Raw genomic sequence first — 115343 nt, 5'->3', positions numbered from 1 at the left:
GATGGCAAAGTCACGGTCGTGATGCATGGGCCGCCAGTCGCGGCTGGCCATGGCGCCGAGTACCACCGTGGTCGCGGTAACCTCATGCTCCAGGGGAGGAAGCGATTGTCCCACGTGTATGTCCCCCAAACACAGATTGTGAACATCTGCGGTCATTGATTAACCCTCGTTCCTGACATAACCAAGCGCGGTATAACTGTCTGTGCCCACATATTCTCCATCCTGATTCTCATAGACAACATCAATCACCCAAAAACGACCACGACCCAATTTGGTTTGTTTAATATCGCTGATGGATCGAATCACCTGATAGGAATGCAACCGATCCCCCAGGCGCACCGGCTCGCCAAAACGCAACTCATTGTCAGAAATGATGGCTTCAGGCAGTTGCAACCAGCGTTTCAGGTCGAAATGTGCCTGCAGTGGAGTGCATTCTTCTTCGCTACCCGGTCGCCAGTGATGAGGCCGGAACCAGGTTGAGAGCATGGTGGGTGGCGCTATTTTTCCACCGCTAATAGAGTTGGAAACCGCCTCATCCCAAAACAACGGATTACCGTTTTGGACAGCCGCGCAGGTGTTGTAGATATAGCCGCTTTCTACAACGATTTCACTGTCTTCGTGGTGAAGCGGTTTTCCGATCAGCGCCTTTACCGCCTCGGGTATTATCTCCAACATGCTCATTACTCAATAATTCCCAGTGTTATCAGCTCTTCGGTATCCGTCGCGCTGTAGCCACAGGCGGACAAAATATTACGGCTGTCGGATGGTGTTTTTCCCACGTGGGTATCGCTCCCTCGGTCAGCACCGGCCAACACCCGTCCCAATTGCTGAAAATCGCCGTGAGAACCATGGCGCGCCCATTGAAAGTTGCCACGCTGGCGAAAGTGGCTGTCACTCGTAACCTCTGATACAGAGAGCACGGGTGTGACACAGGTGTCCTGATCGGCAAGTAGTGCTGTCCAGTGATCCCGTTCCCTGGATAAGAATAGATCCTGCAGACATTTGCGCAGTTGTGGTTGTATCGACAGTTCGTATTGCTGGGCGACATACCGATCAAGTCCGAGCAGGCGACATAAATTGGCGTAGAACTTATGTTCAATCGCCCCTACCGCGAGAAACTGTTCATCCTTACATCGGTAAATTCCGTACCAGGCGTATTGCCCCGTCAACAGATCGCTGCCACTGGTGTTGGCAACACCGGTGGCCAGATACTTGTCGATATGCAGTGACATCAGTGACAGCACTCCTTCACACACCGCTACATCCAGGTGGCATCCCTCGCCCGCCAGCAATGCGGCCAGGATCGATACGCAGGCGTGCATACCTCCACCCGCGCTGTCAGCGACAGTAGCGCCGGGCAATACCGGACGTCCCTCCCGGTCGCGTCCCGAGCAATCCAGATAACCCGACATCGCCAGATAGTTAATGTCATGGCCCGACCGCTGCGAATAGGGACCATCCTGACCGTAGCCACTGGTAGAGCAATAGACCAATCTGGCATTGACCTGGTGAACTTTATCGAAATCAATGCCAAGCCGATTGACGACACCGGGACGAAAGCTCTCGATCAACACCTGTGACTCGCGTACGAGGTCAAAGAAAATCGCTTTGCCCTGCTCCGCCTTGAGGTTTAAAACCATGCGTCGTGTGCCACGTCCGGCACCGTAGGCGTAGAACTCCGGCGCGATTTGCACACCGGCGGACACCGGCACAATGTGAATCACATTCGCCCCAAAGTCCGCCAGCGTTTGTGCGGCTCTTGCGGCGGGGCCGACGCTCGCCAGATTGAGAACCGTAACTCCTTGAAGAAAATTCATAATCCGCCCTAAAAGTTCTTCGGTAATCCCAGCTTGCGCCGAGCGATAATGTTCTTTTGAACCTCCGAAGAGCCACCACCGATGGTGTCGATCACCGTGTAGGTATAGGTGCTCTCCGCCCGTCCGCCCAGGGGCGCCGTTTGCGTGCCCAGTGCCAGCTGCGAGCCTGGCGAGGCAATGTCCATGGTAGCGTTGGCAACCCGTTGTGATAATTCGGTGGCAAACAATTTGTAACAGGAGGCCTCGTTGGTGGGAGGCTTGCCACCCGCCATGGCCGCCGACACAAACTTCAGCCCCAGCAAGCGTGCCACTTCGCAGTCCGTAACCAACTGACTGATGCGCTGGCGTATCACCGGATCGTCTTTGAGCGGCCTGTCGTTAACCTTGGTTGTCTTGACGTAGTCCACCAGCAGATTTACCCGCGCCTTGATCGGTGAAAAGGTAAACATGGTGAAACGCTCGAGATCCAGAGCCTCGGAGATGTACTGAAAGCCTCTGTTCAGCTCGCCCACGCGGTAGTCATCGTGAACAAAGACATCATCAAAGAAAACCATATTGGTTCGTTCTTTGCCCATGGTCGGCATGGCATGAATGGAGAGGCCGGGATCATCCATTTTCACCAGGAACAAAGTAATGCCGGAGTGCTTGGCGGCCTGGGGATCGGTACGTGCTCCCACCCAATACCAGTCGGCAAAATGCGCAGAGGTGGTAAACATCTTTTGCCCGTTAAGTACCCAGCCATGATCTTTGCGTTCGGCCTTGAGACGCATTGCCGCCGCGTCGGAGCCGGCATTGGGTTCGGAATAACCTACGGCAAATTCAATTTCTGCATCGAGAATTTGAGGCAGAAATTCCTGCTTGAGTTTTTCAGTGCCATGGCGGATCAGTGTTTTTCCGATAATCCCGACACCTTTGCCAATCTGCGGCGCCCCGACCGATGAGAGTTTCTCGTTAAGCAGGTATTCGTAAACCCCATCGATATCGCTGCCGCCATACTCTTTGGGCCAGGTCAGCCCCAACCAGCCTTTCTCTGCCACCTTTTTCATAAAGGCTCTGCGTTTGGGCGTATCGCAGATTTGAGCCATATTTTCCCGCGTTACGTCCATTACCTCTTCATCGTAGTTGTCGCGAATAAACTGATCCACTTCCTTTACAAAGTCGCGCTCCTGTTGGTAAAACTCAAAGTCCATACAAAATCCTCGGAAACCATGCGTTGTGCTGTTCAATGGGATCAGTCTAACGTTCTGGTTGTGACTGTCTGTACCGGACCCATTTCCGATTTGGCCAATCCAATGTCTCATCTGGTCAACGTCAAACACACCTCCGGGCTTGCCACATTTGACACCGGTTCGTCCAGATATCCTACACCCGCTGTCTTTGCCGCACGCTTTTTGGTTTGTAAGCTGATTCAGTCATCTGCAAGCGGACCCATCCATGTTCAAGGAACAAAACACGATCAAAGACAAAGCCGCAATTGTTGGCATCGGCGAAACCCAATTTGCCAAACAACTGCCAGCCAGTGAAACCGAGCTGGCCTGTAAAGCGATTAGCGCGGCACTTAAAGATGCTGGCGTTAGTCCCAGCGAAGTGGACGGCCTGGCTTCTTATACCATGGAATCGACGTCGGACTTCGAACTCGCCAAAAATCTGGGTTTCGGAGACATCACCTTTTTTGGACAGATCGGTCATGGTGGCGGTGGCGGACCGGCGACCCTGGGTATGCTCGCCATGGCGATTGCCACCGGGCAATGCCAGGTAGGCGTGGCCTGGCGCTCGCGCAAACGCGGAAACCCCGAGAGTCGTGTCTGGGCCAACAAGGCGGCGTCGGCAGAGTTGGTCACTGCAGCCAACTGGTCTCGCCCCTGGGGAGTGCTGCGACCGGTGGACGAGGTGTCCCTGATCACACAAAGATATATGCACGAAACCGGCTGCACTCGCCAACACCTGGCCAATGTCGCGGTGTCTATTCGAAAAATGGCGAACAACAATCCCCGCGCAATGATGTACGACAAACCTCTGACTACAGAAGACTATATGGCTGCCCGTTGGATTTCCGAGCCATTGTGCCTCTATGACAACTGCCTCGAATCAGACGGTGCCCTGGCCGTGGTTTTGGTCAGCGCCGAACGGGCCCGCGACTGCAATAGCCCACCCGTCTACCTGCACGCCTTTGGCCAGGGAATCAGTCAACAGTCCCACAGCATGGTTAATTTCTACAGCGAAAACCCGCTGCAAGGTCCCTCCTGGACCTGTGCCAGACAACTGTTCCGTTACTCTGATATTCAGGCTCAGGATATAGACGTGGCTCAGTTCTACGATGCCTTCACGCCTCTGATTCCCTTTTCGCTGGAGGCCTACGGCTTCTGTGGTCATGGAGAAGGTGCTGCGTTTACGGAAGACGGCGGTCTCGACATCAATGGCAAATTGCCATGCAACACCTCGGGCGGCGGCCTTTCCGAAGCTTACGTACACGGCTTTAACCTGATTACCGAGGGAGTGCGGCAGCTACGGGGGCAATCTTGCAATCAAGTGCGAGAGGCGGAGACCTGCCTGGTGACGGCCAGCACATCGGTACCCACCAGTGCTGTCATTTTAAGGAGATAAACAATGACCACCGATTGGCTACTGCCTGAACTGGATGAACTGACGCGCCCTTTTTGGGACGCCTGCAAGCGCGGACAACTGCAACTGCAACGCTGCCGCACTAGCGGTCGCCTGCTGCACCCACCGCGCTGGCAAAGCCCCTGGGACCCTGGCAACGGTGAATATGGCAAACTGGATTGGGTGACTGTTTGCGGCCGTGGCACCATTTGGACAAAGGCTGTGCCACATCCGCCGCTGCTGCCGCCATTTTCGCAGTTTTCCCCCTACAACGTCATCATTGTCGCTCTGGAGGAAGACCCCCGTATTCGCATGATTGGCAACCTGGTGGCCAGACCCCAGGCTCCCATCAATTCGGTAGCGCCAACTGAAATTGAGATTGGCAGCGCTGTACGAGTTGTTTTTGAAAAAATATCCGATGATTTCCACTTTCCCCGTTGGGTGTTGGATACCAGGGAAAACGCCGAGGATTCCAGTCATGTATAAAACTTTGAATATCGAAAAACGTGACGCCGTCGCCATTGTCTTTCTCAACCGGCCAGAAAAGCTCAACGCTTACACCGTACAAATGGGAGAGGATCTCGTCGCTGCCTTCGAAACTCTTCGCACGGACGAAGGCGTTCGCTGCATCGTCCTGACAGGGAACGGTCGCGCTTTTTGTGCGGGAGTCGATTTAAAACAGTTGCAACAACAGTCCGGCAAAGACGACGACCATCTGCCCAAATTGGGGGAAGAGTACTTTGTCAAACGCTTCGCCGAGGATCTGTACCACTTTCCCAAACCCGTGATCTCGGCAATCAATGGCGCAGCCATTGGCGTCGGCGTAACCATGTCAATGCCCTGTGATATTCGCCTGGCGGCTGAGGAGGCAACCCTGAGTATCCCGTTCGTTAAGTTGGGTATCGTACCCGGGCTCGGCAGTTCCTATATGCTGCCGCGCCTGCTGGGATTGGGCGCGGCGAAATGGCTTGCGCTTACGGGTAAAACACTTTCCAGCTCCGAAGCCCTCAGCCTGGGGCTGGTGGACAAAGTGGTAACCGCTGAACGGCTGCTGACAGAAGCTTTGGAGCTGGCCAATGACATCGCCCGTCATTCTCCGCGAGTGGTAAGCCTGATCAAAGACACCCTGAATCAGGGCGCAGCCGCAGGTTCCATAGGCGAAGCCATTGATTACGAGCATGCCGCAAACGCGAAACGATCCTGACTGTCCCTATGCGAATCGACGCCATTCACCGGGAACTTTCCGAGCTGTTGTTCACCCTCTACCACTCCAACTCCCATGGAGAGGGGAAGCGCTGCTTTCTGACCCGACTGGCCGGGTTGATGACCGCTCAGAGAGCCTCTCTGATCGTCATCCCTCCCACCACAACCGGAAATGGGCTGATTTACACCAGTGGTAAAGATGAAGACACATTACTGGCCCAGGACATCATCCAAAGCTATGGCCAATACTACACTCAAGACCCGCTGGTCAATCTGCCGTTGGGCCAACCCGTTACCATTGATGACATTGTTTCTCGCGAAGCGTTTTCAACCAACGAATATTACCGATTATTTTTGGAACCCATCGGTGTTCACTTTGTCGTCGGCCTGGATTGGCGAACAGCTCAGGGAGCCCGCTGTTCCTTGCGTTTGACGCGACGCAAGGAACAAGGCAACTTTGATCGGCAGGACAAAGGGTTGTTGACGATGTTACTGCCACATTTGGAGCAGTCGCTCTCTTTGGGAATTCGTTTACAACTGCAGGACTGTGAAAAACACATCTACTCCAGTACCGTTGCCCGGCGGGCCATCGGCATCATTACGCTAAACAGCTGCCGCCGTATTCTGAAGACCAACAGTACCGCTGAACGCTATCTGGCCGAAGAGGGTTCCGGAATGCAGCGCCTGCAGCATCGTCTCAGGCTGGACGATGTAAACCGCGACGCAATCTTTCAGGATTATGTTTACGAAGCTCTGGATGCGGCGCAACAAGGAGCCACTGCCTATGTGAATGCCTTGTCGCTGTCCTCTACCGAACAACGAACCGGGTACCAACTGGTCATTAAACCTCTGCCTGTGAACAGGGATCATGAATCTGAGGTCACCCCCTATATTGCGATCTATATTCAAAACCCGGACAAAGATCTGGACATTTCCATTAGGACATTAATGAAGCTTTACCAGCTGACTCCCTCAGAAGCCAGTGTGGCAACCTTGTTGGCGGCAGGCCACACCTCCGAGGAAGTGGCGGGAGAACTCAGTGTTAAAAAAAACACCGTTCGAGCCCATATCCGTTCTATTTTTGTCAAGACAGGGGTATCAAGGCAGTCCATGCTGGTCGCACAGATTCTCAAGAGTCTTGCCACGACTTAATTGGGTTCGAGTGGCGCATTCTGCGGGCGGCATGGTGTCAAATTCGGCCGCTTTTGAGTCAACACAGACTTTGCTATGGCCTCCGAAGACGGCGCACTATACGATAACAGCAGGAAACAAAGCGATATGAATCCTGCGCACAGTGAGAATAGCTGATGGATACCGTGATCTACGACAAGCACGACAAGGTGGGGGTCATTACACTGAACCGGCCTGCTCACCACAACGCGTTTAATCTGACCATGATGAACGAGCTGGATCAGATCTGGAAGAGCATTAAGAGCGACTCACAGGTCAACGCCATTATAGTTACGGGCACCGGCAGCAAGGCTTTCTGCACCGGAATGGATTTGTCGGATCTCAGCGCTGAAGAAGCCGATCACATCTGCCGCATACCTCGTGACCAGCAGCCGATATTTCGGTTAACGGCTATACAACAGAAGGTTTGGAAACCCGTCGTGACCGCCGTCAATGGCATGGTCTGTGGCGGCGGTTTTCATTTTCTCGCTGACAGTGATCTGGTGGTCGCAGCTGAACACGCCACTTTTTTCGACAGTCACGTAAAAGTGGGTCTGGTGGCTGGTCTGGAGCCGGTCGGTTTGGCCAGACGAATTCCCCTGGAAAGTGTTTTTCGCCTGGCCTTTTTAGGCGGCGACGAACGTATGAGCAGCGATGAGGCCAAATCCTGTGGCCTGGTGGGAGAAGTTCTCGACGCGGGTCAATTGCTGGATCGCGCCATGACCCTGGCGTCCACCATCAGTAGACATTCTCCAGCCGCGCTGGCCCGTACCAAAAAAGCCATTTGGGACAGCTTGAATACGGGATTGGATCAGGCACTGACGGACACCTGGGAATCCATACTGGCGCATAACTCGCATCCGGACAGCAATGAGGGCGCCAGGGCCTTTGCAGAGAAACGCAAGCCGATATGGCACAAGCCTCCTGAGCTGTAGAGTTCAGCTGAAACACTCACTGCGTTAAAACCGCACCCAGAAACCTTAACGCGGGGCCACTCGATAGAGCCGTGATCGTTCAGCGGCTCCAGGGCACCCTATTGGAAAAAATCATGAGTACTGGAATTGAAAGTTTTGGGGCCTATATTCCCATCACCCGTCTGCCACACTCCGTCATCGCCAAAAAAGGCGTGAAAGCGGGCGGCAGTGAAAAAGCGGTTGCCTGGGCCGACGAAGACGCCATTACCATGGCGGTGGCCGCCGGTGCCAACTGTTTGCGAGATTTGGATCGTTCACAGATCGATATCTTGATATTCGCCAGCACCAGTTTTTCCTTTGCGGAAAAACAGGGGGCCAGTATTGTTGCCAAAGCACTGGACTTGGGGACAAACATCAAGACCGTGGATATCGGTGGGTCGTTGCGCGCGGGCACTCTTGCACTGCAACAGGCCATCGACAGTGTGCTGGCCGGCAGCGCGAGAAAGGTACTGGTGTTGGCAGCGGACTGTCGTATGGCCCCCCCTCATTCCAGTCTGGAAACCAATCTGGGTGATGGAGCCGCCGCCTTTTTGGTAGGGTCAGACAGCGTCATCGCAGAGCTGCAGCACAGCGCCAGTCACGCCAACGACATGATGGATATCTGGCGACGCCAGGGTGATACCTTCGTTCACAGCTGGGAAGACCGATTTGTTAATTTGCATGGTTTCCAGGAGACTGCCCAAGCAGCCATAGCGTCGCTGTTTGAGCAGACAGGTTCCACCGCCGCTGACTATACCCGGGTTTGCCTCTATGCACCCGATGCCCGCAACCACGCCGGTTTGGCTAAATCCATGGGGTTTGCAACCGAGCAGCTTCAGAACCCGCTGTTTGGACAACTGGGCAATACCGGTACCGCCTTCGCCCCTATGCAGTTGATAGCCGCCCTGCAACAGGCGGCACAGGACGACTCTATTCTGGTCGTGAATTACGGTGATGGGGCCGATGCCATCTCGTTTAAAGTGCTGGCCCCTGCAACCGCTTACTTGCCGGTACGACGCGGCGTGGATTTTCACTTGAAACGCCGACGCATCATCGACAGCTATGACAAATATCTCAGCGCTCGCAATCTGACCCCTTCGGAATACCCGGAGCTGGATGACCAGGGTATATCCGCCACCGTGCAGTTCAGAAACCGAGACGAAAACCTGAGCCTGCAGGGGCAGGTCTGCAATCACTGCGGCACGCACCAATTCCCCAAGGGGCGGGTTTGCGTTCGCTGCGGAACCCGCGACCACTGGTCTGCCGTTACCTACGCCGGTATGGGCGCTAGGGTTCTGACCTATACCTTTGACGCTTTTTATCCCTCACCGGAGCCACCCACCGTGGCCACCCTTGTAGAAGTGACGCTGGCCGATGGCAGCGTTGGGCCCCGTATTCATATGCAGTTTGCTGACGCCACTGCCAGCGACATGCGTACAGGCCTTGAGGTGGAATTCACCTTGCGAGTCATCCACCGTGCCGGAAAACGCCCCAATTACTTCTGGAAGTGTCTGCCAATAGGAGAAACCGCATGAGTTTGAAAGACAAGGTGGCCGTTGTCGGAGTCGGTTGCAGCAAGTTTGGTGAAAACTGGAATCGTAGCGAAGAAGACATGATCGTCGACGCTACCTACGAGGCTTACCGGGATGCGGGGATTGATGAGCCGCTGAAACAAATCGACGCCGTTTACTGCGGTTCTCTCTACAGCAAAAATGGTCCGGTTGAGGTTTCCGAGGCACTCAAGCTCTACAAACCAATGACCGCCGTGCAAAACTACTGCGCCACGGGCACGGAGGCCTTTCGTGCGGCATCAATGGCAATCGCTGCCGGTGTTTACGAGACCGTATTGGTGGTCGGTTACGATAAGCCCAAAGACCGGGGTGTCTCCGGACCGTCGGTCAACATCCGTGATGTTCGCGACCTGCCGGCGACGCCCGCTGGCTGGTTTGCCATTTGCGCGAAACCCTACTTCGAAAAGTACGGCGCCGGGCGCGAACAACTCGCCAAGATCGCTGTTAAAAACCATTACAACGGTACCCTATCACCCAATTCGTTCCTTAAGAAGGCCATCACCGTCGATGATGTTTTGAATGCGCGAATGATCTCCTGGCCCTTCGGTCTCTACGATTGTGCGGCCCAGACGGACGGCTGTGCCGTCACCATTGTCACCCGTGCCGATAAAGCCAGACAATTTCGAGACGATCCGGTCTATGTCAAAGCCGTTGCCAGCGGTTGCGCTCCAAACCCCAACACAGATCCGGACTTTGATTTTTGTCGCTGGAGAGCTACAGAAAACGCCGCGGCGGAAGCCTATCGCATGGCCGGTATCAGCAATCCCGGCCAAGACATTCACGTGGCCCAGGTACACGATTGTTTCACTCTGACCGAGCTGCTCAGCTACGAAGACCTGGGCTTTATCGACAAGGGATCTGCTAAGGAGTATATCGACAGCGGCTACTTCGAACTGGACGGCGAATTACCGGTGAATACCGATGGCGGTCTCAAGGCCTTTGGGCATCCCACCGGCGCCAGTGGTGTGCGCATGATCGTTGAAAACGTATTGCAACTGCAAAACCGGGCGGGTAAACGCAAACCCAAACGGCAACCCACTATGGCACTAAGCCACAATATCGGCGGTTTCCCTACCGGGTCCGCAGTCGCCATTCTCGGTATCGAAAAAGGAAGCTAGTATGCGTTTGGATGGAAAAAAAGTTGTCGTAACCGGAGGCAACGGTGCTCTCGGTCGAGCCCTTACCGCACAAGCCATCGAGTTGGGCGCATCCGTCATCGCCCTTGATTTGAGTTTTGCTCCGGAAGTGTCTGCGCAGACTCAAACACTTTGTGCCGACCTGACGGATTTGGCGGAAACACGACGCGTCTTCGAGCACATCGGGTCAGTGGACGTCGTTTTTAACATCGCAGGAGGGTTTGCCATGGGTACACGGGTAGCTGCCGATAGCGACGATGAGTGGGAAAAAATGTTTGCACTGAACGTCGCCACCACTCGCAATGTGATTAGGGCGGTGGTGCCCTCTATGGTCGCCGCCGGACGGGGAAGCATCGTAAACGTCGGCGCCGCTGCGGCTTGTCAGGGGCAAGCCGACATGAGCGCCTACACAGCCTCCAAGAGCGTGGTGATGCGTTTGACGGAAAGCCTCGCCCAAGAGTTAAAAGGCGAGGGTATCAACGTCAATGCCGTATTGCCCGGAGTCATTAACACCGCCGCCAATCGCGCCGCCATGCCGGATACCGATCCGTCACAGTGGGTAGAGCCGACGGATCTGGCCCTGGCCATGTGTTTTCTCGGTTCCGATGCCGCCAAAGCCATTCACGGAGCCCTGGTACCCGTGACCGGTGCAAATTGACCAGAATTTTCGCCGCCATAGAACATGTCCAGGCAGCCGCACATCTTCTATTCTCTATCACTTTGACAGGATGGAGGAACACCCATGACGGATTTCGGCTTCTGGCATTTTGCCCAAAAGGACCCGTCTGCATTAGGCCTTGTGTCTCCCGACGGTACCGAGTACTCACGGGGGGCGCTTTTTTCTGAGTCGAATCAACTTGTCCATGGCCTGCGAGCCAGAGGTCTAAAAACTGGCGACGCCGTCGCCGTCTGTATGCCCAACTGCAAAGAGCTGCTGAGCTTAAGCCTTGCCACCTTTCAGGCAGGTTTTTACCTCGTGCCCATTAACTGGCATCTGTCGGCCAGTGAAATTGCGCATCTGCTTCAGGACAGCACTGCAGGTGTGTTTGTCTCGGATCAACGCATCGCCGAGACCGCGAGCACAGCCGTTGAGCTGGCCGGCTTTAATGCCGACAACGCTTTTTCGATTGGCAGGATTCCCGGCTTTCAACCCTTTGACACACTTACCATAGGCCAGCCGGATACTCTGCCAGACGACCGCACATCGGGGGCGGTGATGAACTACACCTCGGGCACCACCGGCAAACCCAAAGGTGTGCAGCGCCCACTCACCGGAATCGATCCCGAAACCGGTGCGCAGATGGCCACCGGACTGCTGCAGATGCTCGGCAGTAAACCTGAGGACGGTAACGTTAATATTACCGGCTCACCACTTTATCACACCGCCGTACTGGTGTGGGCCAATGCCTCCCTGCATCTTGGCCATCCCATTGTACTGATGGACAAATGGGATGCGGAGGATATGTTGCGTTTGATCGAGCAATACAAAGTCACTACCGCCCATATGGTACCGACCCAGTTTATCCGCCTATTGAAGCTGCCGGAAGCCGTACGACACCGGTACGACTGCTCCTCCACCCGCCGTATGGTGCACGCGGCAGCGCCCTGCCCGCCGGATATCAAGCGCGCCATGATCGAATGGTGGGGCCCCTGTATCTACGAATACTATGCCGCCAGTGAGGGCGGCGGTGCCATGGTATCGCCACAGGAATGGTTGCAATATCCCGGCACCGTGGGTAAAGCCTGGCCAAATGCCGACATCAAGATCTTTGACGACGCCGGCCGTGAACTGCCCCCCGGCGAGCAAGGTACCGTGTACATGCGACTGGGTGACCGCGGTCACTTTCAATACAAAGGCGACGAACGGAAAACCCGGGAAAGCCGCATCGATAATTACTTTACGGTGGGTGACGTCGGCTATCTGAATAACGAGGGGTATCTGTTTCTGTGCGATCGCAAGATCGACATGATTATTTCCGGCGGAGCCAATATTTACCCGGCTGAAATCGAGAACCAGTTGATCCTGCACCCCAAGGTCGCCGACTGCGCAGTATTCGGTATCCCCAATGAAGATTGGGGCGAGGAAGTTAAAGCCGCCGTACAACTATCGGAGGGTACATCACAATCCGAGTCAACCACTGCTGAACTGATGGACTTTTTGGGCGAACGACTGGCCAGGATGAAGCTGCCCAGATCCATAGACTACTTGAGTGAACTGCCACGGGACCCCAGTGGCAAACTGTTCAAGCGACGCCTGCGTGACCCTTACTGGGAAGAATACGAATCACAGGTTTAAATCTCCCGCGGAAAAAACACCATGAACATTTCAAGCTACCAACATTTCTATATCAACAACGAATGGCAAGCACCATCCGGTCACGCCGAGTTTTCTGTGATCAATCCGGCCACAGAACGAATCATCGCCACTGTACCTAAAGGTGAAAACGCTGATATTGACCGCGCCGTCGCTGCGGCACGGGAGGCCTTTGACAAAGGCCCCTGGCCACGCATGAGTGCCGCCGAAAGAGCGCAGTGCATGAAAGAGCTGTCCGCTGCTTTACAGGCGGATTTACCCGCACTGGCGGCCCTGATTACTCAGGAGATGGGGAGCCCCATGTCGTTTTCCCTGCCGGGTCAGGCCTACGCGTCCACTATGGTACTGGATTACTATGCACAACTGGCGCAGTCCTACCCATTTGAGGAACAGCGCGCCGGCTTACAAAAACCGCTGTTGGTGCGGGGTCTCCCGGTTGGTGTCGTGGCTGCGATTACCCCCTGGAATGTACCCCTGTTTACACTGATGCTGAAACTGGCCCCGGCCCTGGCAGCGGGCTGTACCCTGGTGCTTAAGCCCTCCCCCGAAACTCCGCTGAGTACCTACGCCCTGATAGAAGCAGTGGCAAAAACGTCGATTCCCCCAGGCGTAATCAATCTGGTACCCGCCGACAGAGATGTTGGCGAATACCTGGTTTCGCACCCGGGCGTCGATAAGGTCTCTTTCACTGGCAGCACAGTCGCGGGCCGAAAAATCGGCGGCATCTGCGGACAACAGCTCAAACGCTGCACCCTGGAACTGGGAGGAAAATCTGCCGCCATTATTCTCGACGATGCCAACCTCGACAAGGTCGTGCCTGAACTGCTGCCCGCAGCCATTATGAATAGCGGCCAAGCCTGCATCGCGCAAACGCGAATCCTGGCGCCCCGACAACGCTATACAGAGATTGTAGAAACCTTCAGTGCTGCCTTTAGTAGTCTTAAGGTCGGAGATCCCATGCAGCAGGACACACACATCGGGCCGCTGTTTTCTCAACACCACCGCGAACGTGTGGAATCCTATATCAATTTGGGTCAACAGGAGGGAGCAAGCGTCGTCACCGGCGGCGGACGCCCCAGGCATTTGGAGCGAGGCTGGTACATAGAACCCACCCTGTTTGCAGACGTGGACAACAACATGCGAATTGCTCAGGAAGAAATCTTCGGCCCGGTTGTGGTTATGATTCCCTACGACAGTGACGCCGATGCGGCGCGTATCGCCAATGACTCCGACTATGGACTCTCGGGTTCCGTATGGGGTGAAGATACGGAGCGCGGCCTGGACATTGCCAGGCAAGTGCGTACAGGCACCTATACGGTAAATGGATTAAGCCTGGATTTTAACGGACCGTTCGGAGGATTCAAACAGTCCGGGTTGGGAAGGGAATTGGGACCGGAGGGATTGCAGGCTTATCTGGAAACTCAGTGTATTGCTCTGCAGTCTTAGCTTGGGCCGTCTTCGAGACGCTGGTCAGCTTTACAGCCCGTTCTTGCTGACCAGACGTAACCTGAAGAAGCAACGTAGCCTGGTGATCGCCGCATCAATAAAGAGCCACTACCACGCCGCCTACCCTTACAACAACTTCCGATAAGCCAATGGCGTAACCCCCATCCAACCTTTAAACGCACGGATAAAAACACTGGAATCAGAAAACCCCAACTTAAAGGAGATTTCCTCCACACTATCCTGCTTTCTATTAAGGTGAAAGATCGCCATGTCCCGACGTATATCGTCTCTAAGCGTCTGAAACCGGTATCCCTCAGCCTTCAGCTTGCGCCGCAACGTATAATCCGCAATACCCAGCTGGTCTGCTATGTCTTTCATATCTGAGGAGCCATGTCCGTCCCGGAAAATATTCTCCAACAAGAGCCGGACCCTGGTCGCCGTGGTTTGCCCCTGCCTGGGCCTGCTGATAAAAGACGGGAAGGCGTCCTCAAGCAGGCCGGCAAGTTCCGTATTGGTTCTGCTACAGCTTTTCTCCATTAGACTGGAATCAAAGCGGATTTGATTGCGTGAGCAGTCGAAGTTGACCCTCGCACCGTAGTATAAAAGCCGATACTCCTCACTGTAAAAGGGCTCTGGAAAACTGAGACTGACGCCCTTCAGGGGTATAAGGTCTTTCGCCTGCCAGCACAAGAAACGGTGAAAGATTGCCAGTGTTTGCTCGATCATATAGTGGTTGTCGGTACCGCCAACCTCATGCGCCTGAAGAGCGAATACAATCTCATCAGCAGACACATAAAGCTCAGCGGCTAGCCCACCCTGAATCAGGTTAACCGCACTCTTCAAGATACCCAGGCTTTCCGCCAGGGTATTGGCGCTATGACAGGCTTGGAACATCAGGCCAAAGCTGCCGATCGGCATGGGGTCTCTCAACAGACCATAGGATTCATCCCCCAGGAGCCCTGCGATGGACTGGCAGAGCCTGGCAAAGTCCACCGTTGAAATTCGAAAACGGGGGTTGGTCAGTAACAATGGAGACAGGCCCTGTTGCTCTAACAGGTCCTCTGGGGAATGCCCTTGCGTTGCCGCTCCTTCCAGCAGGCGCTGCACGAATATGGGGGCGACAGTGACGATGGTCAACGCTGACTCCTGTAGCGACATTGAATGTACTCGGTCAATACAGTGTAAGGTAAAGCATGTTTTTCTGTTTGTCGACGCCTAGGCATTTTAGTCAATCATTGGCTAAAGTACCCATATTGGCGCTATTTTTCAGTTACGGTAAGACTGACACCTCCCCCACTTGAAATACAAGGTGTCAGGTAATATCAATATTGAGATACCCTGATGAAAGCGCCTCAATCTACCGAACAACCGCCCTTGCGGGTCAAATCAGGAGATTCTAGCAGTGGACAACATAGACTATAGTCACGCCAGGTATCCGGTTCGGAATGACTTTACGGAGGGTCATAGACGCTACTGGAAACGGCTTGCACAGCCGGGCAACTGGTTTACCGGCGCGCAGCGAATTGACATCGCACGGGAAGTCAGAGCCGCGCGGGATTGTGAATTATGCAAAAAACGAAAGACCGCCCTGTCTCCCAATGCTGTGTCCGGGGAACATGATTCTGTTACCAATCTGCCCGACGTCGTTGTGGACGTGATCCACCGGGTCATTAATGATAACAAGAGGCTCAGCAGGCACTGGCTCGAAGGCGTTATCGAGCAGGGGCTGACCCGCGAACAATATATTGAAGTACTGGGCACCACCTTGCATGTATTCATGATCGATGAGTTTTGCCGCGGCATCGGCGAACCACTCAATGAACTGCCGCAACCGATTGACGGTGAACCCAATCGTTATCGTCCTGTTGACCTGATAGATGTGGGTGCCTGGGTTGAGGTGTTACCTAACGAGATCGACGCCGGCGCGCCTGAGGCAGACCTCGCTGGCAAGCTTGTCTATAACGTCTATCGGGGGCTCAGTCTGATTCCTGATGAAGTTCGCACGGTATTTGACCTGATCGCCATCCATTATCTCGCCGACGAAGAAATTAAGGATTTTCGAACAGGTTTTGGCGGACCGCTTAGCCGCTACCAAAAAGAAGTGGTCGCCACGCGGATATCGTCGTATAACGATTGCTATTACTGTACCTCAGGCCATGCGATGATGCTGCAAACCAGTCTCCATCTCACAAGCTCTGAGGCTGTCGATCTGGTTGGATTGACCGATCCTGATTGCAAGGAAATCGTGGGAATACCTCATTCCTCAGCGCTTATTCGATTTTGCGATGCCTTTATGGCTGATGACCCGGAGGCACTGGCGTCGGCGAGAGAATTGCTTGTTACTGAGTTTGGCCCGGAAGCGATGGTGGATACGGCTGGTATTGCTTCAAACTTTCAGCGGATGAACCGGATAGCGGACGCAACAGGTTTGCCGTTGGATTCGCTGGGGAACAATAAGCTGAACGCATTGAGAGATTCCCTTAATGGGCAACTTGGCATTGATCAATATCGATCGGTGATCAATAAAAAATAGCGTTTCTAAGAAGTCGCTCGTAAGGCGCACTATTATGAGAACCGATTTGAACTTTCGAGCCCTTCGGATAATGACCTGGCTAAGAAGCCGATTTTCCAGAAGGTGAAGGGGGTTTCTGTTACCGTAAAGCCGGTTTATGCCGACCCCGTTGCGATCAGTAGATTTTTGGGCCATAAGGGACGGGCTACGACTGAGCCGGTCATATCTGAGAAAGGATAACAAGAATGAAGTCTTACGCGCTGCAGATGAAAGATCGTTTCAATGCCGGTTTGGTTAAACACTCGCTGAACGTAGTGTCGGTTGCCTGCATGCGCTCGATTGGCAGCCTGCCGTGTTCGCAGATTGAAAACGCCGGAGATGGCATTACCCCAAAGCGTGCCGGCTTGAAAAACTATCAGCAGGCGGGATCGAGCCCGCCTTTCTGACGATGAAGCGCCGGCCAGAAGATCAAAAACAACGACGCTGCAAACAGCCCCATACCCAGCAACAACACTGAATGGTATCCAGAGCCGGCCAGCGCCATGGCGGCGACGGCCGGCCCAATAGCAAGACCGATTTTTTGCATGGCCACCGCATAGACCACGGTTGCGCCGGTGTTATCCAGGGAAGACATCACCCCCAACAAATAAGGGTGTGTCATGTTCCAACCGAAATTATAAAGACAGACGACGGTCGCAAACACCAGGGGTGTGGTGTTACTGAACAGATACACAAGAGGCAGGATGCCGAACAGAATACCGGCGGTAAGAGGCACCACTCGCCCGAACCGGGTCGCCACCATGGCTGCAGTCAGTGCTCCGGCAATACCGGCGAATTGCGCCACCCCCAAACCATAAGCCACTTCGTTTTCACTCAACCCTGCATCCGTGCCAATCAAGAACAGGTAGGACCAGACAGCGCCCTGAGCGGCGAAATACACCATCATGGCGGCCAGTGCAGAAAGGCGCTTTGGCCATGGCGAACTTGAAGAGTCATTGGCATGCGAGCTATTTCGTATTCCCGCAGAAGGCAGTTTGCGCACACAGCCGAGACACAGAATCCCAGTAGCGATAAACAAGACCACTATTGCCGAATAACCCCCAAACAGAAACAACATCGGCGCCACGGCAACGACAAGCGCTCCGTAAGTGAGAGCCCCCGTAACCGCAAAACCGAAGCAGCGATCAGGCTGTGGCAGTCGACCTACCGCCGCGAATCCCAGCGAGACCAACCCGCCAGCCCCAAGCCCAGCAATAAAGCGACAGATTGACAAGGTAGTGGCATCATTGGCCAGCAAACTGGACACATTGGCGCACAGCATTAAACCAACGGAGATATAGATCAAGCGGTGCCAATGAAAGCGGGACACCAATACCACCATCGCGATGGTCGTCACCGCAAAACCCCACATTTCTGCAGAGAGAATATATCCTGATTGTTCGGCACTAAAGCCGGCGTATTCCGTCAAGGCTTGAACCACAACCGGCTGAATGATCACAACTTGCGCCCCAGTCACGACCGTTAGTATCGCGGGCAGCAGCGCACGCCAGTTGACGGCAGCGGAAACCGGTTCTGACACTGTGCAGGCGATATCAATTTCAGCGGTTTCCCTCATGGACCTCTCCAGCGGAAGCGTTGGACAAAGAGCAGTCTTCTCAATTAGTGTACATCCGGAAACACTGTTTAAGTCTGGACCGCAAACAATTGGTGGATTACGGCTATGCCTAATTCACCCTACAGTCCTGGCTTAAATAGAGTTTTCAGATGGACACTAATTAGTAATATCTGAACATATCCCTGGGTTTCTGGTGCCCTAAAAAAATGGCTCACAGAAAACCTGCGAGCCACTAACCTAATCAAGGTCGAACAAGAACACGGTTCATCAAAACTCAGTGCGTGCCTTTGTTGCTGCGGTAAAGGCTTGGGGTACGAAATCCACCGTAGACTTCCCACTGCAACAAATCGTTTTTGTCCTCAATATCCACTGAGAACACCACCTCGGTCGGCGAGTTACGGGCGTATTCACGCACCCGGCCGCCCATGGGAAAATCATCGACGTGTAAGGTGGGCTCCCAGTCGTTCCAGGTCATGCCCGCCACTCGCGGAACGCAAAAAGCGTACACCGCGAGTATATTGTCGGTACTGGGAAGACGATGGGCATCACCCATGGCCCAGGCATTACAAGGTGTTTCGCCCGGCGTGTCTTCGGAAGACCACACCTGGGTAACGGTCATATTTTGCTCATCGATTTTGTATTCCACTGCGCGGCTATAGGCTTCTTCCGGCGGCAGGCCTTCGCCAAAAGGTCGCGCCCGCATCATGCCGTTATCAAACACCACCAGGGTGCCCGCTTCGCTCACTCGCGGGTTATGGGCGTGGTAGGGCCAGATCAAATCCCCCTGGGGTTGCAACAGTTTCGATTGTAAATGCTCGGGCCAATCGCTGTGCTCACCCAGGATCCAGACAATGTCACCGCTGTTGCGATCAATCTTAATTATGGCGTCCTGCAGCCGCAAAGATATGATGACAGCGTCTTCATCGGCGACATAATCAAGCCCGTTGCCGTGGGTCCAGTCCAGGGTTCCCTCAAAACCACGGGTATGCCAATAAGCCATAAAGGTGTTGTACCCGATACGAAAGGGATCGAGATGATCAAAAGTATCCCAGCTCCACAGCACTTCGCCTTCGCGATTAAACTCGATGATTTTATCCCCCATGATGGTTTGGGTCTTACGGGGTGCATCGGGATCAATCTCACTGGTGTAGTAGTTATCAAAGGTTTTTTCGTTGGCGGTAAAGCCCAGAAAATGGCCATTGGGCATTTCGTGGGGTTGGTGATGCAGCGTCTGCGCTCCGGCAATGGCAACGGCGTTGGCTTTCGGTCCCTGCGGCCGAAGTCCGGCATACCACTCCGAAACCTTGTTGCCCAGCATATCGATTTCGATGGAACTGAAATCCGCCCGATGCAGAACCAGGTTACCATTGCTAAGCTGTTCAATGCCGGCATTGCGTGTGTCGTTTTTGTAGTACCAGATCACCTCACCCTGGTTATCCAGGCCAAGCAGCAAACCCCACTCCCGAGCAAATTTGAACTGCTTGTCGGTGAACATGGCCCCGCGGCCCACCGGACGGCGGCGCACACTCAATAACGTAAAGCCCGGTTCCATTTTATCGCTGTTGGCGACGTTCACCTTCACCTGCGGAAATTCCAGAGGCGAAACCGGCAGTGGCGGTGTTGTAAAACCAAGTTGGTGGTTTGCCGCTAATCTGGCTCCGGATGTATTTTCCAATCTCAACGTAAACCTGTGCTGCCGGTCCGCCCGCATACCCACGATTGCCAGGGACTTTTTGGCTTCGTAGGCGCTGTCGAAGTCCAGCGTCCAGCGGCGTTGGCCATCGTCCACATCCACCCAGGCCTTTACCGGTTGGCTGGTTTCAAATTCAATCAGCGCCGCCAGGGGCACGCGGGGATTCGGGTTTGGCAACACCCGGGGAGCCTGCACAAATGTCAGACTCCCTTGTTGAGCAACGTCGTCAGACGTTGAACTCACTTGCACACATCCGGACAGAAACAATGCTCCCAACAGCGCGATCAGGCAGCCCAGGTTCTGCCGCTTAAGCAACGTCGACATCAAAGTACCTCGTTGTTGAATTGGTGAAACGAAGAGTGATCCAAAAATGACTGCGGGCCGTCAGCTCAAAGCCACCACCACTGACTTGGGCTCAAGGTATTCCTCCACCCCCAGGCGACTGCCCTCGTGTCCCCAACCGGACTGTTTATGCCCGGCAAACGGCAGACCTTCGTCAAAAGCAAAGGCGCAATTGATCCAAACAGTGCCCGCATTGATTTCAGCCGCCAGGGCATGGGCGCGACTCAAGTCGTTGGTCCAGATGCTGGCCGTTAATCCGTAAGGTGTGTTGTTGGCTTCTTTGGTGACCTCGACGATATCCGAAGCATTTTTGATCGGGGTCGCGGTTAATACCGGCCCAAACACTTCTTCGCACATCACGCTTATCGACGGGTCTCGACACACCATCACCGTAGGCTCAACAAAATACCCAGGGCGATCCAGCGCTTTACCGCCAGTGAGAATTTCAGCACCGTCCTTGATGCCAGACTCGATGTAGTCACACACACGCTGTTTCTGCACGGCGGAAATCAAAGGCCCCATATCAGAACTCGGATCGTTCCCCGGCCCGACTTTGATGGCTGCCGCCAGTTCGGAAACCCGCCCCATTACCTGATCAAAAATACGTTCGTCCACCAACAGGCGTGAACCGGCAAAACACATCTGGCCGGCATTAACAAACATACCATCGATCACGCCCTGGGCAGCTTTGTCGATATCCGCATCTTCACAGATGATGACCGGCCGATTGCCTCCCAGTTCCAAACCGACTTTTTTCAGATTGGTTTTTGCCGCAGCCTCAGCAATTAACTTGCCCACCTGAGTGGAACCGGTAAACGCCACCTTATCGACGTCCATATGGGCAGCCATCGCTGCCGGAACCTCCGGACCATTGGCGGTAAGAATATTGACCACGCCCGGGGGGAATCCGGCCTCCATGATCAGCTCACCGAGACGCAGAGTGGTCAAGGGCGTTTCCTGTGCCGGCCTTAACACAACAGTGCAACCGGCCGCCAGAGCCGGTGCCAACTTGGCAATCGCCATGACCAGCGGCACGTTCCAGGGGACGATTGCCGCAACCACACCGATCGGCTGGCGCAGGCTATAAGCATGATAGGCCGGTCCCTGGGCGCCATCGCCCCGGAAGTCCGGAAAGGAGATATCCAGCGTGGTGCCTTCGATCTTGGTGGTCCAGCCCGCGTAATAGCGTAGGGTATCTGCCGAGCCCTCCACATCCAGATGACGAGCCAGTTCCATCACTTTGCCCTGGTTCATCACTTCCATTTCTACAAGAGCATCAGCATTGGCTTCCAGCAGGTCGGCCAGACTCCACAACAGGCGGCAACGCTCGGCCGGTGGCATGCGGCGCCAGGACTTACCCTCGAATGCCTGGCGCGCGGCAGCCACTGCGGTGTCCACATCAGCCACCGCAGCATCAGTGACCCGGGCGATTTCCTCACCGGTGGCCGGATTAAACACGGGAAACGCCTCCCCACCGGAGGACATAACCCATTCTCCATTGATCAGCATGGGGCGGGTCTGGCCAATAAATGAGGCGACGGAGAAAGATTCGGACATTGGGTGCTCCTGTTGTAAGCCCTGGTACTCGATGCAGATGCTTTCATTATAGATGACAATCATTATTGTACTACATTTAATCTATGTCAATGGATATATTTCCGCTTTATTCTGTATTTATCCATTTTATTGTAGTACATTATTGGTGAGTTTTTTATTCTCCTACATATAGGAGAGACGTAGCACAACACCAGGATTCCAACTATGACCATCATCGAAAGCGCCCAGGCACAGACGCCGCCATCAGCAACCGCGAGTGAAATGCCCATTCGAGTCGGCGAGATCATGGCCAGCCATCCGGCCCACCACCAACTGCCCCATGCCAGTGAATACGCCCAGGGCTCTGCCTTTATTATTGACCACTGCTGCCCCATCGACCGGGCCGCCATCCCCATTACCGATTTGGGCTTTAGTCGCGCGGACGCGGTTTACGATGTGGTTACCGTCAGTCGGGGCAATTTTTTCCGCTTGGAGGAACACCAGCAGCGTTTTGCCGAGTCCTGCGAGCGCATTCGGGTAAGCAATCCGCTCAACCGCGAACAAGAAGCAAAGCTGCTCCACCAACTGGTGGCCCTGACCGGGTTTAAGGATGCCTATGTCTGGTGGGCGGTGACTCGCGGCAAAACTCCCATGGACTCATCCCTGAGACTCAAGCCGGAGGCGTTTGAAAATCGCCTTTACGCTTACGTATTACCGTACATTTTTATTGCCAATGACGATCGTCGCCAGAGCGGATTAAACGTCGCTGTCAGCAGGGACTATATTCGCATTCCACCCAATGCCGTGGACCCAACCGCAAAGAACCTTAACGGTTTGGACTTTGCGATGTCGCTCTACGAAGCCGGCGACCGGGGTGCTGACTGGGCGGTGGTTACCGACGGCGAAGGTCATGTGGTGGAGGCCCCCGGCTCCAATTTATTTGTTATCAAGAACGGTGTGGTCAGTACGCCACAAAGCGGTTGTCTTCAAGGCGTTACTCGCCAATCCACGCTGGACCTCTGCAACGAAGTCGGCGTGAAAACGGAAACCCGCCTGGTGAAAACGCAAGAACTGCTCGATGCCGATGAAGCCTTTGTCACTTCCTCCGCCGGCGGCATCATGCCCATCAACAGCGTGGATGGAAAACCTCTGGGCGGCTGTGAAGGCCCCGGCGCCTTGACTACCCGACTGCACAATCTCTATTGGGAAAAACGTTGGAACGGTTGGGACGCCACTCCGGTAAACTACGACGACCTCCCCTCCTGCTGATACAGAATCGTAGAAACTGTACTGCTGCAAACGGTTATAAATAAGTTTCCGTTTCAGCGTACAGGAGCACGATTCGTGAAAAAAACTCAGCCCACCAACAAAGAACAATCCCTGGGACTGAACCAGGATATTACCCGACGGGATTTTATTGGCGGCTCTCTATTGGGTACCGGAGCCGGCCTGCTGAGCATGAGCGCTCCGGCCATGGCCAAGCGCAAACAGCAAGGCCTGGTTCCGCAACGCATTCCCCTGCCGCTCGCCAACCTGGACAACAAGTGGACTGGTTACGGCGGCGTTGGCGACTACGCGGGTAAAAACGGCAACACTCACGAGGTCGTCAACGACGCTCACGCCCTTCGTAATGGCGACTACAACGATCTTCTCAAGGACGCCAAGGATACAGGAGAAACCTATGATCTGGTGGTGATCGGTGCCGGCTTTAGCGGTCTGACCGCCGCCTCCACCTACCTTGAGGCCAAACCCGATGCGCGGATCTTAATACTGGATAACCACGCCATCTTTGGTGGTGAAGCCAAAGAGAATGTGTTTGAGGTAGACGGCTATCGGCTCTGGGGGCCGCAAGGTTCTTCCGGCACCGTGTTTACCAAGGACAAAACCCGTCTGCCCATTTCGGTTCACCGCATGTGGCAAAAGCTGGGGCTGCCGGAAAGCTTCGACCACCAGAATTTGGAGGGTACCGACAAAAACCTGCTGGTGCCGGAAGATGTTTGGGGCCCCATGCACGCCCGCTGGGAAGACGCGGATCTGGGCTGGTTTTTCGAGAAATCCGGCTGGGTAAAAGATCCCTGGAGCAATGGATTCGAAGGTGCCCCCATCTCCGACCAGCTCAAACGCGACTACCTGCAAATGGAACTCTATCGCCGGCCGCCCCGTCGCAAGGACTGGAAGCAATGGCTCGACAGCATGACCTACAAGGATTTCCTGCTCAAGGAAATGAAACTGTCGAAGGGCGTACTGCCCTATTTGGACCCACTGATGGCGGCCATGGGTACCGGCTTGGGATCCGATGTTATCTCTGCCTACCAGGCTTATGAATTCGTACAGCCCGGCGTGCATGCCTACCGGCGCTATCAGGGGTTTGGCGACCCCACCAACCACAGCTATATCGCCACCTTTCCCGGCGGCAATGCTGGTCTTATCCGACACTTCGTCAAGAACCTGATTCCCGACTCACTGAGCGGAGATAGCTCGCTCACAAATCTCGCCATCAACGCTAAAGTTGACTGGCAGGCACTGGACCGCCCACGGCAGGCAGTCAACATGCGTTTAAGCAGTACCGTTGCGGTCGTACAGCACCAAGGCCAACCGGATCAGGCCGATGCGGTGTCCGTGGTCTATTACAACAACGGCGAATTGGCTCACGTGAGCGGCAAACATGTCGCTGTGTGCGCCGGTCAGTGGGTTAATAAACACATCGTCAAGGACCTGCCTCGACACCAGTTTAAAGCCATGAGCAGCTTCCATCACGCACCCATTCTCACCGTTAACGTGGCACTGAAAAACTGGAAATTTATGGAGAAACTGGGAATCACCGCGGCCCGCTGGTTTGAGGGCTTTGGCTGGTTTATGAGCCTGCGCCGACAGATGCTGTTTGACGGCAAGGCCCCTATGCCCCTGGACCCGGCCAAACCCACGGTTCTGACCCTGTTTATACCGTTTCCCATTCCCGGCATGCCGCTGCCGGAGCAGGCCGTGGCCTCGCGCATGCAAATGTTCTCAATGAGCTACAAGGATATAGAGCGCAGCATCCGCGATCAGTTTGCCAAAATGTTCTCCGCCAATGGTTTCGACCCTGCCCGAGATATTGCCGGCATTATCGCCAACCGCCAGGGTCACGCCTATGCGGTCAGTGGCCCCGGGTTTTACTTTGGTAAGGATGGCGAAAAGTCGCCCAGTGATGTTATTCGCGAAGGTTTTGGTCGTATTCGCTTTGGCCACTCCGAACTGACCGGACATCAGCTGTGGACCACAGCCGCTGAGGAAGGTGAACGGGCGGCACTGCAGTTGCTGGAATTGGGCTAATCGGAGAGAGGAACAGGATATGCCACCATGATCGCAGTAGTTGGTCGTTCAAGGCCACCTGATCTTTAGCGAAGGCAACACCACCGCCAGGAAAATCAATGTGATACCAATCCAGACGCCGCCCTGGGGCAGTTCTCCAAAAAAGGCATAACCCTGCACCAGGGCAATCGGAATCCCCAGGTTAAACACCGGTGCCAGATCCGCCACACTGGCGCGCCGAAAGGCGCGCATCATCAGCCACTGACAACAGAGTCGAAACACGGCTGTCAACGCTATCAAACCCAGGGCGGCAATCGATACAGACTGCCAGTTTGAGACCGCAAATGGCAGCGACATCAGGGCGGAAATAACCAGCAGCCACAATAACGCCGCCTCAGTATTTTCGTTTTGCGCCACAGATTTCATCAACACGGTTTTTAAGGCCAGGAAAAAACCGGCGATAATGGCCATGGAACCGCCCGGCAGATCAATGCTGCCCTGGGGATTCATTACCAGCACCACACCGGCTATGCTCAAGACCACAGTAACCATGTTGAGGGTGGTAATGGATTCCTTCAGAAACACAGCGCCAAGAATCACCAGGAACATGGTCTCAACGCTGAACAGCGTATTGGCCTCTGCCAATGGAAGCCGGATTAACGCTGAATACATGGCGAAGGTTGACGCGAAGGCCACCAGCCCCCGAAAGAGAAAGAGCCCGGGGTGCTTGAGCCGAAAGAGGGAAGCTCCTTTCTTTGCCATTACGGGCAATAAAAACACAATCCCTATCAAAGAACTGAGCAACAATATCTGCTGGCTGCTAAGCTCTTCCTTCAGACCCAGATGGCGGACAATGACGTCCACACCGGACATAGCCAGAATGGCCAGGAAAAGCTCAACAATCGCAACCGACTGAATTCGCGCAAGCTTCAACCGTCGGCGGTTTCCATATAGATATGTTTGGTTTCCATAAAGTCATTAAGCGCTTCGGTGCCGTGCAGGCGTCCTAACCCGCTTTCTCCGTAGCCACCGGTTTCCGCTTCGGCGATCAGCTTACCGTGAGTGTTTAACCACACCGTACCGGATTTAATCGCCCGCGAGACACGCATGGAACGGTTGAGATCGTTGGTCCAGACGCTGGCGGCCAAACCGTAGCGGGTTGCGTTAGCACGGTGTATCGCCTCTTCTTCTGTACTGAATTTCTCCAGGCAGATAATGGGCCCGAAAATTTCTTCCTGAATAAAATAGCTGTCCAGATTTTCGACCGCAATCAGGGATGGGCGAACAAAACAGCCCCCGCCAAACTCACCCTCCAGGGGGCCACCCGTCACTACCATCTGGGCTTCGTCGCGGGCACGCTCCAACAGGCTCAGTACACGCTCCTGATTGGGTTTATCAATGAGCGGGCCCATCTGTGAACCGGCGTCATAGCCGGGGCCGAGTTTTACGTTTTTGTATGCATGGCTAAACGCAGCCTTGTATTCCTCAAAGCAACTTTCGTGCACCAGAATACGGGTGATGGCAATGCACATCTGCCCGGACATCACCAGTGACCAACGGGTAACCGCAGGCACCACTTGGTTCATGTCCGCATCCGGGAAAATCACCGTCGGCGCCTTGCCGCCAAGCTCCAAAGACAATCGCTTTAAGGTGTTGGAGGCCGACGCCATAATCGCCTTGCCGGTGGCGCTGGAGCCGGTAAAACTGATCACATCCACCGCTGGGGATTCCACCAAACGTTTACCAACGACGGCGCCTTGTTCGTTGACCGAATTCACCACACCCTTGGGCAAGGCTTCGATCTCATGCAACCGAGCAACGATCCAGGCGTTTGCCAATGGTGTTTGTGGTGCGGGTTTGATCACCGCAGTACACCCGGCGGCCAGGGCCGGTGTCAGTGAGCGAATCAACAGAATGACTGGTGCGTTCCAGGGCACAATCACCGCCGCCACACCGGCCGGCTCGCGGGTCAGCAATGAGTAAGTACCCGGCTCGGTTTCCGTGGTACGACCAAACAACGTACGGGCCAAGCCAGCGTAAAAACGGCATTCGGATATAGAGGTCATCACCTCGAACACCGCCTCCGCCTGTAACTTGCCGTTTTCCAGGCAAATCAACCGAATCAGCTCTTCCTTGCGGGCCTCGATACGATCGGCCAGTTCCAGTAGCACTTTTTCGCGCAACCGCGGTGAGCTGGCCCAGTCAGTGGAATCAAAGGCACCGCGAGCGACACTAATGGCATCGTCGGTCAGCGCTTGGCCGCCCAGGGTGTAATGCCCCAGTACCTCGCCGGTGGCAGGATTAAAACTGGGCTGAAGCTCGGGATCCGGTCCGTCGCACCAGGTGCCGTCGATGTAGTGTTGTGCAGTGTGACGCTCGTTTGTACTCAAATCCGATTCCTCCCAACGTAAAGTAACACTAGATCCCAACAGGTGTGGAAGCCACATATTGAACTACAATATATCTGTTTTTATGTGTATTTACCATATTTTAATCTTTTTTGTACTACATTAATAAAGAAAGGAATGCCCTCTGATGCTCTCCAAAGACCACTCCCCACGGAGGTGAACACTGACTGAAATACCATACTGTTGTACAATTCTGCCTTTCAATCAGACCCACAGAGAACCGGACTTCACTATGGCCAATACCGCAATCGAGATCGCCTACTCCGGCATTCGCAAATCCATTTTCGATGGTGACTTTCCTCCCGGTTTCCACCTCAGGGAAGAAGAACTGGCGGAGACCTTCGAGGTCAGCCGTACTCCTGTTCGTGAGGCTATGCGTCGCCTGGTGGAAGAGGGCTTGGTGGAAATCAGGGAAAATCGTCGCTCCTATGTGAGTGACGTATCACCCCAGGAGCTTGAAGACATCTTCGATGTTCTCTCAATGCTGGAGAGTTACAGTGTCAGCCTTGCCGCCAAACGCATCACTGACGAACAGCTGGAGGAACTTAAGGGCCTGCAGGATCAATTGGAATCCTGCGGTGAAGAGGACGAGAGTTTTATCCGCCTGAACTCCCAGTTTCACAAAGCCCTGCACCGCATCAGTGGCAGCAAACGCCTGTACGACATTATCGTGCAGTTGGTCAATTTTCCGTCCACCTGTTACCTCAAGGTCGGTGTCCACACTGAGAATGACACCGCCAACCAACAGCACCGCAATATTATCGATGCCCTCGAACGCCGGGATGCCGACTGGGCAGCACTGCAAATGAAGATGCATACGGAGACGGTTCGCCAAGAGTACCGCCAGCTGTTGAACGCAAAGACCGGGGAATAAGGCAAACGCTCTCATCCCGCGTAGCAGCGCGCTCTGAGCATCTGGTGTTACCCCCGCCCCTTCGAAGGAAGCAAAACTGTAGGTCAAAATAATCATGATTCAGCATTTTTTGCTGAATAAAAACTATTTTTGTACTACAGTTTGATATCGACAGATAATCGCGATTCAGGGGAGCTCCTATGACATCAAATATCCGTGGACTGCATCACGTAGCGCTGGTCATTCCTGACTTGGATCAAGCCATCGAATTTTACGGTGAGGCACTGGGCTTCGAACTTGTCAAAAGAGCTTCCTGGGAGGCTCCCCACCCGCTATTTGACAACCTGGTGGGGCTGAAGGATTGCGCCGCGGAATTTTGTTTGCTGAAGACCGGCAATTGCTACCTGGAAATGTTCTGCTACCAAAGCAGTCGCCATCAGGATGCTCACACGCCCGCCGCCGACCAGCCCGGCATTCGCCACCTTGCGTTTGAAATTGAAGAACTGCAACCGAGCCTGGAAAAGGTGCTGCAGCAGGGGGGCTCCAGAATTGGAGAAGTAGTGCATGTTAAGGGCGGAGGCTCCGCCGTTTACTGTCGTGATCCTTTTGGCAATATTCTTGAACTGGTACAACCGGCGGGCAATATGCCGGGCTTGAACTAGCCCTTAAATTCTATAAACAACTTTACATCGCGGCGGATTACGCATTGCTCTTGCGCCCGCTTTTTGGGTGAAAAACACAAAAGGCCGACAATCAAAATGATTGCAGGCCTTTTTGTTTGCACTGGCGTTAGAAATCCACACCAAAGGTTACGCCATACTGGCGAGGATTGCCGGGGAATCCAATCACTGTGCTGAACTCCTGCATATGATTAAAATATAGCTCATCGGTCAAGTTTTTGCCCCAGGCACTGAGCTTGTACTGCTGTTCACCACCAAAGCGATACTCCACAAAAGCGTTAACCAACATATAGGAAGGATCCGTTGTATACTCGCGAGTCTCTGGCGTATCCACCAAGTTAAACTCCCGCTCATCGGTGTAGCGGGCGTTCAGATTGGCAGTAATCAAACTGCCGTTGTCCAGTTCAAACTCTTTGGTAACACCGATGTTGGCGGTGAACTCCGGCGCATTGGTCAGGTTTCGCCCTTCCTCAATCGGAGTGGCGCCACCCGTCAACGCCGTAGCGCTTTCCTTAACCACCTCGGTTTTCAATAGACCCAGCGCGAAGTCAAAGGTCCAGCCACCACCCGGCGCATAGAGCGCATCAAACTCAAGCCCATAGGTTTCAGACTCGGCCGCGTTAACCACCGTAGATGCCAGGCCACCATTAGGTGCGACCACGGTAATTTGCAGCTGCTGGTTGGTGTAGTCGTTATAGAACAGGGCCAAGTTAGTCTGCAGAGTCTTTTCCGCCCAAGTGGCCTTGAAACCAACTTCGTAGGCAACCACCTCTTCGGGATCGGCGGGGTCACCGGCGATACCCAACAATACCGCCTCGGGCGCATCGGTAAACTGCCCGCCCTTCTCTCCGCGAGAAATACTGCCATACCATAACTTGTCTTCGTCAGCGGCGAATTCCAATCCGATTTTTCCGCCCCACTGGTGCCAGGTTTCCTCGAAGGGTATCAAGGCCTCATCACCATCGCGGAATGAAACCAGATTTGGATAGAGCCAGGCATCGGGCTGGTTTATATCCAGCACACTCAGTCCCGCTGACATTTGCGCGCGCACATCGCCTTCTTTCTTCTCGTACACATAACGCAAGCCGGCGGTCAGACTAAGGCGATCTGTCAGGTCTGTTTCCATTTGGCCAAAGACTGAAAACATGTCTGTATCTTGCTTCAGATTACTGTTTGCCGCGAAGGCAACTTCGGGAATATCCACGAGAATGGGTACCGTGGTGTACAACTCTGCTGTTTCGATCATGGCGAATGCGCCACCAATCCAACGGATATCTGCACTGTCATCAGAGGTCCAACGGAACTCCTGAGTAAACTGCTCGGTCTCGCTTTTCTGGCGGAAGAGTACGAACGAGATGTCATTCAGCGCATCGGCATCTTCCCAATGATCGTACTCGTTTTCTTCCCAGGCGGTCAGCGACATGAAAGTAAAACCTTCGTAGTCTTTGTCAAACCGAATGGAACCACCGAACGCGGTGATATCATCGATATCGTTTTTCAACTCACTGTAAGCTTCGTCAGTTTCGCTGTTAGGCGTCAGGCCATCCCACTCGGCGTTGACGCAGCCGTTATTGAAATTGTCGATATCCATATTACCGGGACAAACACCGTGTGCCTTAAGCGGTCTGGAACCACCTTCGCTTTTGCCGCCGTGCAGATTAAACAGCCAACGGGTGTCGTCGGTGGGCTCCCAGGCGATCTGCGCGCGAAACAGGTTTTGGTTACGCTCGCCCAGTCGATCTCCATCCAGGCCATCGTTTTGGTTCTTCCAGTAACCGTCATTGTTCAACGACTGAATCGCAACGCGATAAGCCGCATTGTTACCTAACTCACCACCGATGGCGGCATTGAGATCCAGGGTGTCATAGTTACCGGCAGACAGATCCACATAACCCTTGGTACCACCACCGATTTCCGGCTTGCTGGAAATAAAGTTCACGGCACCGCCGGTTGTGTTACGACCATAGAGGGTGTTTTGAGGACCGCGCAGCACTTCGACTCGCTCGGCGTCAAAAATAAACAGCCCCGCCACAGCCGGAGAGTTCAGAACCACTTCGTCCTGAAACACCATAACCGGCTGCACACCGATAGGCGAGAAGGTGGCAAAGCTGACGCCGCGAATACCCAGCTGCAACTGACCCGCCGAGTTATTGGTTTGCAGCGCAACGTTGGGCATCTTGGTAAACAAATCCCGCGGCTCCACCAGATTATTGGCACGCATGTCGTCGCCAGACATAGCGGACACCGCTACGCCGATATCCTGTACTGACTCCGCACGTTTCTGCGCAGTAACGATAATTTCCTCAATCTGCGCCAGCGCTGAAGAAGCTCCGACAACGGAACTGACAGCAACACTCAGCAGCGTATTGGTAATTTGGTTTTTCATAACGTCTCCGGGTCACCCTTGTCTCAAGGTTTATTAGTCTTTACCACCGTTTTTAAACTATATCTTAGCCAGCCATATTGTACAACAATTTATTTGTATTGATGTCATGAAAATTCGTCAAAAACCACTGATAAATATTATACCCTATTGTTTTTAAACGATTTATTTTAATTTCGGCCGAAATACAGGACTATAGAAATGTAGGACATTTATAGGTTTAGGCAAAATTGTCGAACAATAACCTCCGTACGACATACGCTAAAAACCCGTTTACCGAACCGAAGCCGGCTCCACATCCCCTCTCTCAAAGTTGCGCCCGTGGCCCATCGAAGCCATGGCCATCAACCCAACGCTCAACCCCAATGCGGCAACGGCAAACCATTGCATCCCCGCATAACCCATCTCTCCCAGCAACAACGCCCCCAAAGCAGGACCAACGGCCCCGCCCAACGTCTGTGCCACCATCGCCAAGACCACCAACCGTCCCTTATGATCGAACGCGGCCACATTGGCGAGTAGATAAGGATGGGCCAGACAGAAACCGAAATTGCAGATCAGGACCGTGATGGTGTACTCGAAGCCGGTGCTAGGCCTGAGAAAAAGAAACATAAGCAGGGCTGCAACAACGACGCCGATGCCAGCAGCCAACAACATCAAACGCGACGCACGATTGCCGATAAACGTGGCGAGCAGCGCACCACCGATTCCGGAGAACTGACACCACATCAATCCGGTGGAAACACTGGCATCGTCCACTCCGGCGCTGGTGCCGAAAACAAACAGATAGGGCCAGACCACACCTTGGGCAACGAAATAGGCAGCCACCGAGGCCAGTACGACAGACACCTGCCTCATGGGCAATGGCATCGTGGCAACGGCTGACGCTTCAACGGATGAACCTTCCCGAAGCTTAGATTCGCTCCGAGTGAGCAGCGCAGAACTGCAGCGCAGCCCTAGGACGGACATCGCGGTAAATACCAACAACAGACCATCCAACCCCGCCAAGGAAAAAATGACTGGCAGCAAGCCGAGTACCAACGCCCCGTACACCATGGCCAACATAATCGCCAGACCAAAATTTCGATCCGCACTGGCCGTCAAACCGATGGAGCTGAACCCGAGAGATGTCACCACACCCGCAGACACCCCCGCCACCAACCTGAGCACAACAAACCACTCGTAAGTTTCCACAAACACACAACAGACATTAGCCACTGCCAGTAACACCAAAGCCGCTCGGACCATCACCCGCCAGCAAAATATTTTGGACAGCACCGTCAAAGCCAGAGTAGCCAACGCATAGCCCGTCATTTCAAACGCTATCAGTAAACCGCCCTGCTGTTCACTAAAGCCGGCCTGCTCTATGTAGCCACTTAACAATCCGGGCTGCACGATAATCATCTGCGCACCGGCGACCGTCACCAGGGTGATACGGGAAAACAGATTAGGAATGATCAATGGAGTACCTTCGTCACCAATAGCCATCAGCGCAGCTGATATCAATGACCGACTTTATAACCCCGTAGCACAGTACAGTTTGCACCAAACTGTACTGGAGAGCTCCCGAGCGCCAGGCAGTCCTTTGCGGGCTTGCCAAAGGCAAATCTTACACGCGACAATGGAGGCACTGTTTACCATTGCGGAAACAACACCATGTCAAGTGCTAGCGAAAAGGCTTATCAGAAAATTCGACAAGGGATACTCAACGGAGATTACCCTAGCGGCTCGCCATTAAAGGAAGTGTTACTGTCAGAAGTCTGCGGACTGAGCCGCACCCCCATTCGCCAGGCCATTCAACGTCTGGTGGATGAAGGGCTGGCCAACATTCATGACAATCGCAGAGCCTATGTGGCAACACTATCGCAATCAGCTCTGATGCAGGCCTACGACCTGGCAGCGATGCTCGAGAGCTATAGTGCAAGTCTGGCCGCGCGCAATGCTCGTAAAGAAGATATCGAAAATCTGGAAGCCCTGACCAGAAAAATGGAGCGATTAAATCTCAGCAAACCGGAGCATTGTGTACGGTTTCTGGAACTGAACACAGATTTTCATCTGAGCATTCATCGCCTGTCAGGGAATCCGGAGTTGATCGCGATGATCAAATTAATCCCGGACGCCGCCAACAACTCCGCGAGATTTGGCCACCAGGTCGTCAAACGCAGTTTCAGCAAAGCACTGGAAGAACATCGAAATATTTTAGAAGCATTGAAACGCAGCGATTCCTCCCAGGCATCACGGCAAATGAAAACCCATGTAGAATCTAACCGTCGCACCATGCTAGAACTGGTGCAACTCAATCTGCACAGTGACGGTTAGCACACACCTCGATCCTAAAAAATAATGATGAGGCAGAAAGATCGGCATACCGCGGTGTTGTCGGCGGCTGGTGTGTTGTTTTCGGAGCATTATATGAGGCGCAGAAGGAGTGAAAAAGACCGGCGTTTTTTGCCGGGCTTTTTCGGGACTGAGGGAAGGCCGGAGGGCCGCCGAATCGCTCCGAAAACAACACACCAGCCGCCGATTGAGGCACCAATCTTAATGACATGAACGCAATCGACATCCTCTGTCTCAGGGCTCGGTACTAATCCGGCATTTTCAAAACCGGCTTAATAGCAACACCGGCCAGGCTGTCCTGGCAAGCCTGATTAATGTCCTCAAAGTTGTATTCACGAATCAGGCGTTCCACGGGAAACTCCCCAGCCTCATGCCAGGCCACCAGCTTCGGTACCAACTCACGTGCCACTGCACGGCCGAAGGACACACCCTCCAGGCTGAGTGACTTTACAAACAGCTGGAACGGTTTAAACGTAAACTCTTCCATCGGTGATGGCAGGATGCACGCTGCCATGCGCCCGCCCGGAGACAGGCATTCTATCGCGTTGTTAAACGCCAACGCATTGCCCGTGGTATCGATGGAAAAGCCCGCGCCGCGACCGCAGAGTTCCTGGATTCGTTCCGGTACCTTACCCTCTTTGGCGTCGATCACATGAGTGGCCCCCAGGCCGCTGGCCAGCTCCAGCCGTTCATCGTTGATGTCCACTGCGATCACCGGACTGACACCGAGTTTTTTGGCGGCCATGATCGCGGCAAGACCAACGGCGCCGGTGCCGAACACCGCCAAACTGTTACCGGGCTGGAGCGCAAACTGTTCACAGACGATACCCGCTCCCGTCAGAATACCGCAGGGAAAAGCCGCCAACCGCGCGTCGGTCAAAGTCGAATCCACACACACTAAATTGCGTTCAGAACAAATTGCATGCTGCGCAAACGACGACTGTTGAAAGAAGGCGGCCGACACCCGTTTGCCGTTTTGTGTCACCGTATCTGAACCATCGAGGCGCCCACCGCTAAACGTCACGTCCCAACTGTCGTCACAATGATAAGGCTGATGATGCTCGCAACTGTGACACCGGCCGCACCAGGCGTAAGACATCACCACCCGGTCACCGGGTTTGACACTACCTACCGCCGCGCCGATCTCCTGTACAATACCCACCCCCTCATGACCTTGAATGGAAGGCGCCGGCAACATCTCCCGTCCCTCAATATCCATATGGCACACACCCGTCGCGGTGATCTTTACCAGCACTTCGTCGTCCTGAAGATCACTCAGTTGCACCTGTTCCAGACGCAGTGGCTCGTCAGGCTGGTGACATACTGCAGCTGTGGTGGTCAATGTCATAAGTCAGTTCTCCAAATTGTGATTAAGCCAGTGCATTCTTTGTAACGGCCACCTGTTTGGCCATACGCGCCTGAGCCAACGCCGGCACAGAAATCAGCAGCAAACAAAGCGTAAAGAAACCCATCGAGAACCACTGCAGATTGGCGTAACCGTCGCCATCAATAAGCATGGCCCCCAACGCAGGTCCCAATGCCAAGCCAATAGTTTGCGCCGACACCGCATAGATCACCACCCGTCCGTGGCGATCAAATGCCGCCATGGTGGCCAGCAGATAGGGGTGCGTCAGGTTAAAGCCGAAATTGTAAATCAACACGGCCACCAGATAACTGAAGCCGGTAATCGGGCTGTAGAGGAACATCAGTAACGGAATCACCGCTGCGGCGATTCCCACCGCCAGTGGTGGTAAACGGGTAAAACGGGCGCCCACCACAACCGCCGCAAACGCGCCGGCGATACCGGTAAACTGCGATAATGTTAGACCAGTAGCCACTGACGTTTCTGTTAAGCCCGCCGAGGTACCGAAAAGAAACAGATAGGCCCAAACCGCCCCCTGGGCCAGAAAATAGCAAAGCATCGCCACGACCGCGATCAATTTGTGTGAAAAAGACAGATCTACCGCGTCCGCTTCTACCTCGACATGTTCTTCACCAGACTCCGGCAGATAAAACACCAGCGTCAGACCCGCAGCGGCCAACCCGGCAAACACCAGCAGCAAACCATTAACACCCAAGGCACCGAGAATCCAGGGCAAGGCCGCCATCACCATAGCGCCATAGATCATTGACGCCATAATGGCGAAACCGAAATTGCGATCGGGTTTGGCGGTCAGCCCAATCGAGGTAAACCCCAAAGAAACAATGCCACCCGTGGCGAGTCCCACCACAAAGCGAATCACCGCATAGAGCGTCACATCATCCACCGCCATGGAAGCCAGGTTACCCACCATCGCCACCGCCATGGCCGCCGCCATAAAACGACGCCAATTGATGCGTTTGGACAGATAGATCAACACCACCGTTATCAGGGCAAAGCCTGTCATCTCTGCTGACATCAGAAAGCCGGCCTGCTGTTCGGTAAAACCGCCGTACTCCACCAATCCCTGTACAAAACCCGGCTGCACGATAAACATCTCGCCGCCGATCACCGGCATCATCACCACCGCGACGATCGACCAAAAACTATTGATATTAAAGGGCTTGCTCTTGTTCATAGTCATCCGACCGCTTATTGTTGATTCTGGGAGGCAATAACCACATTGGCATCGGCTCCAAAGGCTTCACGCTGTTGAGCTTCGCTGGGCACGGGTGACCAGTTATAGTGAGTGCGGATATTGCTCCACAAGATATCAATGCCCTCCTCGACCAACACCAACTGATTGCGCTCCACATAGTCCCGCCAGTGCGACAGCAATTCTTCGACCTTTTGAGGATGCTGTTCACTGACATCTTTCAACTCCGTCGGGTCCGCCGCAAGATGGTAAAGCGCCCACTGCCCCAAACCCTTGCCCCAGGGCTGGTTGGCCCACACCAGCTTCCAATCGCCTTGTCGCACCGCGCGGCGATCGAGCGTTTCCCAAACGCTCACATCGTCCGAAGGATGTACCGTATCATTGCGGGCTGACAAAAAGTCTTTCATCGAGCGACCTTCCAGCCGGCGCTGCCCAAATCCCTGATCGCGAGTACCCGGATGTTTCGTTTTTGCCAGATCCAGAATGGTCGCCGGCAGATCCAGCACATGGGTGTAGCTGTCGCTGACGCCTTTGCGCTGAATGCCGGCCGGCCAGTGCAAAATAGCCGGCACACGAATGCCCCCTTCACTCATAAAACCTTTATACAACCCCATGGGCGTACTGCTGACCTGGGCCCAGCCGGGACCGGTCCAGGCAAAGGAATTGGACCGCCCCAGATTCTCCAGCGACAGATCAAAATTCTCCGTTGCCCATTGAGTATAGTAGTCCGCCCAGTCCAGCGGATTGCCGCCTTCGGCGCCGTTATCCGACATAAACACAATCAGGGTATTGTCGAGTTCACCGCTGCGGCGCAACGCCTCAAGCACGCGACCGATCTGACGGTCCATGACCTCCACCATGGCCGCGTAGACCTCCATACGCCGCACCTCAAATGCCTTTTGTGTATCGCTCAGTTCAGACCACGCTGGCCAGGCCGGGTGGCCCGGTGCCGCCTCGATGTTGTTCGCTACAATTCCCCGTCGTTTCATTTCCAGCAGGCGCTGGTGACGAATCGATTCGTACCCCTGTTCATAGACGCCGGAATAACGGGCGATATCCTCATCCGGTGCCTGCAGCGGATAGTGAGGCGCTGTGTAGGAGAGATAAGCAAAAAACGGTTGTTCGTTATGGCGTTGTTGATGTTGTTCCAGAAACCCCAGCATCTGGTCGGTGTAATTCACGCTGGAATAGAAATCTTCAGGCAATGACACCGGCTCGCCGTTGTGCCGGAAAGTGACGCTGGGTAATTCCGCCAGCGCAGGATAGTTGCGAAAGTGATCTGCGCTGCCTTCCACCAGCACAAAACTTTCGTCAAAACCCCGGTTCTGAGGCTGGAACGCCGGGTCCTTGCGCCCGCCCAGGTCCCACTTTCCAGAAATATAGGTGCGATAGCCATTGGCCTGGAGCAGATCGGCAATCGTGGGAACCTCTGCGCGCAGATAGGCCTCGTAACCCGGAGCCCCCTTTTGCCCGCCTCTCTGCTCGGCGGCCATGGTTCCGATGCCGGCGGCATGGTTGTTGATACCGGTCAGTAGCATGGCGCGGGTCGGTGTGCACATGGCATGGGCATGAAAGTTACTCAATACCAGACCGGACTGGGCCAACTGATCGAGGTTGGGCGTCTGGATTTCACCGCCAAAAGGTTGGATATCGGAGTATCCCAAGTCATCGGCCAGAATCAGAAGTACATTGGGCCGCTGCGATACGGTACTTTTTGGTGCGTCCGCCTCTGGCTCCACCTGTTGAACGCAAGCCGTCAAGCCCAGCAAGACACCGGCGAACAGGAAGCCGGATACTGCAGATCGATACATTCGTTTTGGTGCCAACGTTTTTTGCATGAATGATTTCTCTTCTTCAGCCATTTATTGTTTCGTTGATGGTCAATAGATCTTGCTCTATACCTTTAGTCGCTGCAGCAACGAACGTACTCGCGCCAGTACCTCATCGTCCCGTTGCTGCAGCGGTTCGACGAACTCGGTATCCAACAGCCGTCCCATACCACTGAGCCGCCCCCGCAGGGTTTTGGCTTCGAGTTCACTCAATCGATATTTACCCTCGGCGACCCGGTCCAGTTTGCGCTGTACAATTTCCGTCGCGCCCCAGACCGATTCCACAAATTCATAGGGCTTTTGTGCAATATAGGCGGCACCGGCGCGCATCACAAACAGCTCGAAGTTCCAGTACGAGGCCAGCATGTCGTCAGCGATCTCCAGCGCTTCCACCCCCAACTGGCGATCGCCGTTGCGTTGGGCCTGCTGCAGACGCCAATCGACGCGCAGCTTGGTCGCCACCGGATACCAGGGCTGGCGTATATCCACCTGCGCCAGCGTCGTTTCAAGCGATTTAAGTCGCTGCCAGTCACCTCGGGCTCCCAGCATCCAACCTTGAACCACGGCCGCAGGCTCGGGTGCCAATCTCTCGATCATATCGTTGACCAGTTGGGGGCTGCGGCCTTCGGCGTAAAGCCGGAAAAAATCGCGGCTCAGCAAAAAGCCCGCAGCCTGATGCTCGGGCGTGATACTCAATGCCTGGTCCAACGCCGCATAGGCTTTCTCCCGTTCTCCAAACGCACGAAATCCCAGGCTATCAATGACGCGTTGAGTCACCGGGTCAGCCACTGCACGGGCCAGATGAAAAGCGCGCTCATTAAAGCCGGCCGCAATCAGTTGTTGAGCCACATAAATAAAGTCCAGCTGTTGGCCCAGTTGCCGGTGCAGCCAGCTGTCACGATTTAGCAGAGGATCAAGTGACGCAAGCAGCGCCGATAACTCTTTCACTTTAAGCCCACTGGCATCCGACAAGCTAAAGGCGGCCAGCAGATTGTGACTGTCGCGATTATCCTCTGCTCCAGCGGCGATCGCCCTGACCCCCGCTTCATCCAGCCAAAGAGCGGAGGCAACATCCTCCGCTGTGGAGATACCCAGTCGTTGAAAATGTTGCCCCAAGCCTATTCCACCCTGCTGTCGTCGACTCAGTAATTGTTGTTCCAGATCAATGTCACTGTCTGAGCAGAGGAACATCAGCACCTCGCGCATGGGTTGATACAAGCGCACATTTTTGAACACTGAGGTGGTTGTTGCGGCCAACACCCGCAGCAGGCGCTCATCAATGTACTGGGAGTTGATCCACTGCAAATACACACCATCAGGCTTTAAACGCTGTTTGGCCAACTGCATAAATTCTCGGGTATAGAGATTGGCAGCACCGCCGGTCCAGGGGTGAGACGGTTGCGAGACCACTATATCGTAGCGTTTTGACGACAATGACAAGGCATTACGAGCATCGTTGAGAACGATGTTGATGCGCTCATCTGACAGCGGATCGACAGCGCGCCAGGGGCTGGCGACGTGATTGGCGGTGATGACTTCCTTCTCTAGTTCAATCACGTCCACATCAGTGATCGTTGGCGGTACCGCCTCCAGGGTGACACCACCACCAAAGCCGACCACCAGCATATTTTCTGCCTCGGGACGGGCGATGGCCGGCAGCGCTGCCAACCACTTTTGTGAGTGACGCGAAGGTGCGACCCCCCGGCGAAGAATAGAGGCCTCAGGCAGGCCATCATTAGAGAGTTCAAACGTGCCGTTTGCTTCTCGCATCAACACCGTTGATGAGGTCCCCACCGCATAGTAAAGCTCCGTGCCCAGCCCCTGCTTTTTATTGATCAACGCGGTCAATACCATGTCAGGTCGACCCGGATCGGTCATGGTCAACAGCACGGGTATACACAGCAAAAGAGTCGCCGCCGAAGCCAGACACCGGCGCGGCCAATAGGATTGCGACAACATCACCAGGGCTGCGGCCGCTAACAATAGATTAAGACTGACGACGACTTTCAACGAACCGCCGAAACCAAACTCAGGTAAGAGCACAAAGCCGGCCAGTACCGAACCGGCAATAGCGCCAAAGGTGTTCCAGGCATAGACTCGGCCCGAGGCAAGCGGGCTATCTTTGGAGCTGTTCGCCAACACTCGTACTGCCAGTGGAAAGGTAGCGCCAATAAACAGAGTGGCCGGCACCATTACCATCATGGAAAACATCGACTTTTGCAGCAAACCGGAACCGGATGGCATTAAGGTTTCCATTGCCAGATACGTCAGCCAGGACAGACCGGCGATGGCCAGTTGCGCGACCGTCATAAACAACAGAGAACCACGGCAGTCGCGGGCCATCTTACCCGCCAGGGCTCCACCAACGGCAATACCGGTCAGAAAACTGGCCAGCATAATGGCAAACGCATAGATGGTGCCGCCGAACACGTGGTTTAGTAAACGGGTCCAGAGGACTTCGTAGGTAAAGGAGGCGGCACCCGATAGCGCCATCAGCGGCAGGATCCAGCTCTGCAGAGTCCAGCCCAAATTGCACTCGGCGGGTTCCAGATTCAGTGCGATCACCCCAGACTCAGCGGTGTCTGTTGGGTCCTGAACGTCATCTTGTCGAGTGCCGCGTCGAAAACACGAGACCACCACCGCAAACACCAACAGATTGACCAGCACCCCCACAGCCAGTGTGCCCTTCAGTCCCCAATAAGGTACAAGGTAAAAGCCCGCCGCCAAAGTACCCAACACGGCGCCGAATGTGTTAATGCCGTAGAGAAAACCAATGCGAGGGCCAACCAGACGATTGTCTGTGATGGCATGACTGGCCAGCAGAGGCAAGGTGGCCCCCATACAGGCCGTGGGAATCATTAACACCAGGAGACTGGCTAACAGGTAATAAAGCGACTGCCCCCAACCCTCGGCAGCGGCCGGTTGAGCTTGACCACCAAAGGCCGCATAAAAGAGTTGTTGCGCCAGTAACATCAGTACCGGTACTGCAACTGCAGACAAACCGATAACACATTCAAGGACGCCGTAAACCAGAATCGGCCGACGCACTCGATGGGCCAACCGTGCGGCGACAGCGGCACCGAGGGCCAACCCCGCCATATAAGCGGCCAATACCGTGGCCACTGCCAGGTGCGAAGTGCCAAAGATAATAGATAACTGACGCAGCCAGGCCATCTGGTATAGCAGTGCTGCGAAACCGGAAAGAAAAAAGCAAAGGGAAATTACCGCGAACAGGGTACTGTCTTTAGACCACTTGCCTGTGCGGCCGGATACTCGGCCGCTACTAGCCGCACTCTTCGCTGTCGCTACCATCGACGCAACGGCGGGCGTTGAAGACCGAACGATTTTCGATTGGCTTTCGAGCTTACGACGTCGTTTGGCAGTCACGGTAATTTACCTTTAGCTTTTTCAGTTGAGAAATTTGTCTTTGAACCTGCTGGACAACGCCGAGAATCTTTGTCGATACAGCCTTGCGATGAATCTCGTATTGGTTGATTCACCGTAGGGCGGATTTACCCTCAAGGGGCACAAGAGCCGCGAAGCGGCGTAATCCGCCAACCAACCCCGGCCGAAGCCGGGAAAGGAGCACAACCTAAAACTTGGTACTAAAAGTCAAACCATAGGTAGCGGGCTCGGACACAATCGATTGAATAAAGCCCTGACTGCTAAAATCGCTCTTATTGCGAAACCATAGCTCATTGGTGACGTTTTTACCCCAAACCAGAACCCGGTGCTGTCCTTCCTCACCAAACTCATACATAGCCTGCAGATTCAGCCGCGCATAAGAATCGTCGTTAAGCAGATCACTGTTGTTAAGGTTGAACTGCCGTTCGGCGGAATAACGCACATCACCACCGATACTGAACAGGTGGCCGTTATCCAATTCCCACTCTTTGCGCATAGACAAGGAAGCTGTCAGCTCCGGTGCGTTGGTCAGTTCATTGCCGGCAAAGTCGTTGCCTTCGTCATCCACGTATTCCTGGATTTCCGAGCGCAGCAGGCCGAGGCCGGCATCCACAAACAAACCCTCGCTGACCACCCATTGCAGATCCATCTCGGCGCCATAAATCTCGGAGCCACCGATATTGACCAGTGCAGCTGCCAAACCAAAGCCCGGGCTGTTGGTCAGCCGCAGTACCTGCTGGTCGGTGTAGTCACTGAAGAACACCGCAAAGTTCAGGGTTGCCGCGCCGTCTGCCAAGGTGGCTTTGGCACCGGCCTCATAGGACAACACAATCTCTGGGTCCACCGGTGTGTCGGCAGTTCCGGCAATCGCCTGTAGGGGTGCTGCAGAAAAGTTACCGCCTTTAAAGCCACGGGAAATATTACCGTAAAGCATCACATCTTCGTTGAGCACATACTCCACTCCGATCTTTGCACCCCACTCTTCCCACTTTGCATCCAGTTCGGAATTAAAGTCCATGCCCATGGCATAGGGAATCGCCGTCAGTGTGTCGTAGTCCATAGTGTCCTGCCCGTCTTCCGGCGTCAGGAACTCACCCACTTCAGAAAAGAAGCGCACTGCCGTCTGGTTGGTGCCGGTTTTTTCTTCGGCGGTGTAACGCAGGCCGCCTATTACCGTCAGCTCATCAGACACATCGTATTCAATCTCGCCGTAGGCGGAATAGACTTCAGTTTCCAGATCCAGGCGAGTCATGTTAACCATATTCATGCCCGCAAAAATGGGACCGGTATCGCCTTGGGTTTCTTCCCAAAAGCCGTAGAGGCCGGCAATCCAGCGCAGGTCGTTATCCGGAGAGGACGCCAGACGCAGCTCTTGGGTTACCTGATCCGCTTCACTCACCTGATTAAAGTGAAAAATCGTTGCCGGAGAAGCGTCAGAGTCTTCCTGATTTTCGTACTCATTCTGCTCGTAAGCGGTGATAGAAGTAAGCGTCATGCCGTTATCCAGGTCCACCGTTACATGTACGGAAGCACCACCGGCATCCACGTTGTTGGCGGGATCGACCAGATTGGCGAAGTTCTTGTCGTTGTCATCGGTATCGCGGAAACCGTTTCTGTCTACGCAGTTACCACCCAGTTTGATCGCATTGGGACAGGGCTGAGAGGGATCATTGGGGTCTCGCACGCCGATGCTTTTCCAACGCACATTGGTATCGCGAACCTTTTCCGCATGAGCCTTCAGCAAAATGGCGACATTTTCTGATGGCTCGTAGGCCAATTGAGCGCGCACAGCATACTTCTCACGTTCAGTATCGTCGCCGCCCAGGAACGGATTTTCGTTGTATCCGTCACGACTCTGGGCCTGCCCGGCAATACGGAAAGCGGCGTTTTCACCGATCGGTGCACCCACCGCACCTTCAATATCCATTTGCTCGTACTTGCCATAGTTCACCTTGGCATAGCCGTTAAGCTCACCACCAATTTCCGGCTTTCGGGAAATAAAGTTAACTGCGCCGCCAGTGGTGTTACGGCCATAAAGTGTATTTTGAGGACCACGCAGTACCTCCACACGTTCCAGATCGTACACCTGCAGAATATTGACGACCGGAGAATTCAGGGACACTTCATCAGAATAGATGCCCACTCCGCTGACCGTATTAAATCCGGGGCCAGAAGTGCCCATACCACGCAGGTAGATATTGGCGTTGGTCGACGCGTTGTTGGATTGAATCTCCAGATTGGGCACCTTTAACAGTACCTCATCGGAGTTTTGCACCGCAGCACGTTCGAGGGCTTCGGCAGAAAAGGCGTTAACGGATACACCCACATCCTGCAAGGACTCAGCACGTTTTGTCGCGGTGACCACTACCTCTTCCAGCATCAGACCCTCAGCGGCAGCGAGTTGGGGCATGGCCAGGCCAGCTCCCAGGGCGCAGAGCAGAACGCTGCTGCTGAGAGCCCCCTTGGTTATCTTTGTACTCATCTCACTCTCCAGAAAAACTTGGTATTTTTGACTGCCCCACCCAAAATTGTAGAACAATCTTTAGGCAAATTATCAAAAACCCATATATTCGTCAATTATTGTAGTACATTTTTAATGAAAACCGGATTAATACCTAAATAGAAAGGTCAACTTAGGCCAGCCTGTACTACATTTCAGGATTTCTGCCGCTGAACGCCACCCTGCACCAAATTGAACCGAGGATGGGTAACTATTCGCCAGACCAGCCATTCCTTTTCCCCCATATCTCTATGTAAGAAAGTTGTTTTTATCTCGCGCCCGCTGATGCGAACCTAGAGGGCATCCAGCAACCAAATTGAATGGGTAACCACAGGAGACTGTAATGAAGGGCAAGATCGTATTCGAAGAGCATATGGCGATCCTCGAAACCACCGCGGAAACCAAAGACTTCGCCGGAGAGTCCGGACGTTTTGATGAATTTACTGAGGAAATCCTCGACCTGGACGATATGCGCCTGGCCGCTATGGACCGCACCGGCATCGAACTGGCCATCCTGTCCCTGAACGCACCGGCGGTGCAGTCCATCCTCGATACTGACCAGGCGATTGAAATCGCCCGTAAAGCCAACGACACCATTGCCGATGCCGTTAAGCGCCACCCCAGTCGCTACGCCGGTCTGGCAGCACTACCCATGCAGGACCCGCAGGCAGCCTCAGAGGAACTCAAGCGCTGCGTGAAAGAGTTAGGTTTTAAAGGTGCACTGGTCAACGGCTTTACCCAGCGCGGCGAAGAAGATTCCGCGATTTACTACGACATTGACGAATACCGTGACTTCTGGGCCACCGTCTCCGATCTGGATGTGCCTTTCTATTTGCACCCACGCATGGGATTGCCCTCGCAGTCAAAGAATCTGGAAGACCACCCCTGGTTGCGTAGTTCCCCCTGGGGCTTCTCGGTAGAAACCGCGACCCATGCCCTGCGCCTTTGCGGTTCCGGTTTGTTTGAGGATTTTAACAATCTCAAAATCGTAATCGGTCATCTGGGCGAATTTATCCCCTACAACCTTTGGCGCATGGATGCGCGTATGCGTTTCTCCACCCGCGGCTATCGTGGCAAGAAGCTGCTCGGTGATTACTTCCGCGAGCATTTCTACATTACCACCAGCGGTAACTTTAGCGATGCCAGTTTTCGCTGTGCGCTGGAGACGGTGGGCAAGGATCGTATTTGCTTTTGTACAGATTATCCGTTTGAACGGATGGACGATGCCGCCAACTGGTTCGACAACACGACTTTGATCAACGATGCCGAGCGCCGACAGATTGGTCGTGAGAATGCCATCGAGTTGTTCAAGTTGGATATGGAGTAAATCAACAGAGTGTGTTCACGGGCCCGTATCGCGGGCTTCTCCCTTAAGACAGCCCTTTGCAAGTTGCGGGGACTATCTTCCAGAGCAGTAGAGAATACCGTTTACTCATGGCAATATCCCCATAGCTCCACGATTTGAGCCCACCAATACCATGAATATCGACAACACCATCAAGGCACTCGCCACCCGTATACGTCAGAAACAGCTGCTGGTATTTATGGCCATCTATGAATGTCGCAATATCAGCGCGGCGGCAGAGCAGATCGCACTGACCCAATCCACCTTATCCAAGAGTCTGACCGAAATGGAAGATGCACTGCAGATGAAACTGTTCGTGCGCTTGCCTCGCGGAGTCACCCCTACACCCGAGGGCGATGTATTTTATCGGCACTGCAAACTGCTGAAGAATCAGTACAAACAAGCGGCGGAAGAGCTGGTACGATTGTCGTCACCGGATGCCGGACACCTCGTCATTGCCTGTGGCCATGTCTGGGATTCGCTGATGGCCCGCACCATCGCCGAATTCAAAAGCCGGTTTCCCGCCACCACGGTACGTATGCATTTTGTCGCCGATGTTGACGCTATAAACGGCTTGTTGAAAGCGGAATACGACCTTATCTTTGGTCGCTTGTTTGACGAAGGCAAACACCCTCCGCTGATTCAGGAAACCGTATTTTTCGACCCGAATTGCCTGTTGGTTCATCACGATCACCCGGCATCGACAACCGAGAAATTGGAACTCACGGAGCTTCTCGATTTTATCTGGCTGGTACCACTCCCCAATGCCTTGATGCGACGCAAGTTTGACCAGATGTTTTTCGACCTTGACCTGCCCTTGCCCACCAATGTTATTGAATGCTCTTCCATGTTGACCGCCCGATCACTGCTTAAAGAGGTGCAAGGTTTGATCTGCATCCCGCCGATGGCTGCCTTTAAACAGGAAGTGGAACAGGGCGTGTTTAAGGTCTTGAGCACCGCGGGACCCAATACTCGGATACCGGTGGGATTTACAACTCGCTCTGACGTTATCGCCTCCGAGGCGGTCGGCAAGTTTCAGCAGATATTGAGGACGATCGCCAGGCAGGATGGGCTGTAACTCATTTCTGTGGATTCTGAGCGGCTTTCCATTTTAAATGTTATGTTATAACATTCCTCAAAATTCAAACCGGTTGCTAAATTCGGAGTCATTATGTGCAGATTTCACTCAACTCAGGCCAAAGGCCAGCTGATCCTCAATACCCTGGCGGGTGCAATAACCGCCGCCCTCTGGCTTCCCGCGCAAGCGCAACAGCCCACCATTGAATCGCCCGAAGGCCTGGAAACACTGCATGTAACGGCACACCGCAGCGAACGGGATATCAACGACATTGCGGCATCCGTGGGTGTGATCAGCAAGGAGCTGCTGGACAAACTGCAGCCCTACACCCTGGCTGACCTGTTCCGCTACGAGCCGGGGGTACAGGTGGAAAAGTCCGGCGATCGTCATGGCGACGCCAGCATCAATATTCGTGGCATTGGCGGCAACCGGGTAGTGATTCTGCAAGACGGCGCTCGCATGCCCTCGGGCTTTGGTTCCGCTGGCGTGGATCAGGGGCGCGGCAGCTTTAATGCTTTTAACCTGGAGCGGGTGGAATTGCTCAAAGGGCCCTCCTCCGCGCTCTACGGCAGTGATGCCATCGGCGGAGTGGTCTTGCTGGAAACACTGGACCCTGAACGCCTGGCCACCAGCTCTGGCTCCACCAGCCATAGCCGCATTGGTGCGGGTTATGCCAGCGTTGACGAGCGCTACCACACCAGTTTTGTCGCCGCCTCCAAGCTGGGTGCGGGTTACGGGTTGATCCAGCTCGACCACCAGGGTTTCTCCGAGCGGGACATCAACAGCAGCTTTGATCCCAACCCCAAAGACGGTGACGTGAATTCGGTGCTGGCGAAATGGTCATTCGATAGCGAGACGCTTGGCCACTGGGACTTTATTGGCGACTACTGGAAGCAGGACGTCGACAATACCCTTAACACCAATATTGGCCCGGTCGCGGGCCCACCCGGAACCGCGATTACCAGCAGTGTCGCCAGCGACGAATCCCACCGCTGGCATTTGGGTGTCCACAATACCCTGCAGCAGACCCTGGGGTTGGATTTACTGCACTGGCAGCTGGACTATCAGGAATCAGATTACGAGCAACACGAAGACGAATTGCAACAGAATCCAGGCAGCAACTTCCCGCCAATACCAGCCAGCGCCCAACGCACCCTGGAGCACGAACAATTTGAGCAACAACAGTGGAGCTTTTCGCTGCGCGGAGAGCGCCAGTGGGGAGACCACACCACCGTTGCCGGCGTGGACCTGCTGCATAAATCCTTTACCCGCCCGGTGGACAGAACCATTGTCGATGAGATCAATGGCACTGTCAGCAAATCCGGCGCCGGTGTTACCTACCCTGGCAAGTCCTTTCCGGATACAGACATCGAACAGTGGGGATTGTATCTGCAGGATCAGTGGGTGTTATCCGACAAACTCGATCTGATCATGGGCATCCGCTATGACTCTTTTCGCAGTTCGCCGAACGCAGATGCCGCTTACGACAACTTTAATCCCTCTGGTACCGACGTTGAGTCCCGTTCCGATGATCGCTGGTCACCGAATGTCGGCATGACCTATCAACTGACTCGCGAACAGCAGCTGTATGCCAGTTACCAGACGGGATTTCGCGCACCGCCGGTGGATGACCAATTTATCAGCCGCGCCATTCTGATACCGGTGCCCGGTGTGCCTCACGAAGTGCTGCCCAACAGCGACCTCGGCCCCGAAACCAGCAAGGGTTTCGAACTGGGCTGGCGCTGGAACAGCCGCGTACTTAGCGCCAGCCTCGCCCACTACCGCACCACCTACGAGGACTTTATCGACAGCCGCACCATTGGTTACCGCGAGCTGGCGCCCATATTCGTGGGCCCCACCGCCATTCGCCAGATTCAGTATATGAACGTGGATGAAGTGGAAATCAAAGGGTTTGAATTTAAATCCCGTCTGCACTTGAATCAATGGCTGGAACTGCCCTGGCAAGCGCACCTGAATTTAACGGCTAACGTCATTGAGGCCGAGAATGAAGAGACCGGCCTTGGCCTGAACAGCGTCGGACCGGATACCTTGACATTCGGACTGGATCTGAACAATCCCGATGCCACCCTGGGAATCAGTTGGTATCTGCGTGCCGTTGCCAGCGCCGACGACGCCGAGCCTCTGGTTCAACGGGGTCAGCCCCTACCCGCATTTGAGCCTCCAGGCTACAGCGTTCACGACCTGACACTGGTCTGGAACCCCAATCCCAAGTTGCGGGTTGATGCTACGGTTTATAACCTGTTCGACAAAAAGTTCTGGGGCGCTCACGCCAAAGGCGATAATGCCAACGGCGATCTCGATGCCAAGGCACAGCCCGGTCGCAACTTTTCTGTGAATCTCTCCTACAGTTTTTAATCCATGAAACATGCATTGCTGAACCGGTACGCCCTGGCGGCGTACCTGGTGTTGATGGTGGCCACGACTTATTGGGCCTATGCAAACTATTTTGGCCCAACTCGGGTGGCACTGGTGAATTACCGCGATTTTCAGGTCGCCAAGTTTACCGCCGCCAAAGAGGCGGGGTGGGTCAAGGTGGAGTCGTTTGACCATAAGGACTTAAGCCAACTGCACCAATACGATGTGGTATTGGTGTTTGGTCGGGGCCTTAAACTGAACGACGAAGAGCTGGCACAACTGAAGCGCGTGGCCAGCAGCCGTACCGTGATTGTGGACAGTGCCATGAATCCGGCGCATGCGATCAATAGCGTACCGGATGTTCATCAACAGGCAGTGCAGGCTTATATGGACAATGCCGGCGCGCAGAATTACCTGAATCTGTTGCGCTATTTCCGAAAACACATTGATGCCAAACTCTATGACGTGCTGGAACCTGAAGCACCTGTGGAGATTGGCAACGATGTGCTCTTCCATCTGGCCAGCGAGGCCATTTTCGAAAACGTTCGCGATTTTCAGCAATACTATGAAGCGCTTGAAGGCTATGACGGCAGCGCCCCAAAGATCGCGCTGATCACCTCCGTGCCCGGGCCTTTTAATTCAAACCGCGACCATATCGATGCACTGATCAAACGTCTGGAACAGGAGAACCTGAGAGTCTACCCCATCGCCAGCAACAGCCGCCGACTGGCGTTTATGCGTGAGATCGAACCGGATGCGGTGGTGATGATGCCTCACGGCCGACTGCACGTGGGCGATTCAAAAGAAGCGGTAAGGTGGTTACAGGAGCGTAATATTCCATTGTTGTCGCCGTTGTCGGTTTTTGAAGACCACGACCAATGGTTGCAGAATCCCCAGGGTTACCACGGTGCCCTGTTAAGTATGAATGTGGTGTTGCCGGAGCTGGACGGCGCCATTGCTCCCTATGTGATCAATGCCCAGTTCAAAGACGAAAACGGTCATTCGATTTTCAAGCCGGTGGAGCATCGTTTGGATCAATTTGTGAGCCTGCTTAAGTCCCATCTGAAACTGCGCCATCAGGATAACGCCGACAAGAAAATCGCGATTGTGTATTTTCGAGGACCTGGCAAAAACGCTCTGGTGGCCGGCAATATGGAAGTGGCGCCAAGTCTTTACAACACTCTGCGGACGTTGGAGTCTCATGGTTACGATGTTGGCGGTCTACCGAGTACTTTTTCAGAATTTAAACGGCAGCTGGATCGTCAGGGAACCGTGATGACACCTGATGCCATGGGCCAAAGTGAAGAGTTCTTAACTGAGGGCAATCCAGCCTTCTTGTCATCTGCTCAATACAAACAACATTGCACCGAACTGGCTGACGATCTTTGCCAACAGGTCGAAGCACTATACGGAGAAGCGCCAGGTAACTTTCTGGTTAAACCGGATAAAGGTATTGCCGTGGCCAGATTGCAATTCGGCAATATCGCCATACTACCCCAGCCCCTGCCCGGTTTGGGTGACAACACCTTTAAACTGGTGCACGGCACCGATAAGGCGCCACCCCATACCTACCTGGCCGCCTATTTCTGGTTACGCCACACCTTCGCGGCCGATGCGGTTATTCACTTCGGAACCCACGGCAGCCTCGAATTTACACCGAAAAAACAAGTGGCGCTGTCCGAACGGGACTGGGCTGATGCCATGCTGGGCGGTATGCCGCACTTCTACATCTACACCATGTCCAACGTTGGCGAAGCGATTATTGCCAAACGCCGCAGTTACGCCACCATTATTAATCACCTGACGCCGCCGTTTAGCGAAGCAGGTCTTAAAGGTGACCTGAAACCCCTGGCCGAACAGCTGGGCAACTACTACCTGGCCGAGGGTGCCGTTCAGGCCCGGATGCGCGAGGAGATCAACAAGCAGGTATTGGCGCTGGGTCTGCACGAAGACCTGCAGCTTGGCCAGGCGCAACTCCAGGACACCAACAATTGGGAAATCACTGTTGCCCAGCCCCTGGCTCAATGGTTTGAAACCGTCGCGGCGGAAAAAATAACCGAGGGACTTTACACCCTCGGGAAAGCCTACCAATCACAGCAATTGGACAACACCGTCGAATTGATGTTTGCCGACACCCTCAAGTATCAATTGGCCGATATGGCGCAACTGCAACGGGCGCTGGGACGAGACGTCAACTATGAAGGGTTCGATACCCGTGCGTGGATCGACCGGCGCCTGCAGGGGCAGTCCACACGGCAACTCCTGGAGACATTGTTTGGGTCACAACGGCTGGCGGATATTGAGCGCTGGAAACGGGAAAACCCCAGTGTCTCCGATATGGATATTGTGCGCGGGTTTATCGCACTGGGCGCTAAATCCTCGGCACCGAAAACGGCCTCAATAGAAAATCTGGATACCCGTCAGCTGCAGCAATTGACCGCCAGGGTCATGGCCGACGCCAAGGCCCGCGAGTTTATCGGCGGGCTGCAAAGTGACAAGGCTTTCTCCCACGTCAGCAAGGTACTGGACCCGGAAGCCGCCGCCAAAGCCCAAGTGCTGGCCAAGGTGATACCGGCTATCGGCCGTGCTTTGGAACAACTGCAGAATCCGGATGTCTTGCAATTGGTCACAGAGATGCAGGACAAGTCCGTCAGACAACAGGTGTTTGCCTGGATGGATTCGGCAGATTTCGAACAGCAACTCCGCAAAGCGGAAGCACAACACCTGGAACAACTGCAAGACGCGGCCGGCGGCCAGATTGATAGCCTGAGGTTGGGCCTGAGTCGGGAAGCGTTTGCGCAGCTGCACTGGGACCAACAAAAGCAGTTGATGGAAACACGCCAGCGCTTCAATGAACGCTTTTTAAAAGACGACCATATTCGCTCATCCATTGCCGCGGCGTTGCCCGAGTCCATATCTGTTGAGACAGTGATGAATGAGCTGACGACAGCAACAGAGCCCCTGCGTCACCACCATCAACAGGTGATGACCCACTACGCGGATTTATCCCGAACGCTTGGCTCGCTGCGAACGCAATTGGATGCCATCGGTGATGCGCGCGGACACCTCGCCAATGCCGCTGAGTTTGAACACGCCTCCCTGCTGAATGCACTGGACGGCGGATACGTGTCACCCGCCACCGGCGGCGACCCGATTTTGAATCCGCTGGCCTTACCCACCGGGCGCAACATGTACTCTATCGACGCCGAAAAGACACCGTCTGCAGCTGCCTGGAAAGTGGGTGTGGAGCTGGCCGAGGCCTTGCTGCAAAATCATCTGCAAACCCATGGCCGCTACCCGAAAAAGGTCGCCTTTACGCTTTGGCCCAGCAGTTTTATTCACAGCCAGGGAGCCACCATCGCTCAGGTTTTGTATCTGTTGGGTGTGGAGCCGGTGCGCGACCCGTTTGGGCGTATCCAGACATTACGCCTAATTCCCCAGGAAAAACTTGGCCGCCCCCGTGTCGATGTTGTGGTGCAGAGTGCCGGGCAGTTAAGAGACCTGGCCGCCTCTCGGCTGGCGCTGATCGAGGAAGCCGTACAGCTGGCAGCCACCGATCCCGGCGGAGACAGCAATGAAAACTTCGTCAGCCAGGGCGTCCGCAAGGCCGAGCAATTTCTTTTGGACAAGGGCTTACCGCCACTGCAGGCAAAGCAACTGTCCATGCGACGCAGTTTTGGTGGGGTCAACAATGCCTACGGCACCGGCATTATGGAACTGGTGGAAAGTGGCGATCGCTGGGAGGATCAGCAAGCCATTGCCCGGCAATATCTGAACAATATGGGTGCGGTCTACGGCGACTCCGGTTCCTGGGGAGAGTTTAGTCCACACTTGTTTCAGGCGGCTCTGCTGGATACCGAGGCGATTGTGCAACCGCGCAGCAGCAACACCTGGGGAGCGCTGAGTCTGGATCATGTGTACGAGTTTATGGGCGGATTGAACACGGCGGTCAAGGCCGTGACCGGCAACACACCGGATGCGTACTTTAGCGACTATCGGAACAGTGCCAAGGCCAAACTCACCGGGCTGGAAGAAACCATCTGGCTGGAGATGCGTACCACTCTACTCAACCCGCTGTTTATCGAAGGCCTTATCTCTGAAGGTGGCGCCAGCAGCGCCGAGGTTTTTGCCGAGACCTTCCGCAACACCTTCGGCTGGAACGCCATGCGTCCCGAGGCGATCAGCACAGAGGCCTGGAATCAGCTTTTTGATGTCTACGTGGTGGACAAACATCAGCTCCAACTGGACAAATTCTTCGGCGACAAAAATCCTTATGCCCTACAGGAAATAAGCGGCGTTATGCTGGAAGCCGCGCGTAAAGGATTTTGGCAGGCAGACGCTGAACAACTGCGGGCCGTGGCCACCCTGCATGCCCAACTGGTGGTTGAACACGACGCAGGTTGCGGCAAATTCACTTGTGGCAACCCCAAACTGCGCGAGTTTATCAGCCAGCAGCTGCAAGCTGCACTGCAATCGGACTTCAATACTGTGCTGAATCGGGCCGAAGGTAGCGGTGACAGATCCGGCGCGATTGTGCTGGAGGAGCAGAGTCGCCAGACTCCGACGAAACAGAACGCCGATGCTATAAGTCGTCCGAACACAGAACCAAGTGAGCCGCAACCGGACAATTTAACCAACGTCGGCAATAACCTTGACAACAATGCCTCTCCGACTCTGCCTTCCTGGTCGTTGGCGGCAGCATTGATGCTGATAATGGCGGCGGCCTTCGTGGTCTTGCAGAGAAGGCGATATGCTTCCGCTTGAATGGTTTGTGCTGGTTGCGTCGCTGCTGAGCCTTAACCTGTGGCTGGCGCTCTGGGTCAGCACTCCGTGGGCAGTGCGGATTGGGCTTGCCGTTGCCGCGACGCTATTGGTTTACGGCTTGGAGTCCACACTGATCGCGCAGAGCCTTATGGTTTGGCAGGTGCAATTGCAATCGCTGCAATTACCCCTGGCCATCTGGCTCTGTTTTGAGAGCTGGTTGCTGTTAAGGTTGCGGCAACGCTGGAGCATCCCCGGCGTCTCTGGCGTTTTTGCCATTGTCTATTTGCAATTGTCACTCTATCAATCCGGCTGGCTGGACGTGTCGTTTCAAGGGCAAACGTTGGTCTTTCTGGTATTCCTTGTGGTACTGGGACTGTTGCATGTTTATCTGCAAAGAACGCTACGCCAACCCGGTTTTATCCTCTACGGCTGCGCCTTCGGCATTTGGTTAATCAGCTGGATCAGCCAATGCCGCTGGCCACAGTCGCCGCCGGTAATTGTCCCGACCCATCTTCACGACAGCCTTCTGGTTGTTGTTTTGGTTATGGGCGTATTGCTCACAACACACGTACTGTTTCGTCTTCTTCGTCATCTTTCCCCGAACCAAGAGCAAACCCATGAACCTGTCCATTGATCTGCTGAACTTTCTGTCTTCCGGACTGCTGATCCCCTGCATTGCGCTATTGCTAATCCTGTTTGTGCAGAGTCTGCATCGTGCCAGCGAACTGTTTATCCGTTACCGTGGTGATAGCCGCAAGCTGGACGCGATTGGTCAGTGGTTGCACGACACCAGCAGCGAAAGCCCGCCTCCGCTACCCGCTGACGATAACAGCTTCAGTCGCTGCCTGAGCCAGCTGCACAAGGCCCATTGCTCCGCCCGCGCCACTCACTTGATTGCCGAATATGAGTCACAATGCGAGCGCCGCCTGGGCTCCCTTAACCGGCTTGCCAAGCTTGGCCCCATTCTCGGACTGCTGGGCACACTGATTCCTATGGGGCCAGCCCTCGAAGGTCTCGCACGCGGTGACGTACAACAATTGGCCAGCCAGATGCAGGTGGCCTTTACCACCACCGTGGTGGGTTTGGTCATTGGTGCAATTGGGTTTGTCTTGTTTCAGCTGCAGCGCCAGATTATCAGCCGTGAGTTGGCAATTCTCGACTGTGTGCTGGGCACTCGTTTTGGGGCGGCATCCTCATGAAGCGGCGCAAGAATCCGGGCCTGCAGGAACACTTTGACAACGACCCCATGGCTTCGGTGGCGAGTCTGTTTGATATCGCCATGGTTTTCTCTGTCGCGCTGATGGCCGCCATTGTCAGCTATCTGGATATCGAAGATCTGTTGTTTTCGGAGCAGTTCACGGTGGTAAAGAACCCCGGCGAAAGCAATATGGAAATCATCACCCGCAAGGACGGCCAGATCCTGCGTTACCAGGCGACCGAGAATGCGTCGGGCACAAGCCAGGGCAATGGCAAACGAGTGGGCACCGCTTACCAGCTGGAAAGTGGGGAGATTATTTACCTGCCGGATTGAGATATGTCCTTCTCGAAAGATGCGAAGGTCAGTATCGACTATGCCATTAAGCGTCTCTGAAGGATGGTGCCACATATGGTCGCTCTCGGAGCGCGCTGCTACAGGACTCTGGCAGAATCTGTAGCAGCCCGCTGAAGGGCGATGGGTCAGAAATTATATTCCGCCGTGGCACCATAGGTGGCAGGCATGCCATAAGAGCCACTGGCATAACCGGCACCCGGGATGGGTGAGGAATTAAGAATACCGATCAGCACCTCCTCATCGGTGAGGTTTTTACCCCAGACCCGAATCACCCAGTCTTCTTCCGCCGTGGTATAAGTAAGCGAGGCATTGACCATGGTGTAGCTGTTCTGCTCATCCTGAGTGAGATCGAATTCACGCAGCTGGTAAGAAGCGCTGGAATTGATATCGGCGCGCAGCATCAGGCTGGCGCCATCACTCAGATCCAGGGTGTACTGCCCACCGACGACCACTTGCCACTCGGGCGAACGCAGTAACGGGTTACCAGACAAGTCCTGGGGCCCAGCCACCACATTAAAGGCATCGACATTGTTAAACTCTGTGTACTCGGTATCCAACAGTGTCAGACCGGCGTTGAACTGGAGATTGGGATTGGCGTAGTACAACAGATCCAGTTCCGCCCCCAGGATTTCACCGTCGGCGTTATTGATTTTCGCCGCCGAGCCGATGGTTTCCTCCACCTGAATATCGCTGTAGTCGTAGAAGAACGCGGCGCCATTAAGTCGCAGCTGGCCATCCATCAACATGGTCTTGAAGCCCACTTCCGCGGATTCGATGGTCTCTGGCTCAAACAGGTTGCCACACAATGACGTTGCCGCTCCGCCGCTCTTGAAACCGCTCGCTACTTGAGCGTAAACCATGGAATCACTGCCGAACATCCACTGCAAACCCAGACGCCCGGTGATGTCGTCATCGTCGCGCTTCTTGGCCTCCTGATTACAGGGCTGCAGGCCCAGCAAACCAACCGTGGCATTGGCACTGTTACCGGCAATATCAAAATACTGGGCCGTCATCAGGGAATCCCGCTCTTCCTGCATGGCGCGGATACCGGCGTAGACGTTCAGGTTGTCGTTGAGGCTGTAAGTAGCATCCGCAAATACAGCAATGCTTTCCACCTCTTCTTCAAAATCGTAGATAAAGTTATCAATGGCACCCATGGTGGCACCGGAAAACAAGGGTACGGTAACGCCACTGAAGACCTCGATATCCTGCTGCATATAGAAGGCGCCCAGCAACCAGGTCAAATCGCCGTGCTCGCCGGAGAGGTTAAACTCCTGGGACCAGGTTTCGTCACCCAGCACCCGACTCAGATGCAAAAGATCCGCAGCGGTACCGTCCAGATCCTGGTCATCGATATCGCTTTCGTAGTCCACCATGCCGGTAATGGAAACCAGACGAAGGTTTTCGCTTAAATCGTAGGTCAAGCGCAGAGAGCCACCAGACAGGCTGCTGTCGCGGAAAGTCGGCTGGTCAATTTGGGCGTCGTAAGGTCGCGTATCGTAGAAGCTGTCCGGAATACCCAGAGCACCCAACACACTCGGTACTGGTGTCGGTGGCGCAAACGGATTGGTAAAGTCCGGTATCAAACCGCCGTTGTCGTAGAGTACGTCAAAATGAGGTGAACCGTTGATTTCCTCTTTGCTGCTGAAGGCTCGAATCTGTGCAAACAGTTCGTCACTGACATCGATATCCACAGAGACACGACCACTGGTTTTGTCAAGGTCGTTGATGTCCTTGCCCAGGAAGTGGTTGTCCGCAAAGCCGTCGCGCTCCGTTTTTTGCAGGCTGAAGCGTGTTTTGACGCGCTCACTGATGGGAAGATCCACGCTGCCCGACAGGGTCTTAGCGTCGAAATTACCGAGACCCACCTTGATATGTCCACCCACTTCTTCGGCCGGAGCATGGGTGATAAAGTTCACCACACCCGCGGTCGCATTGCGCCCCCAGAGCGTACCCTGTGGACCCTTGAGCAGTTCCAGCCCGGCAATATCATCCTGCAACATGGACACCGCACCGGGATTGGCCAGATACAGGCCGTCTGAATGAACAGCCACGGAGTTTTCCCCCGCGCCAGTCAGCAATACGAAGCCAACACCACGGATAGACAACTGCGCCTGACCGTTAACCTCGCCGTACACAAAGCTTGGAGACTGTACACCCAGATCAGCGGCGCCATCGATGGACCGGCTTTTGATATCGTCACTGGTGAAGGCATCGATCGCAATGGGCACTTCCTGCAGACTCTGTTCGCGTTTTTGTGCGACCACCACAATTTCTTCAATTCTGAAAATTTCGTCAGCAACAACAGCCTGAGACAGGGGCAGTACATTGAGTGCCCCCAACACGGCAAGGGAACTCTTTACGGAAAAGGGGGCGCGGGATTTAGGACTCATCTTAATTCTCTCCTGCTTTCGCATTCATTGACCGATGACTGATTGTTATATCGAAAGTCACCGTTATAATAATCTTAATAATAGTATACCTAGATACTATTTGGGTATGCTAGCACAGACAGGATCAAGTTCAATAGCGCCCGCCAATAAAGTTCGCCAGCAAACAATAATCTACGCCTGGGGCGTGGCCAGTAAGGTGAGAAATAACAGGAGACTGAACAATAGGACGGCCTAGGCCGCCCTGAGGATTTCCATCAAGTGTTGCAGTAGCGCCTCTTTGCTGCGCGACTGTTGTGTATCGGGCGAAAATACCGAAATCGTCTTGCGCATGTCGGGATTCAACATGGCTACCGTTGCCAGGGTATAGACAAACTCAAGTGCGTTTACCCGCGGTTTGTAAGCGTGAATCAGCTCCGTCAGATGATCAACCGGGGGCGCCAGGGCACCTTCCGCCACAACTCTTGTGGTTTTCGGATCGGCTTCAATAAACAAGCGCAGCATCAGCAGGCGGTAGGTTTTGTCCTTCTCGAAGGTATCGAGCAGCCAGGTCAGGTACTCCTCAAGGTTTTGCTCGGGATCAGCCGAGCTGTCGAGCGCCGGTCGGCTGCGGTTAAATGCCTCCATATAGCGGATAGTGGACTCCAGATAAATCTCATACTTACCCTTGAAGTGGGCGTAGAGGGCGCCCTTGGTGAGCTTCAGAGCCTTGGCCAGCCTGTCCATGCTCATGCCGTCGTACCCATGCTTGGCAAACAGTCTGGCCGCCTGGGTCAATACACGCTGGCGGGTACGTTCGCCCTTGCTGGGCGAAGTGGACTCCATCATTTTGATCACTGCAACACTGTCCCGAACATCCAGAATCTAACAACCGGTTAGTATGCTATATCGAGGCCGGTTTATCAAAAGTACCGATATCCATAGCTTCGACAACATCGCACAGGAATATCGCTTCTGAAGCACAACCGGCCTGGCATTTGCCGGCGAATTGAATGTCATCCAGCATCATTTACACAGTCAATTTAGTATGTATACTCACTTTAATCCAGATACCTATAATCTGGATGACTATATAACGATAACATCTTAAAACACAGGGATTCATGCAATGAACACGGAACTCAACGGCAAGCTGCTGTTGGCAGCACTGATCAGCACCCTTCCCGCGGCTGCTGTGGCTAACTCAACCTCCACTCTTGAGGAGATAATCGTCACGGCGAAGAAACGCCAGCAGTCTATCGCTGACGTGCCCATGTCCATTTCCGCGCTATCCGGCCAGGACATGCAAGAAAAAGGCATAGAAACCGTGGCCGACCTGCAAAAGGTGGTCACGGGTTTCCGCTACTCCGAAAGTAACCAGGGCACCCCCATTTATTACATCCGCGGCGTCGGGTTTAACGAAGCCAGTCTGGGCGCGCGCGCCAATGTGGCGGTCTATGTGGATGAGGTCGCCATCCCCTTTCCCATCATGACCGGCGGTGTGGGCCTGGATCCGGAACGGGTAGAGGTTCTCAAGGGCCCGCAGGGGACGCTGTTCGGGCAAAACACCACCAGCGGCGCCATCAACTATGTTGCCGCCAAACCGACGCAGGAGCTGAATGCAGCCATCACTGCCGGAATCGGCAACCATGAATACCGCACCGTTCGTGGCCATCTTAGCGGGCCATTGTCCGATAGTCTGTCCGCCCGAATCGCCTTCAAAAGCGAAGACAGTGGTGGCTGGCAGGAAAGCACCACTTCCAGCCGGGAGCTTGGAGACAAGGATCGCACCAGTACACGGCTGAGTCTGAACTGGGCTGCCACCGATGAGCTGCAACTGGCGCTGACCTGGTTCAAGCATCGGGACAAATCCGATTTGCGCGCCAACCAGTTCCAAACACTGAGCTTCCAGCAGGATGCCCTGGCACGCTTGTATTTACCTGCGCAGACCGTCAGTGCCCTGGAAAATTACCCACAAGCGAAGGGCGACAACCAGGCCGCAGACTGGGGGCCCAATGACCCCAGGCAGGACAGTGATATGGAGCAGGTGTCGCTGCGCGCGGACTGGAGCCTGAGTGATACCACAACTCTGACTTACCTCTACGCCCATTCGCAATTTGACATGGACCGCCTGGCCGACACCGACGGCGTCTCCCTGAATAACTTCACCGTCAACACCTTTGGCGATATCACCGCCAATGCCCACGAACTGCGTCTCAGCGGTGTGGCGCAACAGGAACGATTGCAGTGGATGATTGGTTTCAACGCTGACGACAGTGAGGTCTCACAGCTGGAGCGTTTACTGTTCGACGACACCGGCAATGGCTATGCGCTGGTAGCCAGAGCCGGCGGTGACCTGAGCGCCTTCTTCAATACCACCGACAACGACACCTACCAGGAATTTTCCAGCCAGGCGGTCTTTGGTGCCGTGGACTATTCCGTCACCGATACCCTGACGGGACACTTCTCCGCACGCCACACCGACTCAGAGGTTGAATTTGATGGCTGCACCAAGGACATTGGCGATGGCGTACTGGCCAATGCGTTTAATGTGGGACTGTTCGGCGGCGCACCGGTGATTCCTGTCGGCGGTTGCATCACCCTGGATGTGAGCACCTTTGCGGCCATCCGGGTCGAAGACACGCTGGAGGAGAGCAATACTTCCTGGCGCCTGGGGCTGGACTGGAAGCCTGATAATGACACTATGTACTACGCCAATATCAGTCAGGGCTACAAGAACGGCAGCTTTCCCAACCTGTCCGCCTCCGAGGCCAATCAGTACCGTCCCGTGACCGAGGAATCCCTGCTGGCTTATGAGGTGGGCTTCAAGTTGAGCCTCGCCGATAACAGCATGCAGCTGAGCGGCGCGCTGTTCTACTACGACTATGAGGACAAACAGATTCGCGGCCGTGTCACTGTGCCTGTGTTTGGTCCACTCGAAGCCCTGGTAAACGTGCCGGAATCGGAGGTCCTGGGCCTTGAGTTGCAATACGACTGGAAGCCCTCCGCGGCCTGGACGATTGGTGCCAATATTACCTACCTGGATACCGAGCTTAAGGACTACCAGGGCTACAATGGCCTGGGACAACTTGGTGATTTTGACGGCGAAGCCTTCCCCAACACACCGGAGCTGAGCGCCAATCTGGACCTTCAATACGACTGGCAGTTTTCCAGCGGCTACCGTGCATTTGTGGGCGGTAATCTTTCCCACCAGAGCGACACCAACAGTAACTTCGGTGAGATTCCTCTCTTCGATGTGGATGCCTATACGGTATTTGATCTGCGCGCCGGACTGGTATCACCGGATGAAAACTGGAGCCTGTTGTTGTGGGGCAGGAATGTCAGCGACGAGTACTACTGGGTCAGTGCCAATCGCTCTGTCGATACCAGCATCCGCGTGGCGGGAGATCCGAAATCCTTTGGGCTCGAATTTACCTATCACCTGAAGTAATTCGCCCTTGCCTGTAGCAGCCCGCTCCGAGGGCGACCGGCCCTGAACCGGGTTAGTGCCGTCTTCATCGCGCTCGGAGCGCGCTCCTACAGAAGATAGGAACCTTGTAGGAGCCCGCTTGAGGGCGAAGGAATTTGGCACGTTGTATCAGCCGCGCTGCTACGGCTTGGGGTCAAGGCGTGGACATCACCCGAGTCAGTATCTGGTGCAGGAAGCGCACCCGCATTTCCTGGTAACGCGCAAGAGTCACACCATCGGGATCACCCGGCCAGGTCTTAAGGCCTTCCTGTACCTGGGGCATATTAAAATCATCCTGATCGAAGATCAGCCCCATGGCACCAATGTGAGGTTCAAACTTGTCGTCCGGCCCCAGTCTGATCACTTCCGGTGCCACCGGTGCCGGCCCTTCATCCGGTGACCGCACCAGCATCCACACATCCATAAAGCAAGTGTCCGGATCGTCGGCGTCGGGACGGAACTGATAGATCAAAGGCAGGCCTTCACCAAACCACGGGCAGAAGTTCGGGAACAGCCAGTACTGAATCGAATCCAGCATCATGGCATCGGGCACGTCGCTGTAGTCGGCCTTGGTCATTTCACCCAGCGAGTGGCGACGCCATTCGGCCAGTGTTGCACGGTCGTAGATGTCTTCGGGCAAACTGTTGGCCTCGTCCATACGCAGCCCATTGAGCAGGGCCCACACATCGGCAATCGCGCCCAGGGGAGTACCCTCTTTGGAGTGGTCACTGGGAACCGCCGTCGGGGTAATCAGACGACTGAAGGCCGCTTCGCCCTCATCCCAAACATCGTATTGAGTGCCGTGCTCGGCCACAGAAGAAAGGGCCTGCGGATGGGTTTGCACAACGTGGTAAGCCTCCAGAAAGGCCTCGATGCCAACCTTCCAGTTGGCGTTAATCCGCTTTTGCACGTGCCAGAGTGTATGGCGTTTTTCCAGTGGCCAGGACTCGAAATGCTTGGGCATGCTGCCCATATGATTGGCCAGCGGCTTGGCATTGGCGTCCGGGTTGATAAAGATAAAACCACCCCAGGTGTCGATGGCGGTTTCACGCAAACCGAATTTTTCCGCTTCCACATCCGGAAAATCCCACTTGCCGGGATAGTATGCCAGGTTGCCCTTCAGGTCCCAGGACCAAGCGTGGTAGGCACAGCGAAAACCCTTGGCACCGCAACCGCTTTTGTCCACCAGCTTGCGACCGCGGTGCAGGCATACGTTCCAATAGCCTTTGAATTCATTGTCTTCAGTACGCACAATCAAAAATGACATACCGGCAACGTCATAAACGAAGTGATCACCGGGATTAGGGATCTCGTCCTCTCTGCAGACCACCTGCCAGGTGCGCTTCCAGACTTTCTCCACTTCCTCGCGGTGATAATCGCGGCTGGTGTAACGACCGGGCGGAATCTTGGCCGAGCCAAGATTGGGGGAATTCTCTTCCAGCAGTGTGGCGGGAATACGCCTGGCGTCCTTGCCGGCCAGCTCACGCCAGTTGGGTGAGTCCTCAGTGCCAAAACCCTTTTGATAATCGTTATAGGTGTCGTTGATAGTGCTCATAGTGTCGATCGGCATCCCGGGGTGATCCTTTCAGCCGAACCTCAGCGTTGAGTTGATCGTGTGGTTTTTAGCATGCGCCCAGTGCACAAACAGAGTTTTGATCTGGATCAATTTAAAACTAACCGTTTGGTATTTTTTATAAATATAAGACCTGATAGTAACTGCTTGTTGATCTATTTAAACATCCAGGTTATTGTTATCTAGATTACTTTTTTCAGATGCTACTTGCTCAGGGTAGAGGCCATGGCCAGTTTGCGCTCCAAGCTAACCAATACGCTGGTGCGGGTATTTATGCGCCTGCGTCCCACCAGCGGCAGCCTGCAAGACTTTTGCCGCCAGTACGATCGTCTCGATGCCCGCAAACGAGGCAAGCTTGCCCCCGGCGTCACCCGTCGGGAAATCAACGATCCACTCAATGGCCGCTGGCTTGAACATGCCAATAGTGACCGCCAGAAAGTGATTCTTTACCTGCACGGTGGCGCCTTTATCATGCGCCTGCCGGAGTCCCACTCCCAGATGGTGTCACGCCTGTGCGATCTGAGCGGACGCTCGGCATTTTTGCCCTGGTATCGGCTCGCGCCCGATCACCCGTTTCCGGCAGCACTTGAAGATTGCCTGGCAGCTTACCAGTACCTGTTACGAAACCATTCACCGGACCAAATCGTGGTAATGGGCGACTCCGCCGGCGCCAATCTGACGCTGTGCCTGCTGAATATGATTAAGCAGAAACAGTTACCCATGCCCTCCGCTGCTGTTGCCCTGTCGCCCATCACCGACTTTAGCCAAATCAGCGCTACATGGATGATGCACAGCTGGCGAGACCCCATGTTTCCCATCCAGTCCCTGGTCTCACCCCAGCAACATTATTTGCAGGGTGAACATTTACGCGACGCTCTTGCCTCGCCGGTATTTGGCGACCTCAAGCAACTGCCACCGACATTGCTGGTGGTCGGCGGAGATGAGGCCTTGCGTGACGACAGCCTAGTGTATACCCACAAGGCTTTGGAAGCCGGTGTCGATATTCAACTGCACATTTGGCAAGGTATGCCCCATGTGCATATGCTGATGGACTTTCTCCCCGAAGCCGCCCTTGCCGAAAAGGCGGTGGTACGCTGGCTTGCTGAACTGCCACGCCGACCGCAAGCAGCCCTTTCAGCCTGGCGACATGCGGTGCACCTGTTTAATCGCAAGCCCATCAGCGGTCAATTGCAACATCAGATTAATGGCGAGGCGGTCTATAACCCAACTCCAACAAAACCAACAGGAACTGTGCCATGCAGCGATTAGCGGACAAGGTTGCCATAGTAACAGGCGCGGCCGGAGGCATAGGCCTGGCCACGGCCAAACGTTTTGCCGAAGAAGGCGCTGCAGTACTGCTGGCGGATATTGATAAAGCCGGGATCCGGGAAAATGCAGAGGCTTTGATCTCGGAGGGATGCACTGCGGGGTACATTGGACTCGACGTGACCCGGGAATCCCAGTGGAGCGAAGCATTTCGTTTGGCAGAGGAACAGTTTGGAGCTGTTAATATACTGATCAATAACGCGGGAATTGCCGCCCAAGGCACGATCGAAGATACCGCTCTGGACAGCTGGCGTCACGTCATTCACATCAATCTCGACGGTACCTTTCTCGGCTGTAAATACGCCATCAAACATATGCAGCGCGACGGCGGGGCCATTGTCAATGTATCTTCCATAGGCGCTCTCAAAGGCAGCCTGGTCGGTCCTGCCTACGGTGCCTCAAAAGCGGGCGTTTGGAATTTGACTCGCACACTGGCTCTGCACTGCGCCAAAAACCGCTATAACATTCGCTGCAACTCCCTGCACCCCGGCCTCACCGAAACCCCGATGATGGCCAGTGCCTCCGATGCGGTTATCGAACAGCTTTGTGCCGGCATTCCACTGGGCCGCATGGCAACACCATTGGATATGGCCAATGCAGCACTGTACCTGGCCAGTGATGAGGCCCGACACACCACCGGCACCAGTCTGGTGGTCGACGGTGGAGCCCTGGCCTGACGCCCCCTGGCCAAATAGCCGGTTTCGACTGGCCATATTAGACAGTTGACTGATAGTTATCTAGCGTATTAAATTTGCTCACACATTCCGAAGCAATTTAAGGCCAGGCCATGGAGCAGTTACGCGGTATTGATGCAAGTTTTATTCACCTTGAACGCAATAAAAACCGATTTCAGGTGGGCACCCTTCTTTTTTACGATGTGTCCACAGCCAGCAATCAGTTCGTGCGCTTTAAGGAGATTCTGGCCACCTTTCGTGACCGCATTACCAAGGAAAGCCTGCTGCGCAAAAAGGTCCAGCAAGTCCCCTTTGGGTTGGATGACCCTTATTGGGTAGAAGACGATAACTTCGATATCGAATACCACGTACGTCATATCGCCCTGCCCAAACCCGGTGACTGGCGCCAACTCTGTATTCAGGTCGCCCGAATTCACTCCCGCCCCCTGGACCTGAACCGCCCATTGTGGGAGGTCTACGTCATCGAGGGGCTGGACAATGTCAAAACCATTCCCAAGGGTGGCTTTGCCATGTACGTGAAGTTACACCATGCCGCCATCGACGGCATTGCCGGTAACGATTTGATTTCAGCGATTCACGACGCTGTGCCCACGCCAGCACAGAATGTTGACGACGGTGAGACGGAAGCGGGCACGGGCCCCTCTGTCGTGGACAACCTGACCATGCTCACCCGCGCCGCCACCAATATGGCCAAACAGCCGTTCCGCTTTTACAACCTGGCTCGCAAACTGCCACCGGCGATTTCCCGAATTCGTAAAGGCCGAAAACAAGGGCTGTTTTCGCCGGTATCCAAGTCGGACCATACCCGTTTTAACGACCGGGTTTCCGGGCATCTCGTCATGGATGCCGCAATCTTCCCGCTGGATGAACTGAAAGCGGTCAAGAATGCCGTTGCAGGTGTCACCATTAACGATGTGATGCTGGCCATTGTCTCCGGTGCCATGAGCAAGTATTTGAATGCCAAAGGAGAACCACCGGCGCAATTAACCGCTGGCATGCCCATCAATGTGCGGCCGTTTCTCAATAACGTGACCGAGCAGGATGCCAATAACCTGGTGTCCGTATCCAAGGTAAGCCTGGAAAACCTGGTGGACGACCCACTGGAGCGCCTGCTCAGTATCCATCAGGCCGCTCAGGAGACTAAAGCTTACCAGGATGCCCTGGGCGCCGATATTATGCTGGAAGTCAGCCGCTCCATGCCCGCGTTATTGGTCAACATGGCCTCCCGCTCGCTGCATCATGTTCTGGTCAGTGAGTCTCCGCTGGTGAACACCATCGTGACCAATGTGCCGGGCTCTCAAAAGCCACTGTACATGGCGGGCGCCAAACTGGAGGGGATGTGTAACATCGGTGTGGTACTCGATGGCATGGGGATCTTCCACGCCGTCAGCAGCTATTGCGGTACCGCGACCGTGTCTTTCCAGGCCTGCCGCGCCATGATGCCGGACCCCCAATTTTATCGATCCTGCGTGATCGATACTTTTGAAGAATTGAAAACCGCCACCCAAATGGCTTTGGACTCTGTGAACGAGAGCGAACCGCAGTCAGCTGAAAAATCTGAAGCCAAACCCGAATCGAAGTCGAAGTCAGAACCCAGACCTGTCGTTGACACCGATAACACACTGGAAACTCACTAAGCCGGATACACCACCATGCGAAAAACCATCTTGGTCATCGGCGCTACGGGCGGCGTTGGCCAGGCCACCTGCCGACTGTTGAGTGATCGCGGCCATCGGGTAATTGCGACCTGTCGCAGCCAGGAACAAAAGTGGCAACTGGAAACGGAGAAACTGTGCTCCTACGCTGTGCCGATGAATTTATCCAGTCAGCATAGTATGGAACTCGCCTTTGAGACACTGGAGAATCTTGCTGTTCAACGACTGGATGGGCTGATCAACTGTGCCGCCATCACCCGCCCGGTACCACTGGAGCAAATGACGGGCGAAGATCTCAAGCAGATATTTCAGATTAACGTCTTCAGTGCACTGACCACGGTACAGTTGGCCCTGCCCCTATTGCGCCAATGCAGCAAAAGCCGTTTCGACCGTCCCGGCAAAATCATTATGGTCGGCTCCACCGGCAGTGATGTGGTTTTGCCTCTGCTCGGCGCCTACAGTGCCACCAAGTTTGCTCTGGATGCTATCTGTGATGCGCTGCGGCGCGAGCTGGACGAAGACGGGATTGAGGTGTCATTGATAAAACCCGGCTCCATCAAGACACCGATGATGGACAACCATCTTCAGGATATCGATACCGTTTTGGAGAATAACGCCAGCGATGATGCGCAGCGCTACCGTCGTCAATACGAGAGTCACAAAAAGCTGATGACGCTGGGGTACCAACAGGGTGTCAGCGCCGAGCAGGTTGCAGAGGTCATCATAAAGGCCTTCGATGCCAGGCGACCCAAAGCCCGTTACCCGGTGGGGCTGGCGCCCAAGCTTTTATCTGGCTTTGCCACCCTGGCACCTGACGCTCTGCAGGACAAATTGTTTCAGAAACTCTGATCACACACTCTATGGGAGACTCTTTATGAGCCACGAATTGAATTTTGAGACTGGTGTCGTGCTGGTGGCAGGCGGCAGCGGTGGCATAGGTTCGGATATTTGCCGTACATTCGCCCGCGCTGGTATCCCGGTGGTTTTTACCTACTACAGCAATGAAACCAAAGCCCAGACGCTTTGCGATGAAATCCGCAATGAGGGTGGTGCCTGCGACTACCGACGCGTCGATCTGTCATCACCGCAAGCCGTTACAAGCCTGTTTCAACAGGTTCGTGAACAGTTCGGCCCCATTCGTCACGCGGTTTACGCATCGGGCCCACACTTTGACTTTAATTTTATCGGCCAGATTCCCAACCAGGATTGGCAACAAGTCGTCAACACCGATGTCAACGGTGCCTTCTACTTTATCCAATCCGCAGTGGATGCCTTCAAGACCAACACCGACGGCGGCAACCTGATCGCGGTGATAACGGCAGCAGTTGAGCGCGTCCCGGTTAAGGACATTATGTCCGCAGCGCCCAAGGCCGCTATCGAAATGCTGGTTCGCGGAGTCGCGAAAGAATCCGGCCGCTTTGGTATTCGCGCCAATTGTGTGGGTCCCGGCTGGATCAACGCCGGTCTTGGCAAACAGGGGCTGGAAGAAAAACTCGATGAAAAAACCCGCGACCATATTCGCAAGACCACCATTCCCCTGCAGAGTTTTGGCGAGGGTGAAGACATTGCCAACGCGGCTCTGTTCCTTTGCTCGCGGCAGGCGAAATACATCACCGGGCAAAGTCTCGCGGTCGATGGCGGATTGCAGCTGTAGCCCTAGAAAAACACCTGAGGTTTGGGTCACATCATGTTGAAGCGGAAACCCCGCCAGCTGGCAGCCCTGGAAAAGCGCATGTTGCTGGCCGCCAACTATGACGAGTGGTCCGGCGCTGCCAGAGACCACGATGTCATTTCCGGCAATGAGCGCTGGAAGCAGACCGATCATTCGCCCCTATATGATCACGAGGAAATCCGCCTCAGGCTTGAACGCCTGCGCCAGCTAAACGGCCGCGGTGATCACCAGGGTTTGCTGTTCACATTAAACCAAGGCATCCACGGCAATATGGGCGGCATGGGCAAGCCCGGTTTATACCAAAGGGCCCGCTTTGGCACCAAGGCATTGATCGGCGACTACCTGGAGGAGATCTGGCAGGCCCTGGATCGCCTGGCTTCCCCCGCCTGCAGTGACATCAGTTTCGACGAGAAAATCGATTTCTTCCAGCGCGCCAGTCACTGCTATGGCCACTCCGCACTGATGCTCAGCGGCGCCGGCACCCTGGGGTTATTTCATATGGGCGTGGTCAAGGCGCTGGCAGAAAACGAATTGCTGCCGCGGGTTATTTCCGGCTCCAGCGCCGGCGCCATGATCGCCGCGGCAGTGGGCACCCATACGGACGACGAGCTCAAGCACTTTTTTCGCGCTGAAAATATCGACATCAAAAGCGAGTCCAAGCCGAGTCTGTTGAGCTGGTTTCTGGCGGGCAAAGACGGTCGTATGGATGGCCCCTATATCGAAGCCATGCACAATCATTTTGTGCGCGATCTCACCTTTCAGGAAGCCTATCAACTGACGGGGCACGCCATCAATATCTCGATCTCTCCGGCGGAGGAACATCAGACATCGCGGCTCCTCAATGCAATCACATCACCCAATGTGTTGGTTCGCTCAGCGGTGCGAGCCTCCTGCGCGGTACCCGGCGCCATGCCGCCGGTGATGTTGGAAGCCAAAGATGCCAGTGGTGAACGGGTGGCCTACCTCCCGTCCCGGCGCTGGATTGACGGTTCCGTTGCCGCAGATCTGCCAGCCAAACGTCTGTCGCGACTTTACGGAGTGAATCACTTTATCGTCAGCCAGGCCAACCCATTGGTGCTCTGGTCCTTGTCCGACCCCAAGAGTGAAGATACGCTGATGACCTCGGCCAAACGCTTCTATTTCGGGTTGGCCAGGGAAAGTCTGCGACACAGCTACAAGCTCAGTAAAAAATACCTCAAGCCCTTTCCAAAGCTTCACACCATGGCCAGTCAGGTCAACTCTATTGTCAACCAGCAGTACACAGGGGATATTAATATCTTTCCCAGCTTTCGATTTTTTGATCCCAGGAAATTGGCCAAGCAGTTGAACCAGAAAGAGCTGGAATTTCTGATCCGGGAGGGAGAGGTGTGTACCTGGCCCAAGATTGAGATGATCCGTAACTGTGTGAAGATCAGCAAGAAGCTGGAAGAAATTCTGGGATTGTACGACGGAGAGGCAAATCGACGTAATCAGGCCGTTCTCAACTAAGCCGTTAGTAACGAGAATAACCAATTACAACTGTCTGAATTTTTCAGCGGACCTGCTAGGATCACAACCTTTTGGGACACAAAAAAGTCCCATAAACACCAAAATGCCCCATAAAAATGTTGAAGCTGTCCCAAAAAAGGAATATGGTTCTTTCTGAGGCATCGGAGGCGCAAAATGATCAAGGGCAACCAGCATCAGATCGAACAGATTCTATCCATTCTGGAAAACCATCCAGAGGGAATGTCCCGTGGAGAAGTCCACGAACTGCTTGATTTCCCTATAAATATCAAAACGTTACAACGTCGGCTTGCAAAGCTTGTGGAGGAAAATGAGATCATACGGGTAGGTGAGCGCAAGGCCTCCAAATACTATCCTAAACCGGGTGTGAAGGAGCCGTCCCCTGCCCATTTAAAGGACAAAAAGCGGCCTATTTTTAGTCCCAACAACCAGAAAGTTCTCAAATTCTTGGATACTCCGGTATATTCCCGAAAAAACGTGTCCTATAAACAGGAATTTCTGGAAAACTATATCCCCAATAAGACATTTTATGTCCCAAAGGATAGGCGAAATATCCTACACCAGGAGGGCAAACGCTATGACCGGCAGTTGGCAGCGGGCACCTACGCCAAGCACATTTGCCAACGACTGCTAATTGACCTTTCCTATAATTCCAGCCGCTTGGAAGGAAATACCTATTCCCGACTCGATACTCAAAAGTTGGTCGAAAAAGGGATATCCGCCGTTGGCAAGATTCACGAAGAGTCGGTGATGATCATGAATCACAAGGAAGCGATTTTGTTCCTGATCGAAAATGCTCAGGACATTGAGCCAAACAGCTGGGTCATCCGCAACCTTCATCATCTGCTCGCCCAGGATCTGCTGGCCAACCCCCAGTCTTGCGGTAACATTCGAACCATTTCAGTGCGTATTGGAGAATCCGCATACCTTCCACTGGATAACCCGCATTTGCTCCGCGAACTGTTCGAGCTGATTTTGCGTAAAGCCCGAAAAATCGAAGATCCGTTCGAGCAGAGCTTCTTTCTGCTCGTTCAGCTGTCTTACTTGCAGGCCTTTGAAGATGTGAATAAGAGAACCTCTCGTTTGAGCTGCAACATCCCCTTCATAAAACACAATCTGTGCCCCTTGAGCTTTACCGATGTATCGCAAGAGGACTACACGGCAGCAACATTGTCCGTTTACGAGATGAATGACATTGGTCCAATGCTCGATCTATTTTGTTGGGCCTATTCACGGTCGTGCCAACAATACACGGTGGTAAAGCGTTCGCTGGGTGAAATCGACGCGTTCCGGATCCAGTACCGACAACAGAGAAAGAGCGCCATGGGCCTGGTGGTAAGAAAAAACCTGCATGGCAAACAGGCGGAGTCAGCAATTGAAGCATTTTGCCAGGCAAACCAGATAGACAATGTTGATAAGTTTACCGCAATGACGATGGCGGACTTGGAAACCCTGCATTCAGGCGCCATTGTGGGCTTGGGGATTACAGAAGCCCAGCTGGATGAATGGCTGGTAGCCAAGCACTGAATATGACACTCCGTGCATTGATCTGATATTCGATCAGACACTGGGCAGAACCGCCAAAGGCTTTCAATTTGGAACGTCGTCGCTCATAAAGTGTAACACGGTACAACTTCTTGAACACTAAAACCATTTAGCATATAGTAATCATGGTAACCAATTCAGCCTTATGACAGGTGACACCATGTACGAACCCCTAGCCGCCCTGGCGGCCATTGACACCAACACCACGCCCATTTTTATCGCATTGCTGATCGTAGTCATTGCGGTATTTATTTATTGGATTGCCGCCTGGCGCGTGGCCCAACGAGATCAGGTCTATGTGGTACCGTTTATCGGTATCGCCGTGTTTTTCTGGCACGATCTCTCGTTCGTTCTGGAATACGACAAATGGTTTAATGTTTATGATCACTGGTGGGTCAAGATGTGGTGGTACGCCCTGGCCGCTTCGGTGGTGTTTGAGGCGCTCTACATCTATCACGTCATCAAATGGGGCCGCAAGGACTTCTTTCACGCCTTCAGCCAAACGCGCTTTACCGCACTGGTATTACTGGCCACGGCCGGCATAGGTGCCATCTGGTTTTTATTCAAGACAGTCATGCAAGATGAACTGTTCTTTATTACTTTCGCGATCACCGCCGTCTGGTCAGTACCCCTTCACACCGGATTGATGGCAAGACGGCAGTCCCGCAAAGGGCAATCGGCCGTTATGGAGTTATCGACCATTCCGATGATCCTGGCGCTCTCCTATGCGTTTTCCCACGTTTCAGACTTCTTCAGCTCGACCGTTTATCTGACCTTTGTGGCCGTTACCGTTGCCTGGGCACTGATGAATGTGTGGCTGATGTATCAGCTTCCGGCCGAGCGAACACAGGATGAGCCGCAGCTCGGCAATTCCGTTGGGCAGATTGCGTAACCAGTATTTGTCCAGAAACAAGGAAAAGGAATCAACATGATAATGAAAACAAAAGACGGTGGTAACACTCCGCAAATGGCGGCGTTGCTTTCTGCACCCGTTCTTATGGGGTTATTTGTTATCGGCTACATTGTTTTGGCCGGGTTTCTGCCACCACCAGCGCCCAGCCTGACAGCCGAACAGATTGCCGAACTCTACCGGGGTCGTTCCCTGCAGATAAACGTCGGCATGTTCTTCCTGATGACCAGTATGTCTATGGTCGCATTGTGGGGAGCGGTAATCGCCGCACGCCTTAGAGTGGTTGAACAAGGTGTGCCGATACTGACCTACGCGCAGCTGATCAACTGTGCCGTGGCCACCGTGGTGATTGCAGTCTGTGGCCTCTTCTGGGCGGCTGCGGCGTTCCGGGCACACGATCTGGACCCGGAAATTTTGCGTATGCTCAATGATCTGGGCTGGTTCTTCTTCCTGGCGCCCTGGCCTCCGTTTACCTTTTGGCTTGGCGCCATGGCCTGGGCCATTTTGAAGGATCGTCGCCCCACGCCCGATTTTCCCCGCTGGACCGCCTTTCTTTGCCTGTGGGCCGCGGTATTGTTTATTCCCGCTGGATTTATCCTGATATTCAAGACCGGCCCCTTCGCCTGGAATGGCCTGCTGGCGTTTTATATCCCCGTCGGTATCTTTTTTCTCTGGATTTCGGTCATGACCTACTACGGTGTTATTGCCATAAAACGAGAATCGCAAAGTGCTGAAGACGGCACACCGGGAGTGGAGCCTTCTCCGGCGTAGCGTACCGATTGCCAGTGGCATCGACTGGTAAATGCCACTGGCAATCGTATAAACTGTAGTCTTTCGCAGTCACAGTGTTCCACCTATGAGTATCGCCCCTTCTCGCTACCTTTCTGACAAGCAGCTCGATCGTCTGTCACGGATTTTGGATATCACCAAGCAGATGCTGCAAGAGGTCGGCGCGGAAAAACTGACCATGCGCAAGGTTGCCGCCGCCAGCGGCGTCTCTCCCACCACCCTGTATAATCGCTTTGGAACCAAGGACAGTCTGATCTCAGTGGCGTTGGTGGAGCATTTTGACAGCCGCATCGCTTCCCATTTTGAACAACGCCAGTATCGATCGGCCGCCCCCCTCAAACAGCTGCAAGCCATGTTGACGTTGATGGCGGAAAATACCATTGAACATCCCAGTTTTACGGAAACCCTGACCAGCCTGCACTACAAGTCCGACAACGAATCGACAATGACCCACGCGCTGTTTTCGCGGATCAGTCAGGAGTTACAGATCATTGTTGAGCAGTTGCAGGAGGATGGCGAGCTTGTGAGTTGGGCGTCACCGCAGCTGATCGCCACAGAGCTGGCTGACAAGCTCTTCAGTGTTCATGCCAAGTACAGTCAGGGGCAGTTTTCTGATGAACTGTTGATTGAGCATTCCTGTTTTTCGTGTTTTCTTGTGATCAGGGGTGTCGCTGTAGAGTCCCTGCACAAGAAGGTTGATCCGATGCTGAAAAAGAGCTCACGAAAAATTCTTTCCTTCGATTCCGCTTAGTGGTCACAGCAAAAATTCGCCGCGCGGAATCGCGTTGTGGCGTAGGGTGGAGTTTTGTAGGGTGGATTAGCGTAGCCGTCGCCTAGCCAACAGTAGGCGCTTAAGGCGAGCGCCTACTTTTGGAATCCACCATGAACGTAGCACTTACCAGGAATATTGGTGGATTACGCTACGCTAATCCACCCTACGCCAGATATCATCTTTGGATGATCGCCTGGAGCTATTTCCTGGAGTCGGTATTAAAAACTGTACTCCATCTTGGCTCCATAAGTTCTCGGCTCCGACCAGGTACCTGAGGCCCAGCCCTGGCTGCCGCCCACCACATTGCCATTGATCAGGCCATACAGGACTGCCTCGTCGGTGAGATTTTTGGCCCATATTACCACCCGCCAGACCTCGTTGGCCGATGTAAAGCTGGCGGAAGCGTTAATCAATGTGTAGCTGTCTTGTTGGTCCAATTCGTGATCGAACTCTCGCAGTTGATAGTCGCCACTCAGGCTGGCGTCGGCACGCAGTACAATGACGCCCCCCGAGGTCAGATCAAGCGTGTACTGAGTTCCCAGGGTGGCACTCCACTCAGGCGAACGCAACAGCGGATTGCCCTCAAGATTTTGCTCCGAGAATGTCGGATCATTGATGGTGTCCACATTGCGGAATCGGCGGTACTCGGTATCCAGTAGTGTCAGGCCACCGTTAACTTCCCAGGCTTCTGAAAAAGCGACCTGAAAATCCATCTCCGCCCCTAGGATACGAGCGTCCGCATTATTGACCTGTGCGCCATTGCCGATCACTTCCTCAACCTGGAAGTTGGTGTAATCGTAGGCGAATATCGCTGCGTTTAATTGCGCACGCCCTTCCCAAAGAGTGGATTTTAGTCCCACTTCGAGCGCATCGAGATTTTCAGGTTCGAAGTCGTCGTTACAGACCGAGGTGCTGTGGCCACCACTTTTGAAACCATTGGAAAGCTGTGCGTAGGTCATGGTGTCTGCACTGACGTCCCACTGTACACCCAATCGACCCGTTACTTCTGTCACCTCCTGTTGCGCCTGTAAGTTATCACAGGCAGTGATGGTCACACTCTGCCCGGTATTGACAAAAGGCGCCTCTGCGCCAAACCATAGATGGCTGGTATAGGTGTCTGTAAACCTCAGTTGTCGCTCTTCCTGCATCCAGCGTAGCCCACCGAAGACCCTCAATGTGTCATTAACTTCTTTCGTCACATCAGTAAACACAGCCAGGCTTTCGATTTCCTCGTTAAAATCGAGATGAAAATTGTTCAGAACCGCATAGGTATTTTCCGCCACCGGCACACCCACCAGATTCGCCTGAAAGCTACCGCTGGCGGAGAGAAAGGGAACGGCCGCCGACTGTTCGACGTTGATATCCTGGCGCAGCATATACGCACCGATCAACCAGTCCCAGCTATCCATCTTGCCCGCCAGATTAAATTCCTGAGACAGCGTTTTATCGCTGGAGGGACGATCCACCCAGACCCAGTCCACACGGGTACCGTCGGTATCGTTAGCCAGTTGATCACGTTCGAAATTGACATAGCCGGTGATGGATGCCAGAGTCATGGAATCGTTGATCTCATAGTCAAAACGAACTGATCCACCTGATAGTGTGTCTTCCTGCTCCGACTCTTCCGTAATTAACGTCTTCCAGGGATCCGTGGCATAGGAACCGGTAAAAAGCGCTGCATTGCGGGGGTCATCCAGCATACGATCGTCAATGGGATCGAAGAACGGGCCGTCCAGATCCTGTTTGGCGTTAAACAAACGCCACTGGCTTGTCAAAGTGTCACTGAGATCCCAGTCCACCGACAGGCGGGCGCTGACTTTGTCGTAACCCAATAGATCGTCGTCCAAATTGGGCGCATCAACGAAACCGTCGCGCTGAGTGGTTCTGACCATAAGCCGTGTTCTTACTGTATCACTGACGGGAACACTGAGGTCCAGTGTCAGCTCGGATTGGTTGTAACGCCCGTATCCGGCAGTGACGGAACCGCTGACTTCCTCAGCAGGGCCGGCGGTAATAAAGTTAATAACGCCGGCCGTGGCATTGCGACCCCAGAGCGTTCCCTGGGGGCCTTTGAGTACCTCGACCGCTGCAAAATCGCTGTGCAGCAAGCCGATGGCACCGGGGTTGGCAATGTAGAGACCATCGGTATGTACGGCCACGGAATTTTCACCGGCGCCGGTAAACAGCCCGAAGCCCACACCTCGAATACTCAGTTGCGTGGCGCCAGCGGATTCGCCATATTGCAGACTTGGCGTCTGGGCAGCGAGATCCGCCGTGTCTATTATGCCTCGCTCTTTCAGCGTATCTTCGGAAAAAGCGTTAATCGCAATCGGCACGTCCTGAACGCTTTGAGCACGCTTTTGTGCAGTCACGATAATTTCCTCGATTGCGAAGCCGTCGGCTTGTACCGCGGAGCTGGCGATTGCCGCTGCCAGTCCGGTCATAATATGTCTTTTCATCTTTTCTCTCCTGATTATTGTGTGTGGCCGGCTTTCAGTTTAGCAACCCTGCAAACCACATTAGTAATCTAGCAAACAATACTCATAGATTCAATATTTTGTACCATGGTACACTTTTGAACAAGGTCTTGATGGCAAAAATAGGGACGGAGTCTGTTCAGAGGTTGGAGTGGTAACAATTTGAAAATCTTAGCCCTTGTAGCAGCGGGCTCCGACCGCGACTTGGTTCGCACCGAATCACAAATAACCTCGATTGAAGTGACTCACGCCCCAATGGGCCTTAACTCTGAGTACTTAATTTTGTACGGAGAAATCCAGTCGCGGTCGGAGCCCGTTGCTACAGGTGAATAGCTTTGGAGAGGGGGGTTTTGAGGGATTACAACTTTTTGGTAGGAGAAAAAGACTGGTCACAATGAAAGTGACCAGCCTGAAAAGACACCAGGTCTTGCGATTTGCTTCAGTCGAGCAACAACTGCGGCTGAGCCAATACTTCCGCGACTTTTACGCAGAACTTAGCCGCATCCACACCATTAATGACCCGATGATCATAACTCAACGATAGCGGCACCCGATATTCCGTCACCACCTCGCCGTCTCTGACGACGGGTTTCCATTCGGCCTTGGTGATGCCCAGAATCGCTACCTGAGGCGCATTGATAATCGGCGTAAAACCGGTACCGCCAATATGCCCCAGTGAACTGATGGTCATGCAACCACCGGCCATCTCCGCCGTGCTCAGGCCCTTAGTACGGGCTTTTTCAGAAATCGCCGCCACTTCTGCGGCAATTTCGTGGATCGATTTTTTGTCACAGTCGCGAATCACCGGCACCAGCAAACCGCCCGGTGTATCCACGGCAACACCCACATGAAAGTACTTCTTGTAGACGATATTGCCGTCACCGTCGAGAGAGGCATTAAACTGCGGATAGGCTTTCAGGGTCTCCACCATTGCCTTGATAAAGAACGGCAGTGGTGTCAGTTTGGTTTCCGGATTGTCGCGATTGACTGTCTTGCGCAATTCATCCAGCCCGGTAATGTCGGCATCGTCCTGATGAAACACGTGGGGAATACGCACCCAATTGCGGCCCAGAAAGCTGCCCACCAGTTGTTGAATTCGCGGGATGGGCTGGACATCGACTTCGCCGTAGGCAGCGAAGTCGTCCTTGGGCCAGGGCGCCAGATTCAAGTCGTTGGGATCGCTCATTCGATGGTACCCAGAACCGCGCCCACGTCGTACTCTTCGTCCGGTACCGCCACGTGCTTGACCACGCCGGAAGTGGCCGCCGGCACTTCTTCAACCGCCTTTTCACTCTCAATGGCAAACAGAGGCTCACCTTCTTTAACCTCGGATCCGTTATCAACCAGCCATTCAACAAACTTGGCGCGATCCATGGAGAAACCGATTTTTGGCAACAGAATTTCTTGACTCATGCTTGATACCTTTTTGTAAGTTGGAATTCGATACTCAGTCGAGGGTCGCCTTGATGGCGTGCTCGATCTCAGCCTGGCTGTAAAGGAACGCATCCTCCAGCGGCTTGCAGAACGGCGTCGGGCAATCGGAAGAGGCGACACGCTGCACCGGCGCCTTCAGATCGGAGAACAGCTGCTCGTGAATACGGGAAGAGATTTCCGCACCCACACCAAAACTGCGCACGGCTTCGTGCACCACAACCGCGCGGCGGGTTTTGGCCACCGAATTGAGAATGGTGTCGTTATCCAGCGGGGATATGGTGCGCAGGTCGATAACCTCAGCATTCACCCCATCAGCCGCCATTTTTTGTGCAACGGCCATAGAGTCCGCTACACCGCGACCGTAGGTAATCAGAGTCACGTCGGTACCCTCTTTTACTATGTTGGCCTCGCCCAGACGAATCACATTGCCTTGAACCGGCGCTTCGCCGGGCACCCAGTAGAGGGGCATGGATTCCTGGAACAGGCAAGGATCATCGTCTTCGATACAGCCGCGAATCAATCCATAGGCATCGGCGGGATTGGAAGGCATGACCACCTTCATACCCGGTGTGTGCGCGAACCAGGCTTCGGTCCAGTCTGTGTGCTGGCCGCCGGTCTGGAAACCGGCGCCACTCATGGTGCGAATGGTCATGGGCACAGCGGTCTGGCCACCGGACATAAAACGAATCTTGGCGGCATGGTTTACGATCTGGTCCATACACACGGCCAGGAAGTTGGCCATCATCACTTCCACCACCGGGCGCATGCCGCCAATGGCGGCACCGACGCCGGCACCCACAAACCCTTGCTCAGAAATCGGAGTGGAACGCACGCGCTCACCGAATGCAGTGGACAGGCCGGCGGTGGCCTTAACCACGCCACCGCCCTGCTCGTCAGCAACGTCTTCACCGAACAGAATTACACTCTCGTCGGCTGCCATGGCATCTTTAATGCCCAGATTAATGGCTTCAAGCATGGTCATCTTTGCAGTCATCGTCTTTGCTCCTTAAGCCAGGTCGTAGGCGTATACATCGCGCTTGAGTTCTTCTACGCCGGGGAAATCACAGCTGTAGGCGTATTCTTTGGCCGCTTTGATTTCTTCGGCAATATTGGCTTCCATCGCAGTCAGTTCTTCGTCCGTGGCAAAGCCCTGGTTCTGCAGCCACTGGCGGTAACGGGGCAGAGGGTCGGCCTCTTTGGCCGCCGCCATTTCCTCGGCGGGAATATAGTGACTATCATCACCGATGTTGTGACCGCAGAAACGGAAGGTCATGGCCTCGATCAGCGTCGGGCCGCCACCGTTGCGGGCTCGGTCAATGGCTTCTTTGGCCACGGCGTGCATCGCCTCGGGGTCGTTACCGTCCACGCGCACACCGGGCATATTGTAGCTGGCGGCACGCTCGGCAATGGTGTCGCAGGCCGTACCCATCTCGTAGGCGGTGTGTTCTGCGTAACGGTTATTAGCGCAGATAAATACCACCGGCAGTTTCCAGACAGATGCCAGGTTCAAGCCCTCATGGAAGGCGCCAATATTGGATGCGCCGTCGCCAAAATTGGTCACCGTTACCTTGCCGTCTTTTTTATAGAAAGAAGACAACGCCAGACCGGTGGCAATGGGAATACCGGAGCCAACAATACCCGTGGTGACCATCACGCCGGTCTCCGGGTGGGTAATGTGCATGGGGCCACCTTTGCCTTTGCAGGTACCAGTGTCGCGACCCGCGAGCTCAGCCCACAGATCCTTGAGCGGCAGACCCTTGGCCACGGAATCGTGAATGCCGCGATAGATGGTCACCAGGTAATCGTCGGGGTTGAGGTTGACGGACACCGCTGACGGAATCACCTCCTGCCCGCGGGCGGAGTAGTACGGCATCATCAGCTTTCCGGTTTTCATTTCAAACTGGATCTGATCGTCGTTTTGTTTGATCAGCGACATTTTCTGGTACATCGCCAAGTGCGTTTCTTTGGATAGCGCTTTAGCCATACCTATTTACTCCTGAGTTCGAATTTTTTGACTTTGCCCGATGGTGTGCGAGGCAGGGCCTCGACAAACTGGTACTGCCTGGGAATCTTGTAGCCGGCCAGACGTTCGCGCAGAAATTCGATCAGCGCCTCAGCCGTCACCTCAGCGTTTTCCGCCTGAACGATAACGGCCTTGACCGTTTCGCCCCACTTCTCATCAGGTACACCGACGACCGCCACTTCGGCCACCGCCTCGTGTTCATCGAGTGCGTTTTCCACTTCAGAGGGATAAACGTTTTCGCCACCACTGACGATCATGTCCTTGATGCGGTCGGCCATAAACAGATAACCATCGGCATCCATGCGACCGCCATCACCGGAGCGATACCAGCCATCCGTCAGTACCTCTGCCGTGGCTTCCGGCAGGTTCCAGTAGCCACTCATGATGGCCGGAGCCTTAACCCAGATTTCTCCCGCTTCACCGGCAGGCAGTGACTTGCCCTCGCCATCGCAGATCTTGATCTCGACGCCGTCAATGGCGCGCCCACAGGATTTTAGTCGCTGCGGATTGTCGAGCTGATGGTCACTGGGTTTGAGCACAGTCACCGTGCCATTGGTTTCGGTCATGCCGTAATACTGGGTAAAACCGCAACCCATCACCTCCAGGGCTTCCTTCAACATGCTGGGCGCAATAGGCGAGGCGCCGTAGTGGAAGACCTTGAGGCTGCTGATATCACGGGGTTTCTGTTTTTGCGAGGCCAGCATCATGCCCAGCACCACCGGCACCGCAAACAGGTGGGTGACCTGCTGTGCTTCGACCAGATCCAGGAATGCGTCGGGGTCCGGCGCCGCCATCAGGATCACCTTGGCGCCGCGAAACAGTCCGATCAGCAACCAGCCGAGTCCACCCACGTGAAAATTGGGCATGGCATTGATGATCACTTCCTGTTTGCCCGCGTCTAGGCCACGGGTGTTGAGATACCAGTCGCCCCACTGATCTTCGCTGCGGCGATGTTCACCCATGCTGAAGTTGGTCAGGGTCACGCCTTTGGGCTTGCCCGTGGTTCCACTGGTGTAAAACTGCAACACCAGATCCTGCGGATCGTGAGACCGCATCGGATCAACCCTGGATTGGGTATCGCGCCAGTCACCGTAGCTGCCATCGTCAACGGCAATCACCTGCTTTAAACTGGGCAGCGAGGGTTTCAGTTTATCCAGCATCTGCTTGAACTGCGCATCGCAAAAAATGGCACTGATGGCAGAGTCATTAATAATGAACTCCAGCTCCCGAGCGGTCAGTCGCCAGTTCAAACCGACATAAACCGTCTTGGCTTTACAGGAACCGAAAAACACTTCCACATAGGGCCCGGAGTTCACCCCCAGAAAGCCAACGCGGTCACCGCTCTGCAACCCCATGGCGCTGAGCCCATTGGCGACCTGGCTGGCGCGCTGGTCCAGTGCCCCGTAGGTGCAGCTGTGATCGCCATCCACGTAGGCTATGTGCTCCGGTGTTTTGTCACCGAAGTAGCGTACGTAGTCGGCCAGTGGCTGGTCGTATTGCGGATGCATCGCGCTCTCTCCTCTGCGTGCTTAGCCCAAAACCATTTTTGCGATAATGTTGCGCTGTACCTGATTGCTGCCGCCGTAGATACTGGCGCAACGACCGTAGAGATACAGGTAGCCTCCGCCGGAGGCGAGCTGGGAAGGGGTCGGGTCGTCCACCACCTTACCCTGGTCCACATAATCCACTTCGTAGGCGGCCTTGTAGGGGCCATTCAGATCGGCAATCAGCACCGACAGGCTTTGTTGCAGTTCCGTCGCCCGCACCTTCAGGGCCGAGGCGCCATAACCCACCGGCTTGCCCGCTTGCCAGTCGGCAATCAGGCGCTGCTCCAGGGCGATCACTGCTGTCAGCTCCGATTCAATTTCCGCCAGACGCATCTTGAAGAGCAGATTCTGTGGTTGTCCGGGACGCTCCTGTTCCATTACCTGCAATCGCTGTTTGATGGCTGCCACACCACGGCTCTTGGCCCCGGTGTCGGCAATGGCAGTGCGCTCGTGTTCCAGCAGAAAGCGGGCAATCTTCCAGCCGTCGCCTTCGTCGCCCACCCGATTGGCAACGGGCACGCGTACCTCATCAAAGAAGGTCTGGTTGGTGTGGTAAACGCCGTCGATGGTGATAATGGGCGAGATGGTGATACCCGGTGTATTCATGTCCAGCACCAGGAAGGTAATGCCCTCCTGCTTTTTGCCGCCGTCGTCGGTGCGCACCAGTATGTGCATCATGTCGGCGTATTGGGCCTGGGTGGTCCACATCTTGGTGCCGTTGATCACATACTCGTCACCCTCGCGACGGGCGCTGCACTTGAGCGACGCCAGATCGGAGCCGGCATTGGGCTCTGAATAACCCTGAGTCCACCAGGTGTCGTTGCTGAGAATGCCGGGAAGGTATTTCTCTTTTTGCTCTTCGGTGCCGAAGTTGTAGAGCACCGGGCCGACCATATTAACGCCGTAAGGAATAATAAAGGGGGCGCCCGCCAGGGCATTTTCCTGGTCGAAGATATACTGCTGGGTTTCGCTCCAACCGGCGCCACCATACTGCTCGGGCCAACCGCCGGCGAACCAGCCTTTGTCGCCCAGTATTTTTTGCCAGCGAACGTGGTCGTCTTTCTTCAGCAACAGGTTGTTATCGACCTTGTATTTGATATCCGCCGGCAAGTTGTCACGGATAAATGCCCTGACTTGCTTCTGAAAGGCTTGTTCTTCTGCGCTTAATCTCATCATTATCTGTACCCCTCAGACCTGTTGCGCCAACCACAGCAACTGCTGCTGGGAATCGCCATAGAGCGCGTCGATGGCCACCATTCGACGCAGGTAGTGGCTGACGATCAGCTCGTCGGTGACACCAACGCCACCGTGCAACTGCACAGCGATCTCGGCCAACTGGCGCCCGGCCACACACATGCGGGCCTTGGTCGAACGGATCAGTCGCTCGCGCTCGGTGCTGTCTTCCATCTCCCAGACGTTGCTCATCAGCCACGCCAGTGAGGCAATTTCCTCCTCGGCGATAACCATGTCGGCGAGCAGGTGCTGCAGCGCCTGGAAATTGGCGATTTTGGTACCGAACTGTTCGCGGGTATTGAGATACTCCGCGGTCATCAGACGCAGATTTTTGGCAATGCCGTGCACCTCTGCGGCGAGCCCGGCAAAAGTGTAGAGCAATGCATCGCGCACGCCTTCGGCGACAACCTCGCCAGTGGCAACCAGCGCTGCGGCCGGCACAGTCACCCCGTCGAGTTGGAGATCCGATGCATAGCGGGTATCAATGGTTAAGTATTCGTACCGCTCCAGGTTGTCGCTGCCGGCGTCCACCAGGAACAGCGCAGGTTCGTTGTTCAACTTGGCGGTAACGAGATAGCGATCGGCCGAACCGGCCTGACAGACAACGCGCTTGCTGCCTGTCAGCCGGTAACCTTCTGCGCAGGTTTCGGCGATACAAGTCACCGCAGAGAAATCGGCATCGGCACTGACTTCACCGTGGGCCAGTACCACTCGTTGTTCACCGCTCATCAGTGGCAGCAGCAGTTGTTCCCGACTGGATTCGGGTGCGCAGAATTCCAGCGCCTTGCCCGCCTGCAGCACCACTTCACTGAAAGGCTCGGCAATCAATCCGCGTCCAAACGCCTGCAGCAACACTTGCACGTCGGCAATGCCGCCGCCCAAACCGCCCGCCTCTTCGGCAAACGGCAGCATCAACCAGCCCAGCTCGGCAAAGGTGCCCCAGTGGCCGCCATACTGACCCAGTTCGGCCAGGCGTTTTTCCTTTTCCTCGAAGGGGTAGTTATCGAGGATAAATTTATCGACCGCTTCCTGTATCAGCAGCCGATCCTCTTCTTGTAAATGACTCATTAACTCTTACCTGTATTGTGCCGCCTGTTGCAGTACCTGATGCGCCTGTTTCAGGTGTGGGATATCCAGCATCTTTCCGTCCAGTTGCACCACGCCGGCACCGGGGTTGGCCTCGAAGGTGGCCACCACCTGCTGCGCGAACTCAACCTCTTCGGCGCTTGGCGTAAAGGCGGTATTGATGGCCTCCACCTGATTGGGGTGAATGGCGATCTTGCCCGTAAAACCGTCGCGACGGGCCTCAGTGCAGGCCTCGACCAGTCCCGCTTCGCTACGGAAATCCGCATAGAGGGTGTCGATGGCCTGCACGCCGCAGGCTTTGGCTGCCATCAGGCACTGGGAGCGGGCCATCTGATAGGTAAAGCCCCAGTTGCCATCTGTGCCTTTATTGGTACTCGCTCCCAGGGCGGTGCTCAGATCTTCCGCGCCCCAGGTCATGGCAACCAGGCGTTCACCGGCCTGTTGCAGTCCGCCATGGGCAAACATAATTTGTGGCGTCTCTGTCACCACGGCAAGGATTTTGATGTTCCCTGCCGCCAAGTCTTCGCGCACTTCCAGCACATCAAGATAGGTACTGAGGCGGACGATGTCATTCACTGATCGTACCTTGGGCAGCATGATCAGGTCCGGCGCGGCACGCACCACGGCGGCAAGATCCTGCAGCGCATCGCCCGTGGACAGCTCGGTGGTGTCCAGTGCATTGATGCGCACGGCACGAACCCGTGCCTCACCTCTGGTAGCCGTTAACTCGGCGGTTACCAGCTCGCGAGCCAGGGGTCGGCGATCGGGCAACACGGAGTCCTCCAGGTCGTAGATCATCACGTCTGCAGGAATCTGGCGGGCCTTGGCAAGTTTTTTGTCACTGTCACCAGGGACGAAAAAGACGGAGCGAAAGTGATTCATCATCAATCTCCGTCAGGCCGCTTCGGTGGCAGCCACGCGGCGTTTCAGCAGCGCAATGCGGATAATGGAACACACTAGCTCGTCGCGCTGATTGTAGACTTTGTGTTCAAAGGTGACGATGCCGGCATCGGGGCGGGACTTGCTTTCACGCTTGTCCTTGATTTCACTAACCACCCGCAGGGTGTCATTGATAAACACCGGCTTGGGGAATTTCATCTCGCCAAATCCCAGGTTTACCACTAGGGTACCCATGGTGGTGTCTTCAATAGAGACGCCGCAGGCAAAAGACACCGTGTACATGCTGTTGAACACCCGCTGGCCGAACTCGGTCTGCTTGGCGTACTCCTCGTCCAGATGCAGCGGCTGCGGGTTGTGGGTAATGGCGCAGAACAAAACGTTGTCCGCTTCCGTTACCGTGCGGGTCAGTTGATGGGGAATCACCGAGCCGATTTCGGCTTCGTCAAAATAAATTCCTGGCATAGTGTTTCTATCTCTCTAATTTCAGCCTTTAACGAAGGCGGCAACGCGATTCTTGAATTCGTCGGTAGCGGCACACTCACCCACCATCCTGGCTTCCAGGCCGAGCTGAGTGTTAAGGTTGTTACGCGAGGAGGCATTGATCTCCGCCTTGATGGCCGCCATGGCCGGCACCGACATCTTGCCGATTTGCGCCAGCAGTTTTTCCAGTGCCGCCTCGGTGTCTTCCACCAGGCTGGTAATCAACCCCAGAGCTTTGGCCTCTTCGGCCTTTATCTGCGCGCCCAACATGGTCAGCCGTTTCGCCTCCAGTGTGCCGACAATGCGCGGCAGGAAATAACTGAGCCCAAGGTCCAGCGCCAATCCCACGTGCGCATGGGCAAAAGTAAAGCGGGCGTTTTCGCCGGCAACCACAAAGTCCGATGCCAGTGCGATGCTGATACCGGCACCGGCCACATCCCCGTCAATCACCGAAATCACAGGCTTGGAAAAGTTCGCCAGCGTGGTGATAAAGGTAGTGGCTTCATTCACCCGGGTAACAAAATTACCCTGCCGCTCGGCGGACTCAAGATGCAATGTTTCAGCAAAACCCTTGAGGTCACCACCGGCGACAAAATTGCCGCCCGCGCCCTTAAATACCAGTGCGCGCACACTGTCGTCCTGGTCCAGCACCAGAATCTGGTCGCACAGCGCCTTGCGAATCGCACCGGTCATGGCGTTGCGGGCTTCGGGGCGGTTAAAGGTGATGGTGACGATACCGTCACGGGTTTCGGTCAGCAGCCAATCCTTTTCCATATCCGTTTCGCTCCCGACCGATTAATAGGACTGGGGCAAGCCCAGCACCTTATTGCTGATAAAATTGAGAATCATGTTCTCTGTGATGGGCGCGATACGGCCCAACACACTTTCGCGATAGAAACGTTCAACATGATATTCCTTCGCGAATCCCATACCCCCATGGGTCATCACTGCACGGGTAGCCGCGTTCTGGCTGGCGCGGCCGGCCATAAACTTGGCGGCATTGGCGTAGGGGGCGCAGGACTGTTTGGCGTCGTAAAGGCGCCCGGCCTTAAGGGCCATCAACCAGGCCGCTTCTAGCTCGATCCAGCTTTCCGCCAGCGGGTGCTGCACACTTTGGTTTTTGCCGATGGGACGGCCAAAAACTTCACGCTCATTGGCGTAGTCGGTGGCGCGACGCAGCGCGTCCATGCCCATACCGATAAATTCACTGGCCACCAGTACCCGCTCCGGGTTGAGGCTGTCGAGAATGTAATAGAAACCCTTGCCCTCTTCACCGATGCGGTCCTCTTCGGGAATAAACAGGTCATCGATAAACACGGCATTGGAGTCCACGGCGGAACGGCCACACTTGGGAATCGCCTGCACCTCGACTTTGGAGCGATCCAGGTCGGTATAGAAGATGGTCATGCCATCGGTGGGCTTGGCACAGTCCTCTTTGGGTGTGGTGCGCGTCAGCAGCAGGATCTTATCGGCCACCTGGCCCGAGGAAGTCCACATTTTGCGGCCATTGACCCGGTAGCCACCTTCAACCTTTTTGGCGAATGTGCTGATGCTGGTGGTATCCAGGCCCGCATCGGGCTCCGTCACACCAAAGCAGGCCTTTTGCTGACCGGCGATCAGCGGCGTCAGGAAGCGGTCTTTCTGTTCCGGAGTGCCGTGCACCACAATCGCGTGCGGGCCAAACATATTCAGGTGAATTGTCGAGGCTGAGGTATAGCCGCCACCGGAGCAGCGGGTCACGGTATTCATCATAATGGCCGCTTCGGTCACCCCAAGGCCGGCGCCACCATACTCCTCCGGCATGGCGATACCCAGCCAGCCGCCTTCGGCCATGGCCTGGTAGAACTCGTGGGGAAACTGAGCCTTGGTATCCAGCTCCAGCCAGTAGTCATCGGTAAAGCCCTCACAGATCTTCTCAACGGCGTCCACAATGGCTTGCTGGCTCTCGGTATACTCAAAACTCATATTCGCTACCTTTATCTGGGTGTGGGGAACTAATAATCTTGCTTACTATAATAAATCCCGAAATTACTATTCGCAAGCTTTTAGTAACTGTGCTTACTATATTCATGTAAAGGTGGTACCAGTAGACTCCCGGCAGCAAGGCCAGTCTTATTTCATTCCGATATCAGTAGAGTCACGCTCATTATATTTTGGGTCATAAATGGCCATATGGCGTCTTATAACCTCCATTACTCAGTGGATATCATTCGAGTTGGCCAGATTAGTAGACACTGAGGCCACATTTATCCCTCCTCATCGGGTCGAATCAGCGTAGACTAAATTAGTACGCATCATAACTATATCCAAAGGAGAGATTGACATGAGATGCCTCAAAAGCAATACCCTCACCGCCTGCATTGCCTCGGTAATCGCCTCCGGCTTCGGCTCGGTGGCCAGCGCCCTTGATTTCAGCGACAGTTTCGCCATCGAGGAGGTGGTGGTGACCGCCCAGAAGCGCGCCCAGTCAGTTCAGGACGTTCCCATTGCCATCGATGCGTTTTCCGAAAATATGGTAAAAGAGCGGGGTATCAATAATGCCTCTGATCTGGCCATACAGACACCGAGCCTGCAGTATGGTGAGGCCGTGGGTGCTGCCCAACTCAGTATCCGGGGCGTCGGCTTCGGACTGTTGACGGGGGCAGGCGAAAACTCGGTGGCCGTCCATCGCGATGGGCTCTATATCGCCAATCCCGGCGCAGTCGCCATCCTCACCAGCGGTGCCTCCAGTATTGAGGTATTGAAGGGGCCCCAGGGAACCCTGTGGGGTCGCAATGCCACGGCCGGCGTGGTCAACTTTATCAGCGCCGCACCTGAAGAAGAAATCAGTGGCAGTCTGGAAGCCGGCATCGGCAACTATGGCGCCAAAGAGATCAAGGCCTACGTCAATCTGCCCATGGGTGAGAAAGTGCTCACTCGCTTCGATCTGGAAAGCAGCGAGCGCGACGGCTACGTGGACAACACCACCCTCGACAAAGAAATGCTGGGCCACGAGCGCACTACCCTGCGCGCCACCATTGATGTGGACGCCACCGACAACCTCAGTGCCAGGATCCGGCTGTTTCACGGTGACGTGGACATCGACGGGCCACTCTATGACCCTATCGACAGCCCGGCGCTGGCTCTGCTCAATAGCCCCACCCAACTGGTGCGCCCCGGTAATTACGATACCGGTCCCTACAAGACCGCCACCAATACTGACACCCAACAGGAAGATAAACTGACCGGTGGTTCCATTCGCCTGGACTACGACATCAACGACAGCATCAGCCTTGCCTCCATTACCGGCTACGTGGATTTCGAGCGCACGGTGGATGACCTGGGCCACGATGGCTCCGACATTACCATGTTTACCTTGCAGCGCCAGGTCAGCGACGAAACTGTCTCACAGGAATTCAACCTCTCCGGCGAACACAACGGCCTCAACTGGCTGCTGGGCAGCTTTTTTATGAAGCAGGACATTATGGTCAATAGCGCGCCGGTGGAGATGGACGGCACCGCGCAGATTGCCCAGGTGGCTGCCAACCTGATCGGGCCGGAAGTGGCTCCGGGCAGCAATACCTATTTTGTTCTGAACGATCTGTCACTGTTCTCCGATGAAGAGGTGGAAAGCCTGGCACTGTTCGCTGACGCTACTTACGAGATCAACGACAGCTGGCGCGTCTTCGGTGGCATTCGCTGGATGCAGGAAGAACGCAACCACACCTTTACCGATCTCTACAGCGGCACCCTGTGGGTACCGAGCGGCGCTGTACCGCCGGCAGCTCCTCCATACTTTGTGGATACCGGCATCCCCGTGCTCGATAACCCCGGCCTTTGCAACAACCAGAAGAGTCAGCAGGAGGTGACGGAAACCACCGGTCGACTGGGGCTGCAGTGGGACGCCACGGAAGACACCATGCTCTACACCCAGATCTCCAACGGCTTCAAGAGCGGCGGTCACAGTACCTCCGCCTGTAACGATGACTTTGAACCGGAAACCCTGCAAGCGTTTGAAGTTGGCGTCAAAGCCAATCTGTGGGATGGCAAAGCGCGGGTAAATGCGGCGATCTTTGCCTATGACTACAGCGATCTGCAGGTAGAGGAAGTGGTCGGTGCCGCCGCCGTGGTGAACAACGCCGATGCGGAAATCCTGGGCGCTGAAATGGACGCGCTGATTTATCTCAGCGAAACCTTTGAAGTCAACTTTGGCTTGACCCTGCTCGACACCGAATACACCGAGTTCAAGAACGTCGATCTGATCAACGACCCGACCTATACCGAACAGGACCTCAGCGGCAATCCATTGTTGCGCTCACCGGAATGGGCCGCCACCGCCGGCGCCCAGTACACTCTGGACCTGGACAATGGTGGTTCCATCACCTTCCGTGCAGACCTGTCCCTCAGCGACAGCTACCAGCTGCGGGAATTTGACCACGCCTACGACGAGCAGGACAGCTACACCCTGGTCAATGCATTTGTGACCTACCGCAGTCCCAACGAAGACTGGACGATTACCGCCTGGGGCAAAAACCTCACCGATGAAGAAATCATGTTGAGCCTGCTGAACGGCAACAGCTTGTCCTCGCCCGGCATTCAGGGTTGGGCCAATGCGGTGTGGGCGGAGCCGACCACCTATGGTGCCAAAGTGGAGTACCGTTTCTAAGCTCCTTGCACCAGCTGCGTAGGGTGGATTAGCGTTAGCGTAATCCACCATGAATGTAGCACATACCTGGATCAATGGTGGATTACGCCGCTTCGCGACTATTCCACCCTACGCGCGAACAGGCATCTAGCCAAAACCGAAACAGGAGTAACACAATGAGCGTGATGGAAGCCCGCGTACAACGCGTACTGGTCTGGGGCGGGCCCGGCATGTTACTGGTATGGCTCGGTGCATTTCTTTGGATCGCAGGGTTTATTCCCCCCTCCGCGCCTCTGGCCAGCCCCGAACAGATTGTCCAGTTTTATGGCGAAAACACTTTTGGCATTCGCATCGGTCTGGTCATCTCCATGTTTGGCTGCGCCTTGATGGTGCCTTATGCCGTCGCGGTGTCCGGCCAACTCAAACGCATCGACGGCGCCAAGGCCCTGGCCGATACACAGATGGTCTCCTGCGCCCTGCTGTCCCTCGAATTTATCACGCCCATTGGTATCTGGATGGCCGTGTCCTATAACTTCGATAACCGCGCCGCCGAGCTCACCTTTGCCATCCATGAGATGGGATGGATTCTGTTTATGACGGTGATCTGGTCTTTGTTTATTCAACTGATTGCGATTGGTATGGCCATTCTTATCGATCGTGGTGAAACCAAAATCTTTCCGCGATGGGTTGGTTTTATCAATCTTTGGACGGCAGTCCTGATTATACCGGCGGGAACCGTGTTGTTTTTCAAAGACGGGCCTTTTGCCTGGAACGGGTTGTTTGGCTTGTATGTGCCTGTTTTTGCCTTTGCCGTTTGGTTTGGGAGTATGGCTTGGTGTGTGCATCGGAATCTGACGCAGCATATCAAGGAGGAGTCTGGTACGGCTCCGTTGGCGTCGCTGGCGGCTGAGGGCGCTTGAGGGACCTTACCGGTTTTCAGATCATCTCAATTGATCACGAATAGCGCGGGATCGAAACTTGATACAATAGTAGCAACTACGTCATTTATTTTGGTTTTTTTGCTACTATGATATCAATTTACAGCCCCATCAAAATTCAGAAATTTCTGGGTGTAGCTTAGGTGCCAAGGCCAGAAGTAGCGCACCGGTTCTGACCATTGAGTTTTAAATTCAGTATGGAGAAAACCCATCGCACTACCCGATAAAGCGGGGCACGCTGTCAGCGCGCGCTCCTACAGGTGATTGGAGAATCTTGTAGGAGCCCGTTCCGAGGGCGATTGCGCTCGAAGAGCGCATTTATCAAGTTCCGGTCATAGCACTTTGCCGCAATGGTTATAACCAAACCAGCAATCAAACCCGCACATCAGCTGCATTCACCGACGAACCTTGCAATATTCGCTTTTCTAGAGACTGCCGCCCCAACGCCCGCAACATCACCAGCGACGTAACCGTCACCCAGCTGCCAAACACCACCAGCGGCATCCAGAACACCAATACACCATTCCAGGAAAACGGGCCGTCCTTAAACATAAACGCCAAAGCGCCCACTTCAAATGCCAGCGCCGCCCACAGGGTGAAATACCCCAGCCAGCGGGGAAACGCCGAAAACTCATCGTGCTTGCGGGTTAAACTCACAATTGCAATGGGAATCATCTGGAAGATGTAAAACTGATCCGTCGTCGTTAACGTCAGCATTCCCAACTCATGCAGGATGGTCGTCAAGCCCGGGGATCGCTCGGCGGTAAAAGCGGCCACGCCCCAGACGATTGGAGGGAACACCAAAAACATGGACATCAAAATACCGCCGGCAAACGCCAGTATTGACCAGGCAGGTACTCCCGTTGGGTTGTCCTGCTTTTCCAGCCGCGCCAACTGAATCGCGGCAACCACACTAAAGGGCACCATAAAAGCACTGACCCAGGACGACACCATCGCACCCAGTTTGATATCAAAGGCGTGAGTCAAATAAAAGGCGCCCACCTCGGCCTCCGTCAACATCGCCGTGGGTGGGGGCATCATGTGCAGGAGCCAATAGAGGGTAAAGCCAAAGATATACATAAACGCCAGGCCCCACCAGACGGTGATCGACTGTGCACGTTCAGAAAGATTGGGGGACATAATAAATTCTCCGATTAACGACTTAAAAAGGATTGTTTTCAGGTCTGGGGATGGAAATGCCGGGACCCGGGCACTGATTGCGGTCATCGCCGTATTTGCACATGCCATTGATCATGTACGAGGGGTAGCCTTCCGGCCACGGATCACTGTGGGTGGCGAACCACATATTGGGAACAAAAAACACCAGGAAAAAAGCCGTATGGGTAAAACCGAACAGTCCAAGAAACTTGATCCACTGCTGGCAAAACTGACCAATATTCAATGAATCCAGACCACGATCGACAAATGTCTCGCCTTTGTCATTCTTGAAAAAACGCAGCGCGGCGACCACCGCCACGGCGCCACCAAAAGTCAACATCTCAGTTAAGGGAAATTGGTAGGTTTCACCGGCAAACAAGGTGACTTCCCGTATTCCACCAGGATAGGCGTAAACACCAGTCCGAAGGATCAACACTTCGACCACCAGATCGGTCAGCATGACGCCGGCAATCAGGAGTGCCAACATGGGCACGAAGCCAAGGTTCGGATATCTCGCCTTGACCTTCTTGAGCAGAAAACAGGGAAACACCACCATCAAATAGACCCAGCACAGGTAACCCGTCGCCAGTACCAGGATCGGTTCTGGCAGCAGATTCCCCGCCGGGCTGGTCCAGCCTGGCCAGCTGCCCAAAGTCCAGGATCCCATATTCACCGCGTAGGAGTTATAAAGCACGGTTGTGGTGTTGTAGTTCATGCTCGGGTCCCAGATCCACATGGTCCAGCAGCAGATAGCCAGCATGGCATCGGTGGTCAATTTGCCCTCCTGCATTGAAGGTTTCAGTATCCAGGCCCAAACGGCATAGAACCAGAACAGCACCGACAGCGCTTGAATGCCGTACAGGTACCACAACTCCAGTTCAGAGATGGGATCCGGCCCGGGATCGGTGGGTGTAAAATTAGGGCCAAAAATCCAGTTGCCCCAGATATTGAGCTCCAGCACCAGAATAATGGCACCTGCCCAGGCCCAGAACACCACGGGCAGGGTTTTGGATTGAGTGAGCCTCCTGGGGGTGGTAAACGCCCCCATGGATTGCGTTGCTTCGTTCATTGTTGAAGTTACCGAACCATTTAAATTCTCTTCCATATAGTAATCTTATGTACTATATTCTCCATTCATGAACGGTGATATTTTGGGCCAAGAGGTGACGATTTGGGCCAAGTCGCAATGGTTAACTGACGGAGAGGTAGAATAGTGCTGCAGCCACAGAGAGTTATCGGCTACATCAAGGCCATGGCGCGGCTGGGGCACGATGCAAATCAGGTGCTCGCCAATACGGGCCTGACGGTCAAGGAACTGAACCTGCGACATACCACCATCAGTGCGGTGCAATCCCAGGCCTTGATCCGCAATATGGTCGCTCTCACGGAAAACGAGGCACTGGGCTTCGAGCTGGGCGCCGCCACCGATATCAGCGAGATGGGATTACTGGGGCACGCCATGGTGGCCGCACCCTCTTTTCGGCACACGATTACACTTTGGCAGACCTACGCTGCCTCGCTGTATGGCACCCATATGCAGCTGTCGGTACAGGAAAGTGACGGTCGTTCACCCTGGCTGTTATTTATGGACGAAGACCTGACCAGAGGGTTGGGTTACCGCTTCTGCCTGGAGGAATACCTGGCCATGGCCTATAGCCTGGGAAATTCTATGTCCCACGCCCCGGTCCAGTACCACAGCCTGTCGCTGGTTTATGATCCTCCCAAACACCACGCGCTCTACTCGGGTTTGTTCGACTGCTCAGTGGAATTCAACGCGCCCCGCAACTGCCTGGCGGTTGCGGCGCCACAATTGGACACTCCGTTGGTTACGCGGGACGATTATCTCTATGGCGTTTATCGCCAGTATTGCAGTCGTCTCTCAAAAAGAGAAGGTGAGGACAACCAGGTTTCCTATCGAATTCACAACTACCTGTTGAAAGGCCTCGGCCAGACGCCAGCGGTGGAAGCCGCCGCTGACAGTCTGGGCATGAGCGTACGAACACTGAAGCGTCGGCTGCAGGAAGAAGGCACCTGCTTTCGACAGCTGCTGGCCGAGTTCCGTCAGGACTTTGCCCGGCAAAATTTGACCAGTGGCGGTTTGCGCGCAAAGGAAGTGGCTTACTTGCTTGGTTATCAGGACACCAAGCCGTTTTTGCGGGCGTTTAAGGGGTGGACGGGGATGACTATTGGGGAATACCAGAGAACGTCCCCGTAGCCCCACAGGCTCAAGCTTCTATCTGCCGTTCGAAAGGCTCACTGTGGGTGTAATCCTTCGAATTGTAATGCCCTCCACTTTTGAAACTCAGACGGTCGAAGCCCATAACGAGCCAATACGCCTTCGTGCAAACGCCTCAATTCCTCGATAATCAACGCCGAGAGATTAGTGCGTTGCACTTGCTGGATATCTCTATCCAACACTTCTTCCAGTAGAGTCACTGGATCAACATCAGGGCGCAGCACCACCTGACGCACTGCAGCCTTGATTTCCTCCCGGTATTGCAACCGAACAGGGTCGGGAGCGACAAGCTGTTGCTTGATGGCCAAATACTCTTGAGTTGAGCGTTCATAGGCCCACAGATAAAGGTCACGCAACAACTCTATGCGAGTCATTTCATAGACACCCAACATCGCCCTGCTGTAAATCTCTACCGGCACGTCAACAAAAGTTAATGGACACAAGTTAGCGCGAATCAGCGGAATATTTGCCGCCAGGCGAGAAACTCGTTTATTTACATCTGCAAAAGGTTGCAGATACGGCATATGAACCATAGTGAAAAACGATTGCTCAAAGGGGTCTTTGATTTGCTGTGCCTTGTGCAAAAAGAGATCCAACAAATCTGATATCAGTGGCTCGCCCGACAAAGGACGAAAGACACTGCTCCCTATCTCCACAGAGTGCTGACGTATACGCCCCTCATCCGAAGGATTTGGCAGTAAGTTCTCAGACAAGGCACTGTGAAGGTTCAGGATGGTGTAGCGGTTGAAATCAACAACCTCCGCGCCCTCGACCAGCAGCTCAATAGCCGCCTTGTGATTCAGAATCATCTGGGTTTCAATCGCCGCCTTACCTGTCGCAGCCCTTCCATGTTCGATCAACTCCAACGTATCCAGACGGCTATAGGTATTGCCTTCCAACTGACTCGAAGCCCACGAAAGATCAATCAATAACCGAGACAGGATGGCCCTTCCATAAGTGCCGGCAGGTTGCGATGACTGACGCGTGTCCCCCATACGAGCCAACTGGCGCCGAATGGGCTCAGGCAAATAATAGGTATGGTTCGGCTGATAAGCATCGAGAAAGTCTCGCTGATAGCCAACGGGATTGCGGGATTCAACAGGCAACCCGATATACTGCAGGATGTCTTTACTGTCCGCCGACAGGGGAATAGCAGTCGGCAATGATTCAGCGACCTCGACCGAATCGTTTTCTTGCACCGGTGTGTAGCGCCTTGATCTCCCTGCCCCAATGGCGACGAGCTTGCCTTCAGTGACAAGCCGGCTCAGCCACCTTTGCAGGGTTCTTCGAGCCACATCTGGATGAAGGCTCTGCAATTCAGCCAGGGAAATTGGCTCTTCGGCCGCAAGAATGCTGGCGTGTACCTTTGAAACAGAACTCATTTTGGCGCCATTTTAGCGATCTGAATGGCGCAATAATGGCACGAATACGTTAATCGCGCCACTTCTGCGCCATTCACAGACCTAAATGCGCCACTCCAGATGTTAATCGCGTCATTCAGACTCGGCATGCTCCGTAGAGGTTTGCGTGTTATTCCAGCTGTTTCGCGGCCAATGAAATCATCAATATTATAATGATATTTACTATATTCTTAGTCGAAGAGGATTTGAATTTCGACCACTTAACGCTATCCACTCAATGACAATGGCCCATGAATAAGCGGTTGAAATCCCCTGACAGTGACGAAGCCAGCCGGGACTCGACATCCACTACGGGTAGTCCCTTCAGTTTTGGACGAAACTTCTTCTTATAAGGGCTTAGCGCATTGTGAAAAATGAATATCGCCGTCCAGCTTTCTCGATCCAGTTCCTCCGCGAGCTGGTATTAAGACGCTGCAGCCACGGCACCCAAGTCCTTGACCGGCGACCCGCTTTGGAGCTTTTTCATCACCACAATCACCGCCAGGGCCCAAACCACCACCAAAGCCCCCAACGCCAACCAGGCCGGTGACCGGAAGAACGGTGCCAGTGGCCACACGGCCGCCCAATAGCAAAGCGCCATGCCGATATACGCGCCCCACATCAGCGTCGAGTTACCCACAGCAGAGTTACGACGCAACATCATGGGGATCACAAACGGAATACAGAACCACACTGTCCAGCCAAAGGTAAACAACCACAACTCATCGGCCAGCACCGACTTGATCGCATACCAAGCCACGAATACTCCAGCCAGGCCCAGTAGCACCAATGTTTGAAAGGTACGCTGAGACACCTGGGGCATCAGCTCCTTGCGACCGTACTTCAGGGTCAGATACAAAAACAGAAACTCTTCCAGATTGGTAATGATCAACCCCACCCAAAACAGCTGGCAGAACCAGTGGTCGTAGACGTTGAACCACTTGTCAAACATCATCAGATACAGGAGATCGTGAGGAATAAAAATCAGGGTCGCACACACCGGCATACTGAATACCTTGTGTTTGAACCCCTGATAGATGCCCGCCCCAAAGTAGATAAAGTTACAGATCAAGGCCAATCCCCCAAACACAAACAGACGTGCCTTATTGGCATCGATATTGGCCAGTGTGGTGGTGACATCGTAGATGGAGATCACTTCCGACATGTTTCGTCCTAAGATAGAATATCGTTTTTGGCAAGGTAGTGGCATTGGGTCGGAGACCTCGATCGGCCTTCGGCCCCTTCCGGGTACTAAGTGCCATCAAACACCGACGAACGTTTTTCCTGAATGGCCGTTACCGCTTCGACTAGATCGCCGGAAGCCATCGTCTGCTGCTCATACAACGCCGCTTGCTCAACCACCTCCGCCGCCCGGTGCTGCATAATGGTGTTAAGACTGCGTTTGGTACCCTGCACGGCCAGGGGTGCCAATGCCGCAATTTTTTCAGCTATCCTGTTGGCCAGCGGTAGAGCGTCTTCCGCGTAATCCACCAGATCCGTCACCAGACCAAATTCATAGGCTTTGTCGGCCTGCAGATAGTCACCGGTCAACAGATAGCGTTTGGCTCGCAGGATTCCCGCCGCCTGGGGCCAGAACAGACAACCGCCGTCCCCGGCAGCGAGGCCCACCAATACGTGAGGATCAGCAAAACGGGCGTTGCGGTTGGCGACAACAATATCGCAGCCAAACGCCAGAGACGCACCAAAACCAATGGCATCCCCCTGCACAGCGGCTATTACTGGAACGCTGATATGCGTCAGCGCCTGAATAATCCCCACGGCGTTACGGGCTGTGTTGCTGTTGAGCTGCGGGCTTTTGTTTACCTCCAGCATCAATTCAAAATCACCGCCGGCTGAAAAACATTTACCCTCTGCAGCTATAACAATGGCCCGCAGTTCCGTATTAGACTTTAGTGCCTCCAGCGCATGATGAACCTCATCGTGCGCCAGCCCGTCGATTAGGTTGAGTTTATCGGGACGATTGAGCGTCAGGGAGGCGATCGTCCCCTGTTGCTCCAGCTTCAGGGTCTGATATTCACCGTTCACGGGTAATGCTCCAATCAGCGGGAAGGACGAAACATCATGGAGATGGCGTGGAACAGTGTGCCGATGGACATGACTTTAAACACACTGCGCACTTCGGCCGGTTTGACTACAGCGCGAATGGGCATGGCGCCCATGATGGTGCCTTCCACCACCAGGTTGTTGTCGTCTTTGGAGATCTTGCTGACTTCCATCAGGTCGGAGTTATCGCTAGCGTAGAGTTTCATGGTGTTATCCTCTTTAGGTGGCAAAGCTCAAGGCTGTCTATGTGATAAAGCTCAAGGCCGTTCTAAGTGACAAAGAACTCAGTGAGCTTCAAAAATGCTCTTCAGGTTCATGTCCATATCCATGGCCATGCGCATCGCGGTAGCGCGACCACCAAAGGTCACAGTACCGCCCGGATGTTGAATCGGGCCGGCCAGATACAGGGACGAAATGCCCGGCACCTGGTACTGGGACAACTCCGGCGTCGGCCGGCGACCCATCAACTGCCCCACGGTGGTACCGATGCCGTAGATGTCGCCGTGCATCATATTCATGGAGTGACGGTGGTGTTCCAGGGGTGTCTCGATATGACGGGCAATAATTTTAGAGCTGTCGATATTGGTGGTGTACTGTTTGTAGTTCTCCAGTACGGCGTCGGCAAAACCTTCGCGATTTTCCGGCCGCGCCCAGGCTTCCAGGCCCCCGTCGGCCAACTCACGCGGTGCAAAGTGATAGAGATACATGGTGGCCTGCCCCTCCGGTGCCCGTGAGGGATCCAGGTTGCTGTTGATCATGGTGAGCGGGCTGAGATGGTGCTTCGGAATATAACCATAGCGATACTCGTCAAACACCCGGCGACAGGCCTCAACGTCTTTCTCCACAAATTCCACACACAGCGCTTCATCAAATTGTTTGCCTGCCTTCAGGCGCGGTGGCTCCGTCAGTGCAAACTGCTGGTTGACGGCACCGTGGTTACTCAGATGCACCATGCGCGCGCTGGCGGCCACGTCCGGATCCACTTCGGGAATAAAATCCTGCAGGCGCCAGGGATGGATGTTCGCTATCACCGCGTCGCGGGCCTCAATCAGCTCGTCGCCAACGTAGACTCCCTTAACATCCCCGGAGACAATCTTGAAGCCGGTGACTTCGGCTTCGGTGCGAATCTCGCCGCCGTGATACTCGATACAGCGCAGCAACGCGTTGGTCACCTCCCTCGATCCTCCCACAGGGATAGCGGCGTCGTAGGTGTGGGCCAGGCCAAACAGCTGGTACAAGACCACGCCGGTTCCCTTGATGTCCGGCCCTTCCATCATTTCCGCACACCACTTCATGATGTGGATCTTCACTTCCGGAGATTCGTACATATGGTCGAGCATTTCATAGACGCTCATAAACATGGACGCCGCCAGCTTGCGCCCCAGTACGCTGGACTCCAGCATGGTCATAAAATTACCCGTGGGCATGGGCGGTGTGGAGAAGCCCCGGGACAACAATGGCAACAGTTCAGCGCAGTCCTGGGCAAACTCGCGATAGGTCTGGGCATCCTTTTGCGAGAACTTGGCAATGTCTTCGCAGGTTTTGTCCAGATCGGAATAGGCGGTAATGTGGGAGCCATCGCTGAAGATGGTGGCAAACCCCGCCTTCCAGTACTTGAACTCCAGCCCGTGTTTGGCGAACAGCCCCAGTTCGTCGTGGGAAATGGCCGGATTGGCCATACACACATAGTAGCCACTGGCGTGGGGGTCGTTGATAAAGCCGGGAGCGATTTCGATGGAAACCACACCGCCCCCACACTGGTCGTTTTTCTCCAGCACCAACACACTCTTGCCGGCTTTGGCCATATAAGCGGCCGCGACCAGGCTGTTGCTGCCGCCACCCACCACCACCATATCGTACTGTTTGCTCATAGGGTTGTTACCACGTTGATTGCTCAAGGTTATCATCAATTACCAATACATCCATATAGTACGCCTACATACTTTGCGCTCAATGATATTTTGGTGATATATTCAATCAACTGGTGACAATTTCACTCAAAAAACGATGCTGCAACCCATCAAAATCAAGAATTACCTCGCCCATATGGCGCAACGATGTATTGGCGCCGAGGCCGTATTGGCCAATACCGGGCTGCACCCGCAGGCTCTGGATGCCCCTGGCTGCCGCATTGACCTCGCCCAATCCCAGGTCCTTATCCACAATATGCTCAACCTCAGCGGCGATGAGGCCCTGGGTTTCGAACTGGGCAGTGCCGTTACCGTGTCGGAGATGGGCGTGGTGGGCCGGGGCATGATCGCCTCACCGCGGTTTCGCGATACCATCAACCTGTGGGCTGCCTACGCCCCGACCCTGTATGGCACCATGATCCAGCTGTCGCTGGAGGAAGAGCCCAATGTCTGGCATATGTTGCTCAAAGAAGAATTGCCACCGGGACTGTGCTATCAGTTTTGCCTGGAGGAATACCTGGCGCTGGTGATGAATATGGGCGGGCAGATGTTCGGCAAGCCCATTACCTATCGGTCACTGGACATCAGTTATTCGGCTCCTCGGCACGCTGCGTTGTACGAGCAGTTGTTCGATTGCCCGGTCAACTTCGACATGGGCTTTAACCGCATCTCCGTGCTCAGCCCCGGCCTCGACGATTTTATCGAAACCCGCGACGAGTACCTGTACGGTATTTACCAGAGGTATTGCGAACGGCAGTCCAAACAGCAGGCCCATCGCGGTGCCTATGCCTACAAGGTACACAACTATCTGCTCAAGAATCTGGGCAATCCGCCCAGCCTTGAGGCCCTGGCCAGGCAGCTGGACTGCAGCACCGCCACCCTGCGCCGACGGTTGAATAGTGAAGACCTGAATTTTCGTGACTTGGTGAATAGCTTCCGCAGGGACTTCGCGGAGGAGCACTTTAAGTCAACCAACCTGAGTGCCAAGGAAGTGGCTTATCTGTTGGGTTATACCGACACCAAGCCGTTTTTGCGGGCATTTAAACTGTGGACGGGAATGACGGTCGGTGACTATCGCAGAACCCATTCGGTAGCCTCAAACGCTTAAAGAGTTCAGTTTTATGAGACTGAAAACTGCTTTACGTAGGGTGGATTAGCAATAGCGTAATCCACCATGAATCGAGCGAGTGCCAAATTGTGGTGGATTACGCTATCGCTAATCCACCCTACGCCAAGAGCCGCGTTTGTGTGATAAAGTAAGTTTAACTAGCCAGCGCCTGTTCCAAAAATTCCATAAAGCCCTCGCGAATGGACTCACGATAGTAAGGCTCCAGGTAGGCATACATATGACTGGCGGCAAAGCGATAGTAGTCGGTCTCGTTCACCCCGTCCGCATCGGTCTCGATCAGATAGAGACGCAGGTGACTTAACCACACATACCAGAGATTCTCCGCCACCAGTTGTCTTTGCTCTTCGGTATTCACCTGCAGCAGAGGCCCATCGACGGGCAATGCCTCCATGCCGTCCTTGATCATGTCGATACTCATTGCCCGGATTCGCATATAGCGGGCCTTGAGGGATTCGTCCTTGGCGATGACGTAGGACAGGTTGTTAAAGAAAAAACGATAACGCCAAAACACGCTCAGAATGGCCAGCGTCGCTTCAGCATGATCGCGCATGGTGGCGCTCAATTCCGGCGCCCCACCCAGGGCCCCTTCCACCGCCTGTTCGAGCTCATCCACCAGACCATTCACAATGTCATTTTTCTTTTTGTAATGGTAAGTGAGGTTACCAGGACTGATACCCAGAGTACGGGCAACGTCATGTGCGGAAACATCGTGCACCCCCTTTTCGTTAAACAGGTGCAGGCTGGTTTCGAGTATTTGTGCCGGTCTGGAGGGTTTTTCGGCCTGTGCCATACTTGCTGTCCGATCAAAATTTCTTTGAGCACTATACCCGATAGCTGAATAGATCACTTATTTCTATATCGAATATTAACACTATTCAGATATCACAACCCGTTCTGTAAAAAATCAAATTGGGGGTTTGATCTCGAATAAGTACTGGAGTACTATAAATTTAGATCGCATGATTACTATTATTTAGCGTATGTTTATTTGTAGCCCAACCATAATAATCAGGAGAGACCCAATGACCCCATCCAACTGCGGAAAACTCACCCAATTGTTATTGCCACTGGCAATAGCGGGAGTGGCCTCAATGGCAAGCGCCGATAGTGGTGAATTCACCCTTGAGGAGATAGTGGTTACCGCACAAAAGCGAACCCAGAGCCTGCAGGATGTTCCCATTGCCATAGACGCCTTTTCGGAAAACGCCGTGAAAGAGCGCGGTATCGACAGTGCTGAGGACCTGGCCGTGCATACCCCCAGCCTCCAATACGGAGAAGCCGTCGGCTCCGCCCAACTCAGCATTCGCGGTGTGGGTTTTGGTATTGTTACCGGCGCTGGTGAAAACTCCGTGGCCGTGCACTCTGATGGAATCTATATTGCCAACCCCGGCGCCGTGGCCATGCTGCAAAGTGGCGCGTCTTCTATTGAAGTGCTAAAAGGCCCCCAAGGGACACTTTGGGGGCGCAATGCCACTGCAGGCGTGATCAACTTCGTGACCGCTGCCCCCACCGAGGAATTGTCCGGCTCTATCAAACTGGGCTATGGCAGCTACGACGCCAAAGTAGCCAGTGCCACCATCAGCGTCCCGGTAAATGACAGCATTCGCACTCGTTTGGCTATCACTTCCTCGGAGCGGGATGGCTATATCAGTAACCCTGTGGCTGGAGATACCGGCGGTGATGAGCTTCTGGATGTGCGTTTCTCCGCAGACATTGATGTGAGTGATTCCGTCAGCGCCAAGATCCGCGCCTTCCATGCCACCTATGACGCTGTCGGCCCGGTCTGGGACCACAACGATGATCGCATTCTCGATAATGGTTTTCTGCCCGCGCTGGGCTTTAATTTCGAAGGCACTTACGACACGGACCCTTTCCGTTCCCTCGCCAACAGCTACCCGTCATTGGAAGACGAACTGACCGGCGGCTCTGTACGCATCGACTGGGATATCAATGACGATATCAGCCTCGCCTCCATTACCGGATATGTAGACTACGAACGCGACGCACCGGACACCGATATGGACGGCACCAACCTACAGTACGTGAGCGTCAGCCGTGGCGGTACTGACAAGACCCTGTCCCAGGAATTTGACCTTTCCGGCAGTCATGGCAAGCTGGATTGGCTGGTGGGCGCCTTTTTTATGAAGCAGGACGTCACTAATGTAACTCCCAACGCCGACCTTTCCGGTGCCGCACCTGTAGTGCCCCTGGATCCGGCCATGTCCATGTGGCTCGGCACGATCAATATCGAAATTGACTTTGAAGAAGAAATCGAAAGTACCGCCCTGTTCGCTGACGGTACCTATACACTGACCGACACACTTCGCGCCTTCGCCGGCATTCGCTATATGGAGGAAGAGCGAGATGCAACCCTGCACTTCTATCAACACTTGGGGATCTTCGACAGCCCAAGCCTCGACAATCGGCTGACGACCCAAACCATTGTTGCCTGTGAAAACCAGAGACAACAACAAGACGTCGACGAAACTACCGGTCGCCTGGGTTTGCAGTGGGATCTGTCCGATGAAGTGATGACTTACGCTCAGATCTCCACCGGTTATAAAAGCGGCGGTAACTCCACCTCTGCCTGTAACGATGACTTCGAGGCGGAAAATCTCGATGCGATAGAGATGGGCTTTAAGTCCACCCTGCTCGACGGGCAATTGCGCTTGAGTGGTGCTGTCTATGCCTACGACTATACCAACCTGCAAGTGGAAGAAGTGATTCGCTCCAGTGCCAGAGTCAACAACGCCGACGCCGAAATTCTCGGTGCCGAACTTGATGCCCTCTATAGGGTCAACCAAAATATCGAGCTGAACGTTGGTCTCTCCCTGCTGGACACTGAATACACGCAATTTGAAAACGTCGATTTGATCAACGACGCCAGCGGCACCTCTCAGGATCTCTCCGGCAATCCGTTGTTGCGTTCACCGGAATGGACGTTGGTACTTGGCGGCCAGTACACACTGCCGCTATCTTCCGGCGGAGAGATCGTGTTTCGAGCTGACGTCAACATAAGAGACGCCTACCAGTTGCGAGAGTTCGATCATCCCCTGGATGAACAGGACGCTTCCACCGTCGCCAATATACGCGTCAGTTATACCTCCGCCGACGAGCACTGGCATGTGGTGGCCTGGGGTAAAAACATCACCGATGAAGAGGTGATGATCAGTATGCTCAACGCCAACAGCACCTCTGGCGCCAACGTTTTGACTGGCCTGCCCGAGCCGCTCAATACCGGTTGGTCCGGTTCTGTCTACGCACCACCTGCCACCTTTGGCGCCAGCGTGGAGTACATGTTCTAAGCGGATACTGAATGGAGCTTCGTCAATCGCTCCTACCTTCTGGCTGTACTTTAACGAGTACGGCCTCTTTTTTGCCTTTTGAACCATGATAAAGAAGACACCATGTCCTGCGACAACCAAAACTGGTTTAAAACCATCGGCGCCGGCTTCGGCGAATTTACGGGTGCTGATGATTTTCTTCACCCGCAGTCACCTGTCAACGACGACAGCTTAACGGAGACTCAGTACTTCGGCCTCAATATTCCCGAGGCAAACATCTATGGCTTCGGTTACCTGTGGCTGCATCCCAATCTCGACACCGCCACCGGCGGATTGTTCGTTTGCCAGGGTATCAAGCGCTCGCATTTGCAGGCCGAACTGTTCGATATGCGCGCCTACAGTAAACAGAGCGACATCATTACCAATGATCTGCATAGCTTTCGCCTGCCCAACAGTTATCAGGTAGACGTGATCGAACCTGGAAAATCCATGCGCGTTCGCTATCAAGATCCAGCGCGTGAGAATTTTCTGGATATGACCAGCACAGCCATCATGCCAGTCGCCATGCGTGGTAACAATCTCCATTTCGAACAGGCCATGCGCAACCAGGGCGAACTGGTATTGCGAGGCAAGCGTTACACCATCGACAACACCTTTAACGTCCGTGATCGTTCCTGGGGCCAACCGCGTCCGGAAGGCCATAACCCGATCCCGCCGATGACCTGGATGACCGGCACCTTTGACGAGAACTTTGCGTTTAATTTCAGCGCCTTCGATCACCCCGACCTCAAACCGGAATGGCTAGGCAGCTTCGACTGGCCCGCGGAAAATTCCTTTCACGACGGCTGGGTGTATCGCGACGGAGAACTGCTGCGCGCCACCGGCGGCCGCAAGATCACCCGCAGGGATCGCCACAGCGGTCGGCCCCTGACACACGAGATCGAACTCACCGACAGTCGCGGGCGCGACTATCGGATTCGAGGCACCACCCAGGCGGGCCTGCCCTGGTCCGGATGGCCTAACTGTCTGGTGCACCTGAACCTGACCCGCTGGGAATGGGACAGCCGGGTTGGCTGGGGCGACACCCAGGAATGCCAATGGACCGACTATATCCACCAATTTACCGACTGAGGTACCCCTCCATGCTGTTTCCCGCCGTGCACAAACTGGCCGCCATACAGAAAGAATTTGCCAGGATTATCCCCAACCTGCCCGACGCCCATCAAGCCGGATCTCCAGCCCAGGTGATCGAAGCCTGCCTGAAGATGCTGTATTGGCGTGAGCACCAGAACCTGGCCTTTATCGAAAAACAGGAGGCGACTCTTGCTGCCACCTTGAACGACGCAGTGGTGCTGCTCAACAATGATGGGAGAGTTTCCGCTGCACTGGTCCAGCCCTTCGAGCAATTGCGAAAGGCATTACTTCATCATAACGAGGAGCGCTGCCTTAGCGCCCGGGAAGAACAGTGGCGACAGAATTTGGTCACACTCGAACAAGCCTTGGTCGCCGTTGCTGCTGCCGACGAAGTCTCCGAAGCTACCCGACATTCATTAGCCGGCATTATGGGGCGTTGGGAAGCCAAGGATCTTCAAGAACATATGAACACGCCCGACCGCATGGAAGAATCGGACACGTCGGCAACCGACATTGATACCGATCAATGGCAATCCTACCTGCGTGAGCGTTTCAGTGAAGCTGACCTTATCGTCACCGAATTTAAGTCCCTGTCCGGTGGTTTTGGCAAACAGACGATTCTCTTTAGCGCCAGTGGCAAAGCGCTCGATGGGGATTACGTGATTCGCCGCGACTACACCAGCGACGGCCTGGAAAACGACTGCCATACCGTCGACAAGGAATACGCCGTCATTCGAGCCGTACACGCAAGCGGCTTCCCGGCACCCGATGCCCTGTGGCTGGATACCGATCACCCGCAACTGCCCGGCGGAGATTTTATCGTCATGCGGCGATCACCGGGGGAAACCGGAGGCACCGTGTTCTCCTCCCATCAAGCGGTTTCTGAAAAGCTGGTTGACACCCTTGCCCTTGCCTGTGCGCAGCTCCACAGTCTGCCACCACTGACATCCCTGGGAAACCTGACCAGCAGCATTTGCCTGAAGTCCTGGCAGAACTCCACCCAGGAGGTGGTGCACGAGTATATCGACGAGTGGTACCGCATGTACCTGAGCAGTGACCATACTCCCTCCCCGGCGCTGGCCTGTCTCTACGGCTGGCTACTGGACAATATTCCCCAAGTTGACGGAAATCCGGTGCTGCTGCACGGAGATATCGGTTTCCAAAATATGCTGTTGGTGAAAGGCGACCTCAGTTGCCTGGTGGACTGGGAGTTTGTGCATGTGGGCGACCCGGCTGAAGATCTGGCCTATATCAAGAACACCGTCGGTCATCTGCTTGATTGGGATCGATTTATGACGAGCTACACACGGGAAAGCGGGTTCGATATCGACGAAAAACGCCTGCGCTACTTTCAGATTTGGGGCCAGGTCCGCAATGCCACCGCGGCCAATATTATGTCTACCCTGTTTGCCAGGGGCGAAGCGGAGGAGCTGAAGCTTGCAGTGCTGCCCTTCACTTACATCAGTCAGTTTATCGACGCAGCGCAGCAATTGATTGAACAATACGAACATTAAGGAGAAGCGAAAATGGCTGAAGACAAGCCCTTCTGGGAAACGAAAAACACCGCCTTCGCAACGGCAACAGCTGCAGATGATTTTCTGCATCCTGAATTTCGGCAACAGATCACTGACCCGTCACTGACAGAAACCCAGTATTTCGGCTTTAATATCCCGGAAGAAAATATTCACGGCCTCTGCTACATGTGGCACCACCCCAACCTGGGTGTTGTGACCGGCGGCGCCTGGGCCTGGCAGGGCACCAAGCGCTACAACCTGCAGTGTGAGCTGTACGACTTCGTCACCTTTATGAGCGACGAGTGTCTTAGCAACGACCTGCATGACTATACGCTGGACAACAGTTATCGCGCCCAGGTGCTGGAGCCCCTCAAAAGATATCGTATCCGCTACAGCGACCCTAAGCAGAACAACTCGTTCGACATTCACTACCAGGCGGTAACCGCGCCCATGTTGCTCAGCAGCGGTCTGCACCTTGAGCAGCCCCTGCGCGCGAAGGGCCAGTTGCGATTGCTGGGTAACGATTATGAAGTGGATTGTTACACTGTTCGCGACCGCTCCTGGGGCGCCCCCCGCCCCGAGGTGCACCAGGACTTTCCGGCCATGGCCTGGATGACCGGCGTCTTCAACGACGACTTTGCCTTTGGCTGCACCGCCTTCGACTCGCCGGACTCCGATCCGGAATGGGCCGGCATCCTGGAAATACCCGGCGGTGAGACCGTCAAGGGCGGCTGGGTGTACACCGAGGGCGAAATGGTGCCCATTGTCAACGCCCTCAAGAAGACCGTTCGCGATCCCAACTCCCTCTACGTCCAGACGCTGGAAATGGAACTGGTCGATGCCATGGACCGAAGTTTCCTGATCCGGGGCGAGGCCAGGGCCTCGGCCGAATGGCATACCTGGCATAACTTCAGTTCGGTGATTTCCCTCACCCGTTGGGAGTACGATGGCCTGGTGACCCACGGAGATCATCAGGAGTGCTTCTGGCAACACTATGTGCGGGCCATGAACCCACGGAGATAATACGCATGATAAAGGTATCTTTGGATACCTTTATCATGTACACTGCTGATTCTGACTAACCGCTTCGACCGTGATAATGAGCAATCCCGAATCGCCAACCTTCCTGCACGCCCTAAGCTATGATGCCACCGCCACCCTGGCCGCTACTGATGCCAATTTATGGCCGGTGGTATTCTGGTGCGCGATCAGCTTTTTGGGTGCTTATATGCAGTACTTCGGCGCCATCAAGAACGGTTTTCGCGATAAGACTCACGCCATACCGGTGGGCTGTAACCTGTGGTTTTTCGCCCACGACACCACCTTCGTGATGAACTTCTCGCACTGGTTTTACACCGTGGATCACTGGTTGATGAAGGCCTTTTGGGTCATGTTGGTGCTGTTCGCTCTGCTGGAAGCGACCGTTATCTATCAGGTACTGCGCTATTCACGGCATAAGGTGTTTCCGGGTCTGACCCTGCCACAGGCGGTGGGCGTTTATCTGCTATGCCAGATCGCCGCTTACATCGCCTTTTGGTGGTTTCACCAGATTATCGAGGACCCGCTGTATTTGCTGAGCTTTACCACCACTGTGATACTGACGCCGGTGCTGACCATTCCATTGATGTTGCAGCGCAACTCTCAGCAGGGTTTCTCACCCTTTATGCTCTGGGGGTATGTGTTTTTGGCGGTGGGCTTCTATCCGTGGATGTATCTGGTGGACCCGTATTTTACCAGCCCACTGTTTGTGAGTTTGGGGGTTGCGAATATCGCGATTGCGCTGGTGACGTTGTGGATGTATTACCGGTTGCCGAGATTTCAATTATCGTCCGAACAAGTCTGAAAGCTTGTTTAGCTGTTGATTATACAAATCGGGATTATTGGTTTTAAATTTTTGCAAATTCAATAGTTTCCAACGGACAGATGGGTAATTTTGAAAATCGTAAACACTCCAATCAGGCGAGAGTTTATTGAATCGCAGTAAGAAGTCTTTGTCCTCCTCAGCCAAACAACTTTTGATAGTACCAATGAGTAGAAGGCGTGTTTGTTCGAAATCCTCGTAGGAGAAATCGACACCGCTCATCCCTTCAAATTGATTAACGAAGGCAGAACTCTGATCGAGCAAATTAGGATCAAGCATTTCATGAGTTGGCCGATTGCTGCTTACCAAACCATAAATTAGCCCCAACTTGGTTTCGCCGGTGAGATCATCATTGTCTAACAAGAGCTTTACATCAAACATATCTCTTGGATGCTGTCTATCGAGAGCAGCGCATATTTTCCCGCCATATAGCTGCGCAATTGGCACTAGCGGTACTACACAAAATACATCAAATTGTTCCTGAGCAGTCTCGCAGAGCGGAGCACTGACAGCATTACTCAGCAACCCCCGACCAACCATGTTAACTTCTACCTTTATAATCACTCCATTTTCGCTGACTTGAAGTTTACATACGTTTTCTTTGTGTGAAACCTGCAACGAAGGTCGTAAAGCTTCAACACGGTCTTTGATGCGTAGAAGCGCGCTGTTAATTCCAATTAAAGCTTCATCTCGCGCCGAAATTTCCACATAGGTCAAGTCAATATCAACCGACAGTCGTGGCATGTTCTGCACAAACAGATTGATTGCGGTTCCGCCATGCATCGCAAAACACTGTTCTTTGGCGACTTCGGGTAATACTTCTAGCAGAAGTTTAACCTGGGTTTTATAGACCTCATTCATCCTGCATCTCCAATTCCCTTGGTACTGTTATCTGGTATTTGGGAACGTAAATTCCTCTATCCGCGATAGCTCGTTTGCCCGCGCCCAAGTCGATCTTTTCCAGCTTTAAATAGTTCAACCATTCATGGCCGGCTTTATCAGCTAAATAAAGAAACAGTCTCTTAACCTTGACCGATGTACAAGATTCAAGCAGCTTTTGCACAGATGCTGGACGGAGGTTATTCAAACTTTCCATTAGCTCAAATACTTCCATTAGCGGTTGATGCTTCGGAACGAGGTAAAGGCATTCCATTAGTGCCCGTGCTGGACTGGATACTTTCACCTCAAAGCTCTTGTACCCTATTTTGGCCAATCCCAGCGTTGGAGGTAAAAACGACGTCATTCTGCAATCCACACTCAATTCCCAGTCGCGTTTCGAGAACCAGAGAGGTAAACGCTCCTCACTGCCACCAAAAAGCTGAGCCCGCTTGGCGGAAAATTCCAGGTACTGAGCTTTTCCCTGCAAAGATAAGGCGGTTTTTGCCGCCGGGTGTACTGAGAGACCTAACTGAGTTTGCAGCGAATACACAGCCCCCAAGTAATCCACATCATCACGGTGGCGTATCAACGCACCTGTGCCGATGGGATCAAACCAGCCACTTTTGCGATAGCGCTTCTGAAGATCATGGCTATAGCCCTGTTCCGACAACCAAGACGACGTCAGCACTATGCCCGGTGGCATAGTGCTGAGCAAGAGGTTTAATTTTGACTCGTTTTCGGTACTCATAGCACCAATCTAGGCTATTTTTTAAACCGAATCAACTGGGATAGTTTATATTTTCAAATTTAATGGTACTTTTAGTACCGTAAATAGATAAAATATAAACTTTTATGGATCCAAAGAGTTGATTTAGACAAGCTCTAAGACGCGTCCTCAGACAGTCACTGAACAGCTAAAAAACGAAATTTCAGTCTTTCGACTGACTATTGGTGTCGGGAAATGATGGTCATCCCGTCAGCCCCCCAGAGATTGACGAAAGCTACTGATCGTCTGAGAAGTCCAGTTTTTAAACGCCTTGGAAAACGCCTTGGCGTCCTGGTAGCCCAGAAGGAAACCAATCTCTTGATTGCTAAGATTGGTCTGGGTCATATACTGTTTGGCCAGATCGGCGCGAAACTGGTTGATCAACGCCTGGAAATTTACCCCCTCTGCCTGCAGTCGCCGACGTAGGGTTCGGCTACTGATGTGTAGCTGATCGGCAACGCTCTCAAGACTGGGCAACTCACCCTGACTATGCAGAAATAACTGACGAACCTTTGCGGCCAAAGGCCGATCCCGAATAATTTGTTGCATGACCTGCTGGCAGTGCTGCAGACAGAGGGCATAGAGTTCATCGTCGTTATGCTGAATCGGGGTATCCAGCGTCGGTTGTGTGATGGTAACGCGGGTGATTCCCGCGTTAAAACTCACCGGGCAATTCATTATCTCCCGGTAACGCTGCTCATGGGAGGGAGGGGGATAATCCAGTTCCAGATGGGAAAAAACGAAGGGGGTATTGGTAGCCGCTTCCGCGACGACCTTGCCGACGGTAAATATCTCTTCCATGCAGAAAGTCAGGGTTTCGCCTAAGGGAACCGTTTCATGAAAAGTTACCCCCCAACAGCCGTCCTGCTGCCAGATTTGCGGGTGTACCATATTGCCGACCAAGTGGTGGCTATAGGTGTGCCAGAGTTCGGTAAACTCGCGCATGGTTCTGGCCGACATCAACGCATAACCCATGATGCCGAGGTCTGAAAACCTGACACTCTCGGAGATAGTAAAACCCAGCGCTTCGTCTTGGGTGAGATGCCTGAGATTGGCAATGACCTGCTGGGTCTGCCAGCTGTCAATCAGGTAGTGTTTGTCATTGAGTTTGTCGGCACTGATGCCGGTATTGGCCAGCACCTGCTGATCCGAGAAGCCCCTCTGCTGCATCCAGTTCAGGTAATGTAGAATCTTGGTGGGGCGAAACATTTCTCAGATCAGCATTTTCTCATGTGTTGGCAAGTTTTAGGGATTCAACATGGTTGATACCAGAGTTTCCTTGCTGTTCGGGCTCATAGGCCGGAAATCGTCTCATCAGCCAGATATTGGTCGCCCCCCAGAATACCGAGAGTACCGTCAGGGCAATATAGGCGGGCGAACGAAACACTTCGTCCAACGGCCAAAAGGCGCCCTGAAAAGAAAGCATAATACCTATGACGCAGAATTCCAAGCGCGTGGACTGACCGCGCAGCGACTGCCTCTTGACCAGCAGCGCTGTGCTGAAGGGCAAAGCCCAAAAAGCCGTTACCGGGAAGGAGATCAAATAGAGGTCGTCATTGAGAACGCTCTTGATCACCAGCCAAAGCACGCCAATACCCAGTGTTGCTGCAATCACCAAGGCCGCAAACTGCCGCTGGGAGACCATGGGCAACAGTTCTTTGCGACCGTATCTGATCACCATCCCCACCAGCGTGAACTCGATCAATGCTGTAAAAATCAACGCCACCCACCAGGCTTTGCACCACCAGTGGTTATATTCGACGAACCATTTCTCATACTGAAGCACAAAAATCAGATCATGCATCGCAAACCAGCCGACGGCGGCCAGGGGCGCAGAGTAGGCAGCGTGCTTCAAGGTCAACCGGAACGACTCTATCAGGAATATAAAAGTGCAGATGGCGGCAGCGGCGAAGAACAGCAGCACCGTTATCGTGTTTTCATCAATAGCCTGCAGTACCGCGTGGGGATCGTAACTCATCACAGCGTCCTTATTTTTTGTTCTGTGTTATTGCGAGACCTTCTCCCTGACGATGGCAGTCAACGCCAGGGCAATGGGACCACCCAGCAGACCGAAAACCGTCTGCACCATGACGCTGATGCCCAACACCGGTTCGCCCATCAGCAGCATTTCGCCGTGCTGACCGGCAAGAATGCCGCCGACAGCACCGGCGAGCAGATTCATGGCCATACCCTGGTGAATTGCCGGGCAGCGAAAACCCGCGATATAACCGCCGAGCAGACCGGCCAGCATACTGATCAAGAGAAGCGTCAACATCGAGTGTTCCTTTGAGTAAAGGTTTTGAGAAAATTGACGTTTGATTATATCGGTTGTGAGCATGAAGGCAGGCGTCCAATGTGGACGGAGGTGGGGCTGGATGAGGCCAGTGTAATGTCCCTGGGTTGCATCTCTGGCATACCATCCGAGGGTTTGAGGGTGATGGTCCACCAAGCGAGTGCTGAGAGTAGCTACCCTCGATAGAGATCCCAAACTTGATCAAAACCAATATCGTCAACGCTGTCACAATAGTATAAGCGACATCCCTGCACCAATGGCCAACCGCGCAGCACTGCCAGTCACCCAGTCCTATATGGTCATTGAGGAGCACATACTAGTTTTTGAGGTGCACGTCGCTGTATCTGACCACGTACTACAATCATGTCGCGGTTGGTTACCGTTTGGACCTCTGTTGCCTAAGCCGCAGGGCACCCAAGGTACCCTGGTTATCTTCAACCCTGCAATCCGGTAATCCGAATCCCAGTATGGGCTTTGTACTGCTTATTGATAAAGATCAGAAGTGATGTCATTGCTTCCACCGCCGCCGCGTTGTTAATCGGACCGGCATGAAAACCACGCAATCCACAAGCCTCCACTAGCGAGATCACCTCTGCCCGTGCCTCCTTGTTATTGCCACAGACCAGAACATCGCAATCTTGTTGGCCGCCTGACTGTAGATGTAGAGCGGCAACGTTCTGGAAGGCCGATACCACACGCACCTCTTCCCCGAGTAGCTCCTGCGCGATCTGACCGGCGGACCCCTGCGCAGGCAACTCTACTCTGGCAACTTTAGGAGGGACCAACGGCACTGTAACGTCGATAAGGATCTTTCCGATCAGTGCCTCGCGAACCTGCTCCAGAGTGGCCGCCTGATGAGCGAATGGCACAGTCAGTACGACGACATCGGCACTCGCCGCGGCCTCTTTGTTCTGTTTCGCCGTCAAGGATGCTGCTATCTCCAGTTTTTCAGCCAGACTGGCTACCACCTCCTCGGCTTTTTCCAGTGTACGCGAACCAATAATCACTTGGTAACCCGCTTCTATCCAGCGGCGAGCAAGACCGCCACCCAGATCACCGGTGCCGCCCAGAATCGCCAATATCGGTTTTGTGTCTGTCATGTTAGTTCCTCAAAGAATCTGTCGTTTAAACAGCGACCAGCTCAATCATCTGATCACCGGGGTAGGATTGTGCAGCCGGGACGCCACCCGTTTGTGCCAGTCGCTGATACAACGTGGAGCGCCGCTGGGGTTGCCTTCCGGAGGCTTGAATTTTCTCGACCAAAGAATACTCGTCCATAAACTGCCCATGTTTTGCGCCGGCAGCTCGAGTAATACTCTCGTTCATCAGCACACCGCCCAGGTCATTGGCGCCTGCGTGCAGGCACAGTGCCGCACCCTCCAACCCCATCTTTACCCAGGAACTCTGGATATTGTCGATCAATCCGTGAAACACAATGCGGGACACGGCGTGCATTAGAATGGCCTCGCGCAGCGTCGGACCCTGTCTGGCACGCCCTCTTTTATAAACCGGTGCCTCATGGGCAACAAAGGGCAGTGGTACGAATTCGGTAAAGCCTCCGGTTCGCGATTGCAGACGGCGAATTTTTAGCAGGTGCGCCGCCCAGTGTTCGTAAGTATCCACATGCCCAAACATAATCGTCGCCGTTGTATGTAGATCGAGTTCATGGGCCGTTTCTATGACTGACAACCATTGCTCGGAACTGAGCTTGTCTGGGCAGATCTCACTTCGAACTTGCCCGTGCAGAATTTCTGCCGCCGTTCCCGGTAACGATCGCAATCCGACGGATTTCAACGCCAGCAAGAAATCCTTCACCGATATGCCCAAGGTGTGCGCTCCGTGCCAGACCTCCAGCGGAGAAAACGCATGAATGTGCAGGTCAGGCTCTGCCTCTTTGACGGCTCGGCAAATGTCGAGGTAAGTTTGGCCCGTAAAACTGGGATGAATACCACCCTGAAGGCAAACTTCAGCAGCGCCTTTGACCGACGCTTCTCTCGCCAAGTGAGCGACGTCCCCAGGTGATTTCAGGTAGGGTGCATCACCGCTGCCCCCGTGTTTCTTACCTTTGGAAAACGCACAAAACGAGCAGCTGAACGAACAGATATTGGTATAGTTTATGTTTCTGTTGACCACGTAGCTGACGCTATCACCGCTAGTCAGTGCGCGCATATCATCGGCAACAGAGCATATCGCTGCGAAGTCATCACCCCGTGCAGAGAACAGTCGTGCAATCTCCCCTTCAGACAGTGCTTTTGTCGGATGGGACTGATACTTATCAAGTATGACCCGAATGCTGGGCGTTGTTGCGGCCACTTTCTTTGCCAATACCTGCTCTCGTACCGTCGGCGTCGGATGTTCACTGACGCCACTGACCCAGTTGTCCTGCCTTGCCAGGCCCTGCCCATCTGACAGATTGAGCACGGCGGGCCATAGGCCCGAGTCCAGCCAGTGCGCTTTCTGCCAGAGAAATTGAGGATAAATCGTCAGCCTTTGTTGCAGAATCTTTCCCGTGGCAGCGGTTTCCGACGCCAGTATGTCAATCTGGGGCCAGGGTGATTCCGGGTTGACGTGATCCGGGGTCAGTGGTGAAACACCCCCCCAGTCGTTAATCCCGGCATTGATCAGTCTCTGCAAATTGCCACCATTGAGATTCGGGGGAACCTGGATGCTCATTTGGGCACCCAGAATCAATCTCGCCACGGCGATCGTCCACAATAGATCGTCATTATCTGGTTCCACGGCATTTGCCATCTTTGTGCCCTCTTTGGCGACAAAGTTTTGTACGATCACCTCTTGAATGTGTCCGTAGCGTTGATGCAATTCACGGATGGCCAACAGAGAATCGATCCGCTCCTGCCGGGTTTCACCAATGCCAATAAGAATACCCGTGGTCATGGGTACCTTGGCCCGACCCGCGTCAGCCAGTGCTTTTAGGCGAACCCCTGGCTCCTTATCGGGCGAGCCAAAATGGGCGTTACCCTTTTGGCACAATCGGGGCGAGACGCTTTCAAGCATCAAGCCCATGGAGGCAGAGACGGGTCGCAGCATTTTGTAATCATCAAGGCTCATGCAACCGGCATTGATATGGGGCAATAACCCTGTCTCTTGCAGCACCCGACCGGCAATATGGGCGACGTACTCCAGAGTGGAGTTGAAGCCCATTTTCTCTAGGGCTTGCCTGGCCACCCGATAGCGCCGCTCCGGCTTCTCGCCCAATGTCAACAACACCTCTTTGCAGCCCATTTTTTTGCCTCGATGCGCAATAGCCAAGACGGCTTCAGGACTCATATACGGAGAATCCACATGCCCGGGTGTGGTGGCGAATGTGCAATAGTGGCACACATCTCGGCACAATCGCGTCAAAGGAATAAACACCTTTCGAGAATAGGTGATCACATTGCCAAAA

The 115343-nt window shown here is 54.3% G+C and carries 91 protein-coding genes (2 of these 91 running past the window's edge); 44 read left to right on the top strand and 47 right to left on the bottom strand.

The annotated features are described in order from the left end of the window. The 4 genes in view from HBA55_RS04995 to HBA55_RS04980 are tightly spaced (at most 8 nt apart) and all read right to left on the bottom strand, a layout consistent with a single transcriptional unit that may run on beyond the window. On the bottom strand, positions 1–156 hold the 5' end (the start) of the coding sequence (locus tag HBA55_RS04995; RefSeq protein ID WP_166987937.1) for a hotdog family protein. Its footprint begins 336 nt before the window's first position; only the first 156 of its 492 coding nucleotides appear in the window; it begins with the start codon at positions 154–156; its stop codon lies off the left edge, out of view. 3 nt (positions 157–159) lie between these two features. After that, complete coding sequence (locus HBA55_RS04990) at positions 160–675, bottom strand: FAS1-like dehydratase domain-containing protein (RefSeq protein ID WP_166987934.1); 516 nt, start codon at positions 673–675, stop codon at positions 160–162. A gap of 5 nt (positions 676–680) precedes the next feature. Beyond that, a complete protein-coding gene (locus HBA55_RS04985) occupies positions 681–1817 on the bottom strand; it encodes a CaiB/BaiF CoA transferase family protein (protein ID WP_166987931.1) in 1137 nt (378 codons plus the stop codon). A gap of 8 nt (positions 1818–1825) precedes the next feature. Then, positions 1826–3007, bottom strand: a complete 1182-nt coding sequence (locus HBA55_RS04980; protein ID WP_166987928.1) for an acyl-CoA dehydrogenase family protein — start codon at positions 3005–3007, stop codon at positions 1826–1828. 244 nt (positions 3008–3251) lie between these two features. Here HBA55_RS04980 and HBA55_RS04975 point away from each other — a divergent pair, with 244 nt between their 5' ends. The 10 genes from HBA55_RS04975 to HBA55_RS04930 all read left to right on the top strand — a co-directional run bounded on the left by HBA55_RS04975 (position 3252) and on the right by HBA55_RS04930 (position 14211). Then, positions 3252–4421 carry a thiolase C-terminal domain-containing protein gene (locus tag HBA55_RS04975; protein WP_166987925.1) on the top strand — a complete coding sequence of 390 codons (1170 nt, stop codon included), beginning with the start codon at positions 3252–3254 and terminating at the stop codon, positions 4419–4421. Between the two features lie 3 nt (positions 4422–4424). Next, positions 4425–4904 carry a Zn-ribbon domain-containing OB-fold protein gene (locus HBA55_RS04970; protein ID WP_166987922.1) on the top strand — a complete coding sequence of 160 codons (480 nt, stop codon included), beginning with the start codon at positions 4425–4427 and terminating at the stop codon, positions 4902–4904. After that, positions 4897–5622: an enoyl-CoA hydratase/isomerase family protein gene (locus HBA55_RS04965; RefSeq protein ID WP_166987919.1), complete on the top strand. Its 726-nt coding sequence runs from the start codon at positions 4897–4899 to the stop codon at positions 5620–5622. The genes HBA55_RS04970 and HBA55_RS04965 overlap by 8 nt, the downstream gene beginning before the upstream one ends. A gap of 8 nt (positions 5623–5630) precedes the next feature. Further along, positions 5631–6773, top strand: a complete 1143-nt coding sequence (locus tag HBA55_RS04960; RefSeq protein WP_166987916.1) for a helix-turn-helix transcriptional regulator — start codon at positions 5631–5633, stop codon at positions 6771–6773. Between the two features lie 155 nt (positions 6774–6928). Continuing rightward, positions 6929–7726, top strand: a complete 798-nt coding sequence (locus HBA55_RS04955) for an enoyl-CoA hydratase/isomerase family protein (protein WP_166987913.1) — start codon at positions 6929–6931, stop codon at positions 7724–7726. A 113-nt stretch (positions 7727–7839) separates the two neighbouring features. Beyond that, complete coding sequence (locus HBA55_RS04950; protein WP_166987910.1) at positions 7840–9279, top strand: zinc ribbon domain-containing protein; 1440 nt, start codon at positions 7840–7842, stop codon at positions 9277–9279. After that, positions 9276–10433 (top strand): acetyl-CoA acetyltransferase, encoded by a 1158-nt coding sequence (locus tag HBA55_RS04945; protein WP_166987907.1) that lies wholly within the window; start codon positions 9276–9278, stop codon positions 10431–10433. The genes HBA55_RS04950 and HBA55_RS04945 overlap by 4 nt, the downstream gene beginning before the upstream one ends. Before the next feature lies 1 nt (position 10434). Further along, the gene (locus HBA55_RS04940) at positions 10435–11109 is read left to right on the top strand and encodes an SDR family NAD(P)-dependent oxidoreductase (RefSeq protein WP_166987904.1); all 675 of its coding nucleotides are present in this window, start codon (positions 10435–10437) and stop codon (positions 11107–11109) included. Positions 11110–11193: 84 nt separating this feature from the next. Beyond that, a complete protein-coding gene (locus tag HBA55_RS04935) occupies positions 11194–12747 on the top strand; it encodes an acyl-CoA synthetase (RefSeq protein ID WP_166987901.1) in 1554 nt (517 codons plus the stop codon). Between the two features lie 21 nt (positions 12748–12768). Next, the gene (locus tag HBA55_RS04930; protein WP_166987898.1) at positions 12769–14211 is read left to right on the top strand and encodes an aldehyde dehydrogenase; all 1443 of its coding nucleotides are present in this window, start codon (positions 12769–12771) and stop codon (positions 14209–14211) included. 126 nt (positions 14212–14337) lie between these two features. Here HBA55_RS04930 and HBA55_RS04925 read toward each other — a convergent pair whose 3' ends face one another. Next, complete coding sequence (locus HBA55_RS04925; RefSeq protein ID WP_166987895.1) at positions 14338–15348, bottom strand: AraC family transcriptional regulator; 1011 nt, start codon at positions 15346–15348, stop codon at positions 14338–14340. Between the two features lie 265 nt (positions 15349–15613). Here HBA55_RS04925 and HBA55_RS04920 point away from each other — a divergent pair, with 265 nt between their 5' ends. Next, positions 15614–16744 carry an alkylhydroperoxidase-related (seleno)protein gene (locus HBA55_RS04920; protein ID WP_166987892.1) on the top strand — a complete coding sequence of 377 codons (1131 nt, stop codon included), beginning with the start codon at positions 15614–15616 and terminating at the stop codon, positions 16742–16744. A gap of 224 nt (positions 16745–16968) precedes the next feature. Further along, positions 16969–17169 carry a hypothetical protein gene (locus HBA55_RS04915; RefSeq protein WP_166987889.1) on the top strand — a complete coding sequence of 67 codons (201 nt, stop codon included), beginning with the start codon at positions 16969–16971 and terminating at the stop codon, positions 17167–17169. Here the strand turns inward: HBA55_RS04915 and HBA55_RS04910 are convergent. From HBA55_RS04910 to HBA55_RS04900, 3 genes are all read right to left on the bottom strand, one after another. Beyond that, entirely contained in the window at positions 17139–18338 is a 1200-nt protein-coding gene (locus HBA55_RS04910; RefSeq protein ID WP_166987887.1) for an MFS transporter, read from the bottom strand. The genes HBA55_RS04915 and HBA55_RS04910 overlap by 31 nt on opposite strands. 274 nt (positions 18339–18612) lie before the next feature. Next, on the bottom strand, positions 18613–20355 hold the full coding sequence (locus tag HBA55_RS04905) for an aryl-sulfate sulfotransferase (protein WP_166987884.1): 1743 nt from the start codon (positions 20353–20355) through the stop codon (positions 18613–18615). A 60-nt stretch (positions 20356–20415) separates the two neighbouring features. Next, positions 20416–21930: an aldehyde dehydrogenase family protein gene (locus tag HBA55_RS04900; protein WP_166987882.1), complete on the bottom strand. Its 1515-nt coding sequence runs from the start codon at positions 21928–21930 to the stop codon at positions 20416–20418. Between the two features lie 204 nt (positions 21931–22134). On the opposite strand from HBA55_RS04900, the gene HBA55_RS04895 reads away from it, so the two are divergent. Further along, a complete protein-coding gene (locus tag HBA55_RS04895; protein WP_206019516.1) occupies positions 22135–23178 on the top strand; it encodes an aminotransferase class IV in 1044 nt (347 codons plus the stop codon). 75 nt (positions 23179–23253) lie between these two features. Then, a complete protein-coding gene (locus HBA55_RS04890) occupies positions 23254–25221 on the top strand; it encodes an NAD(P)-binding protein (protein WP_338109355.1) in 1968 nt (655 codons plus the stop codon). 48 nt (positions 25222–25269) lie between these two features. On the opposite strand, the gene HBA55_RS04885 is transcribed toward HBA55_RS04890, so the two are convergent. Both HBA55_RS04885 and HBA55_RS04880 read right to left on the bottom strand, forming a co-directional pair. Beyond that, a complete protein-coding gene (locus tag HBA55_RS04885) occupies positions 25270–26133 on the bottom strand; it encodes a DMT family transporter (RefSeq protein ID WP_166987879.1) in 864 nt (287 codons plus the stop codon). Then, positions 26130–27590, bottom strand: a complete 1461-nt coding sequence (locus HBA55_RS04880; protein WP_206019515.1) for an aldehyde dehydrogenase family protein — start codon at positions 27588–27590, stop codon at positions 26130–26132. The genes HBA55_RS04885 and HBA55_RS04880 overlap by 4 nt, the downstream gene beginning before the upstream one ends. Positions 27591–27840: 250 nt before the next feature. Here HBA55_RS04880 and HBA55_RS04875 point away from each other — a divergent pair, with 250 nt between their 5' ends. Continuing rightward, positions 27841–28482, top strand: coding sequence for a GntR family transcriptional regulator (locus HBA55_RS04875; protein ID WP_166987873.1), 642 nt, complete (start codon positions 27841–27843; stop codon positions 28480–28482). Positions 28483–28661: 179 nt separating this feature from the next. Further along, complete coding sequence (locus HBA55_RS04870) at positions 28662–29123, top strand: VOC family protein (protein ID WP_166987870.1); 462 nt, start codon at positions 28662–28664, stop codon at positions 29121–29123. A gap of 127 nt (positions 29124–29250) precedes the next feature. Here the strand turns inward: HBA55_RS04870 and HBA55_RS04865 are convergent, their stop codons facing one another. Both HBA55_RS04865 and HBA55_RS04860 read right to left on the bottom strand, forming a co-directional pair. Further along, positions 29251–31527, bottom strand: a complete 2277-nt coding sequence (locus HBA55_RS04865; RefSeq protein ID WP_166987867.1) for a TonB-dependent receptor — start codon at positions 31525–31527, stop codon at positions 29251–29253. A 270-nt stretch (positions 31528–31797) separates the two neighbouring features. Beyond that, the gene (locus HBA55_RS04860) at positions 31798–33012 is read right to left on the bottom strand and encodes an MFS transporter (RefSeq protein ID WP_166987864.1); all 1215 of its coding nucleotides are present in this window, start codon (positions 33010–33012) and stop codon (positions 31798–31800) included. Between the two features lie 168 nt (positions 33013–33180). On the opposite strand from HBA55_RS04860, the gene HBA55_RS04855 reads away from it, so the two are divergent. After that, complete coding sequence (locus HBA55_RS04855; protein WP_166987861.1) at positions 33181–33843, top strand: GntR family transcriptional regulator; 663 nt, start codon at positions 33181–33183, stop codon at positions 33841–33843. A gap of 265 nt (positions 33844–34108) precedes the next feature. On the opposite strand, the gene HBA55_RS04850 is transcribed toward HBA55_RS04855, so the two are convergent. From HBA55_RS04850 to HBA55_RS04830, 5 genes are all read right to left on the bottom strand, one after another. Beyond that, positions 34109–35209: an NAD(P)-dependent alcohol dehydrogenase gene (locus HBA55_RS04850; protein ID WP_166987858.1), complete on the bottom strand. Its 1101-nt coding sequence runs from the start codon at positions 35207–35209 to the stop codon at positions 34109–34111. Positions 35210–35231: 22 nt separating this feature from the next. After that, positions 35232–36419: an MFS transporter gene (locus HBA55_RS04845; RefSeq protein ID WP_166987854.1), complete on the bottom strand. Its 1188-nt coding sequence runs from the start codon at positions 36417–36419 to the stop codon at positions 35232–35234. Positions 36420–36433: 14 nt separating this feature from the next. After that, positions 36434–38275 carry an arylsulfatase gene (locus HBA55_RS04840; RefSeq protein WP_166987851.1) on the bottom strand — a complete coding sequence of 614 codons (1842 nt, stop codon included), beginning with the start codon at positions 38273–38275 and terminating at the stop codon, positions 36434–36436. A 57-nt stretch (positions 38276–38332) separates the two neighbouring features. After that, on the bottom strand, positions 38333–41653 hold the full coding sequence (locus HBA55_RS04835) for a fused MFS/spermidine synthase (protein WP_166987846.1): 3321 nt from the start codon (positions 41651–41653) through the stop codon (positions 38333–38335). A gap of 205 nt (positions 41654–41858) precedes the next feature. Then, on the bottom strand, positions 41859–44153 hold the full coding sequence (locus tag HBA55_RS04830; protein WP_166987841.1) for a TonB-dependent receptor: 2295 nt from the start codon (positions 44151–44153) through the stop codon (positions 41859–41861). A gap of 361 nt (positions 44154–44514) precedes the next feature. On the opposite strand from HBA55_RS04830, the gene HBA55_RS04825 reads away from it, so the two are divergent. The 7 genes from HBA55_RS04825 to HBA55_RS04795 all read left to right on the top strand — a co-directional run bounded on the left by HBA55_RS04825 (position 44515) and on the right by HBA55_RS04795 (position 55265). Beyond that, the gene (locus tag HBA55_RS04825) at positions 44515–45498 is read left to right on the top strand and encodes an amidohydrolase family protein (RefSeq protein ID WP_166987837.1); all 984 of its coding nucleotides are present in this window, start codon (positions 44515–44517) and stop codon (positions 45496–45498) included. 151 nt (positions 45499–45649) lie between these two features. Continuing rightward, positions 45650–46594, top strand: a complete 945-nt coding sequence (locus HBA55_RS04820) for a LysR family transcriptional regulator (protein ID WP_166987833.1) — start codon at positions 45650–45652, stop codon at positions 46592–46594. A gap of 93 nt (positions 46595–46687) precedes the next feature. Further along, positions 46688–48970, top strand: coding sequence for a TonB-dependent hemoglobin/transferrin/lactoferrin family receptor (locus tag HBA55_RS04815; RefSeq protein ID WP_166987828.1), 2283 nt, complete (start codon positions 46688–46690; stop codon positions 48968–48970). A gap of 3 nt (positions 48971–48973) precedes the next feature. Further along, positions 48974–53734, top strand: a complete 4761-nt coding sequence (locus HBA55_RS04810; protein ID WP_166987822.1) for a cobaltochelatase subunit CobN — start codon at positions 48974–48976, stop codon at positions 53732–53734. Continuing rightward, on the top strand, positions 53721–54368 hold the full coding sequence (locus HBA55_RS04805; protein WP_166987817.1) for a hypothetical protein: 648 nt from the start codon (positions 53721–53723) through the stop codon (positions 54366–54368). The genes HBA55_RS04810 and HBA55_RS04805 overlap by 14 nt, the downstream gene beginning before the upstream one ends. After that, a complete protein-coding gene (locus tag HBA55_RS04800; RefSeq protein WP_166987812.1) occupies positions 54352–54933 on the top strand; it encodes a MotA/TolQ/ExbB proton channel family protein in 582 nt (193 codons plus the stop codon). Before HBA55_RS04805 ends, HBA55_RS04800 begins: the two co-directional genes overlap by 17 nt. After that, positions 54930–55265: a DUF2149 domain-containing protein gene (locus HBA55_RS04795; RefSeq protein WP_166987805.1), complete on the top strand. Its 336-nt coding sequence runs from the start codon at positions 54930–54932 to the stop codon at positions 55263–55265. Before HBA55_RS04800 ends, HBA55_RS04795 begins: the two co-directional genes overlap by 4 nt. Before the next feature lie 146 nt (positions 55266–55411). On the opposite strand, the gene HBA55_RS04790 is transcribed toward HBA55_RS04795, so the two are convergent. Then, positions 55412–57679 carry a TonB-dependent receptor gene (locus HBA55_RS04790; RefSeq protein WP_166987802.1) on the bottom strand — a complete coding sequence of 756 codons (2268 nt, stop codon included), beginning with the start codon at positions 57677–57679 and terminating at the stop codon, positions 55412–55414. A gap of 231 nt (positions 57680–57910) precedes the next feature. Continuing rightward, on the bottom strand, positions 57911–58504 hold the full coding sequence (locus HBA55_RS04785) for a TetR/AcrR family transcriptional regulator (RefSeq protein ID WP_166987799.1): 594 nt from the start codon (positions 58502–58504) through the stop codon (positions 57911–57913). Positions 58505–58784: 280 nt separating this feature from the next. Between HBA55_RS04785 and HBA55_RS04780 the strand changes: the two genes are divergently transcribed. Then, the gene (locus HBA55_RS04780) at positions 58785–61106 is read left to right on the top strand and encodes a TonB-dependent receptor (RefSeq protein ID WP_166987796.1); all 2322 of its coding nucleotides are present in this window, start codon (positions 58785–58787) and stop codon (positions 61104–61106) included. Between the two features lie 172 nt (positions 61107–61278). Here HBA55_RS04780 and HBA55_RS04775 read toward each other — a convergent pair whose 3' ends face one another. Next, a complete protein-coding gene (locus tag HBA55_RS04775) occupies positions 61279–62694 on the bottom strand; it encodes an aromatic ring-hydroxylating oxygenase subunit alpha (protein ID WP_166987793.1) in 1416 nt (471 codons plus the stop codon). A gap of 228 nt (positions 62695–62922) precedes the next feature. Here HBA55_RS04775 and HBA55_RS04770 point away from each other — a divergent pair, with 228 nt between their 5' ends. From HBA55_RS04770 to HBA55_RS04725, 10 genes are all read left to right on the top strand, one after another. Next, positions 62923–63966 (top strand): alpha/beta hydrolase, encoded by a 1044-nt coding sequence (locus HBA55_RS04770; RefSeq protein WP_166987790.1) that lies wholly within the window; start codon positions 62923–62925, stop codon positions 63964–63966. Next, positions 63954–64700 carry an SDR family NAD(P)-dependent oxidoreductase gene (locus tag HBA55_RS04765; RefSeq protein WP_166987787.1) on the top strand — a complete coding sequence of 249 codons (747 nt, stop codon included), beginning with the start codon at positions 63954–63956 and terminating at the stop codon, positions 64698–64700. Before HBA55_RS04770 ends, HBA55_RS04765 begins: the two co-directional genes overlap by 13 nt. A 110-nt stretch (positions 64701–64810) precedes the next feature. Continuing rightward, a complete protein-coding gene (locus HBA55_RS04760; protein ID WP_166987784.1) occupies positions 64811–66355 on the top strand; it encodes a wax ester/triacylglycerol synthase family O-acyltransferase in 1545 nt (514 codons plus the stop codon). Between the two features lie 15 nt (positions 66356–66370). Beyond that, positions 66371–67222 (top strand): SDR family NAD(P)-dependent oxidoreductase, encoded by an 852-nt coding sequence (locus tag HBA55_RS04755; RefSeq protein ID WP_166987781.1) that lies wholly within the window; start codon positions 66371–66373, stop codon positions 67220–67222. 25 nt (positions 67223–67247) lie between these two features. After that, positions 67248–68027, top strand: a complete 780-nt coding sequence (locus tag HBA55_RS04750; protein ID WP_166987778.1) for an SDR family NAD(P)-dependent oxidoreductase — start codon at positions 67248–67250, stop codon at positions 68025–68027. 33 nt (positions 68028–68060) lie between these two features. Then, entirely contained in the window at positions 68061–69533 is a 1473-nt protein-coding gene (locus tag HBA55_RS04745) for a DUF3336 domain-containing protein (RefSeq protein WP_166987775.1), read from the top strand. Positions 69534–69707: 174 nt separating this feature from the next. Next, entirely contained in the window at positions 69708–71078 is a 1371-nt protein-coding gene (locus HBA55_RS04740) for a Fic family protein (protein WP_206019514.1), read from the top strand. 178 nt (positions 71079–71256) lie between these two features. Further along, a complete protein-coding gene (locus tag HBA55_RS04735) occupies positions 71257–71988 on the top strand; it encodes a hypothetical protein (RefSeq protein WP_166987772.1) in 732 nt (243 codons plus the stop codon). 36 nt (positions 71989–72024) lie between these two features. Further along, complete coding sequence (locus HBA55_RS04730) at positions 72025–72777, top strand: hypothetical protein (RefSeq protein ID WP_166987769.1); 753 nt, start codon at positions 72025–72027, stop codon at positions 72775–72777. An 85-nt stretch (positions 72778–72862) separates the two neighbouring features. Continuing rightward, positions 72863–73546 (top strand): TetR/AcrR family transcriptional regulator, encoded by a 684-nt coding sequence (locus tag HBA55_RS04725; RefSeq protein WP_166987766.1) that lies wholly within the window; start codon positions 72863–72865, stop codon positions 73544–73546. A gap of 239 nt (positions 73547–73785) precedes the next feature. On the opposite strand, the gene HBA55_RS04720 is transcribed toward HBA55_RS04725, so the two are convergent. The 12 genes from HBA55_RS04720 to HBA55_RS04665 form a co-directional block, all read right to left on the bottom strand. Further along, complete coding sequence (locus tag HBA55_RS04720) at positions 73786–76026, bottom strand: TonB-dependent receptor (protein ID WP_166987763.1); 2241 nt, start codon at positions 76024–76026, stop codon at positions 73786–73788. 457 nt (positions 76027–76483) lie between these two features. Continuing rightward, the gene (locus tag HBA55_RS04715; protein ID WP_166987760.1) at positions 76484–77230 is read right to left on the bottom strand and encodes a 2-oxo acid dehydrogenase subunit E2; all 747 of its coding nucleotides are present in this window, start codon (positions 77228–77230) and stop codon (positions 76484–76486) included. Beyond that, entirely contained in the window at positions 77227–77457 is a 231-nt protein-coding gene (locus HBA55_RS04710; protein ID WP_166987758.1) for a biotin/lipoyl-containing protein, read from the bottom strand. The genes HBA55_RS04715 and HBA55_RS04710 overlap by 4 nt, the downstream gene beginning before the upstream one ends. A 34-nt stretch (positions 77458–77491) precedes the next feature. Further along, on the bottom strand, positions 77492–78472 hold the full coding sequence (locus tag HBA55_RS04705) for an alpha-ketoacid dehydrogenase subunit beta (protein WP_166987755.1): 981 nt from the start codon (positions 78470–78472) through the stop codon (positions 77492–77494). Between the two features lie 12 nt (positions 78473–78484). After that, positions 78485–79462: a thiamine pyrophosphate-dependent dehydrogenase E1 component subunit alpha gene (locus HBA55_RS04700; RefSeq protein WP_166987752.1), complete on the bottom strand. Its 978-nt coding sequence runs from the start codon at positions 79460–79462 to the stop codon at positions 78485–78487. Between the two features lie 2 nt (positions 79463–79464). Continuing rightward, positions 79465–81009 (bottom strand): long-chain-fatty-acid--CoA ligase, encoded by a 1545-nt coding sequence (locus HBA55_RS04695; protein ID WP_166987749.1) that lies wholly within the window; start codon positions 81007–81009, stop codon positions 79465–79467. Between the two features lie 21 nt (positions 81010–81030). After that, the gene (locus tag HBA55_RS04690; RefSeq protein WP_206019513.1) at positions 81031–82224 is read right to left on the bottom strand and encodes an acyl-CoA dehydrogenase family protein; all 1194 of its coding nucleotides are present in this window, start codon (positions 82222–82224) and stop codon (positions 81031–81033) included. Positions 82225–82236: 12 nt separating this feature from the next. Beyond that, entirely contained in the window at positions 82237–83349 is a 1113-nt protein-coding gene (locus HBA55_RS04685; RefSeq protein ID WP_166987746.1) for an acyl-CoA dehydrogenase family protein, read from the bottom strand. Positions 83350–83355: 6 nt separating this feature from the next. Beyond that, positions 83356–84249 (bottom strand): HpcH/HpaI aldolase/citrate lyase family protein, encoded by an 894-nt coding sequence (locus HBA55_RS04680; protein ID WP_166987743.1) that lies wholly within the window; start codon positions 84247–84249, stop codon positions 83356–83358. Between the two features lie 12 nt (positions 84250–84261). Beyond that, entirely contained in the window at positions 84262–84729 is a 468-nt protein-coding gene (locus HBA55_RS04675; protein ID WP_166987741.1) for a MaoC family dehydratase, read from the bottom strand. A 21-nt stretch (positions 84730–84750) separates the two neighbouring features. Then, the gene (locus tag HBA55_RS04670; RefSeq protein ID WP_166987738.1) at positions 84751–85521 is read right to left on the bottom strand and encodes an enoyl-CoA hydratase/isomerase family protein; all 771 of its coding nucleotides are present in this window, start codon (positions 85519–85521) and stop codon (positions 84751–84753) included. Between the two features lie 21 nt (positions 85522–85542). Further along, complete coding sequence (locus HBA55_RS04665) at positions 85543–86712, bottom strand: acyl-CoA dehydrogenase family protein (RefSeq protein ID WP_166987735.1); 1170 nt, start codon at positions 86710–86712, stop codon at positions 85543–85545. Positions 86713–87070: 358 nt separating this feature from the next. Between HBA55_RS04665 and HBA55_RS04660 the strand changes: the two genes are divergently transcribed. Both HBA55_RS04660 and HBA55_RS04655 read left to right on the top strand, forming a co-directional pair. After that, positions 87071–89392, top strand: coding sequence for a TonB-dependent receptor (locus HBA55_RS04660; protein WP_166987732.1), 2322 nt, complete (start codon positions 87071–87073; stop codon positions 89390–89392). A 155-nt stretch (positions 89393–89547) separates the two neighbouring features. Beyond that, on the top strand, positions 89548–90291 hold the full coding sequence (locus HBA55_RS04655) for a hypothetical protein (RefSeq protein ID WP_206019512.1): 744 nt from the start codon (positions 89548–89550) through the stop codon (positions 90289–90291). A gap of 390 nt (positions 90292–90681) precedes the next feature. Here the strand turns inward: HBA55_RS04655 and HBA55_RS04650 are convergent, their stop codons facing one another. Beyond that, the gene (locus HBA55_RS04650; RefSeq protein ID WP_166987729.1) at positions 90682–91449 is read right to left on the bottom strand and encodes a hypothetical protein; all 768 of its coding nucleotides are present in this window, start codon (positions 91447–91449) and stop codon (positions 90682–90684) included. A gap of 22 nt (positions 91450–91471) precedes the next feature. Further along, positions 91472–92536 (bottom strand): spirocyclase AveC family protein, encoded by a 1065-nt coding sequence (locus HBA55_RS04645; RefSeq protein WP_166987726.1) that lies wholly within the window; start codon positions 92534–92536, stop codon positions 91472–91474. Positions 92537–92680: 144 nt separating this feature from the next. Between HBA55_RS04645 and HBA55_RS04640 the strand changes: the two genes are divergently transcribed. Beyond that, positions 92681–93682, top strand: coding sequence for an AraC family transcriptional regulator ligand-binding domain-containing protein (locus HBA55_RS04640; protein ID WP_166987723.1), 1002 nt, complete (start codon positions 92681–92683; stop codon positions 93680–93682). A 38-nt stretch (positions 93683–93720) separates the two neighbouring features. Here the strand turns inward: HBA55_RS04640 and HBA55_RS04635 are convergent, their stop codons facing one another. From HBA55_RS04635 to HBA55_RS04615, 5 genes are all read right to left on the bottom strand, one after another. Beyond that, entirely contained in the window at positions 93721–95085 is a 1365-nt protein-coding gene (locus tag HBA55_RS04635; protein WP_166987720.1) for a Fic family protein, read from the bottom strand. A 442-nt stretch (positions 95086–95527) separates the two neighbouring features. Further along, positions 95528–96268 carry a hypothetical protein gene (locus tag HBA55_RS04630; protein ID WP_166987717.1) on the bottom strand — a complete coding sequence of 247 codons (741 nt, stop codon included), beginning with the start codon at positions 96266–96268 and terminating at the stop codon, positions 95528–95530. Positions 96269–96354: 86 nt separating this feature from the next. Next, complete coding sequence (locus HBA55_RS04625) at positions 96355–97149, bottom strand: enoyl-CoA hydratase-related protein (protein ID WP_166987713.1); 795 nt, start codon at positions 97147–97149, stop codon at positions 96355–96357. A gap of 14 nt (positions 97150–97163) precedes the next feature. After that, on the bottom strand, positions 97164–97373 hold the full coding sequence (locus HBA55_RS04620) for a hypothetical protein (protein ID WP_166987710.1): 210 nt from the start codon (positions 97371–97373) through the stop codon (positions 97164–97166). A gap of 78 nt (positions 97374–97451) precedes the next feature. Next, positions 97452–99038, bottom strand: coding sequence for a phytoene desaturase family protein (locus tag HBA55_RS04615; RefSeq protein WP_166987707.1), 1587 nt, complete (start codon positions 99036–99038; stop codon positions 97452–97454). A gap of 136 nt (positions 99039–99174) precedes the next feature. On the opposite strand from HBA55_RS04615, the gene HBA55_RS04610 reads away from it, so the two are divergent. Then, positions 99175–100185: an AraC family transcriptional regulator gene (locus HBA55_RS04610; protein ID WP_166987704.1), complete on the top strand. Its 1011-nt coding sequence runs from the start codon at positions 99175–99177 to the stop codon at positions 100183–100185. 154 nt (positions 100186–100339) lie between these two features. Here the strand turns inward: HBA55_RS04610 and HBA55_RS04605 are convergent, their stop codons facing one another. Beyond that, positions 100340–100996, bottom strand: coding sequence for a TetR/AcrR family transcriptional regulator (locus tag HBA55_RS04605; protein WP_166987701.1), 657 nt, complete (start codon positions 100994–100996; stop codon positions 100340–100342). A 232-nt stretch (positions 100997–101228) separates the two neighbouring features. Here HBA55_RS04605 and HBA55_RS04600 point away from each other — a divergent pair, with 232 nt between their 5' ends. From HBA55_RS04600 to HBA55_RS04580, 5 genes are all read left to right on the top strand, one after another. Continuing rightward, positions 101229–103511: a TonB-dependent receptor gene (locus HBA55_RS04600; RefSeq protein WP_166987698.1), complete on the top strand. Its 2283-nt coding sequence runs from the start codon at positions 101229–101231 to the stop codon at positions 103509–103511. Between the two features lie 102 nt (positions 103512–103613). After that, entirely contained in the window at positions 103614–104621 is a 1008-nt protein-coding gene (locus HBA55_RS04595) for a DUF7064 domain-containing protein (protein WP_166987695.1), read from the top strand. 11 nt (positions 104622–104632) lie between these two features. Further along, positions 104633–106138: a phosphotransferase family protein gene (locus HBA55_RS04590; RefSeq protein WP_166987692.1), complete on the top strand. Its 1506-nt coding sequence runs from the start codon at positions 104633–104635 to the stop codon at positions 106136–106138. Between the two features lie 12 nt (positions 106139–106150). Beyond that, positions 106151–107161 (top strand): DUF7064 domain-containing protein, encoded by a 1011-nt coding sequence (locus HBA55_RS04585; protein ID WP_166987690.1) that lies wholly within the window; start codon positions 106151–106153, stop codon positions 107159–107161. A gap of 76 nt (positions 107162–107237) precedes the next feature. Beyond that, positions 107238–107981, top strand: a complete 744-nt coding sequence (locus HBA55_RS04580; protein WP_166987687.1) for a hypothetical protein — start codon at positions 107238–107240, stop codon at positions 107979–107981. Here the strand turns inward: HBA55_RS04580 and HBA55_RS04575 are convergent. From HBA55_RS04575 to cofH, 7 genes are all read right to left on the bottom strand, one after another. Continuing rightward, positions 107961–108860 (bottom strand): nucleotidyl transferase AbiEii/AbiGii toxin family protein, encoded by a 900-nt coding sequence (locus HBA55_RS04575; RefSeq protein WP_166987684.1) that lies wholly within the window; start codon positions 108858–108860, stop codon positions 107961–107963. The genes HBA55_RS04580 and HBA55_RS04575 overlap by 21 nt on opposite strands. Then, a complete protein-coding gene (locus HBA55_RS04570) occupies positions 108853–109626 on the bottom strand; it encodes a type IV toxin-antitoxin system AbiEi family antitoxin (protein ID WP_166987681.1) in 774 nt (257 codons plus the stop codon). The genes HBA55_RS04575 and HBA55_RS04570 overlap by 8 nt, the downstream gene beginning before the upstream one ends. Before the next feature lie 228 nt (positions 109627–109854). After that, positions 109855–110853, bottom strand: coding sequence for an AraC family transcriptional regulator (locus tag HBA55_RS04565; RefSeq protein ID WP_166987678.1), 999 nt, complete (start codon positions 110851–110853; stop codon positions 109855–109857). Positions 110854–110872: 19 nt separating this feature from the next. Beyond that, complete coding sequence (locus tag HBA55_RS04560) at positions 110873–111622, bottom strand: hypothetical protein (RefSeq protein WP_166987675.1); 750 nt, start codon at positions 111620–111622, stop codon at positions 110873–110875. 27 nt (positions 111623–111649) lie between these two features. Then, entirely contained in the window at positions 111650–111919 is a 270-nt protein-coding gene (locus HBA55_RS04555) for a hypothetical protein (protein WP_166987671.1), read from the bottom strand. 452 nt (positions 111920–112371) lie between these two features. Beyond that, on the bottom strand, positions 112372–113037 hold the full coding sequence (npdG, locus tag HBA55_RS04550; RefSeq protein ID WP_166987668.1) for an NADPH-dependent F420 reductase: 666 nt from the start codon (positions 113035–113037) through the stop codon (positions 112372–112374). A gap of 25 nt (positions 113038–113062) precedes the next feature. Beyond that, a protein-coding gene (gene cofH, locus HBA55_RS04545) for a 5-amino-6-(D-ribitylamino)uracil--L-tyrosine 4-hydroxyphenyl transferase CofH (RefSeq protein WP_166987665.1) crosses the window boundary here: on the bottom strand, positions 113063–115343 show its 3' portion. The gene runs 749 nt beyond the window's last position; only the last 2281 of its 3030 coding nucleotides appear in the window; the start codon falls outside the window, past its right edge; it ends in the stop codon at positions 113063–113065.

The sequence above is a fragment of the Pseudomaricurvus alkylphenolicus genome, assembly GCF_011683955.1.
In the GTDB taxonomy this organism is placed as follows: Bacteria; Pseudomonadota; Gammaproteobacteria; order Pseudomonadales; family Cellvibrionaceae; genus Pseudomaricurvus; species Pseudomaricurvus alkylphenolicus.
Note: the sequence above shows the minus strand (reverse complement) of the source record. Positions and strands in the feature narration are given on the sequence as shown.

What these genes read in the sequence shown, in the direction of transcription:
- HBA55_RS04650 (WP_166987729.1), bottom strand. Translation starts at nt 91,449, where the DNA reads ATGTCCCCCAATCTTTCTGAACGTGCACAGTCGATCACCGTCTGGTGG.
- HBA55_RS04980 (WP_166987928.1), bottom strand. Translation starts at nt 3,007, where the DNA reads ATGGACTTTGAGTTTTACCAACAGGAGCGCGACTTTGTAAAGGAAGTG.
- HBA55_RS04855 (WP_166987861.1), top strand. Translation starts at nt 33,181, where the DNA reads ATGTCAAGTGCTAGCGAAAAGGCTTATCAGAAAATTCGACAAGGGATA.
- HBA55_RS04785 (WP_166987799.1), bottom strand. Translation starts at nt 58,504, where the DNA reads ATGATGGAGTCCACTTCGCCCAGCAAGGGCGAACGTACCCGCCAGCGT.
- HBA55_RS04585 (WP_166987690.1), top strand. Translation starts at nt 106,151, where the DNA reads ATGGCTGAAGACAAGCCCTTCTGGGAAACGAAAAACACCGCCTTCGCA.
- HBA55_RS04875 (WP_166987873.1), top strand. Translation starts at nt 27,841, where the DNA reads ATGGCCAATACCGCAATCGAGATCGCCTACTCCGGCATTCGCAAATCC.
- HBA55_RS04685 (WP_166987746.1), bottom strand. Translation starts at nt 83,349, where the DNA reads ATGAGTCATTTACAAGAAGAGGATCGGCTGCTGATACAGGAAGCGGTC.
- HBA55_RS04810 (WP_166987822.1), top strand. Translation starts at nt 48,974, where the DNA reads ATGAAACATGCATTGCTGAACCGGTACGCCCTGGCGGCGTACCTGGTG.
- HBA55_RS04945 (WP_166987907.1), top strand. Translation starts at nt 9,276, where the DNA reads ATGAGTTTGAAAGACAAGGTGGCCGTTGTCGGAGTCGGTTGCAGCAAG.
- HBA55_RS04990 (WP_166987934.1), bottom strand. Translation starts at nt 675, where the DNA reads ATGTTGGAGATAATACCCGAGGCGGTAAAGGCGCTGATCGGAAAACCG.
- HBA55_RS04865 (WP_166987867.1), bottom strand. Translation starts at nt 31,527, where the DNA reads ATGAAAAACCAAATTACCAATACGCTGCTGAGTGTTGCTGTCAGTTCC.
- HBA55_RS04825 (WP_166987837.1), top strand. Translation starts at nt 44,515, where the DNA reads ATGAAGGGCAAGATCGTATTCGAAGAGCATATGGCGATCCTCGAAACC.
- HBA55_RS04895 (WP_206019516.1), top strand. Translation starts at nt 22,135, where the DNA reads ATGACCATCATCGAAAGCGCCCAGGCACAGACGCCGCCATCAGCAACC.
- HBA55_RS04600 (WP_166987698.1), top strand. Translation starts at nt 101,229, where the DNA reads ATGACCCCATCCAACTGCGGAAAACTCACCCAATTGTTATTGCCACTG.
- HBA55_RS04715 (WP_166987760.1), bottom strand. Translation starts at nt 77,230, where the DNA reads ATGAGCGATCCCAACGACTTGAATCTGGCGCCCTGGCCCAAGGACGAC.
- HBA55_RS04760 (WP_166987784.1), top strand. Translation starts at nt 64,811, where the DNA reads ATGGAGCAGTTACGCGGTATTGATGCAAGTTTTATTCACCTTGAACGC.
- npdG (WP_166987668.1), bottom strand. Translation starts at nt 113,037, where the DNA reads ATGACAGACACAAAACCGATATTGGCGATTCTGGGCGGCACCGGTGAT.
- HBA55_RS04815 (WP_166987828.1), top strand. Translation starts at nt 46,688, where the DNA reads ATGTGCAGATTTCACTCAACTCAGGCCAAAGGCCAGCTGATCCTCAAT.
- HBA55_RS04720 (WP_166987763.1), bottom strand. Translation starts at nt 76,026, where the DNA reads ATGAAAAGACATATTATGACCGGACTGGCAGCGGCAATCGCCAGCTCC.
- HBA55_RS04790 (WP_166987802.1), bottom strand. Translation starts at nt 57,679, where the DNA reads ATGAGTCCTAAATCCCGCGCCCCCTTTTCCGTAAAGAGTTCCCTTGCC.
- HBA55_RS04670 (WP_166987738.1), bottom strand. Translation starts at nt 85,521, where the DNA reads ATGGAAAAGGATTGGCTGCTGACCGAAACCCGTGACGGTATCGTCACC.
- HBA55_RS04680 (WP_166987743.1), bottom strand. Translation starts at nt 84,249, where the DNA reads ATGAATCACTTTCGCTCCGTCTTTTTCGTCCCTGGTGACAGTGACAAA.
- HBA55_RS04620 (WP_166987710.1), bottom strand. Translation starts at nt 97,373, where the DNA reads ATGAAACTCTACGCTAGCGATAACTCCGACCTGATGGAAGTCAGCAAG.
- HBA55_RS04970 (WP_166987922.1), top strand. Translation starts at nt 4,425, where the DNA reads ATGACCACCGATTGGCTACTGCCTGAACTGGATGAACTGACGCGCCCT.
- HBA55_RS04725 (WP_166987766.1), top strand. Translation starts at nt 72,863, where the DNA reads ATGAGTATCGCCCCTTCTCGCTACCTTTCTGACAAGCAGCTCGATCGT.
- HBA55_RS04675 (WP_166987741.1), bottom strand. Translation starts at nt 84,729, where the DNA reads ATGCCAGGAATTTATTTTGACGAAGCCGAAATCGGCTCGGTGATTCCC.
- HBA55_RS04695 (WP_166987749.1), bottom strand. Translation starts at nt 81,009, where the DNA reads ATGCATCCGCAATACGACCAGCCACTGGCCGACTACGTACGCTACTTC.
- HBA55_RS04730 (WP_166987769.1), top strand. Translation starts at nt 72,025, where the DNA reads ATGATAATGAAAACAAAAGACGGTGGTAACACTCCGCAAATGGCGGCG.
- HBA55_RS04705 (WP_166987755.1), bottom strand. Translation starts at nt 78,472, where the DNA reads ATGACTGCAAAGATGACCATGCTTGAAGCCATTAATCTGGGCATTAAA.
- HBA55_RS04570 (WP_166987681.1), bottom strand. Translation starts at nt 109,626, where the DNA reads ATGAGTACCGAAAACGAGTCAAAATTAAACCTCTTGCTCAGCACTATG.
- HBA55_RS04630 (WP_166987717.1), bottom strand. Translation starts at nt 96,268, where the DNA reads ATGTCGGAAGTGATCTCCATCTACGATGTCACCACCACACTGGCCAAT.
- HBA55_RS04750 (WP_166987778.1), top strand. Translation starts at nt 67,248, where the DNA reads ATGAGCCACGAATTGAATTTTGAGACTGGTGTCGTGCTGGTGGCAGGC.
- HBA55_RS04910 (WP_166987887.1), bottom strand. Translation starts at nt 18,338, where the DNA reads ATGAGGGAAACCGCTGAAATTGATATCGCCTGCACAGTGTCAGAACCG.
- HBA55_RS04960 (WP_166987916.1), top strand. Translation starts at nt 5,631, where the DNA reads ATGCGAATCGACGCCATTCACCGGGAACTTTCCGAGCTGTTGTTCACC.
- HBA55_RS04795 (WP_166987805.1), top strand. Translation starts at nt 54,930, where the DNA reads ATGAAGCGGCGCAAGAATCCGGGCCTGCAGGAACACTTTGACAACGAC.
- HBA55_RS04735 (WP_166987772.1), top strand. Translation starts at nt 71,257, where the DNA reads ATGTACGAACCCCTAGCCGCCCTGGCGGCCATTGACACCAACACCACG.
- HBA55_RS04580 (WP_166987687.1), top strand. Translation starts at nt 107,238, where the DNA reads ATGAGCAATCCCGAATCGCCAACCTTCCTGCACGCCCTAAGCTATGAT.
- HBA55_RS04690 (WP_206019513.1), bottom strand. Translation starts at nt 82,224, where the DNA reads ATGATGAGATTAAGCGCAGAAGAACAAGCCTTTCAGAAGCAAGTCAGG.
- HBA55_RS04605 (WP_166987701.1), bottom strand. Translation starts at nt 100,996, where the DNA reads ATGGCACAGGCCGAAAAACCCTCCAGACCGGCACAAATACTCGAAACC.
- HBA55_RS04770 (WP_166987790.1), top strand. Translation starts at nt 62,923, where the DNA reads ATGGCCAGTTTGCGCTCCAAGCTAACCAATACGCTGGTGCGGGTATTT.
- HBA55_RS04660 (WP_166987732.1), top strand. Translation starts at nt 87,071, where the DNA reads ATGAGATGCCTCAAAAGCAATACCCTCACCGCCTGCATTGCCTCGGTA.
- HBA55_RS04745 (WP_166987775.1), top strand. Translation starts at nt 68,061, where the DNA reads ATGTTGAAGCGGAAACCCCGCCAGCTGGCAGCCCTGGAAAAGCGCATG.
- HBA55_RS04655 (WP_206019512.1), top strand. Translation starts at nt 89,548, where the DNA reads ATGAGCGTGATGGAAGCCCGCGTACAACGCGTACTGGTCTGGGGCGGG.
- HBA55_RS04940 (WP_166987904.1), top strand. Translation starts at nt 10,435, where the DNA reads ATGCGTTTGGATGGAAAAAAAGTTGTCGTAACCGGAGGCAACGGTGCT.
- HBA55_RS04850 (WP_166987858.1), bottom strand. Translation starts at nt 35,209, where the DNA reads ATGACATTGACCACCACAGCTGCAGTATGTCACCAGCCTGACGAGCCA.
- HBA55_RS04965 (WP_166987919.1), top strand. Translation starts at nt 4,897, where the DNA reads ATGTATAAAACTTTGAATATCGAAAAACGTGACGCCGTCGCCATTGTC.
- HBA55_RS04985 (WP_166987931.1), bottom strand. Translation starts at nt 1,817, where the DNA reads ATGAATTTTCTTCAAGGAGTTACGGTTCTCAATCTGGCGAGCGTCGGC.
- HBA55_RS04710 (WP_166987758.1), bottom strand. Translation starts at nt 77,457, where the DNA reads ATGAGTCAAGAAATTCTGTTGCCAAAAATCGGTTTCTCCATGGATCGC.
- HBA55_RS04805 (WP_166987817.1), top strand. Translation starts at nt 53,721, where the DNA reads ATGCTTCCGCTTGAATGGTTTGTGCTGGTTGCGTCGCTGCTGAGCCTT.
- HBA55_RS04765 (WP_166987787.1), top strand. Translation starts at nt 63,954, where the DNA reads ATGCAGCGATTAGCGGACAAGGTTGCCATAGTAACAGGCGCGGCCGGA.
- HBA55_RS04950 (WP_166987910.1), top strand. Translation starts at nt 7,840, where the DNA reads ATGAGTACTGGAATTGAAAGTTTTGGGGCCTATATTCCCATCACCCGT.
- HBA55_RS04935 (WP_166987901.1), top strand. Translation starts at nt 11,194, where the DNA reads ATGACGGATTTCGGCTTCTGGCATTTTGCCCAAAAGGACCCGTCTGCA.
- HBA55_RS04590 (WP_166987692.1), top strand. Translation starts at nt 104,633, where the DNA reads ATGCTGTTTCCCGCCGTGCACAAACTGGCCGCCATACAGAAAGAATTT.
- HBA55_RS04840 (WP_166987851.1), bottom strand. Translation starts at nt 38,275, where the DNA reads ATGCAAAAAACGTTGGCACCAAAACGAATGTATCGATCTGCAGTATCC.
- HBA55_RS04665 (WP_166987735.1), bottom strand. Translation starts at nt 86,712, where the DNA reads ATGAGTTTTGAGTATACCGAGAGCCAGCAAGCCATTGTGGACGCCGTT.
- HBA55_RS04775 (WP_166987793.1), bottom strand. Translation starts at nt 62,694, where the DNA reads ATGCCGATCGACACTATGAGCACTATCAACGACACCTATAACGATTAT.
- HBA55_RS04700 (WP_166987752.1), bottom strand. Translation starts at nt 79,462, where the DNA reads ATGGCTAAAGCGCTATCCAAAGAAACGCACTTGGCGATGTACCAGAAA.
- HBA55_RS04870 (WP_166987870.1), top strand. Translation starts at nt 28,662, where the DNA reads ATGACATCAAATATCCGTGGACTGCATCACGTAGCGCTGGTCATTCCT.
- HBA55_RS04780 (WP_166987796.1), top strand. Translation starts at nt 58,785, where the DNA reads ATGAACACGGAACTCAACGGCAAGCTGCTGTTGGCAGCACTGATCAGC.
- HBA55_RS04740 (WP_206019514.1), top strand. Translation starts at nt 69,708, where the DNA reads ATGATCAAGGGCAACCAGCATCAGATCGAACAGATTCTATCCATTCTG.
- HBA55_RS04555 (WP_166987671.1), bottom strand. Translation starts at nt 111,919, where the DNA reads ATGTTGACGCTTCTCTTGATCAGTATGCTGGCCGGTCTGCTCGGCGGT.
- HBA55_RS04905 (WP_166987884.1), bottom strand. Translation starts at nt 20,355, where the DNA reads ATGTCGACGTTGCTTAAGCGGCAGAACCTGGGCTGCCTGATCGCGCTG.
- HBA55_RS04975 (WP_166987925.1), top strand. Translation starts at nt 3,252, where the DNA reads ATGTTCAAGGAACAAAACACGATCAAAGACAAAGCCGCAATTGTTGGC.
- HBA55_RS04595 (WP_166987695.1), top strand. Translation starts at nt 103,614, where the DNA reads ATGTCCTGCGACAACCAAAACTGGTTTAAAACCATCGGCGCCGGCTTC.
- HBA55_RS04860 (WP_166987864.1), bottom strand. Translation starts at nt 33,012, where the DNA reads ATGGCTATTGGTGACGAAGGTACTCCATTGATCATTCCTAATCTGTTT.
- HBA55_RS04615 (WP_166987707.1), bottom strand. Translation starts at nt 99,038, where the DNA reads ATGAGCAAACAGTACGATATGGTGGTGGTGGGTGGCGGCAGCAACAGC.
- HBA55_RS04755 (WP_166987781.1), top strand. Translation starts at nt 66,371, where the DNA reads ATGCGAAAAACCATCTTGGTCATCGGCGCTACGGGCGGCGTTGGCCAG.
- HBA55_RS04560 (WP_166987675.1), bottom strand. Translation starts at nt 111,622, where the DNA reads ATGAGTTACGATCCCCACGCGGTACTGCAGGCTATTGATGAAAACACG.
- HBA55_RS04955 (WP_166987913.1), top strand. Translation starts at nt 6,929, where the DNA reads ATGGATACCGTGATCTACGACAAGCACGACAAGGTGGGGGTCATTACA.
- HBA55_RS04820 (WP_166987833.1), top strand. Translation starts at nt 45,650, where the DNA reads ATGAATATCGACAACACCATCAAGGCACTCGCCACCCGTATACGTCAG.
- HBA55_RS04915 (WP_166987889.1), top strand. Translation starts at nt 16,969, where the DNA reads ATGAAGTCTTACGCGCTGCAGATGAAAGATCGTTTCAATGCCGGTTTG.
- HBA55_RS04930 (WP_166987898.1), top strand. Translation starts at nt 12,769, where the DNA reads ATGAACATTTCAAGCTACCAACATTTCTATATCAACAACGAATGGCAA.
- HBA55_RS04900 (WP_166987882.1), bottom strand. Translation starts at nt 21,930, where the DNA reads ATGTCCGAATCTTTCTCCGTCGCCTCATTTATTGGCCAGACCCGCCCC.
- HBA55_RS04845 (WP_166987854.1), bottom strand. Translation starts at nt 36,419, where the DNA reads ATGAACAAGAGCAAGCCCTTTAATATCAATAGTTTTTGGTCGATCGTC.
- HBA55_RS04830 (WP_166987841.1), bottom strand. Translation starts at nt 44,153, where the DNA reads ATGAGTACAAAGATAACCAAGGGGGCTCTCAGCAGCAGCGTTCTGCTC.
- HBA55_RS04610 (WP_166987704.1), top strand. Translation starts at nt 99,175, where the DNA reads ATGCTGCAACCCATCAAAATCAAGAATTACCTCGCCCATATGGCGCAA.
- HBA55_RS04800 (WP_166987812.1), top strand. Translation starts at nt 54,352, where the DNA reads ATGAACCTGTCCATTGATCTGCTGAACTTTCTGTCTTCCGGACTGCTG.
- HBA55_RS04645 (WP_166987726.1), bottom strand. Translation starts at nt 92,536, where the DNA reads ATGAACGAAGCAACGCAATCCATGGGGGCGTTTACCACCCCCAGGAGG.
- HBA55_RS04575 (WP_166987684.1), bottom strand. Translation starts at nt 108,860, where the DNA reads ATGAATGAGGTCTATAAAACCCAGGTTAAACTTCTGCTAGAAGTATTA.
- HBA55_RS04635 (WP_166987720.1), bottom strand. Translation starts at nt 95,085, where the DNA reads ATGAGTTCTGTTTCAAAGGTACACGCCAGCATTCTTGCGGCCGAAGAG.
- HBA55_RS04565 (WP_166987678.1), bottom strand. Translation starts at nt 110,853, where the DNA reads ATGTTTCGCCCCACCAAGATTCTACATTACCTGAACTGGATGCAGCAG.